We start from the raw sequence: 93,882 nt of genomic DNA on the forward strand, positions 1-93,882 counted from the left end.
GTCTTGAAGAACAAGGTGCTGCCCGAAGCGATCAAGGCCGCGCCCGGCCAGCGTCTGCGGATCTGGTCGGCGGCGTGTTCGTCGGGGCAGGAACCGTATTCGCTGTCGATGTCGATCGATGAATTCGAGCGGGTCAACATGGGCCAGTTGAAGATGGGGGTGCAGATCGTTGCCACCGACCTGTCCGGCACCATGCTCAATAACTGCAAGACCGGCGAGTACGACAGCCTGGCCATCGGCCGCGGTCTGTCGCCCGAGCGCCTGCAGCGTTATTTCGACCCGAAAGGGCCGGGGCGCTGGGCAATCAAGGCACCGATCAAGAGCCGGGTGGAATTTCGTTCGTTCAACCTGCTGGACAGCTACGCGAGCCTCGGCAAGTTCGACATCGTGTTCTGCCGCAACGTGCTGATCTACTTCTCCGCCGAGGTCAAGAAAGACATCCTGTTGCGCATTCACGGCACGTTGAAGCGCGGCGGTTATCTGTTTCTCGGCGCTTCCGAAGCGCTGAACGGTTTGCCGGATCATTACCAGATGGTCCAGTGCAGCCCCGGGATCATTTACCAGGCCAAGTGATTCGTTGGCGTCATCTATAAACGGGAGTCCTCAGGGACTCCCGTTTTTTTTGCCTGCCATTATTCCTGAAAACACCACTAGACCCTGTGGGAGCGAGGGTGATAAGCGGCAGAAAAGCGGCAGCCAGCGGAAATCGGTTGCCGCTTTTCTGGCATTGCCGCATTGCCACTGCCTGCAAAGCCCCGGTTTCCGGGCTTTTTTGAATTGGCACGACGCTTGCTATGTCCATGTTACGAAAAATCAGGTCACCCGAAGGTTTCCGACATGAGCATCAGCTTCGATAAAGCGCTCGGTATCCACGAACAAGCCCTGGGCTTCCGCGCCCAGCGTGCCGAAGTCCTGGCCAACAACATCGCCAACGCCGATACCCCGAACTACAAGGCTCGGGATTTGGACTTCTCCAAAGTGCTCGCCGAGCAGAACGAGAAAACCAAAAGCGGTACTTTCGCCTTGAACATGACCAACAGCCGTCATATCGAAGCGCAAGGCCTGGGCAATGGCGACGAGTCGCTGCTGTATCGCACGCCGATGCAACCGTCGATCGACCAGAACACCGTGGACGCGCAACTGGAACAATCGAACTACGCGGAAAACGCCGTCGGCTTCCAGGCCAGCTTCACCCTGCTCAACAGCAAATTCAAAGGGCTGGTATCAGCCCTGCGCGGAGAGTAAGTCATGTCTCTATCCAGTGTTTTCAACATTGCCGGTAGCGGCATGAGTGCCCAGACCACTCGCTTGAACACCGTGGCCTCGAACATCGCCAACGCCGAAACCGTCTCGTCGAGCATTGACCAGACCTACCGTGCGCGTCACCCGGTGTTCGCCACCATGTTCCAGGGCGGCCAGAGCGGCGGCAGCGGTTCATTGTTCCAGGACCAGGATGCGGCCGGTCAAGGCGTGCAAGTGCTGGGTGTGGTCGAAGACCAGAGCAACCTCGATGCGCGTTACGAGCCCAACCATCCGGCAGCCGACGCCAAGGGCTACGTCTACTACCCGAACGTCAACGTGGTGGAAGAAATGGCCGACATGATTTCCGCGAGCCGTTCGTTCCAGACCAACGCCGAGATGATGAACACCGCCAAAACCATGATGCAAAAGGTTCTGACCCTCGGTCAGTGATAAGGGGCGACTCAGATGAGTGTTACCGATACCACCAGTGGCCTTAGCCTCAACGACATCCTGGCCAACTCCTCGATCAAGACCAACACCAGTGCTGACGGCCTGGCGGCGGCAACGAACAGCGCCACCGGCAAAAAGGCCCTGGGCAAGGATGCGTTCCTGCAGTTGCTGGTAACGCAGCTGAAAAACCAGAACCCGCTGGAACCGCAGGACAACGGCGAGTTCGTCGCTCAGTTGGCGCAGTTCAGTAGCCTGGAAGGCATCACCACGCTCAACGACACCGTGTCGGGCATTGCCGGCAATTACAACTCGTCTCAGGCATTGCAGGCTTCATCGCTGGTGGGGCGTTCGGTCGTCGCGCCGGGCGACAAAGCCGTGGTCGACACGTCGAAGAGTATGACCGGTACGGTTGTGATTCCAGGTTCAGTGGCCGGTGCCACCGTGAAGATCACCGATAAGGACGGCAAAGCCGTTCGCACCATCGACCTGGGCAGCCAGACAGCCGGCAATGCCACCTTCATCTGGGATGGCAAGGATGATGCCGGCAAACCGGTTGATTCGGGCACTTACACCTTCGCGGCGACGACCACCATCGATGATCAGGCCGTCTCGCTGATCACCAATCTGCCAGCGACCGTTAACAGCGTGACCATCAGCCAGACCGGCGGTGAGTTGATGCTCAACCTGGCTGGCCTGGGCAGTATCGCCCTGTCCAAAGTACAAACCATTGGTATGTAGAGCCGACTAACACGGCACAAAGGAGTGGAATATGTCTTTCAATATCGGCCTTAGCGGTCTCTATGCAGCCAACAAACAACTGGACGTGACCGGCAACAACATCGCCAACGTCGCAACCACCGGTTTCAAATCGTCCCGTGCAGAATTCCAGGACGTTTACTCAGCGACCAAGTTGGGCACGGGCAGCAAGACCATCGGTAGCGGTGTGCGTCTGGCCAACGTTTCCCAGCAGTTCACCCAGGGCGACATCAACAACACCGGTAACGTGCTGGACATGGGCATCAACGGCTCCGGTTTCTTCGTACTGAACAACAACGGCTCGCTGTCCTACACCCGTGCCGGTACGTTCAAGGTCGACAAGGAAGGTTTTGTCACCAACAGCGACGGAACTGCGCGTTTGCAAGGCTACGGTGTGGACGCCAATGGCAAGATCCAGAACGGTGTATTGACCGACCTGCGCATCGACACGTCGAACCTCGCGCCGAAGACCACCACCACCGTTTCGTCGACGATCAACCTGAACTCCACAGAGCCGGTGATCGATCCGACTCTCACGTTCGATCCGACCAAGACAGAAACCTTCACCAAGCAATTCAGCACGCCGATTTTCGACACGCAGGGTAACCAGCACACCATGGATCAATTCATGGTCAAGACTGGCGCAAATACCTGGAAGACCTACACCCTGATCGATGGTCGCAATCCGGATGGCAGTGACCCTGCTCTTGCCGCTTCCCCACCGATCGCGTCGACCATGGTGTTCGACACTTCAGGCAAACTCGTGTCTGTAACCACTCCAGCCACCCCGGCACCGATCGTCAGCCCTGACCTGAAGGTCACCGGCTGGGTTCCGGGCAAAGTAACCAATGGCGTATGGGCAGCCAACGGCGCCGCCGCTGACCCGGGCGGCTTGACCATCTCGATGGCCAACACCACCCAGTTCAACGCTGATACCGCGCGTTCGATTCCTGCGCAGAACGGTTATGCCACTGGCCAGATCACCAACCTGACCATCGACGGCAGTGGTGTGTTGCTGGCCAACTTCAGCAACAACCAGACCAAGGCGATCGGCCAGATCTCGCTCGCCAGCTTCACCAACGAGCAAGGTTTGCAGCCTATAGGCGGCACCAGTTGGAAAGAAACCTTCGCATCGGGTATCCCGGGCTACGATGCGCCGCTAACCGGCACCCTGGGTGGAATCCAATCCAACTCCCTGGAAGAGTCCAACGTCAACCTGACCAGCGAACTGGTCGAGCTGATCAAGGCGCAGAGCAACTACCAGGCGAACGCCAAAACCATCTCCACCCAGAGCACCATCATGCAGACCATCATTCAGATGACCTGATGAGGGTTGGCTGAAAGTGCTGCACAAGGAGCCCCTCGCAAGAGGGGCTTTTTTGTGGTCGGGATTTGTCTCGGGTGCCGGGTTTTGCTTTGTCAGTGACGGCCCCTTCGCGGGCGAGCCCGCTCCCACAGGGTTTTGTGTCGTCCGTAATCGTCGTGAACAACACAAATCCTGGTGGGAGCGTGGCTTGCCCGCGATGGCGTCAGACCAGCCGCCACATTCTTGAGGGCAAAAGAAAACCCCCGACAATCCAGAGGACTGATCGGGGGTTTCGAGTAAGCGCCCTGCGACGCCTACCAGCTCAGCTTATTGGCAAGCTTCGCAATCCGGCTCGTCGATGGCGCAAGCCTTCGGCACTGGAGCAGGGCCGGCAGGCGCTGCCAGGACCGAATCTTCACCGTGGTTGCCGCCGCTGGAAACAGCGTTCAGCTTGCCGGTGTTGATGGTCGACTTCTCGGTGCTGGTCGCGGCCAGGGCACGGAGGTAGTAAGTGGTTTTCAGACCACGGTACCAAGCCATGCGGTAGGTCACGTCCAGCTTCTTGCCCGAAGCGCCGGCGATGTACAGGTTCAACGATTGAGCCTGGTCGATCCACTTCTGACGACGGCTGGCCGCGTCAACGATCCACTTGGTGTCCACTTCGAACGCGGTCGCGTAGAGCTCTTTGAGTTCTTGCGGGATGCGCTCGATCTGTTGCACCGAACCGTCGTAGTACTTCAGGTCGTTGATCATGACCGAGTCCCACAGACCGCGAGCTTTCAGGTCGCGAACCAGGTACGGGTTGATCACGGTGAATTCGCCCGACAGGTTCGATTTCACGTAGAGGTTCTGGTAGGTCGGTTCGATCGACTGCGATACGCCAGTGATGTTGGCGATGGTCGCGGTCGGTGCGATGGCCATGATGTTGGAGTTACGAATGCCTTTTTGTACACGGGCGCGAACCGGTGCCCAGTCCAGGGATTCGTTCAGGTCAACGTCGATGTACTTCTGGCCACGTTGCTCGATCAGGATCTGTTGCGAATCCAGCGGCAGGATGCCCTTGGACCACAGCGAACCCTGGAACGTCTCGTAGGCGCCGCGCTCGTCGGCCAGGTCGCAGGAAGCCTGGATCGCGTAGTAGCTGACCGCTTCCATCGACTTGTCGGCGAACTCGACGGCAGCGTCGGAACCGTAAGGAATGTGCTGCAGGTACAAAGCGTCCTGGAAGCCCATGATGCCCAGGCCGACCGGACGGTGCTTGAAGTTGGAATTCTTCGCTTGTGGCACCGAGTAGTAGTTGATGTCGATAACGTTATCGAGCATGCGAACGGCGGTGTTCACGGTACGTTCCAGCTTGGCGGTGTCCAGCTTGCCGTTGACGATGTGGTTCGGCAGGTTGATCGAGCCCAGGTTGCAAACAGCGATCTCGTCCTTGTTGGTGTTCAAGGTGATCTCGGTGCACAGGTTCGAGCTGTGGACCACGCCCACGTGCTGCTGCGGGCTGCGCAGGTTGCACGGGTCTTTGAAGGTCAGCCATGGGTGGCCGGTTTCAAACAGCATGGACAGCATCTTGCGCCACAAGTCTTTGGCCTGGATGGTCTTGAACAGCTTGATCTTGCCCGGGTACTGGGACAGTGCTTCGTAGTACTCGTAACGCTCTTCGAAGGCCTTGCCGGTCAGGTCGTGCAGGTCCGGCACTTCGGATGGCGAGAACAGGGTCCACGGGCCGTCATCGAAGACGCGCTTCATGAACAGGTCAGGGATCCAGTTAGCGGTATTCATGTCGTGGGTACGACGACGATCATCACCGGTGTTCTTGCGCAGCTCGATGAACTCTTCGATGTCCATGTGCCAGGTTTCCAGGTAGGCACAGACCGCGCCTTTGCGCTTGCCACCCTGGTTGACGGCAACGGCGGTGTCGTTCACCACTTTCAGGAACGGAACGACGCCCTGGGATTTGCCGTTGGTGCCCTTGATGTACGAACCCAGTGCACGAACCGGCGTCCAGTCGTTGCCCAGGCCGCCCGCAAATTTCGACAACATGGCGTTGTCGTGGATCGCGTGGTAGATACCCGACAGGTCATCCGGCACGGTGGTCAGGTAGCAGCTGGACAGCTGTGGACGCAGGGTGCCGGCGTTGAACAGGGTTGGAGTCGAGGACATGTAGTCGAAGGACGACAACAGGTTGTAGAACTCGATCGCACGGTCTTCCTTGTTCTTCTCTTCGATCGCCAGGCCCATGGCCACGCGCATGAAGAAGATCTGCGGCAGCTCGAAGCGGATACCGTCCTTGTGGATGAAGTAACGGTCGTACAGGGTTTGCAGGCCCAGGTACGTGAACTGCTGATCGCGTTCGTGGTTGATTGCCTTGCCGAGTTTTTCCAGGTCGAAAGTGGCCAGGATCGGGTTCAGCAATTCGAATTCGATACCCTTGGCGATGTACGAAGGCAGGGCCTTGGCGTACAGGTCGACCATTTCGTGGTGGGTCGCGCTCTCGGCGACTTCCAGGAAGCTCAGGCCTTCGGCACGCAGGGTGTCCATCAGCAGGCGAGCAGTCACGAACGAGTAGTTCGGCTCACGCTCGACCAGCGTACGGGCGGTCATCACCAGCGCGGTGTTGACGTCGGTCAGGGCCACGCCGTCGTACAGGTTTTTCAGGGTTTCGCGCTGGATCAGGTCGCCGTCGACTTCTTCCAGGCCTTCGCACGCTTCGGTGACGATGGTGTTCAGGCGGCCCATGTCCAGAGGAGCAAAGGTGCCATCGGCGCGGGTGATGCGGATCGACGGGTGAGCGTTGACCGCTTCCTCGACCGGCGCGTGGGCGGCGCGTTCTTTCGAACGACCGTCACGGTAGATCACGTAGTCACGAGCGACTTTCTGCTCGCCGGCACGCATCAGGGCCAGTTCGACCTGGTCCTGGATTTCTTCGATGTGGATGGTGCCGCCCGAAGGCATGCGACGCTTGAAGGTCGCGGTGACTTGTTCGGTCAGGCGGGCAACGGTGTCGTGGATTCGCGACGAAGCGGCAGCGGTGCCGCCCTCAACTGCGAGAAACGCTTTGGTGATGGCGACGGTGATCTTGTCATCGGTGTAAGGAACGACAGTGCCGTTACGCTTGATCACGCGCAGCTGGCCAGGCGCGGTGGCGGACAGATCCGAAGTCGAATCTGCGGCCTGCGGCAAGGTGCCCTGCGGGTTCTCGCGAGTTGTGTCGGTTTGCATGGGGGGTTGTCTCCACATTCTCTATGTTTGTTTGGGCACCATCACGGTGCCCACCGTTCCGTCCTGAAGCACTACAACCGGCGGGGCCGGGCATACCAACTTCGGGACAGATCAGGAAGGGGGCTATTGGGCGCCGCTTCCATGCCGAAGTCTTTGGTCTCAGGCCTTGAGCCTGAAACCGGGATCCTTTTGGGCGACAGTAAATGACTGCAACACCCGTACCGTTATCGCCGTTTTCGGCTCAAAAACAGTAGCCACCCGCACGCGCGGTTTGGTCTCTCGAAAATACGTTTGGTTCAACCGGAAAGAGGCAATAAAAGCGCTTGAAATCGGTATCCGGTTTGTGTTTGGTTTTTGGCGTAAAACCCTACATGTAGGGGTTTTTTTGCGCCGGGGTACAAGATAATGCGTTTTGGAGGGTGTTGCAACGTACTACCTGTGGATAAACCTGTGCGTAAATTGTGTGTGAAAGTGGGAACAGGCGTGTAGGCCGCGACTTAGCTTGCGCGGACCGTTTTTCATCGATTTCCAATGATTAAAAACAGTCATTCGGATTTTTAAGGGCGCGAACCCTATCACAAAAAACCGGCTGGTCCGAACGCATTTGCCGGCTTGTGTTCTCGGCGAGCGACGTTTATACAATCGGCCTATGCATCTGCATTCTTATCCTCCCCAATCATTACAAAAAGACGGGCGGATCCTTCCTTATTAACGTTACTGGCAAATAGAGGTCACACGTGGAGCAAGAAGCCTGGCAGATATTGATTGTCGAGGACGACCAGCGTCTGGCCGAACTGACCCGCGATTACCTGGAAGCCAATGGCCTGCGCGTGTCGATCGAGGGCAATGGCGCTGTCGCTGCGGGCCGTATCATCAAAGAGCAGCCGGACCTGGTGATCCTCGATTTGATGCTTCCTGGCGAAGACGGCCTCAGCATTTGCCGCAAGGTTCGCGACAAGTATGACGGCCCGATCCTGATGCTCACCGCCCGTACCGACGACACCGACCAGATTCTGGGCCTGGACCTGGGCGCGGACGATTACGTGTGCAAACCGGTTCGCCCGCGTCTGCTGCTGGCGCGCATCCAAGCGCTGTTGCGACGCAGTGAACCCCCTGAAGTGCCTGCGGAAAAACAACGGCGCCTGCAGTTCGGTCCGCTGGTAGTGGACAACGCGCTGCGTGAAGCCTGGCTGCATGACAAAGGCATCGAACTGACCAGCGCCGAGTTCGACCTGTTGTGGCTGCTGGTCGCCAACGCCGGGCGCATTTTGTCCCGGGAGGAAATCTTCACTGCGCTACGCGGCATCGGCTATGACGGCCAGGACCGTTCCATCGATGTGCGCATCTCGCGCATCCGCCCGAAAATTGGCGACGACCCGGAACATCCGCGGCTGATCAAGACCATCCGCAGCAAAGGTTATCTGTTCGTTCCGGAAGCGTGCACGCTGTGAACTCGATCTTCCTGCGCATCTATGGCGGCATGTGCGCGGCGTTGATTCTGGTCGCGGTGCTCGGTGTGCTGGCCTTGCACCTGCTCAATCAGGTGCGCAGCGAGCAGTACCGCGAACGCCTGGCCCACGGCACGTTTTCGCTGATGGCCGACAACCTGCAACCGATGAACGAGACAGAACGCCATCGGGCCTTGCTGGTGTGGGAGCGCTTGCTGGGGATTCCGTTGGCGCTGAAAACCTTTGCCCAGACCGACCTCGACCTGACGCAGCGCACCCGCGTGCTGCGCGGCCAGGCGCTGGTGGAACAGACCGGCCCGCATGCGGCAAAGGTTTACCGGTTGGTCAGCGACAAGGAACAACGGGTGCTGACGGGCGAGGTGCAGCAGATCAGCGAGCAACTGGCCCGGGCGACTATTTACCTGCTGGCCGACGAACTGGTGCGTTACCCGGTGGCCGAGCAACCTGAACGCCTGGCGCAGTTGAAGCACGACAAAGGGTTTGGTTTCGACTTGCGACTGGTCAAGGTCGAGCAGGCGGACATGGACGAGGACCAGAGTCGTCGCGTGTCCGAAGGTGACACGGTGATGGCCCTGGGCAAGGGCGGCGATTCGATCCGGGTGTTTGCCGGCATGGTCGGCACGCCGTGGGTGCTGGAAATCGGCCCGCTGTATCAGATGAACCCTTATCCGCCGGAGTGGCTGGTGCTGATCGCTGCCCTGGGCCTGAGCCTGATCGGTTTGATCGTCTATTTGTTGGTGCGTCAATTGGAGCGTCGTTTGCGTGGCCTCGAAGCGGCCGCCACGCGCATCGCCAAGGGCAGCCTGGAAACCCGCGTGCCGGCACGCGGCGCCGACTCCGTGGGGCGGCTGGCCTCGGCGTTCAACGGGATGGCCGAGCACTTGCAGCAGTTGCTGGCGATTCAGCGTGAACTGGTGCGCGCGGTGTCTCACGAATTGCGCACGCCGGTGGCGCGCTTGCGTTTTGGCCTGGAGATGATCGGTTCGGCCACCACGCCGCAAGCGTTGGAAAAGTACCGCGAAGGCATGGACCACGACATCGAGGACCTCGACAAGCTGGTGGATGAGATGCTGACTTATGCGCGGCTGGAGCAGGGCTCGCCGGCGTTGAATTTCCAGCGGGTCGATCTGGATGCCTTGGTTAATCAGGTGATCGAGGAGCTGGCGCCGCTACGGGCTGAGGTCACGGTGCAGCGCGGTTTGTGCCTGTCGGCGGCTGATTGCGACGACGCCTGGGTCGAGGCCGAGCCGCGCTACCTGCACCGGGCGTTGCAAAACCTGGTGAGCAACGCCATGCGCCACGCTTCGTCGAAAGTGACCGTCAGTTATCAGGTGGGACAACAGCGCTGTCGGGTGGATGTCGAGGATGACGGGCCGGGCGTACCGGAAACGGCCTGGGAGAAAATCTTCACCCCGTTCCTGCGCCTCGATGACAGTCGCACCCGTGCCTCCGGCGGGCATGGGTTGGGTTTGTCCATCGTGCGGCGAATCGTCCACTGGCATGGCGGGCGTGCATTGATCAGCAAGAGCAAAAGCCTGGGCGGGGCGTGTTTCAGTTTGAGCTGGCCGAGGAATCAGGAGAAGCGGTGAGAGGGTTGTTGTCTGGGATGGCGTCCTTATTAACACCAAAAGCCTCAGGCCTTGATGCTGACCAGACTCAACAGCTGCCCATCCATCACCCCGAACTGCGCATCCAGCTCGGTGCCATTGCGCCATTCACTGGACAAATCCGTCAGTAACCGCAACCGCACCTCACCGCTCTCGCTCCACTCCAGCACTTCAGCGTGTTCGAAATAGAAGCGCTGCTGAACGATCGGGTAGAGCGCCTTGAACAGGCTCTCCTTCACCGAGAACGTCAGGGTCACCAGCATCGCCAGCTGATCCCGGGGGCCGGCGGCCATGCGCTGCAGCTCAGGCGAGGTAAGGATTTCCCCGGCCAGGCGTTCGGCCCGTTCAGGGTTGAGCAGGTTTTCCAGGTCCATTCCCAATCCGCGCCAATCGGTTTTCTTCGCAACGATTGCCGCGGCCCGGCCGGTGCTGTGGGTGATCGAGCCGCTGATATGGCTTGGCCATACCGGCGCACGATCTTCGCCAATGGCCGGGATGAAGCTCAGTCCTTCCAGCTGCTGCAATGCGGCCCGGGCACAGACCCGTCCGGCAAGAAACTCCGCCTGCCGTTTGGCCACCGAGCGCTGGATGCTGGCCGGCGGCTCGATGGCGCTGCGTTGAAAGTCATCGCTGGCCAGTTGCGACGTATCGAAGTGAGTACTCAACAGCACCGTATCGGGCAGCACAAATGGCAGCGGCCAATGGGCATCGAGTGGAGTGCAGCAGACGGGGAGGGCGGGGGCGCGATTCATGTCGAGCATTTTGCCGGGTTGCCTTCAGGCTGGGTAGCCCCACGCGGATCGTTCCCACGCTCCGCGTGGGAATGCCTCAAGGGACGCTCCGCGTTCCAATGGGACGCGGAGCGTCCCGGGCTGCATTCCCACGGGGACCGTGGGAACGATCATCGTGTCAGCCAAATATCTTCTTGAAAAACGCCTGCATGTCCGCCCAGGATTTTTCATCCGCTGCTTTGTTATACCCAATGTCCGGCCCGGCATGATCGCCATGGCTCAGGCGATCCGCATCAGGATTGCTGAACCCATGCTTGGCACCTTCAAGGCTGACAAATTGATAGTCGGCACCGGCCTTGTCCATCTCGGCCTTGAACGCCGCAACGTTATCCGCGGTGATCATGCTGTCCAGAGCGCCATGCTCGACCAGGATCTTCGCTTTCACGCTGCCGGGTGTAGCGGGCGTCTTGGTCGCCAGCGCGCCGTGAAAACTCACCACACCCGCCAGCGGCAAACCCTGACGTGCCGCATTCAGCACCACGCCGCCGCCGAAGCAATAACCGATAGCGGCGAGTTTGTTCGGATCCGTTTGCGGCTGTTTCTTCAACAGGTCGAGCCCGGCCTGGAAGCGAGCGCTGGACGCCGCACTGTCTTTCAACGCGGCTTGCATGAAGGCCATGGCGTCCTTGGGATGTTCGGTGTTCTTGCCGTCGCCATACATGTCGATGGCCAGCGCGCTGTAACCCAGGCCGGCCAGATCACGGGCTCGGCGCTTGGTGTAGTCGTTGAGCCCCCACCATTCGTGCACCACCACCACGCCCGGGCGCTGGCCTTTAATGGCGTCGTCGTAGGCGTAGTAGCCGATCAGCTTGGTGCCGTCGGCACTCTGATAGGGGATTTCCTGAGTCTTGATAGCCGCCTGGGTGAGCCCGCTCAGGGCCAGCAAGACGAAAGCGAGAAACATACGCATGGTCGAATCTCCTGATCAAAGTCGTTAAACCTGCCGAGTCGATTTGATTCAGCTCAGGTTCAGAGTGCGTTCAGGGGGAGTTCAGGGCCGGGTGAGTAACCTTGCCCCGTACCCAAACAGCAAATAGTGCATGAGGAAACTCCCTATGACTGGCTTCAAAAAACTGCTTCTGGCTTTCACCGTCCTGGGCGCCAGTGTCGCTGCCCATGCCTCCGACGACAATTTCGCCAGCCTTACTTTTGGACAGACCAGCGACAAAGTCAAAAAGTCCCACGCCCTGAATGACAACCTCAACAACCCGAACGCTGACGGCGTGATCGGCAAGGACAACACCTGGGGTGTGCGTCTGGGCCAGCAAAACAGCCAGGGCCGCTACTACGCCACTTATGACAACGTCTCGGGCTCGCACAATGGCATTAAACTGCGTCAGGAAAACCTCCTGGCAGCTACGATCTGTTCTACCCGGTGGGCGGCAGCACCAAGCTGTTCGGCGGTGCCACGGCCGGTTTGACCAAACTGACTCAGGACTCCCCAGGCTTCAGCCGCGACAGCGACATCGGTTACGCCATCGGCGGCCAGATGGGTGTCCTGCAACAGGTTTCGCAAAACACCTCGGTTGAACTGGGTTACCGTTACCTGCGCAGCAACGCCAGCACCGAGATGAGCGAGCGCGGCGGCAGCAAACAGGGTTCGCTGGACCTGACCAGCAGCGCCCAGACTTACCTGTCGGCGAACTACGCGTTCTAAAAAGCGTTTCGCGGCCAGTCGGTCAAGCCGCGCAACCTGTGGGAGCGAGCCTGCTCGCGATGACGGCGGTACATTCAGCATCAATATTGGCTGACCCACCGCTATCGCGAGCAGGCTCGCTCCCACAGGTCGCCCTGTCAGCCATTGAAGTTTGTTTTTGGAGACGTTGATTTGCGTAGGAGAGCGTTATGAAACTGCTGGTCGTCGAAGATGAAGCGCTGTTGCGCCATCACCTGCAAACCCGCCTGACGGACAGCGGCCACGTGGTCGAGTCCGTGGCCAATGCCGAAGAGGCGCTGTACCAGACCGAGCAGTTCAACCATGACCTGGCGGTGATCGACCTCGGCCTGCCGGGCATGGGCGGGCTCGACTTGATTCGTCAGCTGCGCTCGCGGGGCAAGACCTTTCCGATCCTGATCCTCACCGCTCGCGGCAATTGGCAGGACAAAGTCGAAGGCCTCGCCGCCGGCGCTGACGATTACGTGGTCAAGCCGTTCCAGTTCGAAGAACTCGATGCCCGGCTCAATGCCTTGTTGCGCCGCTCCAGCGGTTTCACCCAGTCGACCATCGTTGCAGGGCCGCTGCTGCTGGACCTCAATCGCAAGCAGGCGTCCCTCGACGAACAACCGCTGGCGCTGACCGCGTACGAGTATCGGATTCTTGAGTACCTGATGCGGCATCACCAGCAAGTGGTGGCCAAGGACCGCTTGATGGAACAGCTCTACCCGGATGACGACGAGCGCGATCCGAACGTGATCGAAGTGTTGGTCGGCCGTCTGCGCCGCAAACTCGAAGGCCCGGCCGGCTTCAAACCGATCGATACCGTGCGTGGCCTCGGCTACCTGTTCAATGAGCGCTGCACTTGATTCGTTCTCTTCGTGTCCGGTTGATGCTCGCCGCCACGATCCTGGCGGTGTTGTTCATGCTGGCGTTGCTGCCGGCGATGCAGGGTGCGTTCAGCCTGGCGTTGCAGGATTCCATCGAGCAACGCCTGGCGTCGGACGTCACCACGCTGATCTCCGCTGCCCGGGTGGAGGGCAATCATTTGCAGATGCCGGCGCAGTTGCCCGATGAGCGCTTCAACCTTACCGACAGCCGTTTGCTCGGCTACATCTACGACCGCGAAGGTCACCTGGTCTGGCGCTCGAAGGGCACCCGCGAAGAGCACATCAATTACAAACCGCGTTACGACGGACGCGGTAACGAGTTCGCAAGGATCAGCGAAGCCGATGGCCAGGAGTTTTTCGTCTATGACGTCGAGGTCAAACTGCTGGGCGGCAAGAGCGCGGCATTCAGCATCGTCGCGCTGCAACCGGTGCGTGAGTACGAAGTCACCCTCGAAGGCCTGCGGGAAAACCTCTATCTGGGCTTCGGCGCCGCGTTGCTGGTGCTGCTCGCATTACTGTGGATCGGCCTGACCTGGGGCTTGCAGGCTTTGCGCCGGCTGAGCCAGGAACTGGACGAGATCGAAAGCGGCACCCGCGAAAGCCTCAGCGAGCAACACCCGCGTGAACTGCTGCGGTTGACCGGCTCCCTCAACCGCTTGCTGCACAGCGAGCGCGAACAACGCAGCCGCTATCGCGATTCCCTCGACGACCTGGCCCACAGCCTGAAAACCCCGTTGACGGTGTTGCAGGGCGTCAGCGAAGACATGGCCCAGCGCCCGGAAGATCGCGATCAGGCTTGGGTGCTGCAAACCCAGATCGAACGCATGAGCCAGCAGATCAGCTACCAATTGCAGCGCGCCAGCCTGCGCAAAAGCGGCCTGGTGCGCCATCAGGTGCGCCTGCGCCCGGTGCTGCAAAGTCTCTGCGACACCCTGGACAAGGTCTACCGCGACAAGCGCGTGCGGGTCGCCTTCGATTTGCCGGAGCAATGTTATGTGCCGATCGAGGAGGGGGCTTTGCTGGAAATGATGGGCAACCTGCTGGAAAACGCCTATCGCCTGTGCCTCGGCGAAGTGCGCATCAGCGTGCGCGAGAGCTTGAGCGGGATTGAGCTGTGCGTTGAGGATGATGGGCCCGGTGTTCCGCCGGATCAGCGTGCGCGGATTCTGCAAAGGGGAGAGCGACTGGATCGCCAGCATCCGGGGCAGGGGATTGGCTTGGCGGTGGTCAAGGACATCATCGAAAGCTACAGCGCCAAGCTGACCTTGGGGGATTCGCCCATGGGCGGGGCGGCGTTCCGGATTCACTTTCCGGTGGTTTGACCCCTGTCACTGATCGTTCCCACGCGGAGCGTGGGAATGCTCAGTGGGACTTCAGTTCTCTTGTTCGCGGTAGGCGCCCGGCGTCAACCCGGTCCACTTCTTGAACGCCCGATGAAACGTTGAAGGTTCGGAAAACCCCAACTACTCGGCAATCTGCTGCAACGACAAATCCGCCCGGCCCAGGTGACAAATCGTGTAACAGCGATGACCGTCTGTCGGAAACAGGTTCGTACCTGTCAGATCTGACAGTAGCCAGTCTTCCAGGTTAGGCGTGTGATGGTTTTCGCATCCGAGAGGGGCGGGGGCTTATCACACTTGCGGGAGACGATGATGGACATCCAGTCATCAGTGTTGAATCAGTTGTTTGTGCTGTATCCAGTGATCATCCAGGGCTGGGTGTCCCCGCTGAAACCTGCCGATCTGGCGCAGGGTGGGATTCCGAAATCCCTTTACGATGGACAGCCACAGGGCCTGGAATGCCTGGTGGATCCATGGACCGAGCTTCAGCTTCTTTCCTGGACAATGGCGGCTGATGATCGCGTTGACTTGTATGTCAACGACGATCCCACTCCCGTCACGGGCAAGACCGTCGCGCCGGGAGAGGAACAACTGCGTATCCGGCTATACGTGCCGCACGGCCGGTTGCGCAACGGCGTCAACCGACTGCATTACAAGGTCATCCGTCCCGGTGGGAGCAGCGAAGACTCTCGGGATTTGAATGTGTTGTATTACCTGCGATCTCCGGGTGAGCCAGCGCCAAATGGTCTGGATCTGGTGATCCCGCCCGATGTGGTCAAGGATGGGGTCGATGCCGCCCGCGCGGCACAAGGTGTGGAGTTCGGGTTCACCTATTCCAACCGGCGAGCCTATGACCGTATTCGCTTTCAGTTAGGCGATGAATCGGTTGAATGGGAGATCACCGACGCTTCGGTGCCGGCGACCAAGACACTGTTCACCGGCACGTTTCAGCAAGGGGGTGACAACCCGAACCTGCTGCTTGATTTCGTTGTGTTTGACCAGTTGGGCAATTTCAGCCGATCGTCAACCAAGCAGATCGATGTACACCTTGGCCGTGTCAATCTCTCAGCGGCGATCCTTCGGGAAATCCCGTCCGAGAACAATGACGACCCGTCCCTCGTCGATTTGCGCAAGCTGAACGGCGGGCCGTTGTGGGCCTTGATCCACCTCATCGATACGATCTGGAACGAGGGGGATGAGATCCGCCTGAGTTTCACCGCGATGGTGAATGGCAGTGTGGTCGCTACCCACGAAGAAACACGGCAGATCACGCAAGTGCCGGGGCTGTTTTCCTGGGACATTCCCAATAGCAAGGTCATTCCTGACAGTTCTGTGAGGGTTGGTTACGAGCAGATCAGGGGCGGCAAGGTCATTGCCAGCTCTAAAATCGCCATCGCGCTGGTGGTGGGTGAAAGACTGCCGGAGCTTACAATTGACGTCAGCAACATGTTGCTGAATGGCAAGAACTACATAACAACCGCGTTCGACTGGATACGCAAAGCTGCTTTTCCGGGTTCCACGGCGCAACGAGTCGCCAGTGGCGGTACACCTCCATATCGGTATTCGTCGTCGTCCCCTTCGATAGCTGCCGTCGATAGCACCGGTGTCGTTTCGAGTGTTTCCAATGGATCTGCACGCATCACCGTGACTGACTCCTCGCCGGAGCCACAATCCAAGTCTTACGTGGTTTACACCTCGAACGTTTACCTTCTTCTCAACAACTCCTCGCCTTTGTCCGCCGAGGAGGCTGATGCATGGAGAATATCCGTTGGTGGGCTCAGGTTAGAACCAGGTGACCACGGTTTTCTAAGTAGGTGCTATGCGCCTGGCTATCTCCCTCCTGCCTTTGTCACTTACCACACGGGCAGGCGCAACAACCAATATCCTCAATTCCCCAACCACCCGGTGACATTCGCTGAGCAGCGACATGCAAACGGAGGAAATTTCAATCAAGGGGTAAACACAGAGAAAGACCCGAGGCTGCCAGCTATCTGCCGGAAGCTCGCCTGATTCCATAGCTTGAAGGGCTGGCGGTGAATCGAGCGCTGGATAAACTTGATCCGCAGAATTTGCTCACGAAACCGATCGTTCCCACGCAGAGCGTGGGAACGATCGGCGTTAATTCAGTTCTCTTGTGCGCGATAGGCACCCGGCGTTAACCCGGTCCATTTCTTGAACGCCCGGTGAAACGCCGAAGGCTCTGAAAACCCCAGTTGCTCGGCAATCTGTTGCAACGGCAGATTGGTGCGGCTCAGGTGATAAATCGCAATGTCCCGGCGCAGTTGATCCTTCAACCCCTGAAAACTCGACCCTTCTTCACGCAGATGCCGACGCAGCGTCTGCGGGCTGATGTGCAAGTGAGCGGCCACCGCTTCCAGGTCCGGCCAGGGTGCACTGTCGCGGCTGAGCAGTCGACGCAACTGGCTGCTCAAACTGTCGCCGTCATCGGGGCGCGACAACAGGTCGGCGGGGGAGCGTTCGAGGAAATGCTTGAGGGTCCGTTCGTCCTGTAACAAAGGCATGCTCAAGTAGCGACTGTGAAACAGCAGGCTGCTCTGTGCTGTAGAAAAGTGCAAAGGGCAAGAGAACAGCAAATCGTATTCGGCGCCGTGTTCGGGTTTCGGGTAACTGAACGTCGCCTGTTCCAGCCGGATGCGCTGGCCGATCAGCCAGCTGCCGAGTCGGTGCCACACCAATAGCTGGCTCTCGGTGAGGAAATGGTCCGGGTCGCGGAACTTCGAATCATCAAGGCTCAGGCGGATCATTTCGTCTTCGCGGGTCAGGGTCAGACGTGGACTGTCAGGGAATAGGCTGTAAAACAATAAGCCGCGATGGAGTGCTTTCTCCAGATTGCGGCAGTGGATCACCGCATGACACATCATCGCGAAACTGCCGGTTTTACTCGGGACCGGCCCGAAGCCCAGGTATTCATCGTCCAGTGCCAGCCACAGGCCCTGGATCAATCGGGTGAACTGTTCAGGCGCGATTCGCGCACGCGGTTCGTCAAGCAATTCGGGGCTGATCCCCAGTTGCAACAACAGGTTTGAATAGTCGACACCCAGCCTGCGCGCACCACCGAGGGCTGCACGGGCGAAATGACTGGCGATGGTGCGTTCGCGCATAGAAGACAGTTCCATCCATTGAACGGCGGATGGTAGCCGTTGGGTTCGGCGATAGACAAGGCGGATATCCGCCAATTTGTAGGACAAGGTACGAACGATGGGCGGAAATCCGCCACTCTTTTGTCTCCGCTCAGTGACCATGAAAAACCCGCAGCCCTTGATGTCAAAAGGCTTTCAGGCAATTCGGCGAAGGTGGCACGCGCTTTGCGATACAACGAGCAGATGCCTGCCGTTGCGCAGCTCGACAAAACAAATCCCTCCAGTGCAGGAGGGTTCGCAATTGAAGTGTTCAGGGCAACAGGTGGATGTTGTCACCGGACACTCTTGAGGAACTTTGCAATGACGACTCGTCAGCCACTGTATAAATCCCTGTATTTTCAGGTGATCGTTGCTATCGCCATCGGCATCTTGCTCGGTCACTTCTACCCGCAGACCGGTGTGGCCCTCAAGCCGCTGGGTGACGGGTTCATCAAACTGATCAAAATGATCATCGCCCCGATCATCTTCTGCACCGTCGTCAGCGGTATCGCGGGCATGCAGAACATGAAGTCGGTCGGCAAGACCGGCGGTTACGCGCTGCTGTACTTCGAAATCGTTTCGACCATCGCATTGCTGGTAGGTCTGGTAGTGGTCAACATCGTGCAGCCGGGTGCCGGCATGCACATCGACGTAACCACCCTGGATGCTTCCAAAGTCGCTCAGTATGTAGCGGCCGGTGCGGATCAAAGCGTCGTTGGCTTCCTGCTGAACGTGATCCCGTCCACCATCGTCGGCGCGTTCGCCACGGGCGACATCCTGCAAGTGCTGATGTTCTCGGTGATCTTCGGTTTCGCCCTGCATCGCCTGGGTGCCTACGGCAAGCCGATCCTGGACTTCATCGATCGCTTCGCCCACGTGATGTTCAACATCATCAACATGATCATGAAGCTCGCGCCAATCGGTGCCTTCGGTGCCATGGCGTTCACCATCGGTGCCTACGGTGTCGGTTCGCTGGTGCAACTGGGTCAACTGATGGCGTGCTTCTACATCACTTGCCTGCTGTTCGTTCTGGTGGTGCTGGGCGGTATCGCTCGCGCTCACGGCTTCAGCGTGCTGAAAGTGATCCGCTACATCCGTGAAGAACTGCTGATCGTGCTGGGTACTTCCTCTTCGGAGTCGGTGCTGCCACGCATGCTGATCAAAATGGAACGTCTGGGCGCGCAGAAATCCGTGGTAGGTCTGGTGATCCCGACCGGTTACTCGTTCAACCTCGACGGTACTGCGATCTACCTGACCATGGCGGCGGTGTTCATTGCTCAGGCAACCGACACCCACATGGACATCACTCACCAGATCACCCTGCTGGTGGTGTTGCTGCTGTCCTCGAAAGGCGCCGCGGGTGTGACTGGTAGTGGCTTCATTGTGTTGGCTGCCACCTTGTCCGCTGTTGGCCACCTGCCGGTTGCCGGCCTGGCGCTGATCCTCGGTATCGACCGCTTCATGTCCGAAGCCCGTGCCCTGACCAACCTGGTCGGTAACGCTGTTGCCACTCTGGTTGTGGCCAAGTGGGTCAAGGAGCTGGACACCGACGTGATGCACGCCGAGCTGGCTTCCGGCGGTCGCGGTATCTCCGACGAGCGTGAAGAAGACGACCTGGGCGTGGCCGAAGGCCCAACCCCAATCAACGTCAAATAAGACGGCTGAACTGAAAAAACCCGCTTCGGCGGGTTTTTTCATGCCTGGAATTTGAGCGCAACGGTCAGCGCAGCTGATACATAAGGTGATTGCTGCAATGCCGTCGGCTGCCTAGTCTGGGGACATCGTTTACGGAGAACACCCATGCTCGGTCCACTGGCATCACTCAAGGTTCTGGATTTCTCGACACTGCTGCCGGGGCCGTTCGCCTCGTTGTTGCTGGCAGACATGGGCGCCGAGGTGCTGCGCATCGAATCACCGACCCGCATGGACCTGCTGCGAGTGCTGCCGCCCCACGATCAAGGGGTTTCGGCCAGCCATGCCTACCTCAATCGCAACAAGCGCAGCCTGGCCCTGGACCTCAAGCAGCCTGAGGCGCTGGAGGTGATCAAGCAGTTGCTCAAGGATTACGACATCGTGCTGGAACAGTTCCGTCCCGGCGTGATGGATCGGTTGGGCCTGGGTTATGAAGCCTTGAAGGCGATCAATCCGAAACTGATCTACGTGTCGATCACGGGTTACGGCCAGACCGGCCCCTATAAGGAGCGCGCCGGCCACGACATCAATTACCTGGCGCTGGCAGGGCTTTCGAGCTACACCGGCCGCGCGGATAGCGGTCCGCTGCCGCTGGGCATGCAAGTGGCGGATATTGCCGGTGGTTCGTTGCACGGGGTCATCGGGCTACTGGCGGCGGTCATCGCCCGGCAGCAAAGTGGGCAGGGCCAACATCTGGACGTGAGCATGACCGACTGCGCCTTCAGCCTGAACGCCATGGCCGGCGCCGGGTATCTGGCCTGCGGTGAGGCGTCGGGCAGGGAGGATCAGATGCTCAACGGCGGCAGTTTCTACGACTACTACCGTTCGCGGGATGGGCGCTGGTTATCGGTGGGCAGTCTGGAACCGGCGTTCATGCAGCAACTGTGTACAGCGCTGGGGCGACCGGAACTGGCGGCCAAGGGACTGTCGCCCAAACCCGCCGAGCAACAAGCGCTGAAGAATGAGTTGAAAATCGAATTCGAGAAACATGACTTCGCCGAGCTGTGCGAGTTGTTTGCCGGGGTCGATGCGTGCGTGGAGCCGGTGTTGAGTCTGGGGGAGGCGGTGCGGCATCCGCAGATGAAGGCGCGGGAACTGGTGACTAAGGTGCCGCGGGGTGATGGGACGAGTCAGGCGCAGATGGCGTGTCCGTTGAAGTTTTCGCAAGGGTTGCCCGAGCCGCGGCATATCGGCGCGGCCGTGGGGCAGCATACAGATCAGGTGTTGGAGGCGTTGGGGTATGGCCCTGAGCGGATTGCAGAGTTGCGCCGTGCCAAGGTGATTCTCTAGCGGCCGCCCGGCCTCATCGCGGGCAAGCCCGCTCCCACAGGTATTGATTTTGAGCACAAGATTTGTGAGCGACACCGATCACTGTGGGAGCGGGCGTGCCCGCGATGAGGCCAGACCAGATACCACAGATCTTGCTACTCGACCCGCATTTCCCCACTGAACACCAACGTGCTGCGGCACCGCCGGCACAAATACCGTCGCCCCTGCCGCACCAAACCATGGCGCTGGGCCGAAAACGGGAAATCGCTGTCGGCACACGGGCACTTATAGATGTAGCGGGTCACGCTGCGGCGTTTGACGTCATAGGTGTGGCAGCGATTGGGCGGCAGTTCGTACACGCCGCGCATGATCAATTGCCACTCTTCGCCATGCGGCTGGATGCGGTCGCCGAACAGTTGATGGGCGATCAGGTGCGCGACTTCGTGGGCCACGGTTTGCTTGAGGAAGTCTTCGGTGTTTTCCCGGTACAGCTGCGGGTTGAAGCGCAGCAGGTTCTCGTGCAGATGCGCGACACCGGCTTTCTGGCCGCGCAGCTTGAGGCTCACCACGGGGCGTTTGAAAGGTCGTTTGAAAAAGGATTCGGCTTGCTGGTAGCAGTCTTCGACGCGGGTATTGAGTTGCTCGGGCATGCTTGATGGATCTCCAGAGACGTCGAGTATGCCGCAACCCTCGGGACTTGCGAATCGCTTGGGCGCCGAATGGTCGTCGCCCTTGCATTAGAAGGCCGCCTTGCGGCGGCCTGTGTTGGCAGATCTGGTTTTTGGGTGAAGTGTTGCTAATTAGTGTAGACCGGCCCCACGCCGAGTCCCCAGACAATGACAGTGAACGCCATGATGGCGACCAGCACCACCAGGCCTACAGCAAGCACCGAACTTGAAAACAGGAATCCCTCGTCAGATGGAATGTTCATGAACGTCGGTAGCCCCACATACAACAGATACACCGTGTAGCAAATGGCCGCGGTACCGACGATCATCCCTAGCCACATGTGTGGGTACAGCGCCGCCAGACCGCCAATGAACAGCGGTGTCGCGGTATAGGTGGCAAACGCAACGCAACGTGCCAGGCTCGGGTTGGCGTCATAAGTGCGGGCCATCCAGTGAATGAAAGCGCCCATTACCGCAACGCCACCGAGCATTGCCAGGTACGACATGACTGTCATCCATAGCGCACTCTCCACGGTCAACATCACTGGCGCTCTATTGCCGATGACCCAGCCAACCTGAGTGGTGCCGATAAACGCCGAAACCGCAGGGATCGCGGCCAGAATCAGAGTGTGGGTCAGGTACATGTGGCTGATGCTTTCCTCCTGATCGCCACGAATCTCTTTCCATTCTTGGTCAGGGTGGGTGAAGAGCCCCACTACGTGATGGATCATGCCAGTCACTCCTCTTGTTTTTACCGTCGCCCCCCAGTGGAGCGCCTACGGGCCAAAGTGGCCGAGTAAGGAAAGGTCTGGATATGTGTGTGACCTTATGTCGCAGTATAGAAAGGTCTTAACGGCGCAGGTTGCAGGGCTTTAGAGCAAATTGCGCTGTAAACACGCCTGTTAATCGCCGCAGGGTCTGTCGGAACGGTTTGAAGTACGCATCACAACAAAGGGTGCGTCGGCGCATAATTTCTTTCGCAAATCCGGCATACGTTGGGCTCTTCGCCGACGACGCCTTTTTGCGTAAAATGCCGGCCTTTCGTCACACCTCACGGATTTCGTGTCATGGGCACTCTTACGGTCAACCAGAACAAACTGCAAAAGCGCCTTCGCCGCCAGGCCGGTGAGGCTGTTGCCGATTTCAACATGATTGAAGACGGCGACAAGGTCATGGTCTGCCTGTCCGGTGGCAAGGACAGCTACACGCTGCTCGACGTGCTGATGCACTTTCAGAAGGTCGCCCCGATCAGGTTCGACATCGTGGCCGTAAACATGGACCAGAAGCAGCCGGGCTTCCCCGAGGACGTGCTACCGACCTACCTCAAAACGTTGGGCGTCGAGTACCACATCGTCGAGAAAGACACCTATTCGGTGGTCAAGGAGCTGATTCCGGAAGGCAAGACCACGTGCTCGCTGTGCTCGCGCCTGCGTCGCGGTACGCTCTACACCTTTGCCGACGAAATCGGCGCGACCAAAATGGCCCTCGGTCATCACCGCGACGATATCGTCGAGACGTTCTTCCTGAACATGTTCTTCAACAGCTCGCTCAAAGCCATGCCGCCCAAGTTGCGCGCCGACGATGGCCGCAACGTGGTGATCCGCCCGCTGGCCTACTGCAACGAAAAAGACATCCAGACCTACTCGGACTTCAAGCAATTCCCGATCATCCCGTGCAACCTCTGCGGCTCCCAGGAAAACCTGCAGCGTCAGGTGGTCAAGGAGATGCTGCAGGAGTGGGAACGCAAGACCCCGGGCCGCACCGAGAGTATTTTCCGCAGCTTGCAGAACGTGATCCCGTCGCAACTGGCAGACCGTAACCTGTTCGACTTCACCAACTTGCGTATCGATGAAACCGTCGCGTCGCGGTTCGTCAACGTAGTAAACCTCTAAACACAATCACTGTGGGAGCCAGCCTGCTGGCGATAGCGGTGGGTCAGACACATCATTGTTGACTGACCCGCCGCTATCGCCAGCAGGCTGGCTCCCACATGAATCTATTCACTTACTCATCAGGAGAGGGCATGCGCGATTACAAGTGGCTGCACGAATACTGTCTGAACCGCTTCGGTTCGGCGGCTGAACTGGAAGCCCATCTGCCCGTTCCCAAGACCCCGACGCAATTGCGCAAGATCAGCGACGATCGCTACCTCTCGACCATGGCGCTGCGGGTGTTTCGCGCGGGGCTCAAGCACAGCCTGGTGGACGCCAAATGGCCGTCTTTCGAAGAAGTGTTCTTCAAGTTCGACCCGGAAAAAGTCGTGCTGATGAGCGCCGAACACCTGGAGCGCCTGATGCAGGACGCGCGGATCATCCGCCACCTGGGCAAACTCAAGAGCGTGCCACGCAATGCGCAGTTTGTGCTGGACGTAGCGCTTGAAAAGGGCAGCTTCGGCGCGTTGATCGCCGATTGGCCGGTGACCGATATTGTCGGGCTGTGGACCTACCTGAAAAAACGCGGTCATCAATTGGGCGGGTTGTCGGCGCCGCGATTCTTGCGGATGGTCGGCAAGGACACTTTTGTGCCGAGCTACGACGTGGTGGCGGCGTTGAATGCGCAGAAGATCGTCGACAAGGTACCGACCAGCCTGCGGGACTTGGCGACGGTGCAGGGCGTGTTCAACCAGTGGCATGAAGAGAGTGGTGGGCGGCCGATGAGCCAGATTTCGATGATGTTGGCCTACACAGTGAATCATTGAGACCGAGTCGCCCTCATCGCGGGCAAGCCCGCGATGACGGACTGTCAGGCGACGGAAGTCTCGCCTTCACCCGCGAGTTTGCGATTCAACTGAAACCGCCACCGCACATACAGCAACGCCGAGCAGAACACCGCCAGACTCGCACCCATCTCCAGCAAACCAAACAGCTGCCGATTCGGGTCATACGCGGCCAATGCGCCCTTGATGAAATACAGGTTCACCACAAAACACATCCACGAATGCCCACGCGCGCTGCCGACGATCATCCCCGGCGCCAGCAACAACAGCGGCACCAGCTCGATCAGCAGAATCACCCACGGCCGCGCGCCATGCAGGTTGGCGACGACCAGGTAGTAAGCGCAGAGCAGCCCCACCAGGCCGAAAAAGCACAGCAGGCTGATGATGCGCATCGCCCGTACCCGAGGCTCCAGCCACTCGATGGAGGGCAGGATTTTTGGCTTCTTGGCCACGTTAGCTCTCCAGTTTCTGTGCAGTCTTGGCCAGGCGCAGACCCAGCGCGCGACACAGCGCCACTTCATGGGAGTCCAGTCCGCTTTTGCCATCGGCACCCGCGTGGTGGCTGGCGCCGTACGGGGTGCCGCCACCCTGGGTTTCCAGCAACGCCGACTCGCTGTACGGCAGGCCGGTGATCAACATGCCGTGGTGCAGCAATGGCAACATCATCGACAGCAACGTAGTTTCCTGACCGCCGTGCAGGCTCGCGGTAGAGGTAAAGACCCCGGCCGGTTTGCCCACTAGCGCACCGGTCAGCCACAGGTTGCTGGTGCCGTCGAGGAAATACTTGAGCGGTGCAGCCATGTTGCCGAAGCGGGTCGGGCTGCCCATGGCCAGGCCTGCGCAGTTTTTCAGGTCATCGAGGCTGGCGTACAGCGCGCCTTCGTCGGGGATGTCCGGGGACACGGCTTCGCATTCGCTAGAGATCGCCGGCACGGTGCGCAACCTGGCTTCAAGGCCGGCCTGCTCGACGCCTCGGGCAATCTGGCGGGCCATTTCATTGGTCGAGCCACTGCGGCTGTAATACAAAACCAGAATATACGGCGCACTCACGGCAGCAGCTCCAGTACTTTTTCCGGCGGACGACCGATGATGGCTTTGTTGCCGACTTCGAGAATCGGTCGCTCCATGAGTTTCGGATGAGCCGCGATGGCCGCGATCAATTGCGCCTCGCCGAGGCTGCTGTCGGCCAGGTTGAGGGTTTTGTACACGTCTTCGCCGGTGCGCAGCAGTTGCCGGGCACTGATGCCGAGTTTGCTCAGCAAACTCTGGATTTGCGCGGCGTCCAGCGGGGTTTCCAGGTAGCGGACCACGGTCGGGGTCAGGCCACGGGCTTCGAGCAGTTCGAGCGCACCGCGGGATTTCGAGCAGCGCGGGTTGTGATAAAGCGTCAGATCGGTCATGGGCGGGTCGCTTCTTGCGTAAAGTGGCGGCTATTCTAACTGTGCGGCGCGTAATCCAGAACCTTGGGAGGCAATGGGTCGCGGCAGTATTCTTTTTTCGACAAGGATCACGACATGACAAGACGACTGGCAGCGGCATTGGCGATCATCGGTACGTTAATGCTGGGGGGCTGTGGCAACGACTATGGCATCGACCAGAACGGCCATAAAGTCGCCGCCGAGCGTCTGGACAAACAATGGCTGGTGCTCAATTACTGGGCCGAATGGTGCGGCCCGTGCCGTACCGAGATCCCGGAATTGAATACCCTGGCCGATCAGCTTAAGGACAAGAACATTGGCGTGTTCGGGGTCAATTTCGACAACGTGCAGGGCGAAGAGCTGAAAAGCGTCAGTGAGAAACTGGGGATCAAGTTCACTGTACTGGCTGCGGACCCGGCGGATCTTTTTGAGTTACCGCGCAGCGAGGCGTTGCCCGTGACGTACATCATCGATAACAAGGGCAAGGTGCGGGAACAGTTGATGGGTGAGCAGACGGCGGCGGGGGTGATGGCCAAGCTTGAGGCGTTGCAGGCGGTTAACTGATCGTTCCCACGCGGGAGCGGGGGAACGATCAGCCAGGGGATCAACCCTCTTCAAGCCACCAGCGCAACGGCTTGCCTTCCGCCGGCCAGAAGCGCATCTGCTCGATCGGCGAAACGTCCCAACTCTGCACGTTTTCCAGTGCCCGAAGGAAGCGTTTTTCCTGTTCCATCAACGCCGGCGCACAGAGTTTGCGCGTGCTGCCGACCTTGCCGAAGCTCAGCTTGTGGCCTTCCAGGGAGTACGGCGCGAACCAATGGTTGCAGCCGCCATTGCCGTAGGCCCGGCCGTCGTCACCGAGGGTGACGGTCAGGTGGCTGTAGTCCATCAATGGACGTTCGCCGATCCATTCCAGAATGTAGCTGCGGTTTTGTTGCAGTTGTACCGGTTCAGCGGCGCAGCCCATCAGACTGGCGCCAACCATGGCGGCCAGAGCAAGGTGTTTCATCACGCGGGCTCCTGGCATTTCGGGCACAGGTGTTTCTCGCCTGCGGTGGTCCAGCCCAACTCGGCAATCCGCGCGGTGGCGGCAGGCTTTTCAGCCTTGTTGCCCAGCTTGGCGTCGACCGCGAACTCGAAGCTCAGCTCTTTGGCGCAGCTGTCACAGTTGACTTTCCAGGTGTGGATCGCCAGCTCACCGAACACCGGACCACTGGCCACCGCGACCCATTGGCCGGGCGGGTTGATCAAATGGCGAACCGTTTCGACGGTCAGTCGCATGGACAAGTCCTTGCTGCCCTTGAGGGTCACTACCAGCACGTCGTTAGTACGAATCGAGCCGCCGTTGCCGGTGACTTGATAACGCCCCGGCACAAGGGCGCGGCATTCGGTGAGGGTGTGTTGCGGGTTCATCAGGGTGTAGCGGAAATCGTGTTCGACCATGGGTCCTCCAAATATGCGCGATATGCTATCACGGGCCTGCGCGCAGCATGGCGCGGGCATATGACCTTCGATCTGGTTCAAATTACCTGCCCACTCATGGCACACTGCCGCTTTTGCATCTCTAAGGAACGGACATGGCGTTAATCGAATGTTATGAGTGCAAGCAAAGCATCAGTTCTACGGCGCCTGCTTGCATTCATTGCGGTGCACCTGCAGGGACGGTGCAAGTGGCCACTTCGAAGGCAACGCTTCAGGAGGCGCCTCTGTCTTTCGGGCGTTTGCCGATGGATGAGAACGTCGCCAGGGTGACCCCGGCCGCATTCGGACGCAGACGCAAAACCGAAGTCGAAGCCCAGATCCCGACACCGGCACCCGATAGGACGCGTCCGGTAGAACTCTGGCTTAAGTTTATGATTTTTTTGCTACCGCCGTTTTTTGTCTGGTTCCTGCTGCGTCGCGGACATTCCCTGGGCCAGCGCTTGACAGGCTTTGGCTGGCTGGCATTGATGATCATTTTGTCGAAGGCCTGAGACGTCAGCCCTCGACCCGATTCTGCGGCGTGCCGGCGGCCCAGGCAGCGATGTTCTGCAGGGTCGTCGTGGCAATCGCGCCCAGGGCTTCGCGGGTCAGAAAGGCCTGGTGCGCGGTGATGATTACGTTCGGAAAGGTCAGCAGCCGCGCCAGCACATCGTCCTGCAGTGGCAAGTCGGAACGATCCTCGAAGAACAGCTGCGCCTCTTCTTCATACACATCCAGCCCCAGATAACCCAGTCGGCCGTCCTTCAACGCGTCGATCAGCGCCGGCGTGTCCACCAGACCGCCGCGTCCGGTGTTGATCAACATGGCGCCGGGCTGCATGTGCGCCAGTGACTCACTATTGATCAGGTGTTTGCTTTGTTCGTTGAGCGGGCAGTGCAGGCTGATGATCTGCGACTCGGCCAGCAGTTCCGGCAAGCTCAGGTAGCGGGCGCCGAGGGCCTCGACCTGCGGGTTGGGGTAGGGGTCGTAAGCCAGCAACCGGCAGCCGAAACCATTCATGATTTTCGCGAAGGTTGCACCGATCTGCCCAGTGCCGATCACACCAACCGTCTTGCCCACCAAATCGAAACCCGTCAGCCCGTGCAGGCTGAAATCCCCTTCGCGCGTGCGATTGTAGGCGCGGTGCAAACGGCGGTTGAGCGCCAGGATCAGTGCCACCGCATGTTCGGCCACCGCATGAGGCGAATAGGCCGGGACCCGCACGATCATCAGCCCCAGATGTTTTGCAGCCGCCAGGTCGACATGGTTGTAACCTGCCGAGCGCAGGGCAATCAGGCGTGTGCCGCCCGCTGCCAGGCGTTCGAGCACCGGTGCGCTGAGGTCATCATTGATGAAAGCGCAGACCACCTCGTGATGCTCCGCCAGCGCCACTGTATCGAGGCTCAGTCGCGCCGATTGAAAGTGCAACTCGATGCCGGCCGGTAGCTCGGCCCCCAGGAAACTGTCGCGGTCGTAGGTCTGACTGCTGAAAAGAATCGTGCGCATGCGGTCCTCCTGGAAAGTGCATCAAGCGTTGATACGGGCATGGGCGGCCAGGCGATTGATGGCCCGGTCGAGCTCATCGAGCGCGCTGTAGGCTTTGGCGTCCTGTTGCTTGAGCAGGGTTTCGCTACGCTGGCAGGCGGCGCGCAGTTGCGGTACGCCGCAATAACGAGTCGCGCCGTGCAAGCGATGGACTCGCTCGATCAGGGCGTTGTGGTCGTTGGTTCCCCGGGCGATGCGAATGGCTTCACGGTCGGCTTCCAGTGACGCCAGCAGCATTGCCAGCATGTCCGCCGCCAGATCGGCCTTGCCGGCGGCCAGGCGCAAACCTTCTTCGTGATCGAGCACCTGCAACTCGTGGCCGCCGCCATGGCTGTCGCTGGAACGCTTCGGCCCATGATTACGCAGCGCCAGGCCGGTCCACTTCAACACCACCTGCGCCAGTTGCCGTTCGCTGATCGGCTTGGTCAGGTAATCGTCCATGCCACTTTGCAGCAGCGCACGTTTTTCGTTGGCCATCGCGTGGGCGGTGAGGGCAACGATCGGCAGTGGCGTGCAATGACGCTCGCTTTCCCACTGGCGGATTGCTTCGGTGCTCTGGCGTCCGTCCATGCCGGGCATCTGCACGTCCATCAACACCAGATCGAAGGTTTCGTTCTGTACGGCTTTGACCGCGGCGTAACCGCTCTCCACCGCGAGCACCTTGGCGCCCATGTCTTCGAGCAGGGTTTGCACCAGCAACAGGTTGGCCGGGTTGTCGTCAACGCAAAGGACCTTCGGCGCACGGCTGGACACCGGTTCTGCGGGGTCACTGCGTTGCTGGCGCGGGTTGACCAGATCGGACAACGCCCGTCGCAGCTTGCGGGTGCAAGCCGGTTTAGCCTGGAGCTGGCTGTGAGGGTTGGGCACCGAGAGATGGAACAGCGTCTGCTCGGTGGTTGGGCACAGCACCAGCACTTTGCAGCCCAAATGTTCAAGGTCCCAGATGTGCTGGTTGAGCCGCTCTGGCGGCATGTCGTTGCTGGTGATGCCGAGTACCGCCAGGTCGATCGCCTGATCGGTCTGATGGGCGCCGGTGACACCATTGGCCAGGCTTTCCAGCGTATTGAACGGGGTGACTACGAGGCCGCAGTCTTCCAGTTGATGCTGCAACGCCTGATGGGCCAGTTCATGGTTTTCCAGTACCGCGACCCGGCGCCCGAGCAGTGGCGGACCGGGGAGGTCTTCGGCGTCGTCGCGGGTCTTGGGCAGGCTCAGGCTGATCCAGAACTCCGAACCTTCGCCCGGCGTGCTGTCGACGCCGATCTCGCCACCCATCTGTTCGATCAGGCGTTTGGAAATCACCAGGCCAAGGCCGGTGCCCCCCGGCTGGCGCGACAGCGAGTTGTCGGCCTGACTGAAAGCCTGGAACAGCGCGCGCACGTCCTGGTTCGACAGGCCGATGCCGGTGTCTTGAATGCTGATGCGCAGTTGCACGCTGTCTTCATGCTCTTCTTCGAGCATGGCCCGGGCGACGATAGTGCCTTCGCGAGTGAACTTGATCGCGTTGCTGACCAGGTTGGTGAGGATCTGCTTGAGTCGCAGCGGGTCGCCCACCAGCGACAGCGGCGTGTCGCGATACACCAGGCTCACCAGCTCAAGCTGCTTGGCGTGGGCGGCGGGCGCGAGGATGGTCAGCGTGTCCTGCAGCAGGTCGCGCAAGTTGAACGGAATATTGTCGAGCACCAGTTTGCCGGCTTCTATTTTCGAGAAATCGAGGATCTCGTTGATGATCCCCAACAGGCTGTCGGCGGACTTTTCGATGGTGCCCAAATAGTCGAGTTGGCGCGGGGTCAGTTCGCTTTTTTGCAGCAGGTGCGTGAAGCCGAGAATGCCGTTGAGCGGCGTGCGGATTTCATGGCTCATGTTGGCCAGGAATTCGGATTTTATCCGACTCGCCTCAAGGGCTTCCTTGCGCGCCAGATCCAGTTCGATGTTCTGGATCTCGATGGTTTCCAGGTTTTGCCGCACGTCTTCGGTGGCCTGATCAACGCTGTGCTGCAACTCTTCCTGCGCGTTTTGCAGGGTGCCGGCCATGCGGTTGATGCCGGACGCCAGTTCATCCAGTTCCTGACTACCGAGAGGCGGCAGGCGGGTTTCCAGGTGGCCGTCCTTGAGTTGTGCCACGGCTTGCTTGATCTGGCTCAGCGGCCGATTGATGGTGCGGCCCATGCGCAATGCCAGCAGCGCCGCACCGGCCAGGCCTGCACCGATCAACAGCAGGCTGGCGAACAGGCTGCGGTAACCGCGCAGCAGCATGCCGTTGTGGGACAGTTCGAGTTCGACCCAACCCAACAGGCGCTCGGCTTCATCGGGAATCAGGTCACCGGCCAGATTGCGGTGCTTGCCGAACACCGGCAGCAGATAGCGAGTGGCATCGTTGCCGCTGCGGCGCAACATCTGCGAGCTGTTGCCGATCGGTGCCTGGTTGAGCATCGTCGGGCCGGCATGGGCCAGCAGGGTTCGGTCGGGGGCGAGGAAGGTCACCGCACGCACGTCCGGCTGTTCAAGGAACTGGGTGGCGATGCGTTCCAGCAGTTCGGTGTTCCGGTGACCCATGGCCGGGGCCACCAGGGGCGCCAGTTGTTCGGCGATCATCTCGCCACGCTGCATGAGTTGGGTTTGCAGGTCGGACTGCTGCATCCAGGTAAAATAGCCGCCCAGAACCAATGCCATCAGGCTGGTCGGCAACAGGGTCAGCAACAGCACGCGGCCTTTAATTCCCAGTTTCTTGAGCACGCATCTCTCCTGCATCCAGCTATTTAATGACCTGCACGTACGTCCGGCACGCGCCACCTGCGCAGTGTAGCGATTTGCATGCGGGCAATCTTCGTAAAATTGATGTCGTCATTCGTCGGCCGATGCCCTGCATTTGCGCTGCGGGCAAAGCTTGGGTTGCCCTTGGCGAAGCATTCTTGAATAATCGCCAACTGAGAATTATTTGCAGATACTCATGACTCCCATCTCTATTAACCACCCTCGAATCCTTTCCATCGAAGATGACGTCGTGCTGGGTGCTTATGTCCACGAGCACTTGGGCCGCAGCGGTTTTCAGGTGACCTGGTGCCAAAACGGTCAGGAAGGCCTGGCCATTGCCCGCGAGCAAGCTTTCGATGTGGTGCTGATGGACATTCTGCTGCCGGGGCTGGACGGGTTGAGCGTGTTGACCCAATTGCGGCACAGCCATTCGACTCCGGTGGTGCTGATGTCGGCGCTCGGTGCCGAGGCGGATCGCATCAGTGGTTTTCGCCTGGGCGCTGATGATTACCTGCCCAAACCGTTCAGCATGGTTGAGTTGGGGGTACGTATCGAAGCGATCCTGCGGCGCGTGGCCCTCGACCGTCGACCGGCACCGGCAGTGATAACCCCTTCGGCGGACAGCCTGCGCTTCGATGACCAGCACGGTGACGTCTTTTATGGTGAGCACGCTGGCGGCCTGACCCGCAGCGAGTATCGGCTGCTGGAGACGCTCAATCGCAATGATGATGAAGTGTTGAGCAAGGCCTTCCTTTATCAGCATGTGCTGCAGCGCGGTTATGCGGCCCATGACCGTAGCCTCGACATGCACATCAGCCAGATCCGCCGCAAGCTCAAGGCCATCGGCTACACCGAGCGGGAAGTGCGCACGGTGTGGGGCAAGGGCTATGTGTTGAGTGCTGTCGATGAAATGGTCTGACCTGCCGGGCAGGCATTCGCTGTTCTGGAAGCTGGCGTGTCTGTTGGTGGCGTTCTGTCTGCTGATGATCTGGTTGAGCTGGTCCTGGGGCCGCTATATGGAACAGCGAAACCAGTTTCTGTCGGATGACGCCCGAGGCACCCTGACACGCTACGCCGCCGAGGCCGAGCAGGCGTGGCGCCAGCGCCAGCGCGCTGGCGTCGATGCGTGGCTGCAAAACATGCAACAACGTGAAGCGGGCTGGGTTGGCGTCATTGGCGGTGATTTGCAGTCGTTGAGCAGTCAGCCGCTGACGGACAAGGAAATCGAACACCTGACCTTTCTGCGCGGCCTGGATTGGCCCATCCACAAGAAACACCTGCCGTGGTTGCGCGTGCCGTTTCCCGGCGACCCCTATGCCGGCAATCTGGTGATCGAACTGCCCCAGCGTTTCATGCCGGGGCAGTACCGGGTGTTCTGGCGCGTAATCACCAATGGCGTGATACCTGGTCTCTTCACCCTTTTGTTGTGCGTCGGTCTTTATCGATTACTGGTGGTGCCGTTGAACCATTTGCGCGAACAAGCCAACGCCTGGCGTGCCGACCAGTTGAACGTGCGTCTGTCGAGCCACACCACCAATCGTTCGGATGAGTTGGGCGAACTGGGTCGGGCCTTCGATCACATGTCGGAACGCCTGCAAAGCACCGTGGCCCTGCAACAACAATTGCTGCGCGACTTGTCCCACGAATTGCGCACACCGTTGAGTCGTCTGCGGGTGGCCAGTGAAAGTGAGCAGGACTTGGTGCAATTGCGCGAGCGCATTGGTCGCGAGGTCGATGGCATGCAGCGTCTGGTGGAAGACACTCTGCAACTGGCCTGGCTCGACACCGAGCGCACGCGGTTGCCCGACGAATCGATCCAGGTTCAGGCGTTGTGGGACATGCTCACGGAAAACGCCTGCTATGAAAGTGGCTGGCCCGCGAGTCAGTTGCACTGTGCGGTGGATTCTTCCTGTTGGGTGCGCGGTCATCTGAATACGCTGGCCCAGGCCCTGGAAAATATTGTGCGTAATGCGATTCGTCACTCCCCCAGCGGCGGCGTTGTCCGTCTTGGCGGACGGCGCGATGGCGACTTCTGGTATTTGTGGCTGGAGGATCAGGGCGGCGGGGTGGCTGAAGCCGATCTGGAGCGGATCTTCTCGCCGTTCATTCGGCTCGATGGTTCCCGACCGGGCAATGGCGGGTTCGGGTTGGGGTTGAGCATTGCCAGGAATGCGGTGCAGCGTCAGGGCGGGGAGCTTTGGGCAGAGAATAGCGGGACGGGGTTACGTCTGAATATGCGGTTGGTGGCTGATGATGACGGTGTCAGTGATGACGCCTTCGCGGGCAAGCCCGCTCCCACAGTGGATGTGTGCCGCCCACAAACCGTGTAGTCATTCCCGATCCTCTGTGGGAGATTCTATGTTGGCCGGCAACCCTCATTTTTCAGGCGGTCAACACCCGGCTGATCGAACTGTACTGGCAGGTCGGTGCGTACATCAGTCGCAAGCTGGAACGGGCCGAGTGGGGGGATTGCGTGGTCAGTCAACTGGCCGAGCATCTGGCTCAGACTCAACCAGGGTTGCGTGGCTTTACCCGGCCCAATCTGTTTCGTATGCGTCAGTTCTATGAGACTTACCGGGGCGACGAGAAAGTCTCGCCGCTGGTGAGACCATTATCCTGGACCCATAATCTGGTCATCTTCAGTCAGGGCAAACTCCCGGAAGAGCGGGAGTTTTACCTGCGTATGGCGGTTCAGGAGAAGTGGTCGAAGCGCGAACTTGAGCGCCAGTTCAAGGCTGCGCTGTTTGAACGCAGCGTTACCCAACCGGCCAGTGTCTCAACAGCGCTGAAACAATCTCACCCCTCGGCGCTTGAGATATTCCGCGATGCCTACATGCTCGAGTTTCTCGACCTGCCGGGCGGCCATGCCGAAATCGATCTGCATCAGGGTTTGCTGGGGCGACAGCAAGGATAACGAGGTGGTCGAGTACGCCCTTAACCGCAGTCTGTCGCCAGCGTTGATCGCTGAATACCAGGTCCAGCTACCGGACAAACAGTTGTTACAGGCCAAGTTGCATGAGTTCTATGCACTGAACATCGCTCAGTCAGAAGAGCACTGCTCCAGACGCTTATTCCCATAAACCATAAGCACCATACTTTGCGTGATATGGCCTGCCGAAGTTTGCCGGTATGATAGGCGCCCCCGCAGTCTGGATTGCGAATACGCCATGACCTTGCAGTACCCAACTATCGCCGATTGCGTCGGCAACACTCCGCTGGTTCGTTTGCAGCGCCTGCCAGGCGCCACCAGCAATACCCTTTTGCTCAAGCTCGAAGGGAATAACCCGGCGGGTTCGGTCAAGGACCGTCCGGCGCTGTCGATGATCACTCGCGCCGAACTGCGCGGGCAGATCCATGCCGGCGATACGCTGATCGAAGCGACCTCGGGTAACACCGGGATTGCCCTGGCCATGGCTGCCGCGATCAAGGGTTACAAGATGATCCTGATCATGCCCGACAGCTCCAGCGCCGAGCGCAAGGCGGCGATGACCGCCTATGGCGCCGAGCTGATTCTGGTCACTCAGGAAGAGGGCATGGAAGGCGCCCGCGACCTCGCCGACCGGATGCAGGCCGAAGGCCGTGGCAAGGTGCTGGATCAGTTCGCCAACGGCGACAACCCTGAGGCGCACTACACCACCACCGGCCCGGAAATCTGGCGTCAGACCGAGGGCACCATCACCCATTTCGTCAGTTCCATGGGCACCACCGGTACCATCATGGGCGTCTCGCGTTACTTGAAAGAGCAGAACGAGAGCGTGCAGATCATCGGCCTGCAACCGATGGAAGGCTCGGCGATTCCGGGTATCCGTCGCTGGCCCCAGGAATACCTGCCGAAGATTTATCAGGCTGATCGCGTGGACCGGATCATCGACATGGCGCAAAGCGAAGCCGAGGACGTGACCCGTCGTCTGGCCCGCGAAGAAGGCATCTTCTGCGGCGTATCGTCGGGCGGTGCCGTGGCCGGGATGCTGCGTCTGTCCAAAGAAGTTGAAAACGCGGTGATCGTCGCGATCATCTGCGACCGTGGCGACCGTTACTTGTCGACCGGCATTTTCGACGCGCCCAACTGATGGCAAAGCAAGAGAGAGGCCTGCGCTTCCAGCCCACCGGCGGCAGCAAGGCCCCGCAAATTCCGACCGGCAAAAAGCAGCGCCTGACCATCGAGCGTCTGGCAAATGACGGTCGCGGTATCGCGTTTTTCGAAGGCCGCACCTGGTTCGTCATCGGCGCATTGGCCGGTGAAGAAGTCGAGGCGCGTGTATTGGGCGCTCACGGCAAAGTGGTCGAGGCGCGTACCGAACGCGTCTTTCAGGCCAGCGAATTGCGCCGCCCGGCGCCGTGCCCGCATGCCGGCCGCTGTGGCGGTTGCAGCGTGCAGCACCTGCATCACACCGAACAACTTGCCCTGAAACAGCGCATGCTCGCCGAGCAACTGTCGAAGGTCGCCGGTGTCGAACCGCAGGAGTGGGCAGCGCCGTTGAGCGGTCCGGAATTCGGTTACCGACGTCGAGCCCGAGTGGCGGTGCGCTGGGACATGAAGGCGAAAAAGCTCGAAGTCGGCTTCCGCGCAGCGGGCAGTCAGGACATCGTTGCGATCAACGAATGCATGGTGCTGGTACAGCCCTTGCAACCGATCATGACCCGCTTGCCGGAGATGTTGCGTCGCTTGAGCAAACCTCAGGCGCTGGGGCATGTGGAATTGTTCAGCGGTTCGTCGTTGGCGGTATTGCTGCGGCACATGGCGCCGCTGTCCGACGCCGACATGACAATCCTCAAGGATTTTTGCGCCTTCCATGAAGCCCAGCTGTGGCTGCACGGCGACGGGGAACCGCAACCGGTCGAGACTGACCAGTCGTTGGGTTATCGACTTGAACAGTGGGATTTGGACCTGGCGTACCGACCGGGAGATTTCATCCAGGTCAACGCCTCGGTCAACGAAGCGATGATCGCTCAGGCGTTGGAGTGGCTGAAGCCGACGGCGGATGAACGCGTTCTCGATCTATTCTGTGGTTTGGGCAACTTTGCGTTGCCGCTGGCCAAGGCCGTTCGCGAAGTGGTGGCGGTGGAAGGTGTGCAGGCGATGGTCGAGCGGGCAGCCGCGAATGCTGCTAGCAACAATCTTCATAATGCGAAATTTTTTCAGGCCGATTTATCCCAGCCTTTGGCTGACGCCGAATGGGCCCGCGAAGGCTTTTGTGCGGTACTCTTGGACCCACCGCGTGATGGTGCTTATGAGGTTGTGCGCAAGCTCAAGGCTCTGGGTGCCGAACGGTTGGTGTATGTGTCGTGCAACCCTGCAACTCTGGCGCGCGACACAGTCGAATTGATCAAGCAGGGCTACCGGTTAAAACGTGCCGGGATTCTCGATATGTTTCCTCAGACGGCACATGTCGAGGCCATGGCGTTATTTGAAGCGAGCTAGGAAGGCTCGTCTGGTCCGACTGGCCCGCCCGTGCAGCCGCGCACCAGCCCTACGCGGGCTCACGGGCAACGCAAGGTCAGCGATTTTGACGCATTGAATCTGCGTCGTAGGGAAGGTAAGCAAGATGGTACAGGTGAGAGCACACCAGCCGATCAACACCGACGGCAGTATCAATCTCGAGGCTTGGCTCGATCACGCGGTCAGTGTCGATCCGGCGCTGGATCGCGAAGCCTTGAAGGAAGCGTGCGAGTTCGCTCGTGCGTCTGAGCAACAGGCCAATGCGGCGAAAAATCTATGGTCCGAAGGGACCTCGAGTTTCCGTACGGGCCTTGAGATCGCCGAGATTCTCGCCGACCTCAAACTCGATCAGGATTCGTTGGTCGCCGCGATCTTGTACCGCGGCGTGCGCGAAGGCCAGATTGAACTGCCGGCGGTCAGCCAGCGCTTCGGTCCGGTGGTCGCCAAGCTCATCGACGGCGTGCTGCGCATGGCGGCGATCAGCGCCAGCCTCAGCCCCCGTCAATCCCTGGTGCTGGGCACTCAGGGCCAGGTGGAAAACCTGCGCAAGATGCTGGTGGCCATGGTTGACGACGTGCGCGTCGCACTGATCAAACTGGCCGAGCGCACCTGTGCGATCCGTGCGGTGAAAACCGCCGATGACGAAAAACGCAACCGCGTCGCCCGGGAGGTCTTCGACATCTACGCGCCGCTGGCCCACCGTCTCGGTATTGGTCACATCAAGTGGGAGCTGGAGGACTTGTCCTTCCGCTATCTTGAGCCCGATCAGTACAAACAGATCGCCAAGTTGCTCCACGAGCGGCGTCTGGATCGCGAGCGCTTCATCAGCGACGTGATGGGCCAGTTGAAGAATGAGCTGACCGCCACCGGCGTCGATGCCGATATCAGTGGCCGGGCCAAACACATTTATTCGATCTGGCGCAAAATGCAGCGCAAGGGTCTGGAGTTCAGCCAGATCTACGACGTGCGCGCCGTTCGCGTGCTGGTGCCGGAAATGCGCGACTGCTACACCGCGCTCGGCATTGTCCATACCTTGTGGCGGCACATCCCGAAAGAATTCGACGACTACATAGCCAACCCCAAAGAGAACGGCTATCGCTCGCTGCACACCGCGGTAATCGGGCCTGAGGGCAAGGTGCTGGAAGTGCAGATCCGCACCCACGCGATGCACGAAGAAGCCGAACTGGGCGTGTGCGCGCACTGGCGCTATAAAGGCACCGACGTCAAATCCGGCTCCAACCATTATGAAGAGAAAATCTCCTGGCTGCGTCAGGTCCTCGAGTGGCATGAAGAGCTGGGCGACATTGGCGGCCTGGCAGAACAACTGCGGGTCGATATCGAACCGGACCGGGTCTACATCTTCACCCCGGACGGTCACGCCATCGACTTGCCGAAGGGTGCGACGCCGCTGGACTTCGCCTACCGCGTGCACACCGAAATCGGTCACAACTGCCGCGGCGCGAAGATCAACGGGCGGATCGTGCCGCTCAACTACAGCCTGCAGACCGGTGAACAGGTCGAGATCATCACCAGCAAGCACGGCACCCCGAGCCGCGACTGGCTGAACTCGAACCTGGGTTACGTCACCACCTCGCGAGCACGGGCGAAGATCGTTCACTGGTTCAAATTGCAGGCGCGCGATCAAAACGTCGCGGCCGGTAAAACCTTGCTTGAGCGTGAACTCACTCGCCTCGGTCTGCCCGCGGTAGATTTCGACAAGCTGGCCGAAAAGGCCAACATGAAAACCGCCGAGGACATGTTCGCCGCACTCGGTGCCGGTGATTTGCGCCTGGCGCAACTGGTGAACCTGGCGCAACAACTGGTCGAGCCGGAACGCGGCAATGAGCAGCTGGAACTGATCCCGCGCAAGGCCACCGGCTACAAACCGGGCAAGCGCGGCGATATCCAGATCCAGGGCGTCGGCAACCTGATGACCCAGATGGCCGGCTGCTGCCAGCCGTTGCCGGGGGATGCGATTGTCGGTTACATCACCCAGGGCCGTGGCGTAAGCATTCACCGTCAGGACTGCGCCTCGGTGCTGCAACTGGGCGGGCGCGAGCCGGAGCGGATCATCCAGGTCAGCTGGGGCCCGGTGCCGGTGCTTACCTATCCGGTGGACATCATCATCCGTGCCTACGACCGGTCCGGTCTGCTGCGTGACGTTTCGCAAGTGCTGCTCAACGAGCGGATCAATGTGCTGGCGGTCAACACCCGCTCGAACAAAGAGGACAACACCGCGTTGATGTCCCTGACCATCGAGATTCCGGGGCTGGATGCACTGGGGCGGTTGTTGGGTCGGATTTCCCAGTTGCCGAACATCATCGAAACCCGCCGTAACCGGACGCCATAAAGATGACCAATGTGGGAGCGAGCCTGCTCGCGATGGCGGTAATTCAGTCAACATCTGTGTTGTCTGCAAGTCCGCTATCGCGAGCAGGCTCGCTCCCACAGGTTTTTGTGATGAGACATGATTGATGTACAGCCTTGAAGACTTGCTGCACCTGATGAACTGCCTGCGAGACCCGAAGTACGGTTGCCCGTGGGACATCAAGCAAACCTACGAAACCATCGTCCCGCACACCCTGGAAGAAGCCTACGAAGTCGCTGACGCCATCGAGCGCGGCGACTTCGATCACTTGCAGGGCGAGTTGGGCGATTTGCTGTTCCAGGTGGTTTATTACAGCCAGCTGGCCCGGGAAGAAGGGCGCTTCGAATTCGCAGGTGTCATCGACAGCATCACCCGCAAGTTGATCCGCCGTCATCCGCACGTGTTCCCTGCCGGTGATCTTTACGCGCCGCTGGATGTTCCCCGGCTGAATGAAGAACAGGTCAAGCAGCGCTGGGAAGAGATCAAGGCCGAGGAGCGCGCCGAGAAATCATCCGCGCCGCAGCAGTTGTCCTTGCTCGACGACGTGCCCGCCGCTCTGCCGGCATTGTCCCGATCGGCGAAACTGCAGAAGCGCGCAGGGCAGGTCGGTTTCGACTGGCCGGACGCCTTGCCGGTGCTGGACAAGGTCCGTGAAGAACTTGATGAAGTACTCGAAGCCATGGCCGACAACGACTCGGCAGCGATTGCCGATGAAGTCGGCGACCTGCTGTTTTCCGTGGTCAATCTGGCGCGGCATCTGAAGGTCGATCCGGAAACCGCCTTGCGAGGCGCCAACAACAAATTCGAAAGACGCTTCCGTTTTATCGAACAGGCATTGCGCGACACCCACCGTCCCATAGAAGATTGCACCCTCGAAGAGTTGGACGCCCTGTGGGGCGAAGCCAAACGTCAGGAAAAGAATTTGCCCAGCTGCGGTTGAGCAGTTGCCTAAGTGAGAAATAAGCACCATGAGCATTTCCCTTCGCGACCAGTTGCTCAAAGCAGGGCTGGTCAACCAAAAGCAGGCCAAACAGGTCGGCAAAGAGAAGCAGAAGCAGCAACGCCTGGCCCACAAAGGTCAGATCGAACTTGATGACTCGCAGCAGCGCGCCGCCCAGGAAGCCATGGCCGAGAAGGTCAAGCGCGACCAGGCGCTGAACCGTCAGCAACAAGAGAAGGCTGAGGCGAAGGCCCGCGCCGCACAGGTCAAGCAATTGATCGAAGTCTCGCGCCTGCCGAAGCTGACCACCGAGGATTACTACAACTTCGTTGATGACAAGAAGGTCAAGCGCATTTCCGTCAACACGCTGATGCGCAACCAGCTCAGCAATGGATTCCTGGCGATCGTGCACCACGCCGGCGGCTACGAAGTGATCCCGCGTGAAGCGGCCCTGAAGATCCAGGAGCGCGACCCGCAGCGCATTGTGCAATTGAATGTGAAGACCGAAGAAGTCGCTGCCGAGGACGATCCGTACGCGGCCTATCAGATCCCTGACGATCTGATGTGGTAAGCCCATAGGGCTTTAACAACGACAAACCCCGCACATGGCGGGGTTTGTCGTTTTCAATGCTGTAATTGCTTACGCTTTGCGCCTGGGCTCCACGCCTAGGCGGAACGCAGTTCGCGTTGCTGCTCCAGTTTTTCCAGTTCGGCCTTGTAGCTGTGGGCATCGGTCTCGGAGTGGAATATCCCCACCAGCATGTCTTGTTGATGTACATCCCAGATACGGATACCGGCGGCGATGCCTTCGTGGGATTTATGTGAATCGTCGCGTTCAGTTACTTTTACAGTCATCTGCTAGCTCCAATCTCTGTTATCTGCAGCAAGGCGTGTGCAGGACTCTGTTATATGATTGGTTAGCTTGCTAAGTAAACGACTGAGTTCGGTAGCGAATTTTTGCGAAAACAGCAAAAGTCCTGCAGCCCGCCAAATACGCGGCATTCGGTCGCAGGCCGCTGAGTTTTATGACAAAAGCTTCATGTTCGCGACGACCAGAACCGCAGGCTACGCACGACTTGTAATTGGATGGACTCGCCCAGGCCGAGGCGTCAATGCGCCACGGTGGCAGTCTAAACAGCCATCGACAGCGAGGGCGAGTCCATTCAATTACAGGAGAGCGGCGGAGCGGTCATTTTCAAGGCACAAAAAAACGCCCCGAACCAATCGGGGCGTTTTTGTGTGCAGCGTAAAAGGGCGGGTATTACTTACCGGCCCAGCGCTTCAGTACCAAGGTAGCGTTAGTGCCACCGAAACCGAAGCTGTTGCTCATCACAGTGTTGATGGTGGCGTCTTCGCGAGTCTTGGTCAGGATCGGCATGTCAGCCACTTCCGGGTCCAGTTCGTCGATGTTGGCGGAACCCGCCATGAAGTTGCCTTCCATCATCAGCATGCAGTAGATCGCTTCGTGAACGCCGGCGGCGCCCAGGGAGTGACCCGACAGGCTCTTGGTGGAGCTGATGGCCGGCGCCTTGTCGCCGAACACTTCACGCACACCTTTCATTTCCGCGACGTCGCCGACCGGAGTCGATGTGCCGTGGGTGTTCAGGTAGTCGATCGGGGAATCAACGGTGGACATGGCCATCTGCATGCAGCGGATGGCGCCTTCGCCGCTTGGGGCGACCATGTCGTAGCCGTCGGAGGTCGCGCCGTAGCCAACGATTTCCGCGTAGATCTTCGCGCCGCGAGCCAGAGCGTGTTCCAGCTCTTCGACCACGACCATGCCGCCACCGCCGGCGATGACGAAACCGTCACGCTTGGCGTCGTAGGCACGGGAAGCTTTTTCCGGGGTTTCGTTGTACTGGCTGGACAGAGCGCCCATGGCGTCGAACAGGAACGATTGGCTCCAATGCTCTTCTTCACCGCCGCCGGCGAACACGATGTCCTGCTTGCCCATCTGGATCTGTTCCATGGCGGTACCGATGCAGTGAGCACTGGTGGCGCAGGCAGAAGCGATGGAGTAGTTCAGGCCTTTGATCTTGAACGGCGTGGCCAGGCAAGCGGAAACGGTGCTGCTCATGGTCCGCGTGACGCGGTATGGGCCGACGCGCTTGACGCCTTTCTCGCGCAGGATGTCCAGCGCTTCCATCTGGTTCAGCGTGGAGGCGCCACCGGAACCGGCGATCAGGCCGGTACGCGGGTTGGAGACTTGCTCATCGGTCAGACCGGAGTCTGCGATGGCGTCTTTCATGGCCAGGTAGGCGTAGGCCGCCGCGTGGCCGACGAAGCGAAAGATCTTGCGATCGATCAGCTCTTCGAGGGGAAGGTCAATGGAGCCGGAAACCTGGCTACGCAGACCCATTTCGGCATATTCCGGGTTGAACCGGATGCCAGGGCGGCTTGCACGCAGGTTAGCGGAGACGGTCTCTTTGTCATTGCCCAGGCACGAAACGATGCCCAGACCAGTGATAACGACGCGGCGCATGCGGATAACCCTTAGAAGTTTTCAGTGGATGTGAAAACGCCGACCCGAAGGCCTTCGGCGGTGTAGATCTCGCGGCCGTCGACGCTGACCGAACCATCGGCAATGGCCAGGTTCAGCTTGCCCTTCAGCACGCGCTTGATCTGAATGTTATAGGTCACTTTCTTGGCGGTCGGCAGGACTTGGCCGAAGAATTTCACTTCGCCCGAACCCAGCGCACGGCCGCGGCCCGGCAGACCTTGCCAGCCAAGGAAAAAGCCGACCAGTTGCCACATGGCGTCGAGGCCCAGGCAGCCTGGCATCACCGGATCACCTTCGAAGTGGCAGGCGAAAAACCACAGGTCCGGAGTGATATCCAGCTCGGCGACCAATTCACCTTTGCCATACTTGCCACCCTCTTCGCTGATATGGGTGATGCGATCGACCATCAGCATGTTCGGGGCGGGCAGTTGCGCGTTACCTGGGCCGAACAGCTCACCGCGACTGCAGCGCAGCAGGTCTTCCCGAGTAAAGGCGTTTTGTTTGGTCATGCGAGCTCCTCAATAGTCCCATGCGGCAGGTGGGGCAAATCTTCCCGGCCGATCGAAGCGTTCATGCCTCGAGTCAGCAGCCTACTCATAGACTATTGCGTTGTGGTGAAAGTCACAGCACCAAGGACATGAATGTACACTTGTGCACTGAAATTATTATTCAAGCCCCTTTTCGGGCCTGTTCGGGTGCCTAAGACTGCCGCACTTTCGCCTTTCACGCCAGTCGCAGATAGCCGAAAGGCCTGCACTACTGCACCCAGCGCTGCAGAATTTGCTGCAGATCTGTGCGTTTGAAGGGCTTGGCCAGGTAATCGTTCATTCCCGCCGATAAACAGGCTTCGCGGTCGCCCTGCAAGGCATTGGCGGTCAAAGCGATGATCGGCACGTCAGCGCAGCCGGGCAATTGGCGAATCTGCCGGGTGGCCTCGTAGCCGTCGATAATCGGCAGTCGGCAGTCCATCAGAATCGCTTCGTAGATCAGACTTTCGGCACTGCGCACCGCCTGCGCGCCATCGGTGGCGACGCTGACAGTAAAGCCCAGACTGCGCAACATTGCTTCGATGACTGTCTGGTTGACCGGATTGTCCTCCACCAGCAGCACGTTGCGTCCTTCGCCTTCGCCATCACCGTTGCCGGTGTGGGCACGCGGCGCGAGCACGGGCAACGTCTGTTTATAGCGCGCCAGCGGGATTTCCAGGGTGAACACCGACCCACGACCTTCCTCGCTCTGGGCGCGCAAGGTGCCGCCCATTCGTTCGGCCAGGGTGCGGGCAATCGGCAAACCCAGCCCGGTACCGCCGTAACGCCTTGAAATAGAACTGTCGGCCTGCTGGAAGGCGTTGAACATCAATTCCAGGCTTTCGGCCGAGATACCGATCCCGCTGTCGCGCACGGTGCAGGTGAACCACAACAGTTCGTGATCCAGCGACTGCCACTGCGGTTCGATGGTGACGCGGCCCTGCTCGGTGAACTTCAGCGCATTGCCGACCAGGTTCACCAGAATCTGCCGGATGCGCGTCGGGTCGCCCTGAACCTGCAGCACGCGCATGTCGTCGGGAATCAATAGTGCCAGGTCGAGCCCACGTTGCGCGGCGCTGTGCTGGAACGACTGGGCACAACTGCTGATCAAGTCCACCAGGTTGAATGGGATGTGCTCCAGTTCCAGTTCCGAACGCTCGATGCGCGAGAAATCGAGGATGTCATTGATGACCTTGAGCAGGTGTTCGGTGGACTCCGAGGCGAGCGCCGCGTATTCGACCTGCTCCTCGGTCATGTCGGTGGTTTCCAACAGTTGCAGCATGCCCAGCACGCCATTCATCGGCGTGCGCAGTTCGTGGCTCATCATTGCGAGGAAATCGGACTTGGCGTTATTGGCCTTTTCCGCTTCCTCGCGGGTCTGGATCAACTGCGCCATCGCTTGATGCTGTTCGCGACTGGCTTGTTCGAGACCGTCGGCGAGGTTGTTGATGTGTTGCGACAGCGCGCCCAGTTCGGTGTCGTCGACAATCGGCAGCGGGGTTTTGTAATCGCCGTCCTGGATTGCCTTGACCGCGTTGCCAATGTCGCGGATCGGTTGCGACAGGCTACCGGCCAGGCGTCGGGCGACCAGAAAGGTAAACAGCAACGCGAACAACGCCAGGATCCCGGCCTTGAACAGGATTTCCTGCTGGCGTTGGCTGAACGCATCATTGGACAGGCCGACGATCACCCGACCCAGATAGTCCTCGGCGGGGGCCGCGTTGGCGACTTTGCTGCCCTGGAAAAAATCATTGTGCAGCGGGATCCGTTGCAGCCGCACCGGCGCCTGGAACACTTCAACCTGGTGCGAGCGGGTATGGGTTTCCGACGGTTGCTCGACGTACACCAGAATCCGGTTGGCACTGTCCTGGACTTCGAGGAAACGCACATTGGGTGTGGCCAGGGTGGCCTTGAGCAAACTTTCGAGTACCTCGTTGTTGCCCGAGATCACCCCGTACTCGGTCGCCGGCGCCAGTTGGTTGGCGATCAGCTGACCGGTGTGATTGAGCTCCTGGCGCAGGTCCTGGATCCGCACAAAGGTGAAGAAGCTGATCAACAGCAGCGTCAGCAACAGGGCCGGGCCGAGGCTGATGATTTGGGTGCGGGTGTTGATGTCCCAACGACGACGGAAGGTCATGGGCGGCGTTCTCCTGCGGCCAACTGTGTTGCGACAAACGCATCAGGCATCTGTTCAATACCTAATGAACGAGCCACCTGCGGGTTACTCAAGACTTTGAAGTGTTGCGGGTAATGCGCGCGTGGCCAGGTCGACGGCGGCCGGTCGAGCATGTCGTTGAGGATCTCCAGCCAGTCACTCTGATCGCTGTAAGTGCTGGCCAGGCTGCCAGCCTTGACGAATCCGGGGTTGGGACCGATCAGCGCCATTTGCCGCGCGTAACTGCTGAGCAGCAGGTTCTTCGCGGTTTTCGGGTTGTACAAGTCCGGATCGTCCAGGCCCAGCAACACGTCGCTGTTTTTCAGCAGAGTCTGCAACGGACGGCTGTCATTGGTGTTTTCCCAGCGCTCGGTAATCACCTCAAGGCCCAGGGACAGGCCGGCCTGGCGCAGTTCTTTCAAGAGGAATTCGCTGTGGCTGTCGTAGAGCACACCCACGCGTTTGGCATGGGGCAGGAGGAGTCGGGTCAGGCGCAATTGCCGATCCAGAGGCGGATCGCTCCAGAGCAGGCTGAGGTGTGAGGGCAGAGCGGCACCCAATCGCTGGCGGGCTTGCAGACGGCTGATGCGCAGGACTAGCGTCGCCGGGCCTTGGGAGTCTTGCAGGCGCCAGTCGAGGCTCGGCAGGTCGAGCAGAATCAAACGGGTGCTGCCGGTCAATTTGCCTGGCGCCGGCAGGTTGGCCAGTGTCTGGAAACGCACGCTGTCGTCAGGGCGCATCTCGCGCAGGGCCTGGGCGAAGGATTGCGCGCCGGGGCTGTCTTCGGCGCCGGTCAGCAGAATGTCTGCGGCCCGTGCTGACAGGCTACACAACAGCCCGACAAACACCAGGCACAGCCCGGCGAGCAAGTGGCCAAGGATTGGCGTCTTCCGTGACGGACCATTGGGCATCTTAGAATTCCAGCTCCGCGCTGAAGAAAATCACCTGACGCTCGTCGTAGTTGTTGTCGACGAAAGTGGTGGGTTGATTGTCGAGGCGTTGTTGGAGCACTCCAGCCAGTTCCAGATTGGCCTTGCCCAGTCCAATGCGTTTTGCGATGCGCGTGTCGACCCGTTCGAAGCGGTAGCCGTTGAGGGCGTCGTCGCCATAGTAGAAGAGCGCGCTGTTCCAGCCGTGGCCCCAGTCTCGCAGCCAACCGGCGGAGCCGCTGTTACGTGCGGTCTGTTGCGCATCCAGCGGGTTGCTCGCCTCGGCATCGACGTAGGCATAGGTCAGGCGCAGGCGGTCGGCGCTGCTGATTCTCCAGTCAATCTGGGTTTCCGCCCCCGAGAAGCGTGAGCGGTTTGAGTTGCTGGCGATGTACTGATTGTTGCGCAGCGGTTCGCTGATCATGCCGGTGATTTCGTCGTAGAACAGCTTCACATCGACCGCCAGCCCCCAGTCGGCAAAGTAACCGTTGTAGCCCAGTTCCCGGGAGCGCATGTGTTCCTGTTCGAGGTCGCCGGGGCCGCGGGTCTTGACAAAATAGCGGGCGCTGGTCTGGCCATAGGCGCTGGGCCGCAGGTTGGTCACCTGATAGCTCCAGTTGACGTTGTTCTCGAACATGTCCGGTGAACGGATGGCTTGCGAGTACACCGCTCGCAGACCATGACGCGGGTTGATCAGGTAATTGACCGCCACTCGCGGGCTCAGCGAGCTGCCGATCAATTGCGTGTCTTCATACATCGCACCGCCCTGTAGCAACCAGTGCTCGGTGGCGCGCCACTCAAGTTGGCCGAACGCCCGCCAGGTAGTGTCGTCGAGGATGCCATTGAAGTAGGTCTCGGAATCTGCCCGGTCGTAACGATAGTTCATGCCGCTGACCAATCGCAGACTGTCGGACAGGCTGAGGGTGTCCTGCAATTCGAGGTCGTAGCGCGTCTCTCGGGTGCTCTGGTCGATGTCGCCACAGATTGTTTGTCGGGCGCCGTTTTTCCATTGGTCCAGTACCCGATTGCCCAACGCCCGTTCGGCCGGTGTGCCTGCCGGTGCGCCGGGGCCGGTGAAGCGCTCCATGTTGCGCGCCAGGCGTTCGGTGTAATTGGGGTTGAGTTGCCACAGCTCGGTCAACTCCGGGCTGAACGAGACCTCGGCGTCGCAGGCGCGCCAGGTCTGCTGACGATCCCAGTGCTGGGCCGAGCCCTGGATATAAAGGCTGTGCTCGGGATTGATGTCGAGGTTCCAGCGCAAGGAGCCGGCGTAGTCCTTGGCGATGACGTCGGAATTGTTCCCGGCGTCGGTAATCCCCGAGAATACCGGGCGGTAGGTATACGGCCGCTGATTGGTCCCGTTCTTGGCATTCAATTGCCAGTCGATGCTCTGTTGCTCGTTGAGCGTCTGGCTGACGGCGAGGTTGAAGCGGTTCAAGCGGCGACTGTCGCGGTAGTCGGCGCCATTGCGGTCCGAGTCGAAGCCGTCGTCTTCTTGGCCAGACAGCGACAGACGCAAATCGCCGCCGTCCCAACCCACGCCCTGGCTGGCGTAAAAGTCGTCGATGCCGCGCTGCCCTCGGGTGATTTTCATCCGCGTGCCGTGGCTGTCTGCCGGGTTGCGCGTGATGATGTTGACCACCGCCATCAGCGCATTGGCGCCATAGCTGACAGTATTGGGTCCGCGGAAAACCTCGATGCGCTCGATGTCTTCCATGGCTACCGGAATGTCACTCCAGTCCACCGTGGACAAGCCTGCGCGGTACACCGAGCGGCCATCGATCAGCACTTGCATGCGCCGTGCTTCAGTCGCATTGGTGCCGTGATAGTTCACCGCCGCCTGGTTGCCACTGATGTTACCGACCATCATCCCCGGCACCAGTCGCAGCAACTCGCTGATATCCCGGGCACCACTGGCGTTGATCAGTTCGCTGTCGATCACCGTCATGCTTCCCGGTACTGCGGCCGGCGACTGCTTGAGTCGCGTAGCGGTCAGCACTTGCGGCAGTGGTTCACTGTCGAGGAACAAGTCGTCGGCCAGCAATGGCGGGCTGAAAATCAGAGCCAGAACCAGCGGCGAGCGAGATGATGGAGAGCCAAACGACACGACACATCCTTGATAGCGAGCAATTGGCGCGCATGTTAACCGAGCGCAATGACTTTTCCAGTCACGTTGTGGGCATTTTCCTCGGTTTTCTTGGTCTTCTGCCTACAAGTGCCGGTAATTGATGCTGGGGCTGGCCGCCACTGGGCCGCTCCGTATAATGCCGACATCGCCACTGCTATGGATTAACGGATTGCATATGACTGAACAGCGCCCAATTGCGGTCCTGGGAGGCGGAAGTTTTGGTACCGCCGTGGCTAATTTGTTGGCCGAGAACGGGCATCAGGTCCTGCTGTGGATGCGTGACCCCGAGCAGGCCGAGGCCATTCGGGTCAATCGCGAGAACCCGCGTTACCTCAAAGGCATCAAGATTCTCCCGGCGGTCGAGGCGGTCACCGACCTGCTGGCCACTCTGGAAGCCTGCGACCTGTGTTTTGTCGCGCTGCCATCGAGCGCGCTGCGGTCGGTACTGGCACCTCACGCTGAACGTTTGAGCGGCAAGTTGCTGGTAAGCCTGACCAAAGGCATCGAGGCCCACACGTTCAAACTGATGAGCGAGATTCTTGACGACATCGCCCCGCAAGCGCGCATCGGTGTTCTGTCCGGGCCGAACCTGGCCCGTGAAATCGCCGAGCACGCGCTGACCGCCACGGTGGTCGCCAGCGAAGACGAAGAGCTGTGCCAGCGGGTTCAGGAAGCGCTGCACGGTCGCACCTTTCGCGTGTACGCCAGCGCCGACCGTTTCGGCGTGGAATTGGGCGGGGCGCTGAAAAACGTCTACGCAATCATCGCCGGCATGGCCGTGGCGCTGGGCATGGGCGAAAACACCAAGAGCATGCTGATCACCCGGGCACTGGCAGAAATGACCCGCTTCGCGGTGAATCAGGGCGCCAACCCGATGACCTTTCTGGGGCTGGCGGGCGTGGGCGATCTGATCGTGACCTGCTCGTCGCCGAAAAGCCGTAACTATCAGGTCGGGTTCGCTCTCGGCCAGGGCTTGAGCCTGGAAGACGCGGTGACGCGCCTGGGTGAAGTTGCCGAAGGGGTGAACACCCTCAAGGTGCTCAAGGCCAAGGCTCAGGAGGTTGGCGTGTATATGCCGCTGGTCGCCGGGCTGCACGCGATTCTGTTCGAAGGGCGCACGCTTGATCAGGTGATTGCGCTGTTGATGCGCGCCGAACCGAAGACCGACGTCGACTTTATTTCCACCAGCGATTTCAAATGAATTTATCGACAGCCGACCGATCTACAGAGTCAGGGAGCGAGACATGAACGATCCGAAAACAGAAGCCAAGTACGAATCCATCCTGCTGCGGGTGTTGTGGATGATCGTCTTCTTGCTGGTCTGGCAAGTGGCGCAATTCATCCTCGGCGCCGTGGTGCTGGTGCAGTTGATCTATCGTTTGATCTATGGCGCCCCGAGCGCCAGCCTGATGAACTTCGGCGACAGCCTGAGCCAGTTCCTGGCGCAGATCGGTCGGTTCGGCAGCTTCCACAGCGACCAGAAACCCTGGCCGTTCGCCGATTGGCCAACGCCGCGTACACCGGAAGGTGAAGCGCCGCACGTCGTGGCACCGGCACCGCACCCGGCCCGAGATGAGGAGCCAAAACTATGAAACTCTGGGTATTGCGTCATGGTGAAGCCGAGCCACACGGCAAGCGTCCTGATTCGGAACGGGCACTGACCGCTCATGGTCGTGAAGAAGTTCTGCGCACTGCCGCCGAGTTGGCCGGCAAGCCGCTGACCGCGATCTATGCCAGCCCTTACCTGCGAGCGCAAGAGACTGCAGAAATTGTGCGTACGGCGCTGAATTTCGCGCCGGAGATTCGCACCGTCGACTGGCTGACCCCCGACAACCGCCCGCAAGCGGTGGCGGAGCAGTTGGTGTCTGTCGATCATGCGCTGCTGGTCAGTCATAACCCGCTGGTGGGCAAGCTGTTGGGTTACTTGCAGCACGGCCATGAGCAAGCCCCGGAAGCGGTGAAAACTGCCGGCCTTGCCGAGCTTGAAGGCGATTTGCCGCTGGCCGGGGCGATGAAGCTCAAAGGCATCAAGCACCCGTAACCGCTTTTGTGGGAGCGTGGCTTGCCCGCGATGGCATCGCTTCAGTCCATCTTATAAACCGCAATGCCTGCATCGCGGACAAGCCCGGCTCCCACAGGACCGGTGTCGTTACTGATTTTTGTGTGAAATAGTCAACCAAGCAACTGCTTGGTTGACTACGCTTGCTCCAGACCAAAAACAAAGGAGCGAGTCGCATGTCTGCTGCTTTTCGTTTGCCGCTGGACGTCTTCTACGAGCGCGAAGCCCGCCATCCCCGCCAGCGCTTTCTGGTCCAGCCTGTGGGCGGCGGACAGGTCGAGACCCTGACCTGGGCGGACGTCGGTCATCAGGCCCGCTGCGCTGCGCACTGGCTACGGGCGCGCGAACTGCCGCAAGGCAGCCACATCGCCCTGATCTCGAAAAACTGCGCCCACTGGATCATTGCCGACCTGGCGATCTGGATGGCCGGCCATGTGTCGGTGCCGCTGTACCCGAACCTCACCGCTGAGTCCGTCGCGCAGGTGCTTGAACACTCCGAAGCGGCGCTGGCGTTTATCGGCAAACTCGATGACTGGCCAGGCATGTCTCGCGGGGTCAGCCCTTATCTGCCGACGATCAGCCTGCCGTTGCATCCGCAGGGCACGTTCGATTTCAGCTGGGCCGACTTGCAAGCGAGTTCACCGATCCAGGACGACCCCCAACCCGCCGCCGACCAATTGGCGACCATCATTTACACCTCCGGCACCACCGGCCTGCCCAAAGGCGTGATGCACAGCTTCGCCAATCTGGGGTTTGCCACCACCCGCGGCACGCAGTTGTTCGGCCTCAATGAATCGGATCGACTGTTGTCCTACTTGCCGCTGTGCCACGTTGCCGAGCGGATGTTCGTCGAGCTGGCGTCGATCTACACCGGGCAAACCGTGTTCTTTGCCGAGAGCCTCGACACGTTCCTCACTGATTTGCAGCGTGCACGGCCGACTGCGCTGTTCGGCGTGCCGCGAATCTGGACAAAATTCCAGATGGGTGTGTACAGCAAGATCCCGGCCAAGCGTCTCGATTTCCTGCTCGGGCTGCCCTTCATCGGCAAACGGGCAGGGCACAAAGTCCTCGCCGGGCTTGGGCTGGATGCCTTGCGCATCGCTTTGTCCGGCGCCGCGCCGGTGCCGCAAACCTTGTTGCTCTGGTACCGCAAGCTCGGGCTGGATGTACTGGAGGTCTATGGTATGACCGAAAGCTGCGGCTATTCGCACATTTGCCTGCCGGGCCAGAACAAACCCGGCTGGATCGGCAAGCCGTGCCCGGAGGTCGAGGTGCGGATCGCTGAGTCCGGCGAGGTCATGGTGCGTAGCGGCGCGACCATGCTCGGGTATTTCAAGGAGCCCGAGAAAACCGCCGACACCATCACCGAGGACGGCTTCCTGCGCACCGGTGACAAGGGCGAGGAAGACGCCGAAGGCAACCTGCGCCTGACCGGACGCCTGAAGGAAATCTTCAAGACCAGCAAAGGCAAATACGTGGCCCCGGCACCGATCGAGAATCGTCTGGCGGTGCATTCGCGGATCGAACAGGTCTGCGTGGTCGGCGATGGTTTGAGCGCGCCGCTGGGCTTGTGCGTGCTCTCGGCGGTCGGGCAGCAGGACGCTGGCGGAACGGCGCGCGCAGGTCTGCATTCAAGTCTGGAAAAACTCCTGGAGGAGGTCAACGGTGCCCTCGACAAACATGAGCGCTTGCGCCGTCTGGTGGTGGTCAAGGACAGTTGGGCGGTGGAAAACGGCTTCCTGACGCCGACCTTGAAGATCAAGCGCAACGTGATCGAAGCAACGTATGGCGCCCGTTTCGAAGAATGGAGCGAGCGCAGCGAAGCGGTGCTGTGGCAGGATTGAGCCACGAATAAAACCAACAAAGGAAAATCTGCGATGAGTCTGTGGCGTACCACTCCCAACATCGAGCAGTTGAACGCAATCCAGAAAAACACCATCGGCGAAGTGCTGGATATTCGCTTCGAAGCCTTCGATGAAGAGTCCCTGACCGCGAGCATGGTCATCGACCACCGCACTCACCAGCCTTACGGCTTGCTGCACGGCGGCGCCTCGGTGGTGCTGGCCGAATCCGTCGGCTCCATGGCCAGCTACCTGTGCATCGATGCCAGCAAATTTTATTGCGTGGGCCTGGAAATCAACGCCAACCATTTGCGTGGTCTGCGCAGTGGACGGGTGACGGCGGTGGCCAAGCCGATTCACATTGGGCGCACGACACATGTCTGGGATATCCGCTTGACCAGCGATGAGGGCAAGGCCAGTTGTGTGTCGCGGTTGACCATGGCGGTTGTGCCGTTGGGGCAAACACCGCCGGCTCGTTGAGATTCAGTGGGGCCGGCGGCGAAGAGATATCGGTGCGCAGCCTCAACCTTTCGGGCGTGTCTGCTGGTAGCTGTATTTCTGCGGTTTCAACCGGACAGAGTGTGGAACCAGTACCTGAGGGCGATAGAGGTCATTCATCAGCCTGTCAGCAGGCACATCGTAGAGGGTGTCTCCGGCATCCTCGGCGTAGTTCAGAACATCAATCATGACGTTGAGCCCCATCCCGCGAATCATGTCCTCGCCCACGAACATTGCCCCATGACGTTGAGTGTCTTCATCCTCGTTGTCCCTCAAAGCGAAGTCTCTTCCGTATGCACGAGCATCTTTTACCCAGGCAGGAGCTCCCTTTGGCCGGCTGGCTGGGAGAATGATATCGAGACTCTGAAGCAGGGAATATTGCGCCTGACCACTGTCCTGCAATGTCGAAAAAGGAGTCCTGTAGCGTTTGTCGCCGAATCGGCTGCTGGGTTTGGCCGGCTCTCTTTGCGCCTCCAGTGAGAAGAAAACAAAGTCGTCGGTTCCCAGTGAGGTCAAGTCGCCCTCAGCTGTATTGTTTTCATTGAAAATCAGCTGACGTTCGACAAGTTGTTTTCTGGAATAGAGTTCAACCACATCGTTTTTGCGAAGATCCTTGTCGGAAAAATGGACGAGGTGGAAGGGGCTTTTACTGAATTCATCGAGAAAAAGTGCCTCGGCGGACTCGAGTTCGATTGATTCACTAAGCCGATCTTCAAGCTGCCTGATGTTTTTCCCTGACTGCTGCTGAAAGGTCGTCAGGCCATCATCTCCCGTATCAAGCTGCCGCCATGCACTCCCTTGGCTCAACATATGATTGAAGGCTTCGATCGCCTGTTGAGGGTTGCGGCCGTCAGGGTCGAAAAGGGTCACGGGATTGCTTCGGACAAACTGATAAAGGTTCAGGCCATCGACGGTCCCCGCCGGGTCGGGATTGAGCCAGCGTTGCCACCAGGGCGAGTAGTACCTGGCACCGTAATAATACAAGCCGGTTGCATCGCGCTCTTTGCCACAGTAGCGAAGGGTTGAATAACCGGCCTCTATCCTGTCGCTCCCGGCCCACCACGCCGTTCCTCCGTACGGATAGTAACGTTCCAGACTGATCAGCTTTGCCTGGTCGTTCAACACCAAAGTGCTGGAGCCCAGATGATCGTTCAGGGAGTAGCGCAGTTGGTTCGTGGCAACGGCTGATGGACCACCTTTTTCCCAGTGGAAAATCTGCACGGTGCAATGCCCGGCAGGCACTGAAATGACGTGCAGGATTTCATCAGGCGACTTGCGGATTTCAAGGCCGGGTAAATATCGCACCTCGTGAGTGCGCGTTAAGGTGCCGGTAGAAGCGATACGGATTTTCCGTTGGCGCAGACCGGCCTCGTCGTAAATGTAAATTTCAGAGTCGTTCGGTGCGTCTTCACGCACCACCTGATCGACCTGTTGCAGACGGTTATTCAGGCTCCAGATCAGATCCTGACCCGGCAGCAGAAGTTTTTTATTGCCGTTGGCATCGAATCCGGCAGCGATTTCACTTTCGGTGGGTAACTCGCCGTCAGCTTTTTGTACCAGGCCCCGATTGCTGTATTTGGAAATACACATGCGCTGCGTCTGGCTGTGGCTGGCAGCGCTGTGAATCAGTTCGGTCAGGTTGCCAGCGCAATCGTACGAGTAGGTCTGGCGGTAGTTCTCCAGTTGTCCGGGGTCGGGGGGTGATTCAAAGACTGGCTGTTGGGGACCCAACTGGCTTCTGATTCGCTGCCAACCATTTGCCTCGATCAGTTGATACAAAGTGTTGTACGTGAAGGTGTTGGTCGGTTCGACCTTCTGGTTGCGAAAGAAACGGGTGCGCAGGGTTGCGTCGCTGATGCTGAGGATATTGCCGACCCGATCGTAGCGGTAGCTCAGGTGCTGAAGCAGTGGTTTGTCAGGAAGACAGGCCTTGAGCTCCAGCAAGCGACCGTCGCGAGGGCAGTAATGGGCTTCACTGATCACACCATTGCCGGCGGTCTGGCGCTCGATGTTGCCAAAAGCGTTGTAGTGAATGGCGCTCAGCAGTGGTGTTTCTTGCGTTTGCGCGGCGAGTTGCAGGCTTGTCTCGCTGAGTTGACCGGCAACATTCAGGCGTGAGAACCGGACGTTGCCTTGCGCATCTTCCTGGCTGATTGCGAATGCCATGGCATTGTATTTATTTCGGGTTGTCGCGCCGGTGCCGGCTTCGTGCAGCAGGTCTCGCGCGGCTTCGTCAGCGGGCCAGTCCGGCTCGTCCAGTTCTTCGAGAAAATGTCGGGTCTGCTCGATGACTCCGCCAATCAGCGCGAAGACGCTGAAGTGCACCGTGCCGGCACTGTCATCATGACGGATCAGCCGACCACATTGATTGCGCAGCGCAAATGCGCGGCTTGCAACACCATAGGCATAACAGGCACTGGTTCTTGCGAGTTTGCCTGACGCCCGCTCGACAGTTTTGACGGGGCGCAGCAACAAGTCGTAGTGGGTCTGGACCTGAGTGAACAGACTGTCCCAACTCACGAGTTTTTGACCGGCCACACCGAACAACACCAACCGGATTCCCGCGTCCACACTATCGCTGCTAAGGGGATTGCCGGTGAGACTGAAGACCGTCTTCAGGTTGGGTCGGGCATCCGGTTCTGTCTCCAGCAGCTTGAACAGACGAGGGTCCCAACTCACCGTAGGGTGGCCAACGGCATTGTAGAGTTGGCGGTTAACCCGAGGCTCTGGCGTCTTGCCAGGCGCGTCACGGCAGTAAGACACGTTGGCAACGTTGAGCCCTCGCGGGTCCTTTACGGTGACTGTCGGTGTTTGCGCGTGCATGACTGCAGAACTCCCTGAAGAGCGCCGGAACAGGTGCAGTTACTCTCGGTTGCTCCTGGGGTGTCAACTGTCAGAAATAACAGGTAGGTACGATGACCCGGAGAATGCTCCGGTTGTTTTTCATGGCTGAAACGAGGCTGTCATCATTCCTGGCACTTACGGTCATTGCGGTTCGCGACTGGCTTACAGACAATCAACGCCTGTTCTCGCTCATGGATTTGCCGGTATGTCGCAGCAGATATTTTTCGCCCACGCCAATGGTTTTCCTTCGGGTACCTACGGCAAGTTGTTCGCGGCGCTGGCGCCTGAATATCAGGTGACGCATCTGGAACAGCATGCCCACGATCCGCGTTTCCCGGCGGACGACAACTGGCAGAACCTGGTGGACGAACTGATCCATCATCTGAAGCAGCAACCCGAGCCGATCTGGGGCGTGGGCCATTCCTTCGGTGGCGTGTTGCACTTGCACGCGGCGCTGCGTTGCCCTGAACTCTATCGCGGTGTGGTTATGCTCGATTCGCCGGTGCTGACCCGGGCCGATCAGTGGGTCATCCGCGCCGCCAAGCGTTTTGGCTTCATCGATAAGTTGACGCCTGCTGGCCGTACGCTGGGGCGTCGAGAAGAGTTCGCTGACATCGAAAGCGCCCGAAGCTATTTCGCCGGCAAAACCCTGTTTCGCGGCTTCGATCCGGAATGCTTCGATGCTTATCTGCAACACGGCTTGCACAAGGTTGGCGACAAGCTGCGCCTGCGGTTCGACCCGGCCACGGAAATCAGCATCTATCGTGGCGTGCCGCACACCAGCCCCGGCCGCGCACGTCAGCTGAAGGTGCCGCTGGCGGTGGTTCGCGGGCACAAGAGCCGCGTGGTGATGCGCCATCACGCCAATTTCGTCGGGCGCATGCCGTTGGGCGAGTCCCTGACCATGCCCGGTGGCCATATGTTTCCCCTCGAGCGTCCGCAAGACACCGCCACACTGCTGAAAGACCTCTTCAGTCGCTGGGAAGGTCGCCGCCAACAGGATTGCGCATGAGCAGCGTCGTCGAAGAAGTCCGCCTGAGCCTGCCGCATATCGAACTGGCAGCACACCTGTTCGGCCCCGAAGACGGCTTGCCGGTGATCGCTTTGCACGGCTGGCTGGACAACGCCAACAGCTTTGCCCGACTGGCGCCGAAGCTCAAAGGCTTGCGCATTATTGCGCTGGACATGGCCGGTCACGGTCATTCCGGGCATCGTCCGAGCGGTGCCGGTTACGCGTTGTGGGACTACGCCCATGACGTGCTGCAAGTCGCCGAACAACTGGGGTGGAAGCGCTTCGCGCTGCTGGGGCATTCCATGGGTGCGATTGTTTCGCTGGTGCTGGCCGGTTCGTTGCCGGAGCGGGTGACCCATCTGGCGTTGATCGACGGCATCATTCCTCCTACCGACAAAGGCGAAAATGCTGCCGAAAGAATGGGCATGGCCCTGCAAGCGCAGCTGGATTTGCGCGAGAAACGCAAACCGGTCTACAACACGCTCGACCGCGCCATCGAAGCACGCATGAAAGGGCTGGTGGCGGTCAGTCGTGAAGCCGCCGAACTGCTGGCCCAGCGTGGACTGATGCCGGTGCCGGGCGGTTACACCTGGCGCACCGACAACCGCCTCACACTGCCATCGCCGCTGCGACTGACAACCGAACAGGCAATGGCTTTCGTCCAGCGGGTCAGTTGTCCTGCCAAACTGGTGGTCGCTGCCGACGGCATGCTCGCCAAACATCCCGAGTTGCTGGAGCGTCTACCCTTTAGCCGTGAACAGCTGCCCGGCGGCCATCATTTGCACCTGAATGACGAACCCGGCGCCGACCTTGTCGCAGACTGTTTCAATCGGTTTTTCGCCGTTCCTTGACTTGCGCCGGGCAACTGTCGAGGCTGGGCGGGTTGAAATGGGAGACAACCATGATAGATCTCTACACCGCTGCGACCCCGAATGGCCACAAGGTCTCTATCGTGCTCGAGGAACTCGGCCTGCCCTACACGGTGCACGCCTTGAGTTTCGACAAAAAGGAACAGAAGTCCGCGGACTTCCTCAAGATCAATCCCAATGGCCGGATTCCGGCGATTGTCGACCGCGCCAACGGCGATTTTGCCGTGTTCGAATCCGGCGCCATCCTGATTTACCTCGCGGAGCTGAGCGGCAAATTGCTGCCCAAGGACCCCAAGGGGCGCTCGGTGGTATTGCAATGGCTGATGTTCCAGATGGGTGGAATCGGCCCGATGCAGGGTCAGGCGAACGTGTTTTTCCGCTACTTCCCGGAAAAACTCCAGGGCGCCATCGACCGTTACCAGCATGAAACCCGTCGCCTCTACGAAGTGCTCGACACCCGTCTGCAAGACGTAGAGTTTCTGGCGGGTGAGTACAGCATTGCCGACATCGCGACCTTCCCTTGGGTGCGTGGTTACGAGTGGTCGGGCGTTTCGGTGGACGGCTTGCCGGCCTTGCAACGCTGGATGGCAACCATGGAGGCGCGTCCGGCGGTGCAGCGTGGTTTGCTGGTGCCCGAACGCATCGATGACGCCAGCGTCGTCAAGGGTGCCCAGGCCATGCTGATCCGATGAGCCTGACCATGCGTTCACTCAGCCTGCTGGCATTGTGTTGTTCCAGTCCCCTGTTGTTTGCCGCCGATGTCCCGGGTAGCCAGGACCTGCCGATCGTGCCGCGTATTACCGATGCGCAGATCGTCGACTATCGCCCGACGGTAGAGCTTGAGCGGATCTACCCGATGGGTTCGATTCGCAAGATCAGCGGCCAATTGCGTTTCGACGGTCAGGTCAGCGCGCGAGGGCAAACCACCTCGGCGACCTACGAACTGCCGCCTGAACATTCCTCTAACGATGCCTTTACCGCTGCTCGTGAAGCCCTGCAGAAGCAGGACGCCGAGCTGCTGTTCTGGTGCCAGGCGCGTGATTGCGGTGAAAGCAGCCTGTGGGCCAATGAAGTCTTCAGCAACGCCAAGCTCTATGGCGCTGATGATCAGCAGGCGTATCTGCTGCTGCGTCTGGCGGCGCCACAGGACAACACACTGGTTGCGCTTTACAGCATCACCCGCGGCAATCGCAAAGCCTATCTGCATGTCGAACAGTTCGACGCCGCTGCGCCGCTGGGCGATTTGCTGCCGACTTCTGCAACCTTGCTTAGAGAACTCAAAAGCACCGGTGAACTCGATTTCCCCAAACTGACCGGAGATCCTGACGATACCTGGCTGCGCCTGATCTCCCGCGGGTTGAATCTGGACACCACGTTGCGGATCAGTGTTTCCGGGCCGAAAGCCGAAGTCTGGCGTCAGGCACTGATCGGGCAGGGCGTGCGTACCGCCCGGATGGAAGCCGGCAGTGTCGAAGGCTCTGGTTTGCACATCGAACTGTTGCGATAAGCTTCACCTGGCGAGCGCGCTTGCGCGTTCGCCTACTCTTTTGCGAACTGACTTTTTCGAGATTCAAATGATCAATAATGATCGGCTGTTGGTGCAGGTCCTGCTCCTGGTGCTGTTTGGCGCGAGCTTCTGGGTGATGGCGCCGTTCTGGTCGGCGCTGTTCTGGGGCGCGGTGCTGGCGTTTGCCAGTTGGCCGCTGATGCGTTTGCTGACTCATTGGCTCAATGGTCGCGAGTCTCTGGCGGCGGCATTGCTGACGTTGGGGTGGATGTTAGTGGTGGCGGTGCCGTTGGTTTGGCTTGGGTTCAACCTGGCGGACCATGTGCGCGATGCGACGGCGTTCATCAAGGATGTGCAGGTCGATGGCCTGCCTGAGGCGCCTGTCTGGCTGGGCAGTGTTCCGTTGGTCGGCGAACGGCTGGTGGGGATCTGGAACAGCATCGATCAGCAGGGCGCGGCGATGATGGTGGCGGTCAAACCTTATCTGGGGCAGGTCGGCAACTGGTTGCTGGCGCGCAGTGCACAGATTGGCGGCGGGATTCTCGAGCTGACGCTGAGTATCGTCTTCGTGTTCTTTTTCTACCGTGACGGGCCGCGTTTGGCGGGGTTTGTTCACGGGTTGCTGGAGCGGCTGATTGGTGACCGCGCCGGGTATTACATTGAGCTGGTGGCCGGTACGGTGCAGCGGGTGGTGAACGGTGTCATCGGGACGGCGGCGGCGCAGGCGGTACTGGCGTTGATCGGGTTCTTGATTGCAGGGGTTCCCGGGGCGCTGGTGCTCGGTATTGTGACCTTCCTGCTGAGTCTGATTCCGATGGGGCCGCCATTGGTGTGGATTCCCGCCACAGCCTGGCTGGCCTGGAAGGGTGAGTATGGGATGGCGGTGTTTCTCGGGTGTTGGGGGACGTTCATCATTAGTGGGGTCGACAACGTGCTTAAGCCTTACCTGATCAGTCGGGGTGGGAATTTGCCGTTGGTGATTGTGCTGCTTGGGGTGTTTGGTGGGTTGATTGCCTTTGGGTTTATCGGTCTGTTCATTGGCCCGACGTTGTTGGCCGTGGCCTACAGCTTGCTGACCGACTGGAGCAAGAGCCAGTCGCGGGTTGAAGATCGCCGCCCCTGATCCGCCGCCAGGGACGCTCCGCGTTCCACTTCGGGATGTGACGCAGAGCGTCACGGGATGCATTCCCACGCAGAGTGTGGGAACGATCAAGCCTGTGAAGGTTTATGCAGGCCGATGATCCGGTCGGTGGGTTCGCAGCGGGCGGTGAGCATCAGAATCGGGATGTCCGACTCGGCGCACAGCCAGCGGCACAGCGACAAACCATCTTCGCCGGGCAGCATCAGGTCGAGCACCACCACGTCGAAATGCTCCCCTTGCAGCGCCAGGCGCATCGCGGTGCCGTCGGTGACGCCGCTGGCGTGAATGTTGAACCGGGCCAGGTAGTCGATCATCAGTTCACGGATCGGGACGTCATCGTCGACGATCAGGGCGCGAATGTTCCAGCGTTTGTCGTCGGTCGGCGCTTTTTGATCGTCGTTGATGGGGGGCTGTGCATGCGTGCGTTCATCTGCCAGGTAGGCTGCCAACCACAAAGATAGGCCGCGAGGTTGTGGCTTCAGCATAGGCGTCCAGCCATTAGGCGGAAGTGCTGTAAGGACGTGTTGCGGCTGGCGAGGGTAGCGGGCAAGGGTGTTGTAGACGTGTCGGCTGTGTATCGAGCTCGACACAATTGCTCAAAAGGTTAGTCTTGGCTGAGCCGCTTCGACGATTTACCGATCATCGGGTCCCGCAGCGGCGCCGGTTCCGCTACAATGCGCGCCGATTTCGACCTGCCTGAGAGCCCACTCATGTCCGCCTGCCAGACTCCTATCATCGTCGCCCTGGATTTCCCCACCCGTGACGCCGCACTGAAGCTGGCCGATCAGTTGGACCCAAAGCTGTGCCGGGTCAAAGTCGGCAAAGAACTGTTCACCAGTTGCGCTTCGGAAATCGTCGGTACCCTGCGTGACAAGGGTTTCGAAGTATTCCTGGACCTCAAGTTCCACGACATCCCGAACACCACCGCCATGGCCGTCAAGGCTGCTGCGGAAATGGGCGTGTGGATGGTCAACGTGCACTGCTCCGGTGGCCTGCGCATGATGGCCGCGTGCCGCGAAGTGCTCGACCAGCGTACCGGCCCGAAACCGCTGCTGATCGGCGTGACCGTGCTGACCAGCATGGAGCGTGAAGATCTGGTGGGTATCGGCCTGGATATTGAGCCGCAAGAGCAAGTGTTGCGTCTGGCTGCACTGGCGGAAAAAGCCGGGATGGACGGTCTGGTGTGCTCGGCCCTGGAAGCCCAGGCCCTGAAAGCGGCTCACCCGTCGCTGCAACTGGTGACCCCGGGGATTCGTCCGGCCGGCAGCGCACAGGACGATCAGCGCCGTATTCTGACCCCGCGTCAGGCGCTGGATGCAGGTTCCGATTATCTGGTGATTGGCCGTCCGATCAGCCTGGCGGCGGATCCTGCCAAGGCGTTGGCCGATGTAGTCGCCGAAATTGCCTAAACACCGCTAAACCTGTGGGAGCGGGCAAGCCCGCTCCCACAGGGTTTTGATTTAGTCAGTTACAGCGTTAAACCTTCAACACCAACTTCCCGAAATTCTCGCCGCTGAACAGCTTCATCAGCGTCTCCGGGAACGTCTCCAGACCTTCCGCAATGTCTTCCTTGCTCTTGAGTTGCCCCTTGGCCATCCAGCCGGCCATCTCCTGCCCGGCAGCGGCGAACTGCGCGGCATAGTCCATCACCACAAAGCCTTCCATCCGCGCACGGTTGACCAGCAACGACAAATAGTTGGCCGGGCCTTTGACCGCTTCCTTGTTGTTGTACTGGCTGATAGCGCCGCAAATTACCACGCGTGCCTTCATGTTCAGACGGCTCAACACCGCGTCGAGAATATCGCCGCCGACGTTATCGAAGTACACGTCGACCCCCTTTGGGCATTCGCGCTTGAGGCCGGCATGGACGTCTTCGTTTTTGTAATCGATAGCGCCATCAAAACCCAGTACGTCGATCAGGAACTGGCACTTGTCTGCGCCACCGGCAATCCCGACCACGCGGCAACCTTTGATTTTGGCAATTTGCCCGGCAATGCTGCCCACCGCACCGGCAGCGCCCGACAGCACCACGGTGTCACCGGCCTTGGGAGCGCCGACGTCGAGCAGGGCGAAGTAGGCGGTCATCCCGGTCATGCCCAGTGCGGACAAGTAGCGCGGCAGCGGCGCCAGTTTCGGATCGACTTTATAGAAGCCTCGTGGCTCGCCGAGGAAGTAATCCTGCACACCCAGGGCACCGTTCACGTAATCCCCAACTGCAAACCCCGGATTGTTTGAGGCAACGACTTTGCCTACACCCAATGCTCGCATGACTTCGCCGATTCCCACCGGCGGGATGTAGGACTTGCCCTCGTTCATCCAGCCACGCATGGCCGGGTCCAGGGACAGGTATTCGTTTTTGACCAGGATCTGACCCGCAGCCGGCTCGCCGACCGGTACTTCCTGATAGGTGAAGGTCTCGCGGGTCGCCGCGCCCACCGGTCGTTTGGCAAGCAGGAACTGGCGATTGGTCTGGGTAGTCATGACAGGCACTCAAGATGAATGAAGCCTTGTTGATAGACCTTCATCATCGAAGCCGCAAGTTTGGCTGATGCGGCGAATGCACATCGATCCAGTGCAGTGATAATCAGGCCGGCGATTCTATCACTGCGACTCATGGGCGCCCAACCGGCCCTTTGATAGTGCTGCCGCGCTGGTTATGCCTGTGGCTAGACTGGGAACACGCAATTCCCCCGCATTCTTCTCTTCGAGGACATAACAATGAGCATGACGTTTTCCGGCCAGGTCGCCGTAGTAACGGGTGGCGCCAATGGTATTGGCCGCGCGACCGCCCAGGCATTCGCCGCGGAAGGGTTGAAAGTGGTGGTGGCTGACATGGACACGGCCGGTGGCGAAGGCACGGTAGCGCTGATTCGTACGGCGGGCGGCGAAGCAACCTTCGTGCGCTGCAATGTCACCCTGGAAGGCGATGTAAAAAATCTGATGGACGAAGTGGTGAATACCTACGGTCGTCTCGACTACGCCTTCAACAACGCCGGCATCGAGATCGAGAAAGGCAAACTGGCTGAAGGCACGCTCGATGAGTTCGACGCGATCATGGGCGTCAACGTCAAAGGCGTCTGGCTGTGCATGAAGTACCAGTTGCCATTGTTGCTGGCCCAAGGTGGCGGCGCGATCGTCAACACCGCTTCGGTCGCCGGCCTTGGTGCTGCGCCGAAGATGAGTATCTACGCGGCGTCGAAACACGCGGTGATCGGCCTGACCAAATCGGCGGCCATCGAATACGCCAAGAAAAAGATCCGCGTGAATGCGGTGTGCCCGGCGGTGATCGATACCGACATGTTCCGCCGTGCCTATGAAGCCGACCCGAAAAAAGGTGAGTTCGCCAATGCCATGCACCCGGTGGGTCGCATCGGCAAGGTCGAGGAAATCGCCAGCGCGGTGCTATATCTGTGCAGCGACGGTGCTGCGTTCACTACCGGACACTCATTGGCAGTGGATGGTGGTGTTACGGCGTTCTGAAACCAGACGCTGATACGTAGGAAACACGGAACCTGTGGGAGCGGGCTTGCCCGCGATTGCGGTGTGTCAGACAGCATTAATGTCAACTGACACTCCATCATCGCGAGCAAGCTCGCTCACAGGTTTTTCGTTTGCCTCCAGATAGTTTCAATTGAGCAGCCTTGCTGTTTTTTCATGGTTCCGTGAAAACACCAACAATGTGTTTCAAATGGTTAGAACCGAGGGTTTTGGCGGCGTTGTCGCACATCCCGTCGACCGCTCCTGTGATTAACTGTTTCCCGCAAAACGAACAGGAGTTTGCTTGCTCATGGAATTGAGAATCGATCGACAGGCATTGGTGCCGGTCGTACAGCAAATCGTCGACGCACTAGCCGGCTGGCTCCATCGGAGCGAGGCGCCACCGGGCACGCGTTTGCCTTCCGTGCGGCAAATCGCGCGAATCAATTTACTCAGTCAGTCCAGTGTCGTGGAAGCCTGTGAGCGTCTGGTGGCTCAGGGGGTCCTGGCGTCACGTCATGGCGCGGGTTTCTGTGTTGCCGCCCCTGCGCAGTTCGAGCAGGGGCAATGGGATGGCTCGTGGTTTGAGGGCGCAGAAGTCAAGCAGAACGGCACCTTGAACGAGCTGAAGCTGGGCTGTGGCGGATTACCCGAAAGCTGGTGCGAGACTGACGACCTGAGCTACGCGGTCCGTCAGGTTTGCCGCACCGACATGGCCGGCCTGTTCAACTACAGCACGCCATTGGGACTGCCAGCCTTGCGCCAGCAGATCCTCAAACGCCTGAAACAACTGGATATCGCGGTGGAAGAAAATCGCATCCTGACAACGGCGGGTGCCAGTCAGGGGCTTGACCTGATCGTACGCACCTTGTTCAAGCCGGGTGATTGCGTGGTGGTGGAGAATCCAGGTTATTCCTTGTTGTTCGATCTTCTCAGGCTGCACGGTGTCAGCATGCTCGAGGTACCGCGAACCCCGCGCGGGCCAGACATCGAAGCACTTGAGGCGCTGATGCTCAAGTACCGTCCGCGCGGGTTATTCATCAACAGCTTCTATCACAACCCGACTGGCAGCAACCTGGCGCCGTTGGTGGCGCAACGGGTTCTACAACTGGCCAAGACCCATGGCGTGCGGGTCATCGAAGACGACGTTTATGCGGATCTGCACTGCGGCCCCGGTACACGGCTTGCGGCTCTGGATGACAACGTGATCTACGTTGGCAGTTACTCCAAAACCCTCAGCAGTTCATTGCGGGTCGGCTTTGTAGTGGCCGGCGCCGATGTTGTTTCGCGACTGGCCGAGGTCAAGATGATCAGCAGCATGGGCGCTTCACGGTTTTGCGAATCGGTGCTGGCAAGCCTGCTGGCCAGCGGTGCCTATCGCAAGTTGGTGCAGCGTCAGCGCCAACGTTTGAGCAGTGACAGGGAGGCAGCATTGCAAGTGCTTGAAGACGCCGAGTGGGAGGTTTTCGGCAAGCCCGTCGGGGGGCTGTTTATCTGGGCGCGATCACGGATGTCCGACTACGCTCAGGTGCGCACACAGGCCCGGCGCTTTGGTGTATTGCTGTCTTCTGCGAGTGCTTTCAGCCCCACCGGTGAGGCCAGTGACTGGCAGCGTATCAATGTGGCTTATGCCTGTGATCCGCGAGCCCGGGCATTTTTTCAGGCTACCGCTCTGGATCGACCTAAAGCGTTCTGAAAACGACGTGGGCGTAGCTTTTTGCCATTATTCCGACGCCAGAGACTTGTGTTGGTACAGGCCCGTTGCGAATCTGCGTCAACAGACTATGTCAGGGGACTAAGTGCAATGATTTCGGCCGTGCAAGGACGTTTTGCCAACCTCGGTATGGCGAAAAAACTGGGGGTGGGGTTTGTACTGGTGCTGTTGTTGACCGCCTTGGTGGCGGCCATCGGCGTATGGTCCCTGCAAACCATCAGCCAGCGTTTCGAAGGGCTCAAGCAAATGTCGTCGCTCAACAGCGGTTTGCTCAAGGTGCGACTGCTCGAACAGGAATACGCCTTGCACGGCACCCCGAAAACCGCCGATGCCCTGCGCGAAGGTGTTGTCGGCCTGATCGCTCTGGCCAACGAACTCAAAGCGCAGACAGCGGCCAACGTGCCGGTGATGAATGACGTCGAGCAGTCCCTGGGAGCTTATCGCAAGGCCTTTGACGAGTTCGTCTCCCTCAGCCAGGCCAAGGACCTGGCACTGGAAATGGCCAGTTGGTCGGTGTCCAGTGTCGCCAATAACCTCGACGTGCTGCAGGCCGGGCTGGCCGATGACGGCGCTTATGCGCTGAAGGAATCCGAGGGCAAGGACGGTGCGCAGTTCATAGAACAAGCCAGTCAGGTCAGCCAGGTGTCGCGGCTGATGCTGCAGGCGATGAACGAAGCCCGTGTGCGCCTGAACCAGAGCCGCAAGGGCGACGACGGCGCAGGGCAGGGCAAGATCGAGCAGGCCGACCAGGCGCTGACCCAGGCCCAGCAGCTGAAAACCACGGTCAAGGATGAGGGTTACCAGACTGTCCTCAATGAAGTGGTCGGGCACATTGGCGGTTTCAGCGAAAAACTCGCCGAGTACACCGGCCTGCTGGCGCAGGAAAAGACCGTCTATGAGCAACTGCATCAACGCGCCGGACAGGTGGTGGAGCGGGTGGATCAGGCCTATGTCGCCGAAGACCAATCGATGCAGACGGAGCTGAAAAAGAACTCGCTGCTGATCATCGGCTCCTCGGCACTGGCGTTGCTGGTCGGGCTGATTGCTGCATGGGTCATTACCCGATTGATCGTGACACCGCTGCGCAGTGTGATCCGTGTTGCTCAACAGATCGCCGCTGGCGATTTGAGTGCGACGGTTGAAGTGACCCGCCGGGACGAGATCGGCCAGTTGATGCAGGCCATGCAACAGATGGGGGCGGGGCTCAGCAGTATTGTCAGCGGTTTGCAGGCGGGCATCGAGCAACTGGCCAGTTCAGCGCAATCGCTGTCGGCGGTGACCGAGCAGACCAATCTTGAAGTCAGCAGCCAGAAGGAAGAAACCGAGCAGGTCGCCACGGCGATGAATCAGATGACGGCCACCGTGCACGACGTTGCGCGTAATGCGGAGGAGGCCGCCCAGGCGGCGCAGACGGCCGATGGCAAGGTTGAAAGTGGGCAGCAGGTGGTGCGTCAGAGTATGGCGCGAATCGAGCAATTGGCGGATTCGGCCACTTCGGCCAGTTCGAGCATCGAAAGCTTGAGTGCGGAGATCCAGAACATTGGCACGGTGCTCAGCGTCATCAAGAGCGTGGCCGAGCAGACCAACCTGTTGGCCCTCAATGCGGCCATTGAAGCGGCGCGGGCTGGTGAGCAGGGCAGGGGCTTTGCGGTGGTGGCCGATGAAGTGCGGGCACTGGCCAGGCGGACCCAGCAATCGACCGAGGAGATTGAGCGACTGGTCAGTGCCTTGCGCTCGGCGGCGCAGTCTTCAGTTGAGCAGATTCAGAACAGTGGCGAGTTGGTGAAGCTGGCGGTGAGTGATGCGTTGCAGACCGAGAGTGCGTTGGGGAGCATTGCGGCGGCGGTGTCATTGATTCAGCAGATGAATCAGCAGATTGCGGCGGCTGCCGAGGAGCAGAGTTCGGTGGCTGAGGAGATTAATCGCAGTGTGACGAGCATTCGCGCCAGTGCGGATCAGTCTTCGTTGGCGATGCAGGGGAATGCGGCTTCCAGTATTGAGCTGGCGCAGTTGGGGGTTGAGTTGAAAGGGATGGTGGGGCACTTCCGGCTCTGATGCTTGCTGGGTGTATGGCGATTGGATGTGGGAGCTGGCTTGCCTGCGATGGCGGCCTGACAGCCAACCAATCTCTCTGGGAAGTACTCGCCATTAAACTCAACGCAAAAAAAAGCCACCTGTCTCGGTGGCTTTTCTGCTTTCTCTGATCAGTCGTAGATCGCTTTTTTCTTCCAGTCTGCATCTGCCTCGACGTCTTTGAGGCCTTCGGTCAACTGGTTCACTTCGCCTTCAACCGGGGCGATGTTGTCCATGACTTGTGCGTTGGCGCGCGCCAGGAGTTTTTCCAGGTATTCCAGCTGTTCGGCGTAAACCTGCGGTTCCTGCTGTTTGCGCAGGTATTGCACGCCGCGTTCGAATGCCAGGCGGGCCTGGCCTGGCTGATTCTGTTGCAGGGCGTGCTGGCCAAGGTTGTTGAAGAATTCGATGTGCAGCAGGACCAGGATGTGGCGAACTTCGCGTATCCAGCGTTTGGCTTCGTTGGTCGGCAAGAAGCCGTCCTGTGCGGCGCGAGTGATTTGGCCGTGCAGGGCTTCGAGCAGGAAGCGCACGTCCTTGGCTTTGGCTTCGGTCTGGATCGGTGCTGGCGGGTTGTTGACCGGAATCGATTCGCCTTGGGCAACCAAGGCGCTCAGTTCGCTGATCCGTGCCTTGAGGTTGGCGCTGGTTTTTTCCAGATTGAGCAGGCGTTGGCAGACGTTCAGTTCCAGGCGGGTCAACAGCAGCTTGAGCGCCGGTGTCATCAACTGGCCGGGGAAGGTCTCGGTGATTTCGCCGCAGCGACGCAGGCGATCGTTGAGCTCAACCTTGGCGCGGGCCTTTTCCAGCTTATTGTTTTCCACCACATGGTTCATGTAGCCAATGGCGATCAATAGTGCGATCCCGGCTACGACTAGCAGGGTGATCATGAGTGGTGTCACCGGTAAGACCTCTTTATAGGGTTCGCGTTGCGAGTGTAGTGGCTTGGCATTGGGGCGCATAGCGCCGCTCGGCGAGTTGAATCGGCAACTGCACTGCTTGTATCGGCCGCGTTCCTGCTTATATAAGTGATGGCGTGCGAGGTGCACATTGCCATCATCTGTCGCGTGGGAGGACTATAGCGCCTTGGCGAGTGTCAGAATATAGGCGTCAACCGCTGGGTGACGGAAAACCCGGATTAGTGTTGCAAAGCAGGTCGAAGTCATTGATTTAAATAAATTTATATCTGGGGGTTGACGCCCCCTCAATCCATCCATAGAATGCGCGCCACTTACAGCGTAAAGCACACAGCGAAACGCGGTAGGAAGTGAATGTTGTACGTGTGTCCCCTTCGTCTAGTGGCCTAGGACACCGCCCTTTCACGGCGGTAACAGGGGTTCGAGTCCCCTAGGGGACGCCAATGCGGGAATAGCTCAGTTGGTAGAGCACGACCTTGCCAAGGTCGGGGTCGCGAGTTCGAGTCTCGTTTCCCGCTCCAATTTTAAACAGCTTTGCTTTCGGGCAGGGCTGAGTGAAACCAGAACCGATATCTTCGGATACGGATTTGGGCACTGGAATACACACCATGTATTTCAGTTAGCGTGTCCCCTTCGTCTAGTGGCCTAGGACACCGCCCTTTCACGGCGGTAACAGGGGTTCGAGTCCCCTAGGGGACGCCATTTGCGGGAATAGCTCAGTTGGTAGAGCACGACCTTGCCAAGGTCGGGGTCGCGAGTTCGAGTCTCGTTTCCCGCTCCATATTTAACAAAAACGCCGCTCAGCAATGAGCGGCGTTTTTGTTTGTGTGGGAGCGGGCTTGCTCGCGAAAGCGGTGTATCAGTCAACAAATGAATCAACTGATAGAACGCCTTCGCGAGCAAGCCCGCTCCCACATTTTGTATAGCCTCTCGACTTCACGACGGTATTAGCGCAATGGACCCGCCAGCACAGCGGGTCCGAAAGTGCATCAGAGCTTCGGCATCTGCCCGATGCGTCCCATCATTTCGGTCACGATCTGCAAGTCCAGCAGAAACTGGTCGACAGTCTTGAACTCGTTGTCGGTATGGCCGGTGTACTTGACCTCAGGCCTGGCCAGGCCGAACTGCACGCCATTGGGCAGCTCATGGACCGAAGTGGCGCCAGCGGAGGAACCGAACTTGTGTTCCATGCCCAGGTTTTCAGTGGACACCGCCAGCAGGGCCTTGACCCATTCACCCTCAGGGTTGCGGTACATCGGCTCGGCGATTGAGTAGTCGAAGGTCGCCACAACGTGAGTCTTCTTGCTCCAGGCGCTAATCTTTTCAGCAATTTTTGCCTTGAGCGCTTCCGGGGACTCACCCTTCGGCACCCGCAGGTTGACCGCGAGCTTGAAGACTTTGTCATCCATCGCGACATAGGTCAGGGAAGTGGTCAGCGGGCCCATGAACTCATCGGAAAAGCCGACCCCCAATTTGCCACCCAGGTAATCCAGCCCCCAGTTGTCAGAAGCGTAACGGGCGGCGTCGGTAATGTGGTTGTGCTTGAGCGCAACTTTTCCGTCGAGGCCGTTGATAAAGTCCAGCATCCTGGCCACCGGGTTGACGCCTGACTCGGGCTCGGAGGAGTGGGCGGAAACGCCGGTGACCGTCAACTTGACGTCCTTGCCGACGACCTTGGCGCTCACCTCGAAATTGCCACCGTTGCGCTTGGCATAATCAGCACCGGCCTTCTGCAGGCTGGCGGCTAGTTCAGCAGGTTTCTCACTCAGCAGGGTGGCGACCGATGTCGATGGAATCTGGTTGGTGGCCATGCCACCCGTCATCGAGACGATTTCAGCGCCCTTGCCATCAGCCTTGCGCTTGGCAAAGTTCGCCATGACGGTGCCATAGCCTTTCTCGGCGATCACCACCGGGTAGCCGCCATCCAGCGCCAGGTTGTAGTTGGGTGTCGGGTTGTGTTCGAAGTAATAGGGGATGGCGTCGCCAGTGGTTTCCTCGGTGGTGTCTACCAACAGTTTGAAATTCCTGGCCAGCGGCAGTTTTTCTTCCTTGATGATCTTCATGGCATACATCGCCACCACAATGCCGTTCTTGTCGTCTTCGGTGCCCCGGCCATACATGCGATCGCCGATCAGGGTGACCTTGAACGGATCGAGTCGGGTGCCGTCTTTCAGAACCCAGTTCTCCGGCGTCACCGGCACCACATCGGCATGCGCGTGAATGCCCACGACTTCATCACCACTGCCTTCCAGGGAGATTTCATAGACGCGGTTGTCGATGTTGCGAAAGTTCAGGTTGAAGGCCTCGGCCAGACCCTTGATCTTGTCGGCGATCTTGATGAATTCAGGATTGTCGTGCTGGGCAACACCTTCCACTTGGAAGGTCGGGATGGCCACCAGCTCGCGCAGGGTCTCGGTGGCAGCTTTGCCGTATTTCACCCGAGCGTAGAGGCCCAGCAGGCGATGGATCTCGTTTTGCTGTTCAGCGGTAAGGGTCTTATTGCCCTGGAAGGCGCTGATGGCCGGGCCGAGGTCGTTGGTTTTACCAAGGTCGCTCTTGGCCAGGCTTCCCAGGAACTGCCTGAAATCCGTGACCGATGCGTCACTGAAAGTCTTGAGAATAGTGGCGCTCTGTTGCGGGGTGATGTTGGCTTGCGCAGGCAGGGTGACCGACGAAAGGCTTGCCAGTATCAGGGTTGACGCGGCCAGATGCTTGAGTGAGAAATCCATTGCTGAGGGCATTCCTTTGCAGGCAGTTTGTGGGAAGTGTCTGATCGATAAGTCAGAAACGTTTCAAAGCTAACACCATGAGGGAGCTGTAGGGGAGTCCCTGAAGCGGGATCTGTCGCACACAAAGGCAAAAGCGACGCAGAAACGAAAAAGGCCCGCCGGTCAGGCTGCGCGGTTCTTTTGCATGGGCGCAGGTTTTACATCGACAGAATCAGGCGCCCGGCGAACAGAATGAGAATCACCCCCATGGTGCGTTCGAACCAGTGCCCCATGCGCATAAATAGCAGTCTTACCCGGGCACTGGAAAAGAACAGCGCGACGATCACAAACCAAAGCGCATTCACAAAACACATCCAGACCCCGTAAAGCGCCTGGATCTTGAGCGGTGTCGTGGCGCTGATGATGGTGGTGAAGATCGCCAGGAAAAACAGCGTCGCTTTGGGGTTGGTAGCGTTAGTCAGAAACCCTGTGGTGAACGCCTTCAGCAGCGTTTGCTCGACGACCGGTTCATCGGCGCTTTTGTCGCCCTCCAGCACGGATTTGGGTTTGCTGCGCAACAGGCTGACACCGAGGTACAGAATGTAGGCTCCACCCACGACCTTGGCGACCGTCAACAGCCAGGGCGTCGTGTGCATCAACGCGCCGACACCGAGCAGGGTGTAAAGCACATGCACGGAAATTCCCGCGCCGATGCCCAGTGCCGTGCAGATCCCTACCAAGCGGCCGAAACGCACACTCTGGCGGATGGTCACTGCGAAGTCCGGTCCGGGTGCGATCACGGCCAGAAAGTGAATAGTCGCCAGCGCCAGAAACTCGCCCAGGTAATTTGAAAACATCTCAACTCCAGAAAGTAAGGGGTGAAGCATTGCCGCGATAACCGACAAAGAACGAAAGGCTCAGTCGCGGATCGGCCACACCCGGAGTCACCGAGTGCATGCAGCGCGAATTGAACATGATGAAGTCACCCGATTCAGGCCGAACCTCCAGGCTTGGAGGGCCGAGCAGGGCTGGATCGATGCCGTAACTGTCGCCCCGCATTTCGTCGAACTGGTCCGGGGAAATGTCGTCGTCCCACATCTGCAGCGCACCGCCCTCGGTCGGCATATTCAGGTAAACGTTGCAGGCGAACTGTGCTTCCAGGCTTCTGGCCTGGAAGCTGTCGGGGGCGTCCTTGGCGAAAATGTCGTGGTGGGCAAGAAAGCACACGCCGGGTTTCACCACCCGGGACAACCCGACATACATTTTGCGGCCGTATAGATTTTCAAGGTGCGCACCGGCCGGCCAGGACTCGTCGAGCATGCAGCGCAGCGTATCGACCGGAGACGAGTAGGGCGCACAACGGTTGCGCAACTCCGCGATGTTGCGGGTGGCGCGCTCGAAATAATCTTCGATCAACAGCGGCTGGTTTTCCGCTTCATAAAACGCCATGCCGATGCGGCCGATACTCGGCGCGTTGATGTAGCCTTCGAAGCCCGGGGCGAGGATCTTGTCGCCAATCTGAATCGCCAGTGGCGCAGGCAAAAAGCCTTTGACGCGGATGGCGAGGACTTCTTCATTGGCCAGTTTTTTTATGCACGTCTCATCGAGACGCTCGACGTCAAGCATCATGGTTTAGGTCCATCTATCAGATAGTCAACGAAACCCGCGAATGCGGGCTCCCCGGCGTCAGGCAATACCAAGCGTGGCAACGCCCAAATGCTCAGCTCACGTCGTAGTGAACAGACAGCGTTCCTTTCTTCTGTGAAACGGAAGCGATCGTGACTGTGCCCAAATGCTTCAGGCTACGTACGTGGGTGCCGCCGCAGCCGTAGGCCGGCAGTTCACCGAAACCGATTTCCCGTGCGCCTTCGCGCAACGAGGTCAGACGTGGCAGGTCATGGGCGATCCACTGCTCAATGCCGTACTCGATAGTCTGGGCATCAACGTCCTGTGCTGAATCCGTCGGTTTGAATTGCACGCGTCCTTCGCCCGGCCAGTGATGCGCCTTGATCGGCATCCAGCCCATGGCCTGGACGAAATGGCCGATCAAATGACCCGCGGAATGCATGCGGGTATTGAACTGGCGATGTTGCTCATCGACCCGAATCTGGGTCATGCCGAGTTTTACCGGGTGTTCGACGTAATGGATGATCCGGTCCGGGTCCTGAACCACACGCAGCACTCGGCTTTCGCCGATCCAGCCGGTGTCAAAGGGCTGCCCGCCGCCCTGTGGGTGAAACAGTGTTGCGCGCAGCACCACGGCGAATTCGTTCTCGTGGGGTGTGCAATCCAGGACTTCCACATCGGCCTTGAGGTCATCACTATGGAAAAAGAGGCGAAGCGTCATATTCCATGCCCTCATTAAAGTGTCTGTTTTTATTATATGAAGCGTGGAATTGCGTGATAATCCGTTCAAACATCAAAGGACTGTTGTGCTGTGAGCATAAATCTTCCACTGCCGTTGCTGGGTGAAATGGCGATTTTCGTCAAGGTTGTCGAGACCGGCAGTTTCTCTGAGGCTGCTCGGCAGATGGGCTCTTCGCCTTCGGCAGTCAGCCGCAGCATTTCGCGCCTGGAAAAGGCGCTCGCCACCCGTCTGCTACAACGAACCACGCGCAAGCTTCGCTTGAGCGACGGCGGCGAGGAGGTATTCAAGCGTTGCCAGGAGATGGTCAACGCGGCGAAATCGGTGATGGAAATCAGCGGTCAGTTCACCCATGAGGCAGAAGGGCTGGTGCGAGTCAGCGTGCCCAAAGCCGTGGGGCGATTCGTGATTCACCCGCATATGCCGGAATTTTTGCGGCGTTATCCCAAAGTCGACGTGGAGTTGTTGCTCGAGGACCGTCAGGTGGATTTGATCGACGACAACGTTGATCTGGCGATCCGCATTACCGACCGGCCACCCGCTGGGCTGGTAGGGCGGCAATTGCTGACCATCGACCATTTGCTTTGCGCAACGCCGCAGTACCTGGCCGAACACGGTACGCCGACCCATCCTCACGACTTGCTCAACCACAGTTGTATCTACCTGGGTGAAACCCCGAGCGATGCACGCTGGAAATTCAAGAAAGGCACCAAGGCGGTAACCGTTGGCGTGCGAGGACGTTATGCGGCCAATCACACCGGCGTGCGGTTGGGTGCAGTGTTGCAACACATCGGGATTGGCAGCCTGCCGTATTTCACCGCGCGTTACGCACTGGAGCAGGGGCTGATCGTGCAGGTGCTGCCCGACTGGACTTTCCTGGCTTCTTATCATGGCGGCGCGTGGCTGCTGCATTCGCCGACCCGGTATCTGCCGCCGAAATTGCGCGTGTTGATTGATTATCTTGTGGAGTGTCTTGAGAAAGAGCCGACCCTGAGCAAACCGGGCAAGTTGAGTGATTCGGGCAAAGTTGCGGCGGAGTATGAGTTGCCGGAGAGTGATGGGTTGCTTTGACGGACGCCACGTCACTCGACACCGCCACAAAAAAAGGCCCGCATGTTCAACCATGCGGGCCTTTTGTATTTCTGATCAGGATCAGTGCTTGCTGTCGTCGTTCGACATCGCCAGCAGCTGTTTTTCCTGGTTCCAGTCGAACGGTTCATCGTTCTGTTCTGCTTCGAAACGACGTTCTTCCAGCGCCTGGTACAAGTCGATTTCATCATCGGGCATGTAATGCAGGCAGTCACCGGCGAAGTACCACAGCAGGTCACGCGGGACCAGATGGGCGATTTGCGGATAGCGGGTGATCACCTGGCAGAGAATGTCCTGGCCCAGGTATTGGCTTTCGATCGGGTCGACCGGCAGCAACGCACGCAGTTCGTCGAAGCGCTCCAGAAACAAGGCATGGCTTTCTTCGGGAACCTGTTCGGCCTCACCTACGGCGACCAGGATGCTGCGCAGGTGGTCGAGCAACACAAGATGATCGGCAACGATGTTGGACACGAGATAAGTCCTCAAGAGCAAAACGGGCGCGAGAGTATAAAGCTCCTGCGCCCCTTTTTACAGGATCAGCGGACCTTTCCGTCGGCCAGTGCCAGTTCTTCTTTGTCGAAATCATCGACATCGATCACCTTGCGGCGTGCCGCTTCGGCGTCACGCAGGGTCTGTGCTTCTACCGGCTGCAACACACCCGCCTCCAGCGCTGCATCGATGGCGTGTTCGCCGGCCGATGGCTTAACCTGGCCGCTCTTGAGTGCCACATGCAGCTTTTTCTGCAACGGCTGCGCGGCGTTCAACAGGTTGCAGGCGTGCTGCAGAGCGCCGACAGCGTCATCGGCCGATTGCGGACGGTAGCAACCGCCGAGCAATTCTTCGAGGGTCGGATCGCCCTTGGCGCGGCCGATCACTGCAGCCACTTCGGCGCCGAGTTTGTCCAATGGCCCTTTGTGACGGCGACCAAACGGGAACACGATCACTCGCAGCAGGCAACCCAGTACCTTGTTCGGGAAGTTGCTCAGCAGTTCATCCAGCGCCCGCTCCGACTGACCCAGGCTTTCTTCCATCGCCCAGGTAAACAGCGGCGCCATATGCTCCGGGGAATCGAGGTCGTGGTAACGCTTGAGTGCAGCAGAGGCCAGGTACATGTTGCTGAGCACATCCCCCAGCCGTGCCGACAGGCGTTCGCGGCGTTTCAGTTCACCGCCCAGCAGCATCATGCTGAGGTCAGCGAGCATCGCGAACGCCGCCGCCTGACGGTTGAGCGCGCGGAAGTAACCCTGGCTGAGCTTGTCGCCCGGCGCGTGTTCCAGGTGCCCGAAGCCAAGGTTCAGCACCAGGGTGCTGGCGGCGTTGCTCACGGCAAAACCGATGTGCTTGAGCAGCAGACCATCGAATTCGTTAAGCGCCTGATCCTTGTCTTCACGCCCGGCGAGGGCCATTTCCTTGAGCACGAATGGATGGCAGCGAATGGCGCCCTGGCCGAAGATCATCAGGTTGCGCGAGAGGATGTTCGCGCCTTCCACGGTGATGAAGATCGGCGCGCCATTCCAGCTGCGTCCGAGGTAGTTGTTCGGCCCCATGATGATTGCCTTGCCGCCGTGCACGTCCATGGCGTGGCTGATGCATTCGCGGCCGCGTTCGGTGAGGTGGTACTTGAGAATCGCCGACAGCACCGACGGTTTCTCACCCAGATCCACCGCGTTGGCGGTCAGCATCCGGGCGGCGTCCATCATCCAGGCGTTGCCGCCGATGCGCGCCATGGCTTCCTGAATGCCTTCGAAAGCGGAGAGTGGAACGTTGAATTGTTCCCGGATCTGAGCGTACTGGCCGGTCACCAGACTGGTGAACTTGGCGGCACCGGTGCCAACTGCTGGCAACGAAATCGAACGCCCGACCGACAGGCAGTTCATCAGCATCATCCAGCCTTTGCCGAGCATTTCCTGGCCACCGATGAGGAAGTCCAGCGGTACGAATACGTCCTTGCCGGAGTTCGGGCCGTTCATGAACGCGGCACCCAGAGGCAGGTGACGACGGCCGATTTCAACACCGGCAGTGTCCGTCGGGATCAGTGCCAGGCTGATGCCCAGGTCTTCCTTGTCGCCCAGCAGATGGTCCGGGTCATAGGCCTTGAACGCGAGGCCGAGCAGGGTGGCCACCGGGCCAAGCGTGATGTAACGCTTTTCCCAGTTCAGGCGCAGGCCGAGGGTTTCCTTGCCTTCCCATTCGCCTTTGCAGATCACCCCGGTGTCGGGCATGGCGCCAGCGTCGGAGCCGGCCAGCGGTCCGGTCAGTGCGAAACACGGGATGTCGTCACCGCGCGCCAGGCGTGGCAGGTAATGATTGCGTTGTTCGTCAGTGCCGTAATGCAGCAACAATTCGGCCGGGCCGAGGGAGTTGGGGACCATCACGGTGGAGGCGAGGTCGCCGCTGCGGGTCGCCAGTTTCATCGCCACTTGCGAGTGGGCATAGGCCGAGAAGCCTTTGCCGCCAAACTCTTTGGGAATGATCAGGGCGAAGAAGCCGTTTTCCTTGATGTGGGTCCAGGCTTCGGGCGGCAGGTCCATGTCTTGCCCGATCTGCCAGTCGCTGACCATGGCACAGAGTTCTTCGGTCGGGCCGTCAATAAAAGCCTGTTCCTCTTCGCTCAATTGCGCTTTTGGGTAGGACAGCAGTTTGTTCCAGTCCGGACGACCGCTGAACAGTTCACCGTCCCACCACACCGTGCCGGCGTCGATGGCATCGCGTTCGGTTTGCGACATCGGCGGCAGGGTTTTCTGGAACCAGCTGAACAGTGGCGCGCTGAAGAATTTGCGACGCAGGTCGGGCAGCAATAATGGCGCCGCGACCGCTGCGATCAATACCCAGAAAATCAGCAGCAACCAGCCCGGTGCATGGCTGAAGGCGCCCATCGCCACCACGTAGACGGCCACGATGACCAAGGCAGGTAGCGGGGCGATACGACGGTGGGCCAAATAGGCGATGCCGACGATCAGAACCAGTATCCACAACAACAGCATATTTAATCCTCCGTGAAACCAGGGCAAAACCAACTTTCAGAGCTTAGACGGCATCCGCAAAATCGGGTGGTCAGAGCAATGTGATTGAAATCGTGGGAAACCTTGGATGGGTTTTGTAAGACCTGTTGGCAACCGGTCTCGGAAATCGTTCGCAAGGTGAGCGACAAAGCGCCCATGTTTGGCCGAATCGTCGTTATCTCTGTGCTGAAGGTGTCGCTAGACTCGAGACTTCCCCAGGAGATCGTCCTCATGCACGAGTATCTGAGCCCCGGCCGCTTCATCGATAGTGACCACCCCTCGGTGGCGGAGTTCGCCGAAAAACATCGCGGCGCCAGTCGCGACCCACTGAAGCAGGCGATCAATCTCTATTACGCCGTGCGCGAAGCCGTGCGCTACAACCCCTACACCTTCAGCCGCGACCCAGACACCCTGCGCGGCAGTTATGCGCTGGCAGCGGGTGAAAGTTACTGCGTTCCCAAAGCCACGCTGCTGGCCGGATGCGCTCGGCATTGCGCGATCCCTGCGCGCATCGGTCTGGCAGACGTGCGCAATCATTTATCGACCCCGCGCCTGCTCGAGTTGCTCAAGAGCGATGTGTTCGCTATGCATGGCTACACCGAGTTCTACTTGAACGGTCGCTGGGTCAAGGCCACGCCCGCGTTCAATCAAGGCTTGTGCGAACTGTTCAATGTCGCGCCGCTGGAATTCGACGGGATCAACGACAGTGTTTTCCATCCCTTCAACCGTGATGGCGAGCCGTTGATGGAATACCTGGTCGATCACGGCCAGTTCACCGACGTGCCCGAATCGTTCTTTTTCGAGCACCTGCAAAAGTGCTATCCGCATCTGTTCAACGAGCAAATGCCGCTGCTGCTGGGGGACATGCAGAGCGATTTGAGTCGCGCCTGATCCGGCGTATGCTGCCTGCGCATTCATCCATAAAGAGGCGGTCATGCTGAAGATCTGGGGTCGGAAAAATTCGTCGAATGTCAGAAAACCTTTGTGGGCCGCCGAGGAGCTGGGCCTGGCCTATGAAGCCATCGATGCGGGCGGCGCGTTTGGTGTAGTCGATACGCCGCAGTACCGCGCGATGAACCCCAATGGTCGCGTGCCGGTGATTGAAGATGACGGTTTTGTGATGTGGGAATCCAACGCCATCGTGCGCTACCTGATGGCTCTTCATGCCAATGGCACGGCCTGGTATCCGCAAGATCTGCAGGCTCGCGCCTCTGCTGATAAATGGATGGACTGGACCACGTCAAATTTTGCCGGCCCGTTTCGTACGGTGTTCTGGGGCGTATTGCGTACGCCGCAAGATAAGCAAGACTGGCCGGCCATCAAGGCTGCGATCAAAGAGTGCGACGACCTTCTGTCGATGGTCGATCAGGCGCTCGCGATCAAACCGTACCTGTCAGGCGATGAGATCGGCATGGGCGATATTCCCCTCGGAAGTTTCATTTATGCCTGGTTCGAGATGCCGATCGAGCGCGCGCCGCAGCCTCATCTTGAAGCCTGGTACGCACGGTTGAAACAGCGTCCGGCGTATCAGAAAGCCGTTATGACCGCGTTGACTTAATACTCACTATCGACACACTTGACTGTACTTGTGTAGCGGCGACAAGCACCATTGCGCTCATGCGCCGTGGTTGTATTGATCGCCGCCCGCCTTTATTTATTCCTTTCCTCCCTTCTTGGTGCGTAATCCGATATGAGTTCCGCTCTGTCCATCCGGCAGCTAACCAAAACCTACGGCAACGGTTTCCAGGCCCTGAGTGGTATCGATCTGGATGTCGCCGAAGGTGATTTTTTCGCTTTGCTCGGCCCGAACGGCGCCGGTAAATCCACGACCATCGGCATTCTTTCGACCCTGGTGAACAAGACCAGCGGAACGGTGAATATCTTTGGTCACGACCTGGACAAGAATCCTGCGCAACTCAAGCGCTCCATTGGCGTGGTGCCCCAGGAATTCAACTTCAACCAGTTCGAAAAGACCTTCGACATCGTCGTGACCCAGGCCGGTTATTACGGCATCCCACCGAAAATCGCCAAGGAACGCGCCGAGCAATACCTGACCCAACTGGGCCTGTGGGACAAGCGCGACACGCCGTCGCGTTCGCTGTCCGGCGGCATGAAGCGTCGATTGATGATTGCGCGTGCGCTGGTTCACGAACCGCGCCTGCTGATCCTCGATGAACCGACGGCGGGTGTGGACATCGAACTGCGTCGCTCGATGTGGACCTTCCTCACCGAGCTGAACAAGAAAGGCATCACCATCATCCTCACCACCCACTACCTGGAAGAGGCTGAGCAGTTGTGCCGCAACATCGGCATCATCGACCACGGCACGATCGTCGAGAACACCAGCATGAAACAGTTGCTCGGCCAACTGCATGTGGAAACGTTCTTGCTCGACCTCAAAAACACTGTGCAAACCGCGCCGCAGTTGCTCGGTTACCCGACCAAGCTGCTCGACAGTCACACCCTGGAAGTCCAGGTGGACAAGGCCATGGGCATCACCGCGCTGTTCACTCAATTGGCGCAGCAGAACATCGAAGTGCTGAGCCTGCGTAACAAAACCAATCGCCTCGAGGAGTTGTTCGTGTCCCTGGTGGAGAAAAATCTGTCGAAGGTGGCGGTATGAGTTCCGAGCTGCAACCCAACCTCGTTGCCCTCAATACCATCGTTTACCGCGAGGTCAAACGCTTCACCCGGATCTGGCCGCAGACGCTGCTGCCGCCGGCAATCACCATGGTTCTGTACTTCGTGATCTTCGGCAATCTGATCGGCCGGCAGATTGGCGACATGGGTGGTTTCACTTACATGGAGTACATCGTGCCGGGGCTGATCATGATGTCGGTGATCACCAACTCCTACGGCAACGTGGTCTCGAGTTTCTTCGGCAGCAAGTTCCAGCGTTCCATCGAAGAGTTGATGGTGTCGCCGGTGTCACCGCATACGATTCTGATCGGCTACACCGTGGGCGGCGTGCTGCGCGGCTTGATGGTCGGGGTCATCGTGACGCTGCTGTCGCTGTTCTTCACCCAATTGCAGGTGCATCACCTGGGCGTGACCATTCTGGTGGTGGTGCTGACGGCGACGATCTTCTCGCTGCTGGGCTTCATCAACGCTGTGTTTGCACGCAACTTCGATGACATCTCGATCATCCCGACGTTTGTGCTGACACCGCTGACCTACCTGGGCGGGGTGTTCTACTCGATCACGTTGCTGCCGCCGTTCTGGCAAACCGTGTCCCTGGCCAACCCGGTATTGCACATGGTCAATGCGTTCCGTTACGGCATCCTCGGCGTTTCGGACATCAAGATCAGCGTGGCGATCACCTTCATGCTGGTGGCTACCGTGGTGCTGTATATCGGTTGTGCGCGGTTGCTGGTGAGTGGTCGCGGGATGCGTACTTAAAGAAGACCGAATCGCCTCCTTCGTCGGAACTCCGCCCGGACCAAGCCCGCTCCCACGTCAGCCCAGACACCACAAAAATTAGCACTTCCAACAAAACGGCCTCCCAATCGGAGGCCGTTTTGCATTCTCACATCCGGTTTTTCTTGCGCCGTTTCCACTGCCGACTCACCCACCAGCGCCAATACATCATGACCAGGCAGTAGGCCAGTGCCCCGAGCACCAGCCCCGTCACCACCGAGCCGAGCAAGAACGGCTGCCACAACGAAGAGAGTTCGCCGCTGATCCATTCCCAGGTCAATTCGTCCGGCAGGTGACGGGCGGGGACGTCCATCAGCCAGGCGCCAGTCTGGTAGGTGCAGAAGAACACGGCCGGCATGGTGATCGGGTTGGTCAGCCAGACCAGACTGACGGCAATCGGCATGTTGCCTCGCACGACGATGGCGAGGATGGCGGCCACCAGCATTTGCAACGGTATCGGCAGGAATGCCGCGAACAAACCTACCGCCATGCCCCGGGCAACGGAGTGGCGGTTGAGGTGCCAGAGGTTCGGGTCATGAAGCAGGGTACCGAGAAAGCGTAAGGATTTGTGTTCCCTGATGCTGGTCGGGTCTGGCATGTAACGTTTGAATAAGCGCCGGGGCATAAGGCTTCTCGGTCGGTTAAGGCGGCAAGTATGTCTGGATTCCGTGAACCGCCCATTCAGACTTTGTGACAATTGATAACGACGACTGTGCGGTGAGCCAGCTATGCCTAGGGAAGGGGACTCTCAAGGACGGGCTTATGCGCACAGGGATGGCAGCGCTGGCGTTGGGTCTGCTGGCCTTACGTTTTTTACCGGCATTACCGCCGGTCTGGTTGTGTCTGTTAATGCCGGTAGTCGGTTTGATGTTGCTGCCATTCAGGGCTTATCCGGTGGCATTTTTCCTGATCGGCTTCAGTTGGGCGTGCGTGAGTGCGCAGTGGGCGCTGGATGATCGATTACCGGTGAATCTGGATGGCGAAACCCGTTGGATCGAAGGACGAGTAACGGGGTTGCCGCAAAATGCCGAGGGCATGGTGCGGTTCGAGATGACCGACAGTCAGTCACGACGCACTAAACTGCCACAACATTTGCGCTTGGCCTGGTATGACGGACCGCCGGTGAACAGCGGCGAACGTTGGCGACTGGCGGTCAAATTGAAGCGTCCGGCCGGGCTGCTCAACCCTCATGCCTTCGATTACGACGCCTGGCTGCTGGCACAACGCATCGGCGCTACCGGGACGGTCAAGGCCGGTGAGCGGCTCCTGGACGCCCGGTGGGCCTGGCGCGACGGCATCCGCCAGCGCTTACAGGCCGTGGATGCTCAAGGACGAACGGGGGCGTTGACGGCGTTGGTGCTCGGGGATGGCGCCGGGTTGAGTCGCGAAGACTGGCAGGTGTTGCAAGACACTGGCACGGTGCATCTGCTGGTGATTTCCGGGCAACACATTGGTTTGTTGGCTGGTGTGGTGTATCTGCTGATCGCCGGGCTGGCCCGATACGGTCTGTGGCCGAACCGTCTGCCCTGGCTGCCTTGGGCCTGTGGTCTGGCCTTCGCCGCGGCGCTGGGTTACGGGCTGCTGGCCGGTTTCGAAGTGCCGGTGCGTCGGGCCTGCGTGATGATCGGTCTGGTGCTGTTGTGGCGCCTGCGATTTCGTCATCTCGGCGCCTGGTGGCCGCTGTTGCTGGCGCTCGACGGTGTTTTATTGCTGGACCCGCTGGCAAGTCTGCAACCGGGCTTCTGGTTGTCGTTCGCTGCGGTGGCGGTGTTGATCCTCACGTTCGGCGGTCGGTTGGGGCCTTGGCGTTGGTGGCAAACCTGGACACGCGCGCAATGGCTGATTGCAATCGGTCTGTGCCCGATTTTGATGGTGTTGGGGTTGCCGATCAGTCTCAGTGGACCGATTGCCAATCTGCTGGCGGTGCCCTGGATCAGTCTCGTGGTACTGCCGCCAGCCTTGCTCGGGACGCTGTTGCTGCCAGTGCCTTATGTGGGTGAGGGGTTACTGTGGCTTGCGGGCGGTTTGATCGATTGGTTGTTCAAGGCCTTGGCGCTGATGGCCGGTCAGGTGCCCGCATGGGTGCCAACGGCAATCCCGATGTGGGCATGGGCTCTCGGCTCACTCGGTGCTTTTCTTCTATTACTGCCGCGAGGTGTGCCGTTGCGCCCCTTGGGTTGGCCAATGCTGTTGTTACTGGTTTTTGCGCCCCGGCAAATGCTGCCAGCGGGCATGGCCGAAGTCTGGCAGCTGGATGTCGGTCAGGGACTGGCCATTCTGGTGCGCACCCGTCATCACACATTGTTGTATGACACCGGGCCGCGTTTCGGCGATTTCGACCTGGGTGAGCGCGTGGTGCTGCCGACGTTGCGCAAACTGGGGGTAAACGCCATCGACCTGATGCTGATCAGCCATGCCGACGCCGATCATGCGGGCGGTGCCCGGGCCGTTGCCAAGGGGCTGGCGGTGAAGCGGGTACTCAGCGGCGATCCCTCGGCCTTGCCCGCCGAGTTGCAAGCCGAAGCCTGCGAAATCGGCCAGCAATGGACCTGGGACGATGTGAGGTTCCAACTGTGGCAATGGCCGTCGGCTACCGATAGCAATCAGAAGTCCTGCGTGTTGCAGATCGAAGCCAATGGCGAGCGATTGCTGCTGACCGGCGACATCGACACCGCGGCCGAGCGCGTCCTGCTCGACAGTCCGCTGGCCGTCGCCACCGATTGGTTGCAGGCGCCGCACCACGGCAGCCGCAGTTCGTCTTCGATGGCGTTGCTCACCGGGCTGCAACCCAAAGCGGTGCTGATCTCCCGGGGGCAGGGCAATTCATTTGGCCATCCTCATCCCACCGTCATGGCGCGCTATCGAAAACGCGGCATGCTGATCTATGACAGCGCCGAGCAGGGCGCCATCCGTCTGCAATTGGGGCATTTCAAAGCACCGAGGGCGATGCGTCAAGAACGGCGGTTCTGGCGCTCTGTGCAATAATCGCGAGCTATTAAAGCCTGACCGGATGCGACATCACGGTCTTCGGTGCGCTCACCCCCTATGTTAGAGTGGCGCACTTTTTCGAGGGGGGCTGTCACTGTGTGGGAATTGGTTAAATCCGGCGGCTGGATGATGATTCCGATCATTCTGAGCTCCATCGCGGCAATGGCGATCATCGCCGAGCGTCTCTGGACCCTGCGAGCCAGCCGTGTGACCCCGGAGCATTTGCTCGGGCAGGTCTGGGTCTGGATCAAGGACAAACAACTCAATAAAGACAAACTCAAGGAGCTGCGCGCCAACTCTCCGTTGGGCGAGATCCTGGCCGCCGGGCTGGCCAACTCCAGGCATGGTCGCGAGATCATGAAAGAGTGCATTGAAGAGGCCGCCGCGCGAGTGGTTCACGAGCTCGAACGCTACATCAATGCGCTGGGCACCATCGCCGCCATGGCCCCGTTGCTGGGTCTGTTGGGGACGGTGTTGGGCATGATTGATATCTTCAGCGCATTCATGGGGTCGGGCATGAGCACCAACGCCGCGGTGTTGGCCGGTGGTATCTCCAAGGCGCTGATAACCACAGCCGCAGGCCTGATGGTCGGCATCCCGGCGGTATTCTTCCACCGATTCCTGCAACGCCGGATCGATGAACTGGTGGTGGGCATGGAACAGGAAGCGATCAAACTGGTCGAGGTGGTACAGGGCGACCGTGATGTTGACCTGAATGGGGGCAAAGCGTGAAATTCCGCCGCAAGCAACGGGAGAATGTGGACATCAACCTCGCGTCGCTGATCGACGTGGTGTTTATCTTGCTGCTGTTTTTCGTTGTCACCACCACGTTTACCCGTGAAACCCAGTTGCGCGTCGAGTTGCCGGAAGCGGTCAGCGGTTCGCCCGCTGAAGACCAGCAAGTCAAACATCTAGACGTTGCCATCAGTGCCGAAGGCGTGTTCTCGGTGAACAACCAATTGTTGCCGAAGAACGATCTGGCAACACTGATGGACGCATTGCAGAAAGAATCCAGTGGCGACACCAACCTGCCGCTGTCCATCAGCGCCGATGGCAAGACCCAGCATCAAGCCGTCGTTACCGCCATGGACGCCGCGGGCAAACTCGGTTTCAGCCACTTGCGCATGACCACTGTCGAGGCGGCGCCGCCCGCGCCCTGATGGCCATGTCTGATCGTTTGCTCGCCGCGTGGTATGACGGTCACCCGGCCCTGAAGTTGTTACAGCCGCTTGAGTGGCTGTATCGGCGCGTGGTCATGAACAAGCGCAAACGCTTTCTGGCGGGCGCGGGTGAGATCTATAAGCCACCCGTGCCGCTGATCGTGGTCGGCAACATCACCGTCGGCGGCACCGGCAAGACACCGCTGATTCTCTGGATGATCCAGCATTGCCAGCGCAGCGGTCTGCGAGTCGGGGTGGTCAGCCGGGGTTACGGCGCCAGGCCACCGCAATTGCCGTGGCGGGTAGAGGCCGAGCAGAGCGCCGAAGTTGCTGGCGATGAACCTTTGTTGATCGTCCAGCGCACAGGCGTGCCGTTGATGATTGATCCGGATCGCAGTCGCGCCGTTAAAGCCTTGCTGGCGAGCGAGCCACTGGACCTTATCCTGTCCGACGACGGCATGCAGCATTACCGTCTGGCCCGCGATCTTGAACTGGTGCTGATCGACGCCGCCCGTGGCCTGGGTAATAAGCGTTGCCTGCCTGCCGGGCCGTTGCGCGAACCGCTCGAGCGCCTGCAAAGTGTCGACGCGGTGCTCTACAACGGCGCCGCAGCCGACCGCGACGACGGTTTTGCCTTCCAGCTGCAACCCACCGAACTGATTAATCTGCAAAGCGGCGAACGGCGTCCCCTCGACCACTTTCCCGCAGGCCAGGCGCTGCACGCCGTGGCCGGGATAGGCAATCCGCAGCGTTTCTTCAAGACCCTCGAAACGCTACACTGGCAGCCTGTCCCACATGCGTTTGCCGACCACGCCGAATACAGCGTCCAGGCCTTGAGTTTCACGCCGTCATTGCCGTTGGTGATGACGGAAAAGGACGCGGTGAAGTGCCGTGCCTTTGCCGCTGCCGATTGGTGGTACCTGGCGGTCGATGCTGCGCCATCGCCGGCCTTCGTGGCCTGGTTCGATACGCAGCTGATGCGACTGTTGCCGGCTCGTCTTTTGCCTTAAATCCGTTTTTATCCAGGGAATGCTCATGGACACCAAATTGCTCGATATCCTCGCTTGCCCGGTCTGCAAAGGCCCGCTCAAGCTCAGTGCCGACAAAACCGAGCTGATCAGCAAGGGCGCAGGCCTGGCGTACCCGATTCGCGACGGCATCCCGGTGATGCTCGAAACCGAAGCCCGTACCCTGAGCACCGACGAGCGTCTGGATAAATGACCACAGCCTTTACCGTTGTCATTCCATCGCGCTACGCCTCCACCCGCTTGCCGGGCAAGCCGCTGTTGCTGATCGCTGGCAAGCCGATGATCCAGCACGTCTGGGAACAAGCGAGCAAAAGCAGCGCCCTACGCGTGGTGGTTGCCACTGACGATGCGCGCATCGTTGAGGCCTGCAAAGGCTTCGGCGCCGAAGTGGTGCTGACTCGCGAAGATCACAATTCCGGCACCGACCGCCTGGCTGAAGTTGCTGCGAAACTGGGTCTGGCGCCGGATGCGATCGTGGTCAATGTCCAGGGCGACGAACCGTTGATCCCGCCGAGCGTGATCGATCAGGTCGCCGCCAACCTGGCCGCCCATACCGAAGCGCGCATGGCGACTTTGGCTGAACCGATCGAAGACGTGGAAACCCTGTTCAACCCCAACGTGGTCAAGGTTGTCAGCGACCTCAACGGCCTCGCTCTGACGTTCAGTCGTGCGACGTTGCCGTGGGCCCGGGATGCCTTTGCCGGGAGCCGCAAGCAATTGCCGGAAGGCGTGCCATACCGTCGCCACATCGGCATCTATGCCTACCGTGCCGGTTTCCTGCATGACTTCGTCAGCTGGGGCCCGTGCTGGCTGGAAAATACCGAATCCCTGGAGCAATTGCGAGCCTTGTGGCACGGCGTGCGGATTCACGTCGCCGATGCGCTGATCGCACCGCCGACCGGCGTCGATACTGTCGAAGACCTTGAGCGCGTTCGTCGCCTGCTGGAGGCCTGATGCGGGTTCTGTTCGTCTGCCTGGGCAACATCTGCCGTTCTCCCACGGCCGAAGGTGTGCTGCGGCACAAACTGCGCGAAGCGGGCTTGGCCGATCAAATCGAAGTCGCCTCCGCCGGTACCGGTGACTGGCACGTCGGCAAGGCGCCGGACAAACGCAGTCAGGCCGCGGCCAGGCTGCGCGGTTACGACCTGTCGGCCCAACGCGCCCGGCAAGTGGCTCGCGCCGATTTCGCCACCTACGACCTGATCCTGGCGATGGACAACAGCAACCTGCGCAACCTCAAGGCCCTGCAACCGGCCAAGGGTAAAGCCGAGGTGGATTTGTTCCTGCGTCGCTACCAGTCGGAAATCGATGAAGTGCCGGACCCGTACTACGACGGCGACCGAGGGTTCGAGCAGGTGCTGGACCTGATCGAGCGTGCCAGTGATTTGCTGGTGATCGAATTGAAGGGACGGTTATGAGTTTGCAGGTTCAGCCAAAGGTTTCGCTCAAGCCGTTCAACAGCTTTGGTGTGGACGTCCAGGCCCGGTTGTTTGCCGAGGCCCGCAGCGACGCTGACGTGCGTGAGGCCCTGGCTTATGCGGCCGAGCATGACGTTCCTTTATTGGTGATCGGCGGTGGCAGCAACTTGCTGTTGACGGCCGATATTCAGGCGCTGGTGTTGCGCATGACCACGCGCGGGATTCGCATCCTCAGCGATGACGGCAGCAAAGTCGTGATCGAAGCCGAGGCGGGTGAGCCTTGGCATCCATTCGTACAGCACACCCTGGCGCAGGGTTTGTCGGGTCTGGAAAATCTCAGCCTGATCCCCGGCACCGTGGGTGCGGCACCGATGCAGAACATCGGCGCTTATGGTGTGGAGATCAAAGACGTATTTGCCGGCCTGACCGCTCTGGATCGTCAGACCGGTGAGCTGCACGACTTTACGCTGGCCGAGTGCAACTTCGCCTACCGCGACAGCCTGTTCAAACAGCAGCCGGGGCGCTGGTTGATTCTGCGTGTTCGTTTCGTGCTGGATCGCGCCGCGCACTTGCATCTGGAATACGGCCCGGTTCGTCAGCGCCTGACCGAGCAAGGCATCGATCATCCGACTGCCACCGATGTCAGTCAGGCGATTTGCAGTATCCGCAACGAAAAGCTCCCGGACCCGGCGGTGCTCGGCAATGCCGGCAGCTTCTTCAAAAACCCGCTGGTGTCAGCGGCGCTCGTCGCGCAGCTCAAAGGTGAATACCCGGATCTGGTGGCCCACGCACAACCCGACGGGCAAATGAAACTGGCCGCGGGATGGCTGATCGAGCGGGCGGGCTGGAAAGGTTTTCGTGAAGCCGATGCGGGCGTGCATAAATTGCAAGCGCTGGTACTGGTCAATTACGGCAACGCGACCGGACTGCAATTGCTGAGCCTGGCGCAGCGCATTCAAAAAGATATTTCCGAGCGTTTCAAGGTCGACCTGGAAATGGAGCCCAATCGGTATTGAGACTAAACTTTCCAGGTTGATTCCAAAGCCCTGCACAACTTCCATTGTGCAGGGCTTTTTTGTTAATGCTGGGTTAATTTACCCACCTGACGATCAAGCGTTTGTTCCACCAAAGGCCCGATGCAGACGTTGTCGTCCGCATAAGAGAGCCTCTTAGCCTGAGTCGATCTGCGTGATGCGAACCGCGAACCCAACAGCGGCAGATTGCTCGACCCCATAAACCAATAACTATGCGGGCGTGCCCATGATTACCCTGAAGCTCAATGGTAAAGACCATCAACTCGATGTCACCGAGGACATGCCGCTGCTTTGGGCGATCCGCGACGTGGCCGGTTACAACGGCACCAAATTCGGCTGCGGCATGGGCCTGTGCGGCGCTTGCACCATTCATATCGAAGGCGCTCCGGCGCGCAGCTGCATCACGCCGATCGGCTCGGTAGTCGGCCAGAACATCACCACCATTGACAACCTGCACGCCGATCCGGTCGGTAAAGTCGTCCAGCAAGCCTGGCTCGATACTGCGGTCGCCCAGTGCGGTTACTGCCAAGGCGGGCAGATCATGTCCGCGACGGCATTGCTCAAGACCAACCCGAACCCGAGCGACGCACAGATCGAAGAGGCGATGGTCGGCAACATTTGCCGATGCGGCACTTACAACCGCATCAAGACCGCCATCCGCCAGGCATCCACTCACCTGAAGGCGGCCAAGGCATGAGCCAGTTACCGAATGATTTCGCCCTGAGCAATCTGAGTAATCTCAGCCGCCGTGGTTTCCTCAAAGGTGTGGGCGCCACCAGTGCGCTGGTGCTCGTCGCAAGCTGGGGTTGGCAGGACGCTTTTGCCGAAGAGAACGAAAAGAAATTCGGCGCCGATGGCATGCCCAACGGCTGGATCGACGATCCGAAGGTTTACATCAGCATTGCCGCAGACGGCATGGTGACGGTGGTCTGCAATCGTTCGGAAATGGGCCAGGGCGTACGCACCAGCCTGACGATGGTGGTGGCCGATGAACTGGACGCCGACTGGGCAATGATGAAGGTGCAGCAGGCGCCGGGCGACGAAGTGCGCTTCGGCAACCAGGACACCGACGGTTCGCGCAGCATGCGTCACTGGTACGAGCCGATGCGCCGCTGCGGTGCTGCCGCGCGGACCATGCTTGAACAAGCCGCCGCCGAGCAGTGGAAAGTCCCGGTCGGCGAATGCCACGCGAAACTGCATAAAGTCATTCACCAACCGACCGGCCGCGAGCTGGGTTACGGCGCTCTGGCCGCCGCGGCCGGTGCGCTGGCGGTGCCGGCCCGTGACAGTCTGCGACTCAAGCAGCCGTCGGAATTTCGCTATATCGGCAAGGAAGGCACCAAGGCGATCGACGGTGACGACATCGTCAATGGCCGTGCGATCTACGGTGCCGACGTGCATTTCGACGGCATGCTCTTCGCCACCATCGCCCGCCCTGGGGTGTATGGCGGCAAGGTCAAGTCCGTCGACTCCAGCGCCGCATTGAAGGTCCCGGGCGTGATCAAGGTGGTTCAGATCGAAGGTCGTCCATTGCCGTCCGAGTTCCAGCCATTGGGCGGTGTGGCCGTGGTGGCCAGCAATACCTGGGCAGCGATCAAGGGGCGCGATGCGCTGAAAATCGAGTGGGATGATGGCCCCAACGCCAGTTACGACTCGATCGCTTACCGCAAGGAAATTGAGGCTGCCTCCCTGAAGCCTGGCAAAGTGGTGCGCAATACCGGCAATATCGACGAGGCCATGGGCAGTGCCGACAGCACCCTGGAAGCATCCTATTACCTGCCGCACCTGGCGCAAGCACCGATGGAGCCGATGGTCGCCATCGCGCGTTTCAAGGACGGCGTGTGCGAAGCCTGGGCACCGAGCCAGGCGCCGCAAGTCACCCGCGAACGGATTGGCGAACGTCTCGGTATTCCTTTCGATAACGTCACGTTCAACGTCACCTTGCTGGGTGGCGGTTTCGGTCGCAAGTCCAAGCCGGACTTCATCATCGAAGCGGCCATTCTCGCCAAGGAGTTCCCCGGCAAGGCTGTGCGGGTGCAATGGACCCGTGAAGACGACATCCACTGCTCCTACTTCCATACCGTGTCTGCCGAATACCTCAAGGCCAGTTTGAATAAAGACGGCCTGCCGTCCGGCTGGTTGCACCGTACGGTGGCGCCGAGCATCACTGCGTTGTTCGCCCCGGGCATGAACCACGAGGCCGCTTTCGAGTTGGGCATGGGTTTTACCAACATGGCCTACGCGATCCCTAACGTGCGCCTGGAAAACCCTGAAGCAATGATTCACACGCGGGTCGGCTGGTTTCGCTCGGTGTCGAACATTCCTCACGGCTTTGCGATTCAGAGCTTTGTCGACGAACTGGCCCACAAGGCTGGCCAGGATCCGCTCAAATACCAGATCAAGTTGCTCGGCCCTGACCGTCAGATCGATCCGCGCACTTTGAGCGAAGAGTGGAACTACGGTGAATCTCCCGAGCGTTATCCGATCGATACCGGGCGGATGCGCACGGTGTTGGAGACCGCCGCCAAAGCGGCTGGTTGGGGGCGTGAATTACCAAAGGGCCGAGGGCTGGGCCTGGCGGTGCATTACAGCTTCGTGACCTATGTGGCGGCGGTGATCGAGGTGGAAGTCAAAGACGACGGCACGCTGATCGTGCACAAGGCCGACATCGCCGTGGATTGTGGCCCGCAGATCAACCCGGAGCGGATTCGCGCACAGTTCGAAGGCGCCTGCGTCATGGGCCTGGGCAACGCAGTGGTGGGGGAAATCAGCTTCAAGGACGGCAAGGTTCAGCAGGACAACTTCCACATGTTCGAAGTGGCGCGCATGTCCCTGGCGCCGAAGGAAGTCGCCGTGCATCTGGTCACACCGCCGGGCGTTGTGCCATTGGGCGGGGTCGGTGAACCGGGCGTGCCGCCGATTGCGCCGGCGCTGTGCAACGCGATCTTCGCCGCCACCGGCAAACGCATTCGCAATCTGCCGGTTCGCTATCAGCTGCAAGGTTGGCAGAAGGCTGAGGCCTGATGGACAGCGTTGATCTGAACGTCCTGCGCAGTGTGCTGGAATGGCGCCGCGCAGGTCAGCGAGTGGTGTTGTACAGCGTGGTTCAGACCTGGGGCACTGCGCCCCGGGCGCCTGGCGCGATGCTGGCGTTGCGTGAAGATGGCGTGGTGATTGGCTCGGTGTCCGGTGGTTGTGTCGAGGACGACTTGATTGCGCGGTTGCACGACGGCCGGATTCCGGCGGATGGGCCACCGGTGCAGTTGATCACCTATGGCGTCACCCGTGAGGAGGCCGCACGGTTTGGTTTGCCGTGCGGCGGAACCTTGCGCCTGACCGAGGAGCGGGTTGGCGATCCGGGATGGGTCGCCGAATTGCTGAGGCGCTGTGAGGCCCATGAAATCGTTGCGCGCGAGTTGAATCTCGAAACCGGTGAAGTGCTTTTGCAACCGGCCAACAAGACGGATGTGCTGACGTTTGACGGGCATACCTTGCGCGCTATCTACGGTCCGCGTTGGCGGCTGTTGCTGATCGGCGCGGGGCAACTGTCGCGCTATGTCGCCGAGATGGCGCGGCTGCTGGATTTCGAAGTGCTGATTTGCGATCCGCGCACCGAGTTCGTCTACGGCTGGGAAGAGCAGCACGGGCGATTTGTCTCGGGCATGCCCGACGAAGCGGTGCTGACCATCCAGACTGACGAACGCACGGCCATCGTTGCCTTGACTCACGACCCGCGACTGGATGATATGGCGCTGCTGACGGCGCTGGATTCCAGGGCGTTTTATGTCGGTGCGCTGGGCTCGCGGGTCAACAGCTTGAAGCGCCGGGATAACCTGGCTCAGCTAGGCTTGTCACAACAGGCCATCGAGCGCTTGCACGGCCCGGTCGGTTTGCACATCGGCAGCCATACTCCGGCGGAAATCGCCCTGTCGTTGCTGGCCGAAATCGTGGCAATCAAGAACGGCGTCGAGCTGAAACAGAAGAAGCCGTTGCGGGAGGACGTATGAGTGAACCGATCGGCGCCATCATAGTGGCCGCGGGGCAGGGCAGTCGTTTCAGGCAGGTGGCTGGTGCCGACAAGGATAAGCTGCTGGCGGACTGCACCGGTCGTGACGGCGTTACCGTGCACTCGGTCATCGAGCAAGTGCTGGTGAATTTGCCGGCTTCACTTGATAAGCGCGTATTGGTGACCACCGAGGATCGCCCGCAAGTGATTCGCATGGCCAAGGCTTATGGTTGCGAGATTGTGCTGATCGAATCGACCGGCATGGGCGACAGCATCGCGGCCGGGGTGGCGGCGTGTTCGCAGCTCAGTGGCTGGCTGATTGTGCTGGGGGATATGCCGTTTATCCTGCCGTCGAGTATCGAGCAAGTGCTAGTGGGGATCGCTGATGACTCCATCAGTGTGCCGGTTCATGAGGGTAGCTATGGGCATCCGGTGGGGTTCGGCCGAACGTTTGGTCCGGCGCTGATGGCGTTAACCGGTGATCACGGTGCCAAGCCGTTGTTTGCGTCAGCGAGGGTGGTCGAGGTGGCGGTGGATGATCGCGGGGTTCTGTGGGATGTGGATGTGCCTGAGGCTTTGGTCTTCGCCTGACAGATCGCCATCGCGGGCAAGCCACGCTCCCACAGGTGTTGTGTCGATCATGATTTCTGTGGACGACAAAACACCTGTGGGAGCGTGGCTGAACTGGTCAAGTAAATCCGGACACCGGTTACGGTGCTTATGCCGCTTTTTGCTCCATAGCTATTGGCGACAGGTAGTTGTTGTAGCTGTGGAGTCTGGTGCGGTTGTAGTACATGAAGAAGCGAACCATGTCGGTTTGTGCTTCCTGGCTCGTACCATAACCGCCGCGAGGGACCCATTCTGACTTCAGGGTGCCAAAAAAACGCTCTGTTGGAGCATTGTCCCAGCACTGACCGCGATGGCTCATGCTTTGCAAAATGCCATGGCGCATCAGCTCCTCTTGAAACTTGCGGCTGGTGTACTGACAGCCTTGATCCGAATGAAAAATCAATCCAGGTGAGCACGTTCGAAGCTCTGTAGCCATGCGTAGCGCCTTGCTGACCAGGTTGGCATCATTGATCAGGGAAAATGCCCAACCAATCACTCGACGCGCAAACAGGTCGATCACGACGGCCAGATGAACCCAGCGCTTACCAACCATCAAGCTTGTGACGTCGCCGCACCAGACTTGATTGACCGCCGCCGGCTTGAAATTACGCTTCAGCAGATTGGGCGCGACAAATGCTTCCACTCCTTTGGACCTGAATGGGTGAGGCTGGCGTTGCTTACTGACGATATTGGCCTCTCTCATCAGTGCTTTAACAAGGCTTCTGCCGA

The 93,882-nt window shown here is 59.5% G+C and carries 84 protein-coding genes, 4 tRNA genes and 5 pseudogenes (1 of these 93 cut by a window edge); 61 read left to right on the top strand and 32 right to left on the bottom strand.

What is annotated here, in order from left to right; translation table 11 throughout:
• From cheR to flgE, 5 genes are all read left to right on the top strand, one after another.
• Positions 1-573 carry the 3' portion of a protein-glutamate O-methyltransferase CheR gene (gene cheR, locus FQ185_RS10650; RefSeq protein WP_149417395.1) on the top strand. 255 nt of this gene lie to the left of the window's left edge, so the window shows 573 of its 828 coding nt (coding positions 256-828); the start codon falls outside the window, past its left edge; it ends in the stop codon at positions 571-573.
• 264 nt (positions 574-837) lie between these two features.
• Complete coding sequence (gene flgB, locus FQ185_RS10655; protein WP_149417396.1) at positions 838-1,245, top strand: flagellar basal body rod protein FlgB; 408 nt, start codon at positions 838-840, stop codon at positions 1,243-1,245.
• A 3-nt stretch (positions 1,246-1,248) separates the two neighbouring features.
• Positions 1,249-1,692, top strand: a complete 444-nt coding sequence (gene flgC, locus FQ185_RS10660) for a flagellar basal body rod protein FlgC (protein WP_149417397.1) — start codon at positions 1,249-1,251, stop codon at positions 1,690-1,692.
• Positions 1,693-1,707: 15 nt separating this feature from the next.
• On the top strand, positions 1,708-2,430 hold the full coding sequence (gene flgD / locus FQ185_RS10665) for a flagellar hook assembly protein FlgD (RefSeq protein WP_149417398.1): 723 nt from the start codon (positions 1,708-1,710) through the stop codon (positions 2,428-2,430).
• Positions 2,431-2,461: 31 nt separating this feature from the next.
• A complete protein-coding gene (gene flgE, locus FQ185_RS10670; protein ID WP_149417399.1) occupies positions 2,462-3,775 on the top strand; it encodes a flagellar hook protein FlgE in 1,314 nt (437 codons plus the stop codon).
• 306 nt (positions 3,776-4,081) lie between these two features.
• On the opposite strand, the gene FQ185_RS10675 is transcribed toward flgE, so the two are convergent.
• Positions 4,082-6,976: a ribonucleoside-diphosphate reductase subunit alpha gene (locus tag FQ185_RS10675; protein ID WP_149417400.1), complete on the bottom strand. Its 2,895-nt coding sequence runs from the start codon at positions 6,974-6,976 to the stop codon at positions 4,082-4,084.
• 737 nt (positions 6,977-7,713) lie between these two features.
• On the opposite strand from FQ185_RS10675, the gene FQ185_RS10680 reads away from it, so the two are divergent.
• Both FQ185_RS10680 and FQ185_RS10685 read left to right on the top strand, forming a co-directional pair.
• Positions 7,714-8,427, top strand: a complete 714-nt coding sequence (locus FQ185_RS10680; protein WP_149417401.1) for a response regulator — start codon at positions 7,714-7,716, stop codon at positions 8,425-8,427.
• Positions 8,424-10,034, top strand: a complete 1,611-nt coding sequence (locus tag FQ185_RS10685; RefSeq protein WP_149417402.1) for an ATP-binding protein — start codon at positions 8,424-8,426, stop codon at positions 10,032-10,034. Before FQ185_RS10680 ends, FQ185_RS10685 begins: the two co-directional genes overlap by 4 nt.
• Positions 10,035-10,078: 44 nt before the next feature.
• Here the strand turns inward: FQ185_RS10685 and FQ185_RS10690 are convergent, their stop codons facing one another.
• Positions 10,079-10,804, bottom strand: coding sequence for a 4'-phosphopantetheinyl transferase (locus FQ185_RS10690; RefSeq protein ID WP_218575888.1), 726 nt, complete (start codon positions 10,802-10,804; stop codon positions 10,079-10,081).
• Between the two features lie 157 nt (positions 10,805-10,961).
• Complete coding sequence (locus tag FQ185_RS10695) at positions 10,962-11,753, bottom strand: dienelactone hydrolase family protein (RefSeq protein ID WP_149417404.1); 792 nt, start codon at positions 11,751-11,753, stop codon at positions 10,962-10,964.
• Between the two features lie 145 nt (positions 11,754-11,898).
• Between FQ185_RS10695 and FQ185_RS10700 the strand changes: the two are divergent.
• The 3 genes and pseudogenes from FQ185_RS10700 to FQ185_RS10710 all read left to right on the top strand — a co-directional run bounded on the left by FQ185_RS10700 (position 11,899) and on the right by FQ185_RS10710 (position 14,709).
• Positions 11,899-12,500, top strand: a pseudogene (locus FQ185_RS10700) (hypothetical protein).
• 188 nt (positions 12,501-12,688) lie between these two features.
• Positions 12,689-13,366 (top strand): response regulator, encoded by a 678-nt coding sequence (locus tag FQ185_RS10705; protein WP_008029360.1) that lies wholly within the window; start codon positions 12,689-12,691, stop codon positions 13,364-13,366.
• Positions 13,363-14,709: an ATP-binding protein gene (locus FQ185_RS10710; protein ID WP_149417405.1), complete on the top strand. Its 1,347-nt coding sequence runs from the start codon at positions 13,363-13,365 to the stop codon at positions 14,707-14,709. The genes FQ185_RS10705 and FQ185_RS10710 overlap by 4 nt, the downstream gene beginning before the upstream one ends.
• A 51-nt stretch (positions 14,710-14,760) precedes the next feature.
• On the opposite strand, the pseudogene FQ185_RS10715 reads toward FQ185_RS10710, so the two are convergent.
• Positions 14,761-14,913, bottom strand: a pseudogene (locus FQ185_RS10715) (helix-turn-helix domain-containing protein); the annotation flags it as partial.
• Positions 14,914-15,039: 126 nt separating this feature from the next.
• On the opposite strand from FQ185_RS10715, the gene FQ185_RS10720 reads away from it, so the two are divergent.
• Complete coding sequence (locus FQ185_RS10720) at positions 15,040-16,737, top strand: Ig-like domain-containing protein (RefSeq protein ID WP_149417406.1); 1,698 nt, start codon at positions 15,040-15,042, stop codon at positions 16,735-16,737.
• A 113-nt stretch (positions 16,738-16,850) separates the two neighbouring features.
• On the opposite strand, the gene FQ185_RS10725 is transcribed toward FQ185_RS10720, so the two are convergent.
• Positions 16,851-17,849: an AraC family transcriptional regulator gene (locus FQ185_RS10725; protein WP_149417407.1), complete on the bottom strand. Its 999-nt coding sequence runs from the start codon at positions 17,847-17,849 to the stop codon at positions 16,851-16,853.
• A gap of 339 nt (positions 17,850-18,188) precedes the next feature.
• Between FQ185_RS10725 and FQ185_RS10730 the strand changes: the two genes are divergently transcribed.
• Entirely contained in the window at positions 18,189-19,523 is a 1,335-nt protein-coding gene (locus tag FQ185_RS10730; RefSeq protein ID WP_149417408.1) for a dicarboxylate/amino acid:cation symporter, read from the top strand.
• 144 nt (positions 19,524-19,667) lie between these two features.
• Positions 19,668-20,849 carry a CaiB/BaiF CoA-transferase family protein gene (locus FQ185_RS10735; protein ID WP_149417409.1) on the top strand — a complete coding sequence of 394 codons (1,182 nt, stop codon included), beginning with the start codon at positions 19,668-19,670 and terminating at the stop codon, positions 20,847-20,849.
• A gap of 134 nt (positions 20,850-20,983) precedes the next feature.
• Here FQ185_RS10735 and FQ185_RS10740 read toward each other — a convergent pair whose 3' ends face one another.
• Positions 20,984-21,478 (bottom strand): SprT family zinc-dependent metalloprotease, encoded by a 495-nt coding sequence (locus FQ185_RS10740; RefSeq protein ID WP_149417410.1) that lies wholly within the window; start codon positions 21,476-21,478, stop codon positions 20,984-20,986.
• A gap of 146 nt (positions 21,479-21,624) precedes the next feature.
• On the bottom strand, positions 21,625-22,227 hold the full coding sequence (locus FQ185_RS10745) for a Yip1 family protein (RefSeq protein WP_149417411.1): 603 nt from the start codon (positions 22,225-22,227) through the stop codon (positions 21,625-21,627).
• 336 nt (positions 22,228-22,563) lie between these two features.
• On the opposite strand from FQ185_RS10745, the gene ttcA reads away from it, so the two are divergent.
• Positions 22,564-23,388: a tRNA 2-thiocytidine(32) synthetase TtcA gene (ttcA, locus tag FQ185_RS10750; protein WP_149417412.1), complete on the top strand. Its 825-nt coding sequence runs from the start codon at positions 22,564-22,566 to the stop codon at positions 23,386-23,388.
• 131 nt (positions 23,389-23,519) lie between these two features.
• On the top strand, positions 23,520-24,194 hold the full coding sequence (locus FQ185_RS10755) for a DNA-3-methyladenine glycosylase I (RefSeq protein ID WP_149417413.1): 675 nt from the start codon (positions 23,520-23,522) through the stop codon (positions 24,192-24,194).
• 44 nt (positions 24,195-24,238) lie between these two features.
• Here the strand turns inward: FQ185_RS10755 and FQ185_RS10760 are convergent, their stop codons facing one another.
• From FQ185_RS10760 to arsC, 3 genes are read right to left on the bottom strand one after another with little or no spacing between them, the layout of a single operon-like run.
• Positions 24,239-24,664 carry a DUF2069 domain-containing protein gene (locus tag FQ185_RS10760; RefSeq protein ID WP_149417414.1) on the bottom strand — a complete coding sequence of 142 codons (426 nt, stop codon included), beginning with the start codon at positions 24,662-24,664 and terminating at the stop codon, positions 24,239-24,241.
• A 1-nt stretch (position 24,665) separates the two neighbouring features.
• A complete protein-coding gene (wrbA, locus tag FQ185_RS10765; protein WP_149417415.1) occupies positions 24,666-25,262 on the bottom strand; it encodes an NAD(P)H:quinone oxidoreductase in 597 nt (198 codons plus the stop codon).
• Complete coding sequence (gene arsC / locus FQ185_RS10770; RefSeq protein WP_149417416.1) at positions 25,259-25,612, bottom strand: arsenate reductase (glutaredoxin); 354 nt, start codon at positions 25,610-25,612, stop codon at positions 25,259-25,261. Before arsC ends, wrbA begins: the two co-directional genes overlap by 4 nt.
• 114 nt (positions 25,613-25,726) lie before the next feature.
• Between arsC and FQ185_RS10775 the strand changes: the two genes are divergently transcribed.
• Entirely contained in the window at positions 25,727-26,194 is a 468-nt protein-coding gene (locus FQ185_RS10775; protein WP_149417417.1) for a TlpA disulfide reductase family protein, read from the top strand.
• A gap of 40 nt (positions 26,195-26,234) precedes the next feature.
• Here FQ185_RS10775 and FQ185_RS10780 read toward each other — a convergent pair whose 3' ends face one another.
• Positions 26,235-26,639, bottom strand: a complete 405-nt coding sequence (locus FQ185_RS10780) for an META domain-containing protein (protein WP_149417418.1) — start codon at positions 26,637-26,639, stop codon at positions 26,235-26,237.
• A complete protein-coding gene (locus tag FQ185_RS10785; RefSeq protein ID WP_149417419.1) occupies positions 26,639-27,073 on the bottom strand; it encodes a hypothetical protein in 435 nt (144 codons plus the stop codon). Before FQ185_RS10785 ends, FQ185_RS10780 begins: the two co-directional genes overlap by 1 nt.
• Positions 27,074-27,207: 134 nt before the next feature.
• Between FQ185_RS10785 and FQ185_RS10790 the strand changes: the two genes are divergently transcribed.
• On the top strand, positions 27,208-27,603 hold the full coding sequence (locus tag FQ185_RS10790; RefSeq protein WP_149417420.1) for a hypothetical protein: 396 nt from the start codon (positions 27,208-27,210) through the stop codon (positions 27,601-27,603).
• A 4-nt stretch (positions 27,604-27,607) separates the two neighbouring features.
• On the opposite strand, the gene FQ185_RS10795 is transcribed toward FQ185_RS10790, so the two are convergent.
• Both FQ185_RS10795 and FQ185_RS10800 read right to left on the bottom strand, forming a co-directional pair.
• Positions 27,608-28,597: a 2-hydroxyacid dehydrogenase gene (locus tag FQ185_RS10795; RefSeq protein WP_149417421.1), complete on the bottom strand. Its 990-nt coding sequence runs from the start codon at positions 28,595-28,597 to the stop codon at positions 27,608-27,610.
• Positions 28,598-28,618: 21 nt separating this feature from the next.
• Complete coding sequence (locus FQ185_RS10800) at positions 28,619-31,372, bottom strand: response regulator (protein WP_149417422.1); 2,754 nt, start codon at positions 31,370-31,372, stop codon at positions 28,619-28,621.
• A gap of 214 nt (positions 31,373-31,586) precedes the next feature.
• Here FQ185_RS10800 and FQ185_RS10805 point away from each other — a divergent pair, with 214 nt between their 5' ends.
• The 8 genes and pseudogenes from FQ185_RS10805 (at position 31,587) to FQ185_RS10840 (ending at position 40,709) form a co-directional block, all read left to right on the top strand.
• Positions 31,587-32,309, top strand: a complete 723-nt coding sequence (locus FQ185_RS10805) for a response regulator transcription factor (protein ID WP_149417423.1) — start codon at positions 31,587-31,589, stop codon at positions 32,307-32,309.
• Positions 32,296-33,720 (top strand): sensor histidine kinase, encoded by a 1,425-nt coding sequence (locus tag FQ185_RS10810; protein WP_149417424.1) that lies wholly within the window; start codon positions 32,296-32,298, stop codon positions 33,718-33,720. Before FQ185_RS10805 ends, FQ185_RS10810 begins: the two co-directional genes overlap by 14 nt.
• A 53-nt stretch (positions 33,721-33,773) precedes the next feature.
• Positions 33,774-34,470 (top strand): annotated as a pseudogene (locus tag FQ185_RS10815) (DUF1016 N-terminal domain-containing protein); the annotation flags it as partial.
• Between the two features lie 87 nt (positions 34,471-34,557).
• Positions 34,558-35,460 (top strand): cysteine synthase CysM, encoded by a 903-nt coding sequence (cysM, locus tag FQ185_RS10820; protein ID WP_149417425.1) that lies wholly within the window; start codon positions 34,558-34,560, stop codon positions 35,458-35,460.
• Entirely contained in the window at positions 35,460-36,812 is a 1,353-nt protein-coding gene (gene rlmD / locus FQ185_RS10825) for a 23S rRNA (uracil(1939)-C(5))-methyltransferase RlmD (RefSeq protein ID WP_149417426.1), read from the top strand. The genes cysM and rlmD overlap by 1 nt, the downstream gene beginning before the upstream one ends.
• Before the next feature lie 124 nt (positions 36,813-36,936).
• Positions 36,937-39,180, top strand: coding sequence for a GTP diphosphokinase (gene relA, locus FQ185_RS10830; protein ID WP_149417427.1), 2,244 nt, complete (start codon positions 36,937-36,939; stop codon positions 39,178-39,180).
• Positions 39,181-39,304: 124 nt separating this feature from the next.
• Positions 39,305-40,138, top strand: a complete 834-nt coding sequence (mazG, locus tag FQ185_RS10835; protein WP_149417428.1) for a nucleoside triphosphate pyrophosphohydrolase — start codon at positions 39,305-39,307, stop codon at positions 40,136-40,138.
• A 28-nt stretch (positions 40,139-40,166) separates the two neighbouring features.
• The gene (locus tag FQ185_RS10840) at positions 40,167-40,709 is read left to right on the top strand and encodes a DUF2058 domain-containing protein (protein WP_149417429.1); all 543 of its coding nucleotides are present in this window, start codon (positions 40,167-40,169) and stop codon (positions 40,707-40,709) included.
• 95 nt (positions 40,710-40,804) lie between these two features.
• On the opposite strand, the gene FQ185_RS10845 is transcribed toward FQ185_RS10840, so the two are convergent.
• From FQ185_RS10845 to FQ185_RS10870, 6 genes are all read right to left on the bottom strand, one after another.
• On the bottom strand, positions 40,805-40,993 hold the full coding sequence (locus FQ185_RS10845) for a hypothetical protein (RefSeq protein ID WP_149417430.1): 189 nt from the start codon (positions 40,991-40,993) through the stop codon (positions 40,805-40,807).
• A gap of 406 nt (positions 40,994-41,399) precedes the next feature.
• On the bottom strand, positions 41,400-42,620 hold the full coding sequence (gene fabB, locus FQ185_RS10850) for a beta-ketoacyl-ACP synthase I (protein ID WP_149417431.1): 1,221 nt from the start codon (positions 42,618-42,620) through the stop codon (positions 41,400-41,402).
• An 11-nt stretch (positions 42,621-42,631) separates the two neighbouring features.
• The gene (gene fabA, locus FQ185_RS10855) at positions 42,632-43,147 is read right to left on the bottom strand and encodes a 3-hydroxyacyl-[acyl-carrier-protein] dehydratase FabA (protein WP_042560484.1); all 516 of its coding nucleotides are present in this window, start codon (positions 43,145-43,147) and stop codon (positions 42,632-42,634) included.
• A gap of 247 nt (positions 43,148-43,394) precedes the next feature.
• Positions 43,395-45,302, bottom strand: a complete 1,908-nt coding sequence (locus FQ185_RS10860; RefSeq protein WP_149417432.1) for an ATP-binding protein — start codon at positions 45,300-45,302, stop codon at positions 43,395-43,397.
• Positions 45,299-46,231: an ABC transporter substrate-binding protein gene (locus tag FQ185_RS10865; RefSeq protein ID WP_149417433.1), complete on the bottom strand. Its 933-nt coding sequence runs from the start codon at positions 46,229-46,231 to the stop codon at positions 45,299-45,301. The genes FQ185_RS10860 and FQ185_RS10865 overlap by 4 nt, the downstream gene beginning before the upstream one ends.
• Position 46,232: 1 nt before the next feature.
• Positions 46,233-48,356 (bottom strand): TonB-dependent siderophore receptor, encoded by a 2,124-nt coding sequence (locus FQ185_RS10870; RefSeq protein WP_149417434.1) that lies wholly within the window; start codon positions 48,354-48,356, stop codon positions 46,233-46,235.
• A gap of 196 nt (positions 48,357-48,552) precedes the next feature.
• Between FQ185_RS10870 and FQ185_RS10875 the strand changes: the two genes are divergently transcribed.
• The 5 genes from FQ185_RS10875 to FQ185_RS10895 all read left to right on the top strand — a co-directional run bounded on the left by FQ185_RS10875 (position 48,553) and on the right by FQ185_RS10895 (position 52,757).
• Positions 48,553-49,578: an NAD(P)H-dependent glycerol-3-phosphate dehydrogenase gene (locus tag FQ185_RS10875; RefSeq protein WP_149417435.1), complete on the top strand. Its 1,026-nt coding sequence runs from the start codon at positions 48,553-48,555 to the stop codon at positions 49,576-49,578.
• Between the two features lie 43 nt (positions 49,579-49,621).
• Positions 49,622-49,969: a DUF4389 domain-containing protein gene (locus FQ185_RS10880; RefSeq protein WP_149417436.1), complete on the top strand. Its 348-nt coding sequence runs from the start codon at positions 49,622-49,624 to the stop codon at positions 49,967-49,969.
• On the top strand, positions 49,966-50,418 hold the full coding sequence (gene sixA / locus FQ185_RS10885; RefSeq protein ID WP_149417437.1) for a phosphohistidine phosphatase SixA: 453 nt from the start codon (positions 49,966-49,968) through the stop codon (positions 50,416-50,418). Before FQ185_RS10880 ends, sixA begins: the two co-directional genes overlap by 4 nt.
• Before the next feature lie 194 nt (positions 50,419-50,612).
• Entirely contained in the window at positions 50,613-52,280 is a 1,668-nt protein-coding gene (locus tag FQ185_RS10890) for an AMP-binding protein (protein ID WP_149417438.1), read from the top strand.
• A 33-nt stretch (positions 52,281-52,313) separates the two neighbouring features.
• Positions 52,314-52,757 carry a hotdog fold thioesterase gene (locus FQ185_RS10895; RefSeq protein ID WP_149417439.1) on the top strand — a complete coding sequence of 148 codons (444 nt, stop codon included), beginning with the start codon at positions 52,314-52,316 and terminating at the stop codon, positions 52,755-52,757.
• A 42-nt stretch (positions 52,758-52,799) separates the two neighbouring features.
• Here the strand turns inward: FQ185_RS10895 and FQ185_RS10900 are convergent, their stop codons facing one another.
• Positions 52,800-55,598 carry an RHS repeat domain-containing protein gene (locus FQ185_RS10900; RefSeq protein ID WP_149417440.1) on the bottom strand — a complete coding sequence of 933 codons (2,799 nt, stop codon included), beginning with the start codon at positions 55,596-55,598 and terminating at the stop codon, positions 52,800-52,802.
• 226 nt (positions 55,599-55,824) lie between these two features.
• Between FQ185_RS10900 and FQ185_RS10905 the strand changes: the two genes are divergently transcribed.
• The 5 genes from FQ185_RS10905 to FQ185_RS10925 all read left to right on the top strand — a co-directional run bounded on the left by FQ185_RS10905 (position 55,825) and on the right by FQ185_RS10925 (position 60,130).
• Positions 55,825-56,631 (top strand): alpha/beta fold hydrolase, encoded by an 807-nt coding sequence (locus tag FQ185_RS10905; protein WP_149417441.1) that lies wholly within the window; start codon positions 55,825-55,827, stop codon positions 56,629-56,631.
• Entirely contained in the window at positions 56,628-57,482 is an 855-nt protein-coding gene (locus FQ185_RS10910) for an alpha/beta hydrolase (protein WP_149417442.1), read from the top strand. The genes FQ185_RS10905 and FQ185_RS10910 overlap by 4 nt, the downstream gene beginning before the upstream one ends.
• Before the next feature lie 50 nt (positions 57,483-57,532).
• Positions 57,533-58,192 (top strand): glutathione S-transferase family protein, encoded by a 660-nt coding sequence (locus tag FQ185_RS10915; RefSeq protein ID WP_149417443.1) that lies wholly within the window; start codon positions 57,533-57,535, stop codon positions 58,190-58,192.
• 8 nt (positions 58,193-58,200) lie between these two features.
• The gene (locus tag FQ185_RS10920) at positions 58,201-59,007 is read left to right on the top strand and encodes a DUF4892 domain-containing protein (protein ID WP_149417444.1); all 807 of its coding nucleotides are present in this window, start codon (positions 58,201-58,203) and stop codon (positions 59,005-59,007) included.
• Between the two features lie 67 nt (positions 59,008-59,074).
• Positions 59,075-60,130 carry an AI-2E family transporter gene (locus FQ185_RS10925; RefSeq protein WP_149417445.1) on the top strand — a complete coding sequence of 352 codons (1,056 nt, stop codon included), beginning with the start codon at positions 59,075-59,077 and terminating at the stop codon, positions 60,128-60,130.
• 107 nt (positions 60,131-60,237) lie between these two features.
• Here the strand turns inward: FQ185_RS10925 and FQ185_RS10930 are convergent.
• A pseudogene (locus tag FQ185_RS10930) lies at positions 60,238-60,633 on the bottom strand (response regulator); the annotation flags it as partial.
• Positions 60,634-60,858: 225 nt separating this feature from the next.
• Here FQ185_RS10930 and pyrF point away from each other — a divergent pair.
• Positions 60,859-61,557, top strand: a complete 699-nt coding sequence (gene pyrF, locus FQ185_RS10935; RefSeq protein WP_178113519.1) for an orotidine-5'-phosphate decarboxylase — start codon at positions 60,859-60,861, stop codon at positions 61,555-61,557.
• A gap of 67 nt (positions 61,558-61,624) precedes the next feature.
• Here pyrF and FQ185_RS10940 read toward each other — a convergent pair whose 3' ends face one another.
• On the bottom strand, positions 61,625-62,629 hold the full coding sequence (locus tag FQ185_RS10940) for an NADP-dependent oxidoreductase (RefSeq protein WP_149417447.1): 1,005 nt from the start codon (positions 62,627-62,629) through the stop codon (positions 61,625-61,627).
• 237 nt (positions 62,630-62,866) lie between these two features.
• On the opposite strand from FQ185_RS10940, the gene FQ185_RS10945 reads away from it, so the two are divergent.
• The 4 genes and pseudogenes from FQ185_RS10945 to FQ185_RS31065 all read left to right on the top strand — a co-directional run bounded on the left by FQ185_RS10945 (position 62,867) and on the right by FQ185_RS31065 (position 67,394).
• On the top strand, positions 62,867-63,628 hold the full coding sequence (locus FQ185_RS10945; RefSeq protein WP_149417448.1) for an SDR family oxidoreductase: 762 nt from the start codon (positions 62,867-62,869) through the stop codon (positions 63,626-63,628).
• A gap of 307 nt (positions 63,629-63,935) precedes the next feature.
• On the top strand, positions 63,936-65,321 hold the full coding sequence (locus FQ185_RS10950) for a PLP-dependent aminotransferase family protein (protein WP_149417449.1): 1,386 nt from the start codon (positions 63,936-63,938) through the stop codon (positions 65,319-65,321).
• 987 nt (positions 65,322-66,308) lie between these two features.
• Positions 66,309-66,533, top strand: a pseudogene (locus FQ185_RS31060) (HAMP domain-containing protein); the annotation flags it as partial.
• Positions 66,531-67,394, top strand: a complete 864-nt coding sequence (locus FQ185_RS31065; protein WP_371926609.1) for a methyl-accepting chemotaxis protein — start codon at positions 66,531-66,533, stop codon at positions 67,392-67,394. The pseudogene FQ185_RS31060 and the gene FQ185_RS31065, both read left to right, overlap by 3 nt.
• 149 nt (positions 67,395-67,543) lie before the next feature.
• On the opposite strand, the gene FQ185_RS10960 is transcribed toward FQ185_RS31065, so the two are convergent.
• Positions 67,544-68,302, bottom strand: a complete 759-nt coding sequence (locus FQ185_RS10960; RefSeq protein ID WP_178113520.1) for a hypothetical protein — start codon at positions 68,300-68,302, stop codon at positions 67,544-67,546.
• Between the two features lie 394 nt (positions 68,303-68,696).
• Here FQ185_RS10960 and FQ185_RS10965 point away from each other — a divergent pair.
• The 4 genes from FQ185_RS10965 (at position 68,697) to FQ185_RS10980 (ending at position 69,110) form a co-directional block, all read left to right on the top strand.
• Positions 68,697-68,772, top strand: a tRNA-Glu gene (locus tag FQ185_RS10965).
• A gap of 2 nt (positions 68,773-68,774) precedes the next feature.
• Positions 68,775-68,850: transfer RNA gene (locus tag FQ185_RS10970), tRNA-Gly, on the top strand.
• A gap of 105 nt (positions 68,851-68,955) precedes the next feature.
• A tRNA-Glu gene (locus FQ185_RS10975) sits at positions 68,956-69,031 on the top strand.
• A 3-nt stretch (positions 69,032-69,034) separates the two neighbouring features.
• Positions 69,035-69,110, top strand: a tRNA-Gly gene (locus tag FQ185_RS10980).
• 208 nt (positions 69,111-69,318) lie between these two features.
• On the opposite strand, the gene FQ185_RS10985 is transcribed toward FQ185_RS10980, so the two are convergent.
• The 4 genes from FQ185_RS10985 to FQ185_RS11000 form a co-directional block, all read right to left on the bottom strand.
• Positions 69,319-71,058: a dipeptidase gene (locus FQ185_RS10985; protein WP_149417452.1), complete on the bottom strand. Its 1,740-nt coding sequence runs from the start codon at positions 71,056-71,058 to the stop codon at positions 69,319-69,321.
• Positions 71,059-71,255: 197 nt separating this feature from the next.
• Entirely contained in the window at positions 71,256-71,894 is a 639-nt protein-coding gene (locus FQ185_RS10990; RefSeq protein WP_149417453.1) for a LysE family translocator, read from the bottom strand.
• A gap of 1 nt (position 71,895) precedes the next feature.
• The gene (locus tag FQ185_RS10995; protein WP_149417454.1) at positions 71,896-72,666 is read right to left on the bottom strand and encodes a 2OG-Fe(II) oxygenase; all 771 of its coding nucleotides are present in this window, start codon (positions 72,664-72,666) and stop codon (positions 71,896-71,898) included.
• A gap of 91 nt (positions 72,667-72,757) precedes the next feature.
• Complete coding sequence (locus FQ185_RS11000) at positions 72,758-73,384, bottom strand: alanyl-tRNA editing protein (RefSeq protein ID WP_149417455.1); 627 nt, start codon at positions 73,382-73,384, stop codon at positions 72,758-72,760.
• A 90-nt stretch (positions 73,385-73,474) separates the two neighbouring features.
• On the opposite strand from FQ185_RS11000, the gene FQ185_RS11005 reads away from it, so the two are divergent.
• Positions 73,475-74,473 carry a LysR family transcriptional regulator gene (locus FQ185_RS11005; protein WP_149417456.1) on the top strand — a complete coding sequence of 333 codons (999 nt, stop codon included), beginning with the start codon at positions 73,475-73,477 and terminating at the stop codon, positions 74,471-74,473.
• Positions 74,474-74,554: 81 nt separating this feature from the next.
• Here FQ185_RS11005 and FQ185_RS11010 read toward each other — a convergent pair whose 3' ends face one another.
• A complete protein-coding gene (locus FQ185_RS11010; protein WP_149417457.1) occupies positions 74,555-74,962 on the bottom strand; it encodes a PA2817 family protein in 408 nt (135 codons plus the stop codon).
• 65 nt (positions 74,963-75,027) lie between these two features.
• Positions 75,028-77,475, bottom strand: coding sequence for an acyl-CoA dehydrogenase (locus tag FQ185_RS11015; RefSeq protein WP_149417458.1), 2,448 nt, complete (start codon positions 77,473-77,475; stop codon positions 75,028-75,030).
• 249 nt (positions 77,476-77,724) lie between these two features.
• Here FQ185_RS11015 and FQ185_RS11020 point away from each other — a divergent pair, with 249 nt between their 5' ends.
• From FQ185_RS11020 to FQ185_RS11035, 4 genes are all read left to right on the top strand, one after another.
• Entirely contained in the window at positions 77,725-78,384 is a 660-nt protein-coding gene (locus FQ185_RS11020; protein ID WP_149417459.1) for a transglutaminase family protein, read from the top strand.
• Positions 78,385-78,427: 43 nt separating this feature from the next.
• Positions 78,428-79,051 carry a glutathione S-transferase family protein gene (locus FQ185_RS11025; RefSeq protein WP_149417460.1) on the top strand — a complete coding sequence of 208 codons (624 nt, stop codon included), beginning with the start codon at positions 78,428-78,430 and terminating at the stop codon, positions 79,049-79,051.
• 132 nt (positions 79,052-79,183) lie between these two features.
• Positions 79,184-80,116 carry an ABC transporter ATP-binding protein gene (locus FQ185_RS11030; protein ID WP_008152392.1) on the top strand — a complete coding sequence of 311 codons (933 nt, stop codon included), beginning with the start codon at positions 79,184-79,186 and terminating at the stop codon, positions 80,114-80,116.
• The gene (locus tag FQ185_RS11035; protein ID WP_149417461.1) at positions 80,113-80,892 is read left to right on the top strand and encodes an ABC transporter permease; all 780 of its coding nucleotides are present in this window, start codon (positions 80,113-80,115) and stop codon (positions 80,890-80,892) included. Before FQ185_RS11030 ends, FQ185_RS11035 begins: the two co-directional genes overlap by 4 nt.
• Before the next feature lie 127 nt (positions 80,893-81,019).
• On the opposite strand, the gene FQ185_RS11040 is transcribed toward FQ185_RS11035, so the two are convergent.
• A complete protein-coding gene (locus FQ185_RS11040) occupies positions 81,020-81,535 on the bottom strand; it encodes a DUF2062 domain-containing protein (protein ID WP_149417462.1) in 516 nt (171 codons plus the stop codon).
• A 137-nt stretch (positions 81,536-81,672) separates the two neighbouring features.
• On the opposite strand from FQ185_RS11040, the gene FQ185_RS11045 reads away from it, so the two are divergent.
• From FQ185_RS11045 to FQ185_RS11100, 12 genes are all read left to right on the top strand, one after another.
• Positions 81,673-83,895, top strand: coding sequence for a DNA internalization-related competence protein ComEC/Rec2 (locus tag FQ185_RS11045; protein ID WP_149417463.1), 2,223 nt, complete (start codon positions 81,673-81,675; stop codon positions 83,893-83,895).
• A gap of 99 nt (positions 83,896-83,994) precedes the next feature.
• Positions 83,995-84,630 carry a MotA/TolQ/ExbB proton channel family protein gene (locus FQ185_RS11050; protein WP_178113521.1) on the top strand — a complete coding sequence of 212 codons (636 nt, stop codon included), beginning with the start codon at positions 83,995-83,997 and terminating at the stop codon, positions 84,628-84,630.
• Positions 84,627-85,058, top strand: a complete 432-nt coding sequence (locus FQ185_RS11055; RefSeq protein ID WP_149417465.1) for a biopolymer transporter ExbD — start codon at positions 84,627-84,629, stop codon at positions 85,056-85,058. Before FQ185_RS11050 ends, FQ185_RS11055 begins: the two co-directional genes overlap by 4 nt.
• Positions 85,058-86,068, top strand: a complete 1,011-nt coding sequence (gene lpxK / locus FQ185_RS11060; RefSeq protein WP_149417466.1) for a tetraacyldisaccharide 4'-kinase — start codon at positions 85,058-85,060, stop codon at positions 86,066-86,068. The genes FQ185_RS11055 and lpxK overlap by 1 nt, the downstream gene beginning before the upstream one ends.
• A gap of 25 nt (positions 86,069-86,093) precedes the next feature.
• Entirely contained in the window at positions 86,094-86,279 is a 186-nt protein-coding gene (locus FQ185_RS11065; RefSeq protein ID WP_003442540.1) for a Trm112 family protein, read from the top strand.
• Positions 86,276-87,040 carry a 3-deoxy-manno-octulosonate cytidylyltransferase gene (gene kdsB, locus FQ185_RS11070; RefSeq protein ID WP_149417467.1) on the top strand — a complete coding sequence of 255 codons (765 nt, stop codon included), beginning with the start codon at positions 86,276-86,278 and terminating at the stop codon, positions 87,038-87,040. The genes FQ185_RS11065 and kdsB overlap by 4 nt, the downstream gene beginning before the upstream one ends.
• Positions 87,040-87,504 (top strand): low molecular weight protein-tyrosine-phosphatase, encoded by a 465-nt coding sequence (locus FQ185_RS11075; RefSeq protein WP_149417468.1) that lies wholly within the window; start codon positions 87,040-87,042, stop codon positions 87,502-87,504. Before kdsB ends, FQ185_RS11075 begins: the two co-directional genes overlap by 1 nt.
• Positions 87,501-88,520 (top strand): UDP-N-acetylmuramate dehydrogenase, encoded by a 1,020-nt coding sequence (gene murB, locus FQ185_RS11080; RefSeq protein ID WP_149417469.1) that lies wholly within the window; start codon positions 87,501-87,503, stop codon positions 88,518-88,520. The genes FQ185_RS11075 and murB overlap by 4 nt, the downstream gene beginning before the upstream one ends.
• A gap of 244 nt (positions 88,521-88,764) precedes the next feature.
• A complete protein-coding gene (locus FQ185_RS11085; RefSeq protein ID WP_149417470.1) occupies positions 88,765-89,235 on the top strand; it encodes a (2Fe-2S)-binding protein in 471 nt (156 codons plus the stop codon).
• On the top strand, positions 89,232-91,562 hold the full coding sequence (locus FQ185_RS11090; RefSeq protein WP_149417471.1) for a xanthine dehydrogenase family protein molybdopterin-binding subunit: 2,331 nt from the start codon (positions 89,232-89,234) through the stop codon (positions 91,560-91,562). The genes FQ185_RS11085 and FQ185_RS11090 overlap by 4 nt, the downstream gene beginning before the upstream one ends.
• Entirely contained in the window at positions 91,562-92,545 is a 984-nt protein-coding gene (locus FQ185_RS11095) for an XdhC family protein (RefSeq protein WP_149417472.1), read from the top strand. The genes FQ185_RS11090 and FQ185_RS11095 overlap by 1 nt, the downstream gene beginning before the upstream one ends.
• Entirely contained in the window at positions 92,542-93,135 is a 594-nt protein-coding gene (locus tag FQ185_RS11100; protein WP_149417473.1) for an NTP transferase domain-containing protein, read from the top strand. The genes FQ185_RS11095 and FQ185_RS11100 overlap by 4 nt, the downstream gene beginning before the upstream one ends.
• 127 nt (positions 93,136-93,262) lie before the next feature.
• Here FQ185_RS11100 and FQ185_RS11105 read toward each other — a convergent pair.
• Positions 93,263-93,882: IS3 family transposase (locus FQ185_RS11105; RefSeq protein WP_149417474.1), on the bottom strand; the 620-nt coding region annotated here is incomplete at its 5' end.

This window comes from Pseudomonas sp. ANT_H12B, from assembly GCF_008369325.1.
In the GTDB taxonomy this organism is placed as follows: Bacteria; Pseudomonadota; Gammaproteobacteria; order Pseudomonadales; family Pseudomonadaceae; genus Aquipseudomonas.

Excerpts from the sequence above, each read along its gene's own strand:
- flgB (WP_149417396.1), top strand. The coding sequence starts at position 838 with ATGAGCATCAGCTTCGATAAAGCGCTCGGTATCCACGAACAAGCCCTG.
- flgC (WP_149417397.1), top strand. The coding sequence starts at position 1,249 with ATGTCTCTATCCAGTGTTTTCAACATTGCCGGTAGCGGCATGAGTGCC.
- flgD (WP_149417398.1), top strand. The coding sequence starts at position 1,708 with ATGAGTGTTACCGATACCACCAGTGGCCTTAGCCTCAACGACATCCTG.
- flgE (WP_149417399.1), top strand. The coding sequence starts at position 2,462 with ATGTCTTTCAATATCGGCCTTAGCGGTCTCTATGCAGCCAACAAACAA.
- FQ185_RS10675 (WP_149417400.1), bottom strand. The coding sequence starts at position 6,976 with ATGCAAACCGACACAACTCGCGAGAACCCGCAGGGCACCTTGCCGCAG.
- FQ185_RS10690 (WP_218575888.1), bottom strand. The coding sequence starts at position 10,804 with ATGAATCGCGCCCCCGCCCTCCCCGTCTGCTGCACTCCACTCGATGCC.
- FQ185_RS10695 (WP_149417404.1), bottom strand. The coding sequence starts at position 11,753 with ATGCGTATGTTTCTCGCTTTCGTCTTGCTGGCCCTGAGCGGGCTCACC.
- FQ185_RS10705 (WP_008029360.1), top strand. The coding sequence starts at position 12,689 with ATGAAACTGCTGGTCGTCGAAGATGAAGCGCTGTTGCGCCATCACCTG.
- FQ185_RS10720 (WP_149417406.1), top strand. The coding sequence starts at position 15,040 with ATGGACATCCAGTCATCAGTGTTGAATCAGTTGTTTGTGCTGTATCCA.
- FQ185_RS10725 (WP_149417407.1), bottom strand. The coding sequence starts at position 17,849 with ATGCGCGAACGCACCATCGCCAGTCATTTCGCCCGTGCAGCCCTCGGT.
- FQ185_RS10730 (WP_149417408.1), top strand. The coding sequence starts at position 18,189 with ATGACGACTCGTCAGCCACTGTATAAATCCCTGTATTTTCAGGTGATC.
- FQ185_RS10735 (WP_149417409.1), top strand. The coding sequence starts at position 19,668 with ATGCTCGGTCCACTGGCATCACTCAAGGTTCTGGATTTCTCGACACTG.
- FQ185_RS10740 (WP_149417410.1), bottom strand. The coding sequence starts at position 21,478 with ATGCCCGAGCAACTCAATACCCGCGTCGAAGACTGCTACCAGCAAGCC.
- FQ185_RS10745 (WP_149417411.1), bottom strand. The coding sequence starts at position 22,227 with ATGATCCATCACGTAGTGGGGCTCTTCACCCACCCTGACCAAGAATGG.
- ttcA (WP_149417412.1), top strand. The coding sequence starts at position 22,564 with ATGGGCACTCTTACGGTCAACCAGAACAAACTGCAAAAGCGCCTTCGC.
- FQ185_RS10755 (WP_149417413.1), top strand. The coding sequence starts at position 23,520 with ATGCGCGATTACAAGTGGCTGCACGAATACTGTCTGAACCGCTTCGGT.
- arsC (WP_149417416.1), bottom strand. The coding sequence starts at position 25,612 with ATGACCGATCTGACGCTTTATCACAACCCGCGCTGCTCGAAATCCCGC.
- FQ185_RS10775 (WP_149417417.1), top strand. The coding sequence starts at position 25,727 with ATGACAAGACGACTGGCAGCGGCATTGGCGATCATCGGTACGTTAATG.
- FQ185_RS10780 (WP_149417418.1), bottom strand. The coding sequence starts at position 26,639 with ATGAAACACCTTGCTCTGGCCGCCATGGTTGGCGCCAGTCTGATGGGC.
- FQ185_RS10785 (WP_149417419.1), bottom strand. The coding sequence starts at position 27,073 with ATGGTCGAACACGATTTCCGCTACACCCTGATGAACCCGCAACACACC.
- FQ185_RS10790 (WP_149417420.1), top strand. The coding sequence starts at position 27,208 with ATGGCGTTAATCGAATGTTATGAGTGCAAGCAAAGCATCAGTTCTACG.
- FQ185_RS10795 (WP_149417421.1), bottom strand. The coding sequence starts at position 28,597 with ATGCGCACGATTCTTTTCAGCAGTCAGACCTACGACCGCGACAGTTTC.
- FQ185_RS10805 (WP_149417423.1), top strand. The coding sequence starts at position 31,587 with ATGACTCCCATCTCTATTAACCACCCTCGAATCCTTTCCATCGAAGAT.
- FQ185_RS10810 (WP_149417424.1), top strand. The coding sequence starts at position 32,296 with ATGAAATGGTCTGACCTGCCGGGCAGGCATTCGCTGTTCTGGAAGCTG.
- cysM (WP_149417425.1), top strand. The coding sequence starts at position 34,558 with ATGACCTTGCAGTACCCAACTATCGCCGATTGCGTCGGCAACACTCCG.
- rlmD (WP_149417426.1), top strand. The coding sequence starts at position 35,460 with ATGGCAAAGCAAGAGAGAGGCCTGCGCTTCCAGCCCACCGGCGGCAGC.
- relA (WP_149417427.1), top strand. The coding sequence starts at position 36,937 with ATGGTACAGGTGAGAGCACACCAGCCGATCAACACCGACGGCAGTATC.
- mazG (WP_149417428.1), top strand. The coding sequence starts at position 39,305 with ATGTACAGCCTTGAAGACTTGCTGCACCTGATGAACTGCCTGCGAGAC.
- FQ185_RS10840 (WP_149417429.1), top strand. The coding sequence starts at position 40,167 with ATGAGCATTTCCCTTCGCGACCAGTTGCTCAAAGCAGGGCTGGTCAAC.
- FQ185_RS10845 (WP_149417430.1), bottom strand. The coding sequence starts at position 40,993 with ATGACTGTAAAAGTAACTGAACGCGACGATTCACATAAATCCCACGAA.
- fabB (WP_149417431.1), bottom strand. The coding sequence starts at position 42,620 with ATGCGCCGCGTCGTTATCACTGGTCTGGGCATCGTTTCGTGCCTGGGC.
- fabA (WP_042560484.1), bottom strand. The coding sequence starts at position 43,147 with ATGACCAAACAAAACGCCTTTACTCGGGAAGACCTGCTGCGCTGCAGT.
- FQ185_RS10860 (WP_149417432.1), bottom strand. The coding sequence starts at position 45,302 with ATGACCTTCCGTCGTCGTTGGGACATCAACACCCGCACCCAAATCATC.
- FQ185_RS10865 (WP_149417433.1), bottom strand. The coding sequence starts at position 46,231 with ATGCCCAATGGTCCGTCACGGAAGACGCCAATCCTTGGCCACTTGCTC.
- FQ185_RS10875 (WP_149417435.1), top strand. The coding sequence starts at position 48,553 with ATGACTGAACAGCGCCCAATTGCGGTCCTGGGAGGCGGAAGTTTTGGT.
- FQ185_RS10880 (WP_149417436.1), top strand. The coding sequence starts at position 49,622 with ATGAACGATCCGAAAACAGAAGCCAAGTACGAATCCATCCTGCTGCGG.
- sixA (WP_149417437.1), top strand. The coding sequence starts at position 49,966 with ATGAAACTCTGGGTATTGCGTCATGGTGAAGCCGAGCCACACGGCAAG.
- FQ185_RS10890 (WP_149417438.1), top strand. The coding sequence starts at position 50,613 with ATGTCTGCTGCTTTTCGTTTGCCGCTGGACGTCTTCTACGAGCGCGAA.
- FQ185_RS10895 (WP_149417439.1), top strand. The coding sequence starts at position 52,314 with ATGAGTCTGTGGCGTACCACTCCCAACATCGAGCAGTTGAACGCAATC.
- FQ185_RS10900 (WP_149417440.1), bottom strand. The coding sequence starts at position 55,598 with ATGCACGCGCAAACACCGACAGTCACCGTAAAGGACCCGCGAGGGCTC.
- FQ185_RS10905 (WP_149417441.1), top strand. The coding sequence starts at position 55,825 with ATGTCGCAGCAGATATTTTTCGCCCACGCCAATGGTTTTCCTTCGGGT.
- FQ185_RS10910 (WP_149417442.1), top strand. The coding sequence starts at position 56,628 with ATGAGCAGCGTCGTCGAAGAAGTCCGCCTGAGCCTGCCGCATATCGAA.
- FQ185_RS10915 (WP_149417443.1), top strand. The coding sequence starts at position 57,533 with ATGATAGATCTCTACACCGCTGCGACCCCGAATGGCCACAAGGTCTCT.
- FQ185_RS10920 (WP_149417444.1), top strand. The coding sequence starts at position 58,201 with ATGCGTTCACTCAGCCTGCTGGCATTGTGTTGTTCCAGTCCCCTGTTG.
- FQ185_RS10925 (WP_149417445.1), top strand. The coding sequence starts at position 59,075 with ATGATCAATAATGATCGGCTGTTGGTGCAGGTCCTGCTCCTGGTGCTG.
- pyrF (WP_178113519.1), top strand. The coding sequence starts at position 60,859 with ATGTCCGCCTGCCAGACTCCTATCATCGTCGCCCTGGATTTCCCCACC.
- FQ185_RS10940 (WP_149417447.1), bottom strand. The coding sequence starts at position 62,629 with ATGACTACCCAGACCAATCGCCAGTTCCTGCTTGCCAAACGACCGGTG.
- FQ185_RS10945 (WP_149417448.1), top strand. The coding sequence starts at position 62,867 with ATGAGCATGACGTTTTCCGGCCAGGTCGCCGTAGTAACGGGTGGCGCC.
- FQ185_RS10950 (WP_149417449.1), top strand. The coding sequence starts at position 63,936 with ATGGAATTGAGAATCGATCGACAGGCATTGGTGCCGGTCGTACAGCAA.
- FQ185_RS31065 (WP_371926609.1), top strand. The coding sequence starts at position 66,531 with ATGGGGGCGGGGCTCAGCAGTATTGTCAGCGGTTTGCAGGCGGGCATC.
- FQ185_RS10960 (WP_178113520.1), bottom strand. The coding sequence starts at position 68,302 with ATGATCACCCTGCTAGTCGTAGCCGGGATCGCACTATTGATCGCCATT.
- FQ185_RS10985 (WP_149417452.1), bottom strand. The coding sequence starts at position 71,058 with ATGGATTTCTCACTCAAGCATCTGGCCGCGTCAACCCTGATACTGGCA.
- FQ185_RS10990 (WP_149417453.1), bottom strand. The coding sequence starts at position 71,894 with ATGTTTTCAAATTACCTGGGCGAGTTTCTGGCGCTGGCGACTATTCAC.
- FQ185_RS10995 (WP_149417454.1), bottom strand. The coding sequence starts at position 72,666 with ATGATGCTTGACGTCGAGCGTCTCGATGAGACGTGCATAAAAAAACTG.
- FQ185_RS11000 (WP_149417455.1), bottom strand. The coding sequence starts at position 73,384 with ATGACGCTTCGCCTCTTTTTCCATAGTGATGACCTCAAGGCCGATGTG.
- FQ185_RS11015 (WP_149417458.1), bottom strand. The coding sequence starts at position 77,475 with ATGCTGTTGTTGTGGATACTGGTTCTGATCGTCGGCATCGCCTATTTG.
- FQ185_RS11020 (WP_149417459.1), top strand. The coding sequence starts at position 77,725 with ATGCACGAGTATCTGAGCCCCGGCCGCTTCATCGATAGTGACCACCCC.
- FQ185_RS11025 (WP_149417460.1), top strand. The coding sequence starts at position 78,428 with ATGCTGAAGATCTGGGGTCGGAAAAATTCGTCGAATGTCAGAAAACCT.
- FQ185_RS11030 (WP_008152392.1), top strand. The coding sequence starts at position 79,184 with ATGAGTTCCGCTCTGTCCATCCGGCAGCTAACCAAAACCTACGGCAAC.
- FQ185_RS11035 (WP_149417461.1), top strand. The coding sequence starts at position 80,113 with ATGAGTTCCGAGCTGCAACCCAACCTCGTTGCCCTCAATACCATCGTT.
- FQ185_RS11040 (WP_149417462.1), bottom strand. The coding sequence starts at position 81,535 with ATGCCCCGGCGCTTATTCAAACGTTACATGCCAGACCCGACCAGCATC.
- FQ185_RS11045 (WP_149417463.1), top strand. The coding sequence starts at position 81,673 with ATGCGCACAGGGATGGCAGCGCTGGCGTTGGGTCTGCTGGCCTTACGT.
- lpxK (WP_149417466.1), top strand. The coding sequence starts at position 85,058 with ATGGCCATGTCTGATCGTTTGCTCGCCGCGTGGTATGACGGTCACCCG.
- FQ185_RS11065 (WP_003442540.1), top strand. The coding sequence starts at position 86,094 with ATGGACACCAAATTGCTCGATATCCTCGCTTGCCCGGTCTGCAAAGGC.
- kdsB (WP_149417467.1), top strand. The coding sequence starts at position 86,276 with ATGACCACAGCCTTTACCGTTGTCATTCCATCGCGCTACGCCTCCACC.
- FQ185_RS11075 (WP_149417468.1), top strand. The coding sequence starts at position 87,040 with ATGCGGGTTCTGTTCGTCTGCCTGGGCAACATCTGCCGTTCTCCCACG.
- murB (WP_149417469.1), top strand. The coding sequence starts at position 87,501 with ATGAGTTTGCAGGTTCAGCCAAAGGTTTCGCTCAAGCCGTTCAACAGC.
- FQ185_RS11085 (WP_149417470.1), top strand. The coding sequence starts at position 88,765 with ATGATTACCCTGAAGCTCAATGGTAAAGACCATCAACTCGATGTCACC.
- FQ185_RS11090 (WP_149417471.1), top strand. The coding sequence starts at position 89,232 with ATGAGCCAGTTACCGAATGATTTCGCCCTGAGCAATCTGAGTAATCTC.
- FQ185_RS11095 (WP_149417472.1), top strand. The coding sequence starts at position 91,562 with ATGGACAGCGTTGATCTGAACGTCCTGCGCAGTGTGCTGGAATGGCGC.
- FQ185_RS11100 (WP_149417473.1), top strand. The coding sequence starts at position 92,542 with ATGAGTGAACCGATCGGCGCCATCATAGTGGCCGCGGGGCAGGGCAGT.